Annotated in this window: 113 protein-coding genes and 1 pseudogene (1 of these 114 cut by a window edge); 66 read left to right on the top strand and 48 right to left on the bottom strand. The window is 66.3% G+C overall.

The features are described 5' to 3' along the window. The 9 genes from NP511_RS17445 to NP511_RS17405 all read left to right on the top strand — a co-directional run. Positions 1 to 1,045, top strand: partial view of a heme-copper oxidase family protein gene (locus NP511_RS17445; protein WP_136396900.1) — the 3' portion only. Its footprint begins 218 nt before the window's first position; 1,045 of the gene's 1,263 nt are visible here — the last part of the coding sequence; its start codon lies beyond the left edge, outside the window; its stop codon occupies positions 1,043 to 1,045. Between the two features lie 68 nt (positions 1,046 to 1,113). Continuing rightward, positions 1,114 to 2,460, top strand: a complete 1,347-nt coding sequence (locus tag NP511_RS17440; protein ID WP_049966474.1) for an FAD-dependent oxidoreductase — start codon at positions 1,114 to 1,116, stop codon at positions 2,458 to 2,460. Between the two features lie 5 nt (positions 2,461 to 2,465). Next, entirely contained in the window at positions 2,466 to 2,702 is a 237-nt protein-coding gene (locus NP511_RS17435; protein ID WP_084158334.1) for a hypothetical protein, read from the top strand. A 138-nt stretch (positions 2,703 to 2,840) separates the two neighbouring features. After that, on the top strand, positions 2,841 to 3,053 hold the full coding sequence (locus NP511_RS17430) for a YgaP family membrane protein (RefSeq protein ID WP_049966472.1): 213 nt from the start codon (positions 2,841 to 2,843) through the stop codon (positions 3,051 to 3,053). A gap of 8 nt (positions 3,054 to 3,061) precedes the next feature. Further along, positions 3,062 to 3,685, top strand: a complete 624-nt coding sequence (locus NP511_RS17425; protein ID WP_049966471.1) for a class I SAM-dependent methyltransferase — start codon at positions 3,062 to 3,064, stop codon at positions 3,683 to 3,685. A 98-nt stretch (positions 3,686 to 3,783) separates the two neighbouring features. Beyond that, positions 3,784 to 4,908, top strand: a complete 1,125-nt coding sequence (locus tag NP511_RS17420) for an aminotransferase class V-fold PLP-dependent enzyme (RefSeq protein ID WP_049966470.1) — start codon at positions 3,784 to 3,786, stop codon at positions 4,906 to 4,908. A 240-nt stretch (positions 4,909 to 5,148) separates the two neighbouring features. Next, on the top strand, positions 5,149 to 7,134 hold the full coding sequence (locus tag NP511_RS17415) for a NosD domain-containing protein (protein ID WP_049966469.1): 1,986 nt from the start codon (positions 5,149 to 5,151) through the stop codon (positions 7,132 to 7,134). Beyond that, a complete protein-coding gene (locus NP511_RS17410) occupies positions 7,131 to 7,868 on the top strand; it encodes an ABC transporter ATP-binding protein (protein WP_049966468.1) in 738 nt (245 codons plus the stop codon). Before NP511_RS17415 ends, NP511_RS17410 begins: the two co-directional genes overlap by 4 nt. Beyond that, the gene (locus NP511_RS17405; RefSeq protein ID WP_049966467.1) at positions 7,865 to 8,773 is read left to right on the top strand and encodes an ABC transporter permease; all 909 of its coding nucleotides are present in this window, start codon (positions 7,865 to 7,867) and stop codon (positions 8,771 to 8,773) included. Before NP511_RS17410 ends, NP511_RS17405 begins: the two co-directional genes overlap by 4 nt. Positions 8,774 to 8,806: 33 nt before the next feature. Here NP511_RS17405 and NP511_RS17400 read toward each other — a convergent pair whose 3' ends face one another. Together NP511_RS17400 and NP511_RS17395 are read right to left on the bottom strand one after the other, a co-directional pair. Beyond that, positions 8,807 to 9,397 (bottom strand): nitrous oxide reductase accessory protein NosL, encoded by a 591-nt coding sequence (locus tag NP511_RS17400; RefSeq protein WP_049966466.1) that lies wholly within the window; start codon positions 9,395 to 9,397, stop codon positions 8,807 to 8,809. Positions 9,398 to 9,914: 517 nt separating this feature from the next. After that, complete coding sequence (locus NP511_RS17395) at positions 9,915 to 10,331, bottom strand: CBS domain-containing protein (protein ID WP_049966465.1); 417 nt, start codon at positions 10,329 to 10,331, stop codon at positions 9,915 to 9,917. A 186-nt stretch (positions 10,332 to 10,517) separates the two neighbouring features. Between NP511_RS17395 and NP511_RS17390 the strand changes: the two genes are divergently transcribed. Continuing rightward, positions 10,518 to 10,958: a universal stress protein gene (locus NP511_RS17390; protein WP_049966464.1), complete on the top strand. Its 441-nt coding sequence runs from the start codon at positions 10,518 to 10,520 to the stop codon at positions 10,956 to 10,958. A 236-nt stretch (positions 10,959 to 11,194) separates the two neighbouring features. On the opposite strand, the gene NP511_RS17385 is transcribed toward NP511_RS17390, so the two are convergent. Then, positions 11,195 to 11,644, bottom strand: a complete 450-nt coding sequence (locus NP511_RS17385; protein WP_049966463.1) for a pyridoxamine 5'-phosphate oxidase family protein — start codon at positions 11,642 to 11,644, stop codon at positions 11,195 to 11,197. 316 nt (positions 11,645 to 11,960) lie between these two features. On the opposite strand from NP511_RS17385, the gene NP511_RS17380 reads away from it, so the two are divergent. Together NP511_RS17380 and NP511_RS17375 are read left to right on the top strand one after the other, a co-directional pair. Continuing rightward, positions 11,961 to 13,109: an MBL fold metallo-hydrolase gene (locus tag NP511_RS17380; protein WP_049966462.1), complete on the top strand. Its 1,149-nt coding sequence runs from the start codon at positions 11,961 to 11,963 to the stop codon at positions 13,107 to 13,109. Between the two features lie 341 nt (positions 13,110 to 13,450). Beyond that, on the top strand, positions 13,451 to 13,876 hold the full coding sequence (locus NP511_RS17375; protein WP_049966461.1) for a universal stress protein: 426 nt from the start codon (positions 13,451 to 13,453) through the stop codon (positions 13,874 to 13,876). 64 nt (positions 13,877 to 13,940) lie between these two features. On the opposite strand, the gene NP511_RS17370 is transcribed toward NP511_RS17375, so the two are convergent. Next, complete coding sequence (locus NP511_RS17370; RefSeq protein WP_006650497.1) at positions 13,941 to 14,324, bottom strand: DUF302 domain-containing protein; 384 nt, start codon at positions 14,322 to 14,324, stop codon at positions 13,941 to 13,943. Between the two features lie 111 nt (positions 14,325 to 14,435). Between NP511_RS17370 and NP511_RS17365 the strand changes: the two genes are divergently transcribed. From NP511_RS17365 to NP511_RS17355, 3 genes are all read left to right on the top strand, one after another. Beyond that, positions 14,436 to 15,089, top strand: a complete 654-nt coding sequence (locus NP511_RS17365; RefSeq protein ID WP_049966460.1) for a class I SAM-dependent methyltransferase — start codon at positions 14,436 to 14,438, stop codon at positions 15,087 to 15,089. A 224-nt stretch (positions 15,090 to 15,313) separates the two neighbouring features. Next, entirely contained in the window at positions 15,314 to 15,673 is a 360-nt protein-coding gene (gene trxA / locus NP511_RS17360; RefSeq protein ID WP_049966459.1) for a thioredoxin, read from the top strand. After that, complete coding sequence (locus NP511_RS17355) at positions 15,670 to 16,713, top strand: NAD(P)/FAD-dependent oxidoreductase (RefSeq protein ID WP_049966458.1); 1,044 nt, start codon at positions 15,670 to 15,672, stop codon at positions 16,711 to 16,713. The genes trxA and NP511_RS17355 overlap by 4 nt, the downstream gene beginning before the upstream one ends. A gap of 151 nt (positions 16,714 to 16,864) precedes the next feature. Here the strand turns inward: NP511_RS17355 and rqcH are convergent, their stop codons facing one another. After that, on the bottom strand, positions 16,865 to 19,024 hold the full coding sequence (gene rqcH / locus NP511_RS17350; protein WP_049966457.1) for a ribosome rescue protein RqcH: 2,160 nt from the start codon (positions 19,022 to 19,024) through the stop codon (positions 16,865 to 16,867). A 243-nt stretch (positions 19,025 to 19,267) separates the two neighbouring features. Here rqcH and NP511_RS17345 point away from each other — a divergent pair, with 243 nt between their 5' ends. The 3 genes from NP511_RS17345 (at position 19,268) to NP511_RS17335 (ending at position 21,225) form a co-directional block, all read left to right on the top strand. After that, positions 19,268 to 19,912, top strand: a complete 645-nt coding sequence (locus tag NP511_RS17345; protein ID WP_049966456.1) for a hypothetical protein — start codon at positions 19,268 to 19,270, stop codon at positions 19,910 to 19,912. A gap of 60 nt (positions 19,913 to 19,972) precedes the next feature. Beyond that, a complete protein-coding gene (locus tag NP511_RS17340; RefSeq protein WP_049966455.1) occupies positions 19,973 to 20,806 on the top strand; it encodes a ZIP family metal transporter in 834 nt (277 codons plus the stop codon). Positions 20,807 to 20,871: 65 nt separating this feature from the next. Then, positions 20,872 to 21,225, top strand: coding sequence for a hypothetical protein (locus tag NP511_RS17335; protein WP_049966454.1), 354 nt, complete (start codon positions 20,872 to 20,874; stop codon positions 21,223 to 21,225). Between the two features lie 377 nt (positions 21,226 to 21,602). Here the strand turns inward: NP511_RS17335 and NP511_RS17330 are convergent, their stop codons facing one another. Continuing rightward, a complete protein-coding gene (locus tag NP511_RS17330; protein ID WP_049966453.1) occupies positions 21,603 to 23,264 on the bottom strand; it encodes a tRNA uridine(34) 5-carboxymethylaminomethyl modification radical SAM/GNAT enzyme Elp3 in 1,662 nt (553 codons plus the stop codon). A gap of 160 nt (positions 23,265 to 23,424) precedes the next feature. Here NP511_RS17330 and mbhE point away from each other — a divergent pair, with 160 nt between their 5' ends. Genes mbhE through mnhG form a run of 7 tightly spaced genes read left to right on the top strand, consistent with a single transcriptional unit; the run spans position 23,425 to position 29,612 of the window. Then, a complete protein-coding gene (gene mbhE, locus NP511_RS17325; protein ID WP_049966452.1) occupies positions 23,425 to 25,881 on the top strand; it encodes a hydrogen gas-evolving membrane-bound hydrogenase subunit E in 2,457 nt (818 codons plus the stop codon). Then, positions 25,878 to 26,342, top strand: a complete 465-nt coding sequence (locus NP511_RS17320; RefSeq protein WP_006650487.1) for an MnhB domain-containing protein — start codon at positions 25,878 to 25,880, stop codon at positions 26,340 to 26,342. Before mbhE ends, NP511_RS17320 begins: the two co-directional genes overlap by 4 nt. Continuing rightward, entirely contained in the window at positions 26,339 to 26,692 is a 354-nt protein-coding gene (locus NP511_RS17315) for a sodium:proton antiporter (RefSeq protein WP_006650486.1), read from the top strand. Before NP511_RS17320 ends, NP511_RS17315 begins: the two co-directional genes overlap by 4 nt. Before the next feature lie 11 nt (positions 26,693 to 26,703). Continuing rightward, positions 26,704 to 28,353, top strand: a complete 1,650-nt coding sequence (locus tag NP511_RS17310; protein WP_172704588.1) for a complex I subunit 5 family protein — start codon at positions 26,704 to 26,706, stop codon at positions 28,351 to 28,353. Further along, complete coding sequence (locus NP511_RS17305; RefSeq protein WP_049966451.1) at positions 28,353 to 28,958, top strand: Na+/H+ antiporter subunit E; 606 nt, start codon at positions 28,353 to 28,355, stop codon at positions 28,956 to 28,958. Before NP511_RS17310 ends, NP511_RS17305 begins: the two co-directional genes overlap by 1 nt. Further along, positions 28,951 to 29,241, top strand: coding sequence for an MrpF/PhaF family protein (locus NP511_RS17300; protein ID WP_006179456.1), 291 nt, complete (start codon positions 28,951 to 28,953; stop codon positions 29,239 to 29,241). The genes NP511_RS17305 and NP511_RS17300 overlap by 8 nt, the downstream gene beginning before the upstream one ends. Next, positions 29,238 to 29,612 (top strand): monovalent cation/H(+) antiporter subunit G, encoded by a 375-nt coding sequence (gene mnhG, locus NP511_RS17295; protein ID WP_049966450.1) that lies wholly within the window; start codon positions 29,238 to 29,240, stop codon positions 29,610 to 29,612. The genes NP511_RS17300 and mnhG overlap by 4 nt, the downstream gene beginning before the upstream one ends. 85 nt (positions 29,613 to 29,697) lie before the next feature. Here the strand turns inward: mnhG and NP511_RS17290 are convergent, their stop codons facing one another. Beyond that, complete coding sequence (locus NP511_RS17290; protein WP_049966449.1) at positions 29,698 to 30,174, bottom strand: SHOCT domain-containing protein; 477 nt, start codon at positions 30,172 to 30,174, stop codon at positions 29,698 to 29,700. Positions 30,175 to 30,308: 134 nt separating this feature from the next. Here NP511_RS17290 and NP511_RS17285 point away from each other — a divergent pair, with 134 nt between their 5' ends. The 3 genes from NP511_RS17285 to NP511_RS17275 all read left to right on the top strand — a co-directional run bounded on the left by NP511_RS17285 (position 30,309) and on the right by NP511_RS17275 (position 31,722). Then, positions 30,309 to 30,953 carry a helix-turn-helix domain-containing protein gene (locus tag NP511_RS17285; protein ID WP_049966448.1) on the top strand — a complete coding sequence of 215 codons (645 nt, stop codon included), beginning with the start codon at positions 30,309 to 30,311 and terminating at the stop codon, positions 30,951 to 30,953. Positions 30,954 to 31,025: 72 nt separating this feature from the next. Next, positions 31,026 to 31,415 carry a HalOD1 output domain-containing protein gene (locus tag NP511_RS17280; RefSeq protein WP_233274361.1) on the top strand — a complete coding sequence of 130 codons (390 nt, stop codon included), beginning with the start codon at positions 31,026 to 31,028 and terminating at the stop codon, positions 31,413 to 31,415. Then, positions 31,402 to 31,722 (top strand): hypothetical protein, encoded by a 321-nt coding sequence (locus tag NP511_RS17275; protein ID WP_233274360.1) that lies wholly within the window; start codon positions 31,402 to 31,404, stop codon positions 31,720 to 31,722. Before NP511_RS17280 ends, NP511_RS17275 begins: the two co-directional genes overlap by 14 nt. A gap of 81 nt (positions 31,723 to 31,803) precedes the next feature. Here NP511_RS17275 and NP511_RS17270 read toward each other — a convergent pair whose 3' ends face one another. Together NP511_RS17270 and NP511_RS17265 are read right to left on the bottom strand one after the other, a co-directional pair. Beyond that, positions 31,804 to 34,023, bottom strand: coding sequence for a DHH family phosphoesterase (locus NP511_RS17270; RefSeq protein ID WP_049966447.1), 2,220 nt, complete (start codon positions 34,021 to 34,023; stop codon positions 31,804 to 31,806). 160 nt (positions 34,024 to 34,183) lie between these two features. Next, a complete protein-coding gene (locus NP511_RS17265; protein WP_049966446.1) occupies positions 34,184 to 34,447 on the bottom strand; it encodes a hypothetical protein in 264 nt (87 codons plus the stop codon). Between the two features lie 330 nt (positions 34,448 to 34,777). On the opposite strand from NP511_RS17265, the gene NP511_RS17260 reads away from it, so the two are divergent. Next, entirely contained in the window at positions 34,778 to 35,506 is a 729-nt protein-coding gene (locus tag NP511_RS17260) for a metal-dependent hydrolase (RefSeq protein WP_049966445.1), read from the top strand. Positions 35,507 to 35,575: 69 nt separating this feature from the next. On the opposite strand, the gene NP511_RS17255 is transcribed toward NP511_RS17260, so the two are convergent. After that, entirely contained in the window at positions 35,576 to 36,160 is a 585-nt protein-coding gene (locus NP511_RS17255; RefSeq protein ID WP_006650480.1) for a metal-dependent hydrolase, read from the bottom strand. An 11-nt stretch (positions 36,161 to 36,171) separates the two neighbouring features. Further along, a complete protein-coding gene (locus NP511_RS17250; RefSeq protein WP_006650479.1) occupies positions 36,172 to 36,366 on the bottom strand; it encodes a hypothetical protein in 195 nt (64 codons plus the stop codon). A 133-nt stretch (positions 36,367 to 36,499) separates the two neighbouring features. Between NP511_RS17250 and NP511_RS17245 the strand changes: the two genes are divergently transcribed. The 4 genes from NP511_RS17245 to NP511_RS17230 all read left to right on the top strand — a co-directional run bounded on the left by NP511_RS17245 (position 36,500) and on the right by NP511_RS17230 (position 39,255). Then, positions 36,500 to 36,895, top strand: coding sequence for an OsmC family protein (locus tag NP511_RS17245; RefSeq protein WP_006650478.1), 396 nt, complete (start codon positions 36,500 to 36,502; stop codon positions 36,893 to 36,895). A 137-nt stretch (positions 36,896 to 37,032) separates the two neighbouring features. Continuing rightward, positions 37,033 to 38,076 (top strand): ComEC/Rec2 family competence protein, encoded by a 1,044-nt coding sequence (locus tag NP511_RS17240; RefSeq protein ID WP_049966444.1) that lies wholly within the window; start codon positions 37,033 to 37,035, stop codon positions 38,074 to 38,076. After that, a complete protein-coding gene (locus tag NP511_RS17235) occupies positions 38,073 to 38,414 on the top strand; it encodes a DUF3006 family protein (RefSeq protein WP_049966443.1) in 342 nt (113 codons plus the stop codon). Before NP511_RS17240 ends, NP511_RS17235 begins: the two co-directional genes overlap by 4 nt. 340 nt (positions 38,415 to 38,754) lie before the next feature. Beyond that, positions 38,755 to 39,255, top strand: coding sequence for a gamma carbonic anhydrase family protein (locus NP511_RS17230; RefSeq protein ID WP_049966914.1), 501 nt, complete (start codon positions 38,755 to 38,757; stop codon positions 39,253 to 39,255). 7 nt (positions 39,256 to 39,262) lie between these two features. Here NP511_RS17230 and NP511_RS17225 read toward each other — a convergent pair whose 3' ends face one another. The 3 genes from NP511_RS17225 to NP511_RS17215 form a co-directional block, all read right to left on the bottom strand. After that, positions 39,263 to 40,315, bottom strand: coding sequence for an amidohydrolase family protein (locus tag NP511_RS17225; protein WP_049966442.1), 1,053 nt, complete (start codon positions 40,313 to 40,315; stop codon positions 39,263 to 39,265). Positions 40,316 to 40,402: 87 nt separating this feature from the next. After that, entirely contained in the window at positions 40,403 to 41,734 is a 1,332-nt protein-coding gene (locus tag NP511_RS17220; protein ID WP_049966441.1) for a cation:proton antiporter, read from the bottom strand. Between the two features lie 34 nt (positions 41,735 to 41,768). After that, positions 41,769 to 42,263: a cation:proton antiporter regulatory subunit gene (locus NP511_RS17215; RefSeq protein WP_049966440.1), complete on the bottom strand. Its 495-nt coding sequence runs from the start codon at positions 42,261 to 42,263 to the stop codon at positions 41,769 to 41,771. 215 nt (positions 42,264 to 42,478) lie between these two features. Here NP511_RS17215 and NP511_RS17210 point away from each other — a divergent pair, with 215 nt between their 5' ends. Beyond that, complete coding sequence (locus NP511_RS17210) at positions 42,479 to 44,137, top strand: potassium channel family protein (protein ID WP_049966439.1); 1,659 nt, start codon at positions 42,479 to 42,481, stop codon at positions 44,135 to 44,137. Between the two features lie 79 nt (positions 44,138 to 44,216). On the opposite strand, the gene NP511_RS17205 is transcribed toward NP511_RS17210, so the two are convergent. Then, positions 44,217 to 45,449: an HD domain-containing protein gene (locus tag NP511_RS17205; protein WP_049966438.1), complete on the bottom strand. Its 1,233-nt coding sequence runs from the start codon at positions 45,447 to 45,449 to the stop codon at positions 44,217 to 44,219. A 130-nt stretch (positions 45,450 to 45,579) separates the two neighbouring features. Between NP511_RS17205 and NP511_RS17200 the strand changes: the two genes are divergently transcribed. Then, entirely contained in the window at positions 45,580 to 45,837 is a 258-nt protein-coding gene (locus tag NP511_RS17200) for a hypothetical protein (protein ID WP_049966437.1), read from the top strand. A 39-nt stretch (positions 45,838 to 45,876) separates the two neighbouring features. Here the strand turns inward: NP511_RS17200 and NP511_RS17195 are convergent, their stop codons facing one another. The 7 genes from NP511_RS17195 to NP511_RS17165 all read right to left on the bottom strand — a co-directional run bounded on the left by NP511_RS17195 (position 45,877) and on the right by NP511_RS17165 (position 52,958). Further along, positions 45,877 to 46,269, bottom strand: a complete 393-nt coding sequence (locus tag NP511_RS17195; protein ID WP_049966436.1) for an acyl-CoA thioesterase — start codon at positions 46,267 to 46,269, stop codon at positions 45,877 to 45,879. 552 nt (positions 46,270 to 46,821) lie between these two features. Next, positions 46,822 to 47,961 carry a Gfo/Idh/MocA family protein gene (locus NP511_RS17190; protein ID WP_049966435.1) on the bottom strand — a complete coding sequence of 380 codons (1,140 nt, stop codon included), beginning with the start codon at positions 47,959 to 47,961 and terminating at the stop codon, positions 46,822 to 46,824. A gap of 90 nt (positions 47,962 to 48,051) precedes the next feature. Then, positions 48,052 to 49,125 carry a methionine synthase gene (locus NP511_RS17185; RefSeq protein ID WP_049966434.1) on the bottom strand — a complete coding sequence of 358 codons (1,074 nt, stop codon included), beginning with the start codon at positions 49,123 to 49,125 and terminating at the stop codon, positions 48,052 to 48,054. Then, a complete protein-coding gene (locus tag NP511_RS17180; RefSeq protein WP_049966433.1) occupies positions 49,122 to 50,126 on the bottom strand; it encodes a 5-methyltetrahydropteroyltriglutamate--homocysteine methyltransferase in 1,005 nt (334 codons plus the stop codon). The genes NP511_RS17185 and NP511_RS17180 overlap by 4 nt, the downstream gene beginning before the upstream one ends. Positions 50,127 to 50,271: 145 nt before the next feature. After that, on the bottom strand, positions 50,272 to 50,844 hold the full coding sequence (locus NP511_RS17175) for a HemK2/MTQ2 family protein methyltransferase (RefSeq protein WP_049966432.1): 573 nt from the start codon (positions 50,842 to 50,844) through the stop codon (positions 50,272 to 50,274). Next, a complete protein-coding gene (locus NP511_RS17170; RefSeq protein WP_049966431.1) occupies positions 50,845 to 51,984 on the bottom strand; it encodes a mechanosensitive ion channel family protein in 1,140 nt (379 codons plus the stop codon). Positions 51,985 to 52,121: 137 nt separating this feature from the next. Continuing rightward, on the bottom strand, positions 52,122 to 52,958 hold the full coding sequence (locus tag NP511_RS17165) for a 16S ribosomal RNA methyltransferase A (protein ID WP_049966430.1): 837 nt from the start codon (positions 52,956 to 52,958) through the stop codon (positions 52,122 to 52,124). A gap of 209 nt (positions 52,959 to 53,167) precedes the next feature. Here NP511_RS17165 and NP511_RS17160 point away from each other — a divergent pair, with 209 nt between their 5' ends. The 5 genes from NP511_RS17160 (at position 53,168) to NP511_RS17140 (ending at position 57,492) form a co-directional block, all read left to right on the top strand. Further along, positions 53,168 to 53,476 (top strand): 50S ribosomal protein L21e, encoded by a 309-nt coding sequence (locus NP511_RS17160; protein ID WP_006179483.1) that lies wholly within the window; start codon positions 53,168 to 53,170, stop codon positions 53,474 to 53,476. Positions 53,477 to 53,481: 5 nt separating this feature from the next. Next, positions 53,482 to 53,838 (top strand): RNA polymerase Rpb4 family protein, encoded by a 357-nt coding sequence (locus NP511_RS17155; protein ID WP_006179484.1) that lies wholly within the window; start codon positions 53,482 to 53,484, stop codon positions 53,836 to 53,838. Positions 53,839 to 54,028: 190 nt separating this feature from the next. Further along, complete coding sequence (locus NP511_RS17150; RefSeq protein WP_211249116.1) at positions 54,029 to 55,480, top strand: APC family permease; 1,452 nt, start codon at positions 54,029 to 54,031, stop codon at positions 55,478 to 55,480. Between the two features lie 116 nt (positions 55,481 to 55,596). Next, on the top strand, positions 55,597 to 56,193 hold the full coding sequence (locus NP511_RS17145) for a DUF655 domain-containing protein (protein ID WP_006179486.1): 597 nt from the start codon (positions 55,597 to 55,599) through the stop codon (positions 56,191 to 56,193). A gap of 132 nt (positions 56,194 to 56,325) precedes the next feature. Then, entirely contained in the window at positions 56,326 to 57,492 is a 1,167-nt protein-coding gene (locus NP511_RS17140; protein WP_049966428.1) for a cystathionine gamma-synthase, read from the top strand. Between the two features lie 4 nt (positions 57,493 to 57,496). Here the strand turns inward: NP511_RS17140 and NP511_RS17135 are convergent, their stop codons facing one another. Continuing rightward, positions 57,497 to 58,498, bottom strand: a complete 1,002-nt coding sequence (locus NP511_RS17135) for a hypothetical protein (RefSeq protein ID WP_049966427.1) — start codon at positions 58,496 to 58,498, stop codon at positions 57,497 to 57,499. Between the two features lie 131 nt (positions 58,499 to 58,629). Between NP511_RS17135 and NP511_RS17130 the strand changes: the two genes are divergently transcribed. Both NP511_RS17130 and NP511_RS17125 read left to right on the top strand, forming a co-directional pair. Beyond that, entirely contained in the window at positions 58,630 to 59,316 is a 687-nt protein-coding gene (locus NP511_RS17130; protein WP_049966913.1) for an MBL fold metallo-hydrolase, read from the top strand. A gap of 92 nt (positions 59,317 to 59,408) precedes the next feature. Further along, the gene (locus tag NP511_RS17125) at positions 59,409 to 59,843 is read left to right on the top strand and encodes a hypothetical protein (RefSeq protein WP_006650455.1); all 435 of its coding nucleotides are present in this window, start codon (positions 59,409 to 59,411) and stop codon (positions 59,841 to 59,843) included. 159 nt (positions 59,844 to 60,002) lie between these two features. Here NP511_RS17125 and NP511_RS17120 read toward each other — a convergent pair whose 3' ends face one another. Further along, a complete protein-coding gene (locus NP511_RS17120; RefSeq protein WP_006179491.1) occupies positions 60,003 to 60,269 on the bottom strand; it encodes an elongation factor 1-beta in 267 nt (88 codons plus the stop codon). A gap of 2 nt (positions 60,270 to 60,271) precedes the next feature. Further along, on the bottom strand, positions 60,272 to 60,451 hold the full coding sequence (locus tag NP511_RS17115; protein ID WP_006179492.1) for an HVO_2753 family zinc finger protein: 180 nt from the start codon (positions 60,449 to 60,451) through the stop codon (positions 60,272 to 60,274). A 307-nt stretch (positions 60,452 to 60,758) separates the two neighbouring features. On the opposite strand from NP511_RS17115, the gene nreA reads away from it, so the two are divergent. Further along, positions 60,759 to 62,060, top strand: coding sequence for a DNA repair protein NreA (gene nreA, locus NP511_RS17110; protein ID WP_049966426.1), 1,302 nt, complete (start codon positions 60,759 to 60,761; stop codon positions 62,058 to 62,060). A 216-nt stretch (positions 62,061 to 62,276) separates the two neighbouring features. Then, the gene (gene arcD / locus NP511_RS17105; protein ID WP_049966425.1) at positions 62,277 to 63,713 is read left to right on the top strand and encodes an arginine/ornithine antiporter ArcD; all 1,437 of its coding nucleotides are present in this window, start codon (positions 62,277 to 62,279) and stop codon (positions 63,711 to 63,713) included. Between the two features lie 6 nt (positions 63,714 to 63,719). On the opposite strand, the gene NP511_RS17100 is transcribed toward arcD, so the two are convergent. The 3 genes from NP511_RS17100 to NP511_RS17090 form a co-directional block, all read right to left on the bottom strand. Continuing rightward, positions 63,720 to 64,796: an AI-2E family transporter gene (locus NP511_RS17100; protein ID WP_049966424.1), complete on the bottom strand. Its 1,077-nt coding sequence runs from the start codon at positions 64,794 to 64,796 to the stop codon at positions 63,720 to 63,722. 68 nt (positions 64,797 to 64,864) lie between these two features. Continuing rightward, positions 64,865 to 65,560, bottom strand: a complete 696-nt coding sequence (locus tag NP511_RS17095) for a CPBP family glutamic-type intramembrane protease (RefSeq protein WP_049966423.1) — start codon at positions 65,558 to 65,560, stop codon at positions 64,865 to 64,867. A gap of 4 nt (positions 65,561 to 65,564) precedes the next feature. Beyond that, a complete protein-coding gene (locus NP511_RS17090) occupies positions 65,565 to 65,852 on the bottom strand; it encodes a DUF5789 family protein (RefSeq protein ID WP_006650451.1) in 288 nt (95 codons plus the stop codon). Between the two features lie 236 nt (positions 65,853 to 66,088). On the opposite strand from NP511_RS17090, the gene NP511_RS17085 reads away from it, so the two are divergent. The 3 genes from NP511_RS17085 to sugE all read left to right on the top strand — a co-directional run bounded on the left by NP511_RS17085 (position 66,089) and on the right by sugE (position 69,024). After that, positions 66,089 to 67,057: a cell division protein CdpA domain-containing protein gene (locus NP511_RS17085; protein WP_049966422.1), complete on the top strand. Its 969-nt coding sequence runs from the start codon at positions 66,089 to 66,091 to the stop codon at positions 67,055 to 67,057. A gap of 208 nt (positions 67,058 to 67,265) precedes the next feature. Beyond that, positions 67,266 to 68,615 carry an RNA-guided endonuclease InsQ/TnpB family protein gene (locus NP511_RS17080; protein ID WP_049966421.1) on the top strand — a complete coding sequence of 450 codons (1,350 nt, stop codon included), beginning with the start codon at positions 67,266 to 67,268 and terminating at the stop codon, positions 68,613 to 68,615. Positions 68,616 to 68,700: 85 nt separating this feature from the next. Next, on the top strand, positions 68,701 to 69,024 hold the full coding sequence (gene sugE / locus NP511_RS17075) for a quaternary ammonium compound efflux SMR transporter SugE (RefSeq protein WP_049966420.1): 324 nt from the start codon (positions 68,701 to 68,703) through the stop codon (positions 69,022 to 69,024). Between the two features lie 19 nt (positions 69,025 to 69,043). On the opposite strand, the gene NP511_RS17070 is transcribed toward sugE, so the two are convergent. Together NP511_RS17070 and NP511_RS17065 are read right to left on the bottom strand one after the other, a co-directional pair. Beyond that, entirely contained in the window at positions 69,044 to 69,529 is a 486-nt protein-coding gene (locus NP511_RS17070) for a metal-dependent hydrolase (RefSeq protein WP_049966419.1), read from the bottom strand. 109 nt (positions 69,530 to 69,638) lie between these two features. After that, positions 69,639 to 70,151, bottom strand: coding sequence for a CinA family protein (locus NP511_RS17065; RefSeq protein WP_049966418.1), 513 nt, complete (start codon positions 70,149 to 70,151; stop codon positions 69,639 to 69,641). Between the two features lie 109 nt (positions 70,152 to 70,260). Between NP511_RS17065 and NP511_RS17060 the strand changes: the two genes are divergently transcribed. From NP511_RS17060 to NP511_RS17050, 3 genes are all read left to right on the top strand, one after another. Then, positions 70,261 to 71,361, top strand: coding sequence for a pyridoxal phosphate-dependent aminotransferase (locus NP511_RS17060; RefSeq protein ID WP_049966417.1), 1,101 nt, complete (start codon positions 70,261 to 70,263; stop codon positions 71,359 to 71,361). A gap of 72 nt (positions 71,362 to 71,433) precedes the next feature. Continuing rightward, positions 71,434 to 72,876, top strand: coding sequence for a glycosyltransferase family 2 protein (locus NP511_RS17055; RefSeq protein WP_049966416.1), 1,443 nt, complete (start codon positions 71,434 to 71,436; stop codon positions 72,874 to 72,876). Between the two features lie 150 nt (positions 72,877 to 73,026). Beyond that, positions 73,027 to 74,232, top strand: a complete 1,206-nt coding sequence (locus tag NP511_RS17050; RefSeq protein WP_049966415.1) for an ArsA family ATPase — start codon at positions 73,027 to 73,029, stop codon at positions 74,230 to 74,232. Positions 74,233 to 74,289: 57 nt separating this feature from the next. Here the strand turns inward: NP511_RS17050 and NP511_RS17045 are convergent. Both NP511_RS17045 and purF read right to left on the bottom strand, forming a co-directional pair. After that, positions 74,290 to 74,498: pseudogene (locus tag NP511_RS17045) on the bottom strand (tautomerase); the annotation flags it as partial. Between the two features lie 458 nt (positions 74,499 to 74,956). Then, the gene (purF, locus tag NP511_RS17040) at positions 74,957 to 76,429 is read right to left on the bottom strand and encodes an amidophosphoribosyltransferase (RefSeq protein WP_049966413.1); all 1,473 of its coding nucleotides are present in this window, start codon (positions 76,427 to 76,429) and stop codon (positions 74,957 to 74,959) included. A 418-nt stretch (positions 76,430 to 76,847) separates the two neighbouring features. Here purF and NP511_RS17035 point away from each other — a divergent pair, with 418 nt between their 5' ends. Together NP511_RS17035 and NP511_RS17030 are read left to right on the top strand one after the other, a co-directional pair. After that, positions 76,848 to 79,925, top strand: coding sequence for an FAD-binding and (Fe-S)-binding domain-containing protein (locus tag NP511_RS17035; RefSeq protein WP_049966412.1), 3,078 nt, complete (start codon positions 76,848 to 76,850; stop codon positions 79,923 to 79,925). Positions 79,926 to 80,030: 105 nt separating this feature from the next. Further along, complete coding sequence (locus tag NP511_RS17030; protein WP_049966912.1) at positions 80,031 to 81,806, top strand: MutS-related protein; 1,776 nt, start codon at positions 80,031 to 80,033, stop codon at positions 81,804 to 81,806. Between the two features lie 10 nt (positions 81,807 to 81,816). On the opposite strand, the gene NP511_RS17025 is transcribed toward NP511_RS17030, so the two are convergent. The 3 genes from NP511_RS17025 to dps form a co-directional block, all read right to left on the bottom strand. After that, a complete protein-coding gene (locus NP511_RS17025) occupies positions 81,817 to 82,497 on the bottom strand; it encodes a DUF6735 family protein (protein WP_049966411.1) in 681 nt (226 codons plus the stop codon). A gap of 265 nt (positions 82,498 to 82,762) precedes the next feature. After that, positions 82,763 to 83,203, bottom strand: a complete 441-nt coding sequence (locus tag NP511_RS17020) for an SRPBCC domain-containing protein (protein WP_006650438.1) — start codon at positions 83,201 to 83,203, stop codon at positions 82,763 to 82,765. A 127-nt stretch (positions 83,204 to 83,330) separates the two neighbouring features. Beyond that, on the bottom strand, positions 83,331 to 83,990 hold the full coding sequence (gene dps, locus NP511_RS17015) for a DNA protection during starvation protein (protein WP_006650437.1): 660 nt from the start codon (positions 83,988 to 83,990) through the stop codon (positions 83,331 to 83,333). A gap of 131 nt (positions 83,991 to 84,121) precedes the next feature. Between dps and NP511_RS17010 the strand changes: the two genes are divergently transcribed. Both NP511_RS17010 and NP511_RS17005 read left to right on the top strand, forming a co-directional pair. Then, positions 84,122 to 85,405, top strand: a complete 1,284-nt coding sequence (locus NP511_RS17010; protein ID WP_049966410.1) for a DUF7405 family protein — start codon at positions 84,122 to 84,124, stop codon at positions 85,403 to 85,405. Between the two features lie 148 nt (positions 85,406 to 85,553). Further along, complete coding sequence (locus NP511_RS17005; protein WP_049966409.1) at positions 85,554 to 86,945, top strand: cupredoxin domain-containing protein; 1,392 nt, start codon at positions 85,554 to 85,556, stop codon at positions 86,943 to 86,945. 60 nt (positions 86,946 to 87,005) lie between these two features. On the opposite strand, the gene NP511_RS17000 is transcribed toward NP511_RS17005, so the two are convergent. Further along, positions 87,006 to 87,440: a thiol-disulfide oxidoreductase DCC family protein gene (locus tag NP511_RS17000; RefSeq protein ID WP_049966408.1), complete on the bottom strand. Its 435-nt coding sequence runs from the start codon at positions 87,438 to 87,440 to the stop codon at positions 87,006 to 87,008. An 87-nt stretch (positions 87,441 to 87,527) separates the two neighbouring features. After that, positions 87,528 to 87,902, bottom strand: coding sequence for a 2Fe-2S iron-sulfur cluster-binding protein (locus tag NP511_RS16995; protein ID WP_049966407.1), 375 nt, complete (start codon positions 87,900 to 87,902; stop codon positions 87,528 to 87,530). 123 nt (positions 87,903 to 88,025) lie between these two features. Between NP511_RS16995 and NP511_RS16990 the strand changes: the two genes are divergently transcribed. From NP511_RS16990 to NP511_RS16980, 3 genes are all read left to right on the top strand, one after another. Then, the gene (locus NP511_RS16990; protein WP_049966406.1) at positions 88,026 to 89,039 is read left to right on the top strand and encodes an alcohol dehydrogenase catalytic domain-containing protein; all 1,014 of its coding nucleotides are present in this window, start codon (positions 88,026 to 88,028) and stop codon (positions 89,037 to 89,039) included. Between the two features lie 158 nt (positions 89,040 to 89,197). Continuing rightward, a complete protein-coding gene (locus NP511_RS16985; RefSeq protein WP_049966405.1) occupies positions 89,198 to 89,974 on the top strand; it encodes an NAD-dependent epimerase/dehydratase family protein in 777 nt (258 codons plus the stop codon). Positions 89,975 to 90,039: 65 nt separating this feature from the next. Further along, positions 90,040 to 90,363, top strand: a complete 324-nt coding sequence (locus NP511_RS16980; RefSeq protein ID WP_006650430.1) for a DUF7535 family protein — start codon at positions 90,040 to 90,042, stop codon at positions 90,361 to 90,363. 33 nt (positions 90,364 to 90,396) lie between these two features. Here NP511_RS16980 and NP511_RS16975 read toward each other — a convergent pair whose 3' ends face one another. Further along, positions 90,397 to 91,407, bottom strand: a complete 1,011-nt coding sequence (locus NP511_RS16975; RefSeq protein WP_049966911.1) for a glutathione S-transferase family protein — start codon at positions 91,405 to 91,407, stop codon at positions 90,397 to 90,399. Positions 91,408 to 91,494: 87 nt separating this feature from the next. After that, positions 91,495 to 92,460 (bottom strand): calcium/sodium antiporter, encoded by a 966-nt coding sequence (locus tag NP511_RS16970; protein WP_049966404.1) that lies wholly within the window; start codon positions 92,458 to 92,460, stop codon positions 91,495 to 91,497. Positions 92,461 to 92,571: 111 nt separating this feature from the next. Between NP511_RS16970 and NP511_RS16965 the strand changes: the two genes are divergently transcribed. Beyond that, entirely contained in the window at positions 92,572 to 93,663 is a 1,092-nt protein-coding gene (locus NP511_RS16965; RefSeq protein WP_006650427.1) for a DNA methyltransferase, read from the top strand. A gap of 157 nt (positions 93,664 to 93,820) precedes the next feature. On the opposite strand, the gene NP511_RS16960 is transcribed toward NP511_RS16965, so the two are convergent. Next, positions 93,821 to 94,483, bottom strand: a complete 663-nt coding sequence (locus NP511_RS16960; protein WP_049966403.1) for a potassium channel family protein — start codon at positions 94,481 to 94,483, stop codon at positions 93,821 to 93,823. A gap of 192 nt (positions 94,484 to 94,675) precedes the next feature. Here NP511_RS16960 and NP511_RS16955 point away from each other — a divergent pair, with 192 nt between their 5' ends. Beyond that, positions 94,676 to 96,112 carry an NCS2 family permease gene (locus tag NP511_RS16955; protein WP_049966402.1) on the top strand — a complete coding sequence of 479 codons (1,437 nt, stop codon included), beginning with the start codon at positions 94,676 to 94,678 and terminating at the stop codon, positions 96,110 to 96,112. A 110-nt stretch (positions 96,113 to 96,222) separates the two neighbouring features. Further along, entirely contained in the window at positions 96,223 to 96,477 is a 255-nt protein-coding gene (locus tag NP511_RS16950; protein WP_049966401.1) for a glutaredoxin family protein, read from the top strand. A gap of 72 nt (positions 96,478 to 96,549) precedes the next feature. Here NP511_RS16950 and NP511_RS16945 read toward each other — a convergent pair whose 3' ends face one another. Further along, positions 96,550 to 96,759, bottom strand: coding sequence for a hypothetical protein (locus NP511_RS16945; RefSeq protein ID WP_049966400.1), 210 nt, complete (start codon positions 96,757 to 96,759; stop codon positions 96,550 to 96,552). A gap of 48 nt (positions 96,760 to 96,807) precedes the next feature. Then, positions 96,808 to 97,773: a transcriptional regulator gene (locus tag NP511_RS16940; protein ID WP_049966399.1), complete on the bottom strand. Its 966-nt coding sequence runs from the start codon at positions 97,771 to 97,773 to the stop codon at positions 96,808 to 96,810. Between the two features lie 181 nt (positions 97,774 to 97,954). Here NP511_RS16940 and NP511_RS16935 point away from each other — a divergent pair, with 181 nt between their 5' ends. Beyond that, positions 97,955 to 99,247, top strand: coding sequence for a tRNA(Ile)(2)-agmatinylcytidine synthase (locus NP511_RS16935; protein ID WP_049966398.1), 1,293 nt, complete (start codon positions 97,955 to 97,957; stop codon positions 99,245 to 99,247). Positions 99,248 to 99,253: 6 nt separating this feature from the next. Here NP511_RS16935 and NP511_RS16930 read toward each other — a convergent pair whose 3' ends face one another. Beyond that, positions 99,254 to 99,457, bottom strand: coding sequence for a VNG_1110C family protein (locus NP511_RS16930; RefSeq protein ID WP_006179527.1), 204 nt, complete (start codon positions 99,455 to 99,457; stop codon positions 99,254 to 99,256). 172 nt (positions 99,458 to 99,629) lie between these two features. Continuing rightward, positions 99,630 to 101,255, bottom strand: a complete 1,626-nt coding sequence (locus tag NP511_RS16925; RefSeq protein WP_049966397.1) for a COG1361 family protein — start codon at positions 101,253 to 101,255, stop codon at positions 99,630 to 99,632. Between the two features lie 159 nt (positions 101,256 to 101,414). Here NP511_RS16925 and NP511_RS16920 point away from each other — a divergent pair, with 159 nt between their 5' ends. From NP511_RS16920 to NP511_RS16910, 3 genes are all read left to right on the top strand, one after another. Beyond that, positions 101,415 to 102,527: an OBG GTPase family GTP-binding protein gene (locus tag NP511_RS16920; RefSeq protein ID WP_006179529.1), complete on the top strand. Its 1,113-nt coding sequence runs from the start codon at positions 101,415 to 101,417 to the stop codon at positions 102,525 to 102,527. 238 nt (positions 102,528 to 102,765) lie between these two features. After that, complete coding sequence (locus tag NP511_RS16915) at positions 102,766 to 104,490, top strand: Na+/H+ antiporter NhaC family protein (RefSeq protein ID WP_049966396.1); 1,725 nt, start codon at positions 102,766 to 102,768, stop codon at positions 104,488 to 104,490. Positions 104,491 to 104,538: 48 nt separating this feature from the next. Further along, positions 104,539 to 105,327, top strand: coding sequence for a VOC family protein (locus NP511_RS16910; RefSeq protein WP_049966395.1), 789 nt, complete (start codon positions 104,539 to 104,541; stop codon positions 105,325 to 105,327). A 91-nt stretch (positions 105,328 to 105,418) separates the two neighbouring features. On the opposite strand, the gene NP511_RS16905 is transcribed toward NP511_RS16910, so the two are convergent. The 3 genes from NP511_RS16905 to NP511_RS16895 form a co-directional block, all read right to left on the bottom strand. Continuing rightward, the gene (locus NP511_RS16905) at positions 105,419 to 105,802 is read right to left on the bottom strand and encodes a universal stress protein (RefSeq protein WP_049966394.1); all 384 of its coding nucleotides are present in this window, start codon (positions 105,800 to 105,802) and stop codon (positions 105,419 to 105,421) included. Between the two features lie 307 nt (positions 105,803 to 106,109). Then, positions 106,110 to 106,421 carry a DUF7521 family protein gene (locus NP511_RS16900; RefSeq protein WP_049966393.1) on the bottom strand — a complete coding sequence of 104 codons (312 nt, stop codon included), beginning with the start codon at positions 106,419 to 106,421 and terminating at the stop codon, positions 106,110 to 106,112. Further along, positions 106,418 to 106,765 (bottom strand): ArsR/SmtB family transcription factor, encoded by a 348-nt coding sequence (locus NP511_RS16895; RefSeq protein ID WP_006179535.1) that lies wholly within the window; start codon positions 106,763 to 106,765, stop codon positions 106,418 to 106,420. The genes NP511_RS16900 and NP511_RS16895 overlap by 4 nt, the downstream gene beginning before the upstream one ends. A gap of 386 nt (positions 106,766 to 107,151) precedes the next feature. Here NP511_RS16895 and NP511_RS16890 point away from each other — a divergent pair, with 386 nt between their 5' ends. Both NP511_RS16890 and NP511_RS16885 read left to right on the top strand, forming a co-directional pair. Continuing rightward, a complete protein-coding gene (locus NP511_RS16890; RefSeq protein ID WP_233274359.1) occupies positions 107,152 to 108,804 on the top strand; it encodes a sensor histidine kinase in 1,653 nt (550 codons plus the stop codon). A 96-nt stretch (positions 108,805 to 108,900) separates the two neighbouring features. Next, positions 108,901 to 109,707, top strand: a complete 807-nt coding sequence (locus tag NP511_RS16885) for a UbiA prenyltransferase family protein (protein ID WP_233274358.1) — start codon at positions 108,901 to 108,903, stop codon at positions 109,705 to 109,707. Positions 109,708 to 109,868: 161 nt separating this feature from the next. Here NP511_RS16885 and NP511_RS16880 read toward each other — a convergent pair whose 3' ends face one another. Beyond that, entirely contained in the window at positions 109,869 to 111,119 is a 1,251-nt protein-coding gene (locus NP511_RS16880; protein ID WP_049966390.1) for an RNA-guided endonuclease InsQ/TnpB family protein, read from the bottom strand. Positions 111,120 to 111,300 lie beyond the last annotated feature (181 nt).

Below are 111,300 nucleotides of genomic sequence, written 5' to 3'. Positions count from 1 at the left end.
CCGGCGATCGTCCGCCGGCCGAAGCCGATGGCTGCAATGGGTGTCGGTGAACGCCGGCTATCCGCTGCTGCTGGTTGGGATGACGAGGGGGTCGACGATCACCGCTGGGGCCGGAGCGGTTCTCGTCCTCGGCGCGCTCCTGTCGTTGCTGGTGACGGTGTTTCGACTGCCGTCGTCGACCGTGGCCGCCGGCTCGGCGCGGTACTTCCGAACGGCGCCGTGGTTTCTGGTCGTCGGGATCCTGGCCGCGCTCGGTATGCTGTTCGGCGTTCACGGACCGGGGGGTTACTTCGGGTCGCTCGAGGCGCACGTCCACGCCAACGTCTGGGGGTTCCTCGCGCTCGTCGTCGCTGGCGTCCTCCTGACGGTACTCCCGGAACTGCTGGGGACCGACCGTCGGTTCCCCCGCGCTCGAGCCGTCACGTACTGGGGACTCACGATCGGCGCGGCGGGGCTGGTCGTCGGGCCGTGGACCGCCCGGCACGAACTCACGATCGGCGGACTGGTGATCTACGTGGTCGGGACCGGCGCGCTGCTCGCGTCGGTCGTCGGGACGTACCGGCACAGCGATCGCCAGCAGGACAGCCGGATCGCGCTCGTGTTGGGCGCGTATTTCTGGCTGCTGGTTCCGGTCCCGATCGCCCCGTTCGTGTTGCTGTTCCCGACTGCCGTCCCGGCCGCCGCGATCGAACGCGCGGCGATCAACGGACTCGTCTTCGGCTGGCTGTTGCAACTGGCGATGGCCTTCCTCCCGGTCGTCGCGGTCGCGGCCAGACGGGACCCGGCTGCGTTCGTCGACGCGATCGCGGCGGCGGCCGAGACGGCGCCGCAGCCGTCCTGGTGGCAGGTCGGGAGCGCGAACGCGGGGATGCTCCTCCTCTGGTTGACGGCCGTGCCACTGGCCGACGGCGTCGCATCGCTTCTCACGCTCGGCGGCTATCTCCTGCTCGCCGCCGCATGGGCGGCGTTCGTCGTCGATCTCTGGACGGCCCTCGCGGGCGAGCGTTCCGTCCGGCGACGGCTCGAGGAGACCCCGTTCGGATAGCCCACCATACTTGTATAATATTGGGAATTTTGGAAAATACTTTACGCACGGCGACCCTACCGCCGAATATGAACGAGACGTTCGTCGTTATCGGCGGTGACGCAGCGGGAATGAGCGCCGCGAGCAAGGCAAAGCGCGAGGATCCCGACCGAGCGGTGATCGTCTTCGAGAAAGGGGAGTGGGTCTCCTACGCCGCCTGCGGGATGCCCTACTACGTGAAAGGCGCGGTCGACGACCTCGACGATCTCGTTACCGTGACGCCCGAGGCGTTCAGGGAAGAACGGGACATCGACCTGCGAACCGGCGCGGAAGTCGTCGACATCGACCGCGAGGGACGGACGGTGACGGTCGAGGCCGACGACGGGACGTACGAACAGTCCTACGACGACCTCCTCGTCTCGACCGGTGCGAGCGCGATCGAACCGCCCTTCGACGGCCTCGACCTCGAGGGCGTGTTCACGATCCACGACATGGACGAGGCCGACGCCATCGAGGACTACGTCACCGAGGAGGGCCCGGAGACCGCCGCGATCGTCGGCGGCGGCTACGTCGGGATCGAGATGGCCGAGGCGCTGTCGGCCCGCGGGGCCGACGTCCACCTCTACGAGATGTTGCCCCACGTCCTCCAGCCGTTCGGCGAGCCGGTCGCCGAGGTCGTCGAGGACCACCTGCGCGAGCAGGGGGTCGATCTCCACCTCGAGACCGCCGTGTCGGGGTTCGTCGGCGACGAGCGGATCGACGGGGTCGAACTCGAGGACGACACCGTCGACGCGGACATCGCGATCGTCGGCGTGGGCGTCGCCCCGAACGCCGACCTCGCCGAGTCGGCCGGGATCGAACGCGGGCCGACTGGCGCGGTCGCGACCGACGAGTTCGGTCGGACGAACGACGAGAACGTCTACGCGGCGGGCGACTGCGCGGAGTCGACCCACGTCGTGACCGGGGAGCCGGACCACGTGCCGCTGGCGCTGACCGCCAACCGCGCGGGCCGGGCGATCGGCCAGACCGTCACCGGCGATCCCATGCCGGTCGGCGACATCGCGGGGACGGCCATCGTGAAGGCGTTCGAACTGGGGGCCGCCCGAACGGGAATCGTCGACGAGGAGCGGGCCCGCGAGGCGGGCTTCGATCCCGCTTCGGTGACGATCTCGGCGTCGTCGCGCGCGCACTACTATCCCGACGGCGCGGAACTCACCGTCACCCTGCTGGCCGATCGGGAGAGCGGCCGGCTGCTCGGGGGAAGCGTCGTCGGTCGCGACGGCGCGAAGCGGATCGACACGGTCGCGACGGCGCTGACGGCCGACATGACCGTGACCGAACTGCAGAACGCGGACCTGGCCTACGCGCCGCCGTTTAGCCCCGTCTGGGACCCGATCCTGACGGCGGCGAAAGTCCTCTCGGGGAACCTCGAGTGACGGCGATGACCGACGAACTCGAGGCGTTCGTCGCCGACCGCCGCGGAGAGCTGGCCGCCCTCGCGCTCGATCTGCTGGCGATCGACACGGCGAACCCGCCGGGCGACACGCGCGAGATCGTCGCCGTCCACGCGATCGACGAGTACACGACCGTCGACGCGCTCGTCGGCAACGCGACGATCTACGCGCGCCTCCCCGAACGGTGGGCGGCCGCGGCCGACGGGGCGGACGTCCGGCCATAGTGGCCACTGACAGTCGTTGCCCACCCGACCGCACGGCAGTGTTGCGATCGGTGTGGCAACCGTTTCAGTGGCTACGACAGCTCGCCGGAACTCGGAAGTCGAGAAACGTTTAAGGGTGTTCTGTGCGTACTTGTGGACATGAAGCACAATATCGGAACGATGGACCGGAACGTCCGTGCGGTCGGCGGTGCGGTACTGGCCGCCGTCGGCGTCGCAACGCTCGTCGGCGCGCTCGAGTTCGGGACGGCAGTAGGTGCCGTCGCGCTGTTGATCGGGGGCGTCCTGGTCGGAACGGCGCTGACTCGAACCTGTCTCCTGTACCGGATTCTGGGCGTCGACACGTCTTCGTAACCCCACCCATGGACGCGGAACGATTTCGAAATACGGGCCAGCCCGACTGGGACTGGTGGGGCAGACTGTGGCCGACGCCGGGGGCGACGCTCCGTCGTCTGGGGATCGCCCCCGGCCTGACGGTCGCGGAAGTCGCCTGCGGGAACGGCTACTTCGCGCTTCCCGCCGCCCGGATCACGGCTCCCGAACCGGTCTACGCGCTCGACCTCGAGGAGTCGCTGCTCGAGGAGTGTACCCGCCTCGCCGAACGACAGGAAATCGAGAACGTCGTCCCCGTTCACGGCGACGCGCGGCGAATGGCCCGATTGCTCCCGGAGCGGGTCGATGTCGTCCTGCTCGCGAACACGTTCCACGGTATCGACGACAAACGGGCGTTCGTCGAGGAGGCGGCGGAGTCACTCCGACCGAGCGGGCACCTCGCCGTCGTCAACTGGCACGATCGGCCACGCGAGACGACCACCGTCGCGGGCGAGCCGCGGGGACCGCCGACCGACCTGCGGTTGCCGCCCGACGACGCGGCCGCTGCCGTGCTAGACGGCGGGGCGTTTTCCCTCGTGGAGCGGATCGAACTCCCACCCTATCACTACGGACTGCTGTTCGAACGGACGACGGGCGGATCGACGACCGACTGACGGTGACCGAGACCCAGTGTCAAGACGCGTCCGACCGCCCATAGTAGTATTTCGCCCCACACCCAATATTATTACCACACGAGTCCGTAGGAAGTAGTATGCAACCGAGTACGACGACGACACCCGCCGAACTCAGGGCGGATATCCCCGCCCTCCAGCAGGGGACCTACCTCAACTTCGGCGCTCACGGGCCGAGTCCGAAATACGTCGTCGACGCTGCCGACGAGTTCGTCCGCGAACACGAGTACGAGTCGCCGATCGGGGACCACCCCTACGAGACGGCGTTTCGAGCGTTCGACCGCACTCGAGAGCGGGTCGCGTCGTTCGTCGGCGCCGACGCGGACGAGATCGCGCTCACCGAGAGTACGACGGCCGGGATCAACGCCGTCGCTAACGCGATCGACTGGCAGCCCGGAGACGTCGTCGTGCGGACGGACCTCGAACACCCCGCCGGAATCCTCCCGTGGCAACGCCTCGAGCGGGACGGCGTCGAGGTTCGCGTCGTCGAGACCGAGGCCGGTCGCGTCGATCTCGAGCGCTTCGCCGAGGCCGTCGCGGACGCCAGCGTCGTCTGCTTCAGCGCGGTCACGTGGACCCACGGGACGCGGCTTCCCGTGGCGGACATGGTCGATATCGCCCACGACGCCGGTGCGCTCGCCCTCGTCGACGCCGTGCAGGTCCCCGGACAGTTGCCGATGGACGTCCGAGAGTGGGGTGCCGACGCGGTCGCCGCCGCCGGCCACAAGTGGCTGCTCGGGCTGTGGGGCGGCGGCTTCCTCTACGTCGCCCGCGACGTCGCCGAGCGTCTCGAGCCGCGGACGGTCGGCTACCGAAGCGTCGAGACGCCGTCGGCCGACCCCTACGAGTACGCGGCCGGCGCGCGTCGGTTCGAAGTCGGATCGGCGAACCCGGCACCGCACGTCGCGCTCCGGGAAGCGATCGACGCGATCGACGACGTCGAGACCGAAGACCGCGTTCGCCGTCTCGCCGGCCGACTGGCGGACGGTGTCCCCGCCGACCGCCTTCTCAGCCCGTCGACGCCGGAGTCGGGGCTCGTGACGATCGATGTCGACGACCCGGCGGCGACGGTCGAGCGGCTGGCCGCCGACGGGATCGTCCTGCGGGACCTCCCTTCCCCGAACGCGATTCGGGCGTCCGTCCACGCCGTCAACACCGAGAACGAAGTCGATCGGCTGCTCGAGTCCCTGCAACCGGAGTGGTAACGGAATCGCCCGCTCACACGGACCGTCGTCCCGAGTTCGCAGTGTAACCGCAGGACGGTCGCCGTTGCACCGGAACCGCGGACAACGGTCCGTATGAGACCGGACCAAAACATCCGTGATCCGGGGGCAGCTGCCGCCCCGAAGGGAACCGACTTCCGTCTGATCCGTGTCACGGCTGTTGCCGGGATCTTTCGATAGACGGACCAGAGGGGCTTTTTCGCCGACGATCCAAGGATACCTGTGTCCCGGCCATCTCGAGAGATCGTACTGGCTGCCATTGTACTCGTTGGCACCGTCGGACTCGGTGGCCTCTTCGTCGGTGACGCCGATCCGGCGCCCCCGGAACCGGCCCCGTTCGACGAAACCGTTTCTGTAGGACTCACGCTCGAGAACGAACAGCGACTCGACGAGAACGTCACGCTCCCGCGAGCGCAGGCGTTTTACTCGCAGTATCAGTACGTCGTCGGCTACTACGGCGTCGAAACGTTCGTCGAGGCCCAGCGGCAGGACGGACACGAACAGCGCTTTGGCTATCCGCTGGCGGTGTACGTCACCGACTACGGCGACGCGGCGGTCGAGTTGAACGAGGAGGGATATCCGGTCACCAACCGACAGCTCCCGTGGATCGACGCCACTGACGCGTGGTTCGTCGTCGGCAGCGAGGCCCGAGCGCCGTCGGGCGAGACCGTCGTTTCGTTCGCTGACCGAGCGGACGCGGCGGCGTTCGCGACGGCTCACGGCGGCGAGGTGTATTCGTGGGACGAAACCCTCGAGCAGTCGTTCGACACCGACGACGTGACCGGCGTCCGCGACCGCGTTTCCGAGCAGGACCGCCGTGCCGATGCGACCGTCGAGTCGACGCAGGCCCGCACCGATCGGCCGGTCTCGACCGTCGTCGGAGCGGACGCCGAGGCCGTTCGGGAGCGCATCGACGGGGATCCCACCAACGTCACGATCGTCGATACCGTCCAGGCGGGCATCGACGAGGCCCCCGCAAACACCACGGTTCTGGTCTCCGAGGGGACCTACGAGGAGACCCTCGAGATCGACCGGCCGATCACGCTCGCCGGGGACGGAACGCCGACGATCAGCGGCGACGGCAACGGCTCGGTCGTGACCGTCACCGAACCGCGGGTCGGGATCCGTGACCTCGAGATCACCGGCGTCGGGCCGCTGACCTCCGGTGCCGAGGACGTCCCCGGACAGGCAATCGACGACGACGCCTGGGACGAGAAGTTCCTGACGTACTACACCGGTGCGGACGCCGGGATCTCGGCCCACGTCGCCGCGGGGCTGTCGGTCGAGAACGTGACGATCGAGACGCCCTCGAACGGGATCATCCTTCGTGAGAGCCCGGAGACGGTCGTTCGGAACGCGACCGTCCGCGGCAACGAACGGTGGGAGGACGGGTTCGCCGGAATCATGGCGTTCCGGTCGCCGGGCGTGATCGAGGAAACGACGATCGTCGACGGGCGGGACGCGATCTACGCGTACCGATCCGAGGGGATCGTGATCCGGGAGAACACGATCGACGAAAGCCTACTGGGAATCCACTTGATGCACACCGACGGCACGCTACTCACGGACAACCGACTGAACGGCGTCATCGATACGGGGATCTACGTCATGACGGGGCCCGAGCGGAACGCGGTCGTCGGCAACGAGATCAGGGGCTCACAGGTCGGCGCCTACATCGGCGGTTCGGACACGTACGTCGCCGAGAACGTCCTCGAAGCCAACGACGTCGGACTGGAGCTTGCGGCGTCCGGCTCGATCTACGAGCGAAACGTCTTCGCGGGGAACCGGGTCGGGGTCAACGATCGGGTGATACTGCCGACGAACCGGGTCGTCGAGAACGACTTCGTCGGCAACGACGACCACGCCACCGCGGGCGCCGGACCGTTGCGCGTCTGGACGTACGACGGTCGCGGGAACTACTGGCAAGGGGCCACCAGTATCGCGGACGGCGACCCGCCGTCCCGGTCGTATTCACCGACCGACACCGTCGACGGCCGGATGCACCGCACCGACGGGGCAGCGACGCTCGCCCGAGCGCCGGCGCTCGACGCGCTCTCGGGGTTCGAAGCGTCGGTGTCCGGAATGCGGACGGGTAGTGTCACCGACACGGAGCCCACGTGCGAACCGAACAACCCGGAACTGCTCGAACGGACCGAGTACGCCGATCGCGCCAGATCCTGCGACGGCTCACTTACGATCGAACCATGACGACAGCCCAACCCCTACTCGAGGCATCGAACGTCGATTTCGCGTACGGAGACGTGACCATCCTACAGGACGTATCCGTCCCCGTCCGACCGGGCGCGGTGACGGCCCTGATCGGTCCGAACGGGACCGGAAAGACGACGCTGCTTCGCACGCTCGCCGGACTCCAGGAACCCACCGGCGGGTCAGTCGCGTATCACGGGCCGGCGGCCGCCCGCGAGGTCGGGTATCTCCCTCAGCAGCCCGAGTTTCGGCCCGGGTTCTCCGTCCTCGAAACGCTCGCGTTCTACGCGTCGCTCGTCGGCGGTGGACGCGACGAGGCGATGGCACGACTCGAGCGCGTCGGACTCGAAGACGCCGCGACGCGTCGGGTCGAGGCGCTTTCCGGGGGGATGACGCGACTCGTCGGGATCGCACAGGCGACGATCGGTGACCCGCCGCTGGTCGCCCTCGACGAACCCGCGTCCGGACTCGATCCGGGGATGAGCAAGCACGTGTTCGCGGTGGCCGACGAACTCGCCGCCACCGGAACCGCGGTGTTGGTGAGTTCGCACGATCTCGAACTCGTCGAGCGGACGGCCGACGAGGTGGTCGTCCTCGACGACGGCGCCGTCGTCGAACGCGGGAGCCCGACGGCGCTTTGCGATCGCCTCGGCGTCGAGTCGCTCGAGGACGTCTACGAGTCGTCGATCACCGGCGACCTCAGTCGCGTTCGGGTTCAGGGTGAGACCGCGTGACCGGCACGCCACGCTCGGTCCGCGACGACGACGCGACGACGGCGACCGACGACGAGACCGACTTCGAGCCCTCAGGGTCGGCCGACCGTGCGCCGAAGCCGACCCGCCGGATCGAACGCGTCGTCGTCCGCGAACTCAGAACCCTCTCCCGGACCCGGACGTTCGTCCTCCTCGGAGCGGCGTTCGCAGCCGTCCTGCTGGGAATCGCGTGGGTGGGTGGCGGCGTCGGGGCCGGCTACGTCCCGACGATCGTCGATCTCCTGACCCCGCTCGAGTTGCTCGTCCCGATCGTGGCCGTCGCGTTCGGCTACCGGGCGATCCTCGGCGACCGCCGACGGGGCGAACTCGACGTCCTCGAGACGTATCCGATCGCACCGCGCGAACACGTCGTCGGCGTCTTCGTCGGCAGGGCCGTCGGGCTCCTCGGGACGGTCGTCGCGTCGCTTCTGCTCGTCGGCGGCGCGGTCGTCGTCGGTCGCGAGGAACCGTTCAGCCGGTACGCGTCGCACGCCGGTGCCGACTCCCCGCTCCTGTTCGCGCGGTTCGTCGTGTTGACCGCGCTGTTCGCGCTATCGATCCTCGCCGTCGCGATCGCGATCTCGGCGCTCGTAAGCGGAACGCGAAGCGCCCTCGCGCTGTCCGTCGTCGCGCTGGTCGTCGTGTTGGTCGGGCTGGATCTCGCGCTCGTCTACGGCCTCGCAAGCGGCTATCTGGGCGAGTCGTCGCTCGTCTACGCGCTCGCGGCGAGCCCGCTCAGCGCGTACCGCGGGCTCGTCTTCGAAACCGTCGTCATAACGGCGGCGGGAACCGGGCCACAGACGGCCTCGCCCGCGGCGAGTCTGGCGGGGCTCGCGGTGTGGACGATCGGGTCCCTCGCCGTCGCGACCGGCGCGATAAATCGGTAGCCGTCGTTTCGAACGCGGTCGTGGGGTCGGTCGCTACATCATCGACATCACGAGGTCGCGACTCACGTCGCCGTGTTCGTAGAGATCGCCGCCGTGTTCCGACTGAAACGCGTCCGCGTCGTCGGAGTCGGAAAAGCCGATCATCGACGGCCCCATCGCGCCCTCGACCTCGCTGTCGACGACCAGCGTGAGGTCGGTTATCGGCGCGAAGTCGTCCGCCTCGACGTGGCTGGTGATTTCGGGCGCGTCGCCGTCGGTATCGATCTCGTAGTCGACGCTCGAGTAATCGGTCGCGTAGGTCACGCTCGGCTCCTGATCGTCCTCGTGTTCGAACGTGAACGCGTACGTACAGAGGGAACTGCAGAACTGTGCCGGACGGTCTTCGTCGAGCAACGCCTCGGCGTCGTCGTAGAACGCTTCCCCGACCGGTCCGGGGTAGTCGACGATCGGCATCGTGCAGTTGTCACAGTTCGTCCCGTCCTCGATCGTGACCGGGTCGGGACCGCTCGCCTCGTCACCGTCGAGGCACCCGGCCAGCGCGGCCAGTCCGGTGAGGGCCGATCCGGCGAGGATCGTTCGACGCGGCACGCTTCGTTCGCCGTCACTCCCGTGGTATTCGTCCATGTGCGTCCTTGGGTAGCGACCGATAAGTGGAGTCTGGTCCAATCGACGAAACAGTGTGCAGCCGTCCGCACGGAACCACCACGAGATCGACGCCGGCACCGCGCTGTTGCTCGGCTCGATCGTGGTTGCCGTTCGCGAGACCGGGGGCGTACCGGGAACGCTGGAACCGCGAGACGGCCAACCCGGCGATCGCACTCGGTGCAGCACTGCTCGTCAGCGGGCCGTCGTCTACGGCGGCCTCACCATGCACCGGTCGCAAGCGGGCGCGCCGTCACCGGCCACGGAATCGGATGGCAGACTTGTCCCAAGTACACACAAACGCTCCGAAAAAGGAGGCCGTCCGAGGCGCTCGAGCGTTCGGAACTGCCGGACGATCGGCAGTCGACCACGTCGTCACCGGCGACCGTCAAGCAACCGGCGGACGAGTCGGTGTGTCTCGGTCGTCGCCGAGGCCGGCCGCACGCCAACGGAGTTGCCTCGTGACGGCGAACGGTGACGGGCCACAGATCGCCGGGGATCAGTACTCGGGTCGCTGAGCCCGAATGACATCCGCGAGCTGTTGTTCCTCGTCGGCGATGAGTTCCGTCAGATCGTCGGCCGTGATGATGCCGACGAGCTGGTCGCCGTCGCTGACGGGGAGGCGGCGCACGCCGTGTTCGGCCATCAGATCCGTCGCCTCGTAGAACCCGCCGTCCCGTTCGATCGTACAGGGATCCTCGGTCATTACGTCCGTTGCCGTCTGCTCGGCGTCGGCCCCGTCGGCGAGGACGCGCACAGTCAGGTCGCGGTCGGTTACGATACCCACCGGCGCATCGTCATCGGTGATCACGATACTCCCGACGTTCTCCTCGTCCATCATCGCCGCGAGTTCGGGGACCGACGCGTCGGGTGCGGCCGTTACGACATCGCTGCGGGCTAAGTCATCGATCGGCATGAGGACACCGGATAGGCCGACCACGCGAGACGTCTTAGTCTCGGGGCCCAAGTGTGACGACGGCGGACTCTCTCGTCGGTACGACCGTCACGCGACCGTACTCGAGTCCTCGACGGTCGCGCTCGAACCGATCGCGAGCGGGCCGTTTCCGGCGGGTTTCTTGTGCGTTGCTGACGTGTCTCCCGTATGGGAACGCACGTACTCGTCCCGTTGGACGGCTCATCGCAAGCGTGGGCCGCGTTCGATCACGCGGTCTCGAATCACGACGGCGGGCGAATCACGACGTTACACGTCGTCGATCCGATGGCTGGCGTCTACAGCGACTACGGGGGCGGCGGCTACTACGATCCACAGATCCACGATCAGGCCGTCGAACGGGGCAACGAACTCGGCGAAGACGCGCGCGACCGAGCGGAGGAAGCGGGAGTTCTCGAGACGACCACGATCGACACCGCGGTCGAAACTGGACCGCCCGCTCGAACGATCGTCCAGTACGCCGACGAAAACGACGTCGATCACATCGTCATGGGAAGTCACGGTCGGTCCGGCGTCACTCGTGTCCTGCTCGGAAGCGTGGCCGAAACCGTCACTCGGCGCTCCCCAGTCCCGGTGACGATCGTTCGATAACGGAACACGCCCGTCGCTTACACTGTCGGACAGGAGCCTCTACGAAGTCGGTCGCCAATTCGCGACCTACCGGCGACGGCCACAGCAGAGCGCCCGATCTTCACGTCGTTCTGCCCAACAGCGTTACCGTATCACACGGACTGCCGTCCGTCAGTTCCGACGAGACCCGACCGTCCCGCGATTGCACGGGGAATCGGGACAGTTGCCCGTATGAGCCGTTGATGGACGTCCGCTCGCTACGCATCGGTCCGGACCTCTTTCCGCCCCGTTATCTCGTCCGGATCGAGGCTGAAATAGCGGAACGTCATCTCCCTCGGCGGTCGCTCGAACACGTCGACGATCGGGATCTGGATCCCCCACATCCCCTGAATTTCCGTCGATTCGTACGGCGCATCGGCCGTATCCGAAAGCCGTCCCGTAGCGACGACGCTTCGCCAGCCGGTGTCGGTCTCGTCGTGTGTCACGAAGGAGACGGGGTTGTCCACGAGGTCCTCCTTTCTGCTGTCCTGTGGGATCGAGAGTCGATAGTAAAACCGCTTCACGTCCGCGCTGTACCCGTACGAGACGGGGATCGAAACCGGTGGTTCGTCGGGATCCGTGGCGAAGGAGATGACGCCGGTCCCGCCGCGACCGAGGAATTCGTTTAGTTCGTCCTCGCTCAGTTGCAGCCATCGAGGGTCCTGCATACGGTCCCCGACGATGCGCTGGCTAAAAGTCCCCCTATTATTGGAGGCCGTACTATCACGGGAACGGGAACGTCGCCACCGACCTGCCGGGATCGTCTCGTAGCCACTGACAATCGTTGCACACCCGACCGCACGACAGCGTTGTCATTCGTTTCAGCGGCTCCGATAGCGGCGGCCAAGCGTGTCCCGAAGCGAGCCGATCGGCCGCGAGACACGCCCTCGAGTCGGTCGAACCCCGTCCCGGTCGTCGAGGGTGCCTGTGCAGGGACGATACCTATCAACGGGCTCGCAGTATGAGTCTTGCAAGGTGAGTCCAATGGTGACCCAACTATCTCCCGAACGGCTCGCGGAGATGATCGACTCGGACGAGTCGTTCACGCTCGTCGATACGCGCCCCGAAGACAGTTACGAGGGGTGGCGGATTCACGGTGCCGAAAACGTCCCGTTCGACCCGCGCGACGAGTTCGGTGACGAGAAAATCGAGCGCATCGAGGCAGCGAGCAACGGCGACTCGATCGTCGCGATCTGTGGGAAGGGGCTCACGTCGACGCCGTTCGGGTTCGAACTCGAGCAACGCGGCTACGACGACGTGGCCGTCGTGAAAGGCGGGATGGAAGACTGGAGCAAGGTGTACGAGGTCGTTCCCGTCGAGACGGCAAACGAGGATCTCGTCGTCCTGCAGCTACAGCGCCGGGCAAAGGGCTGTCTCGGCTACGTCGTCGGCTCGACGGCCGCCGAGTCGGCGGTCGTGGTCGACCCGACCCGACAGACGGATCAGTTCAAGATCGCCGCTGAGGAGGCCGGACTCGCGATCGAGCGCGTCCTCGATACCCACGTCCACGCCGACCACATCTCGGGCGGGCGAAAACTGGCGACCGAGCTGGACGTTCCCTACCATCTCGGCGAACGTGCGAGCGAGCGGGGCGTCGAATACGACTACGAACCCCTCGTCGACGGCGAGACGATCGCCCTCGGCGACGTCGAAATCGAGACGCTACAGACGCCGGGACACACGACCGAGATGGTCAACTATCTCGTCGACGGTGAGGCGCTGCTGACGGGTGACACGCTGTTCGTCGAGTCCGTCGGCCGGACGGAGCTTCAGTTCGGTGACGAGGACGCGGCCAACGGCGCCGAACTACTGTACGAATCGCTCCACGACACCGTTCTCGAGTTACCGGACGAGACGCGAATCCTCCCGGGACACGTATCCGTCACGGCGGACAACCGATACGAGGTCGGTTCGCCGGGCGAACTGATCGGCGCTCGTCTGGGCGATCTCCGCGACGATCTCGAATTGCTCGGATTGGACGAAGACGAGTTCGTAGATCGGATAGTCGAGAACGACCCGGAAAAGCCGCCGAACTACGAGCGCGTACTCGAGATCAACACGGGGACGGAGCCCCCCGAGGACGAGTCCGAGGCGACGGAACTCGAACTCGGCCCCAACAACTGCGCGGCCTGATTCGCCGGCGAGCGTCGGACACGGGATCACTGCCAGACGGTGTCAGCAGGCGACTCCGTGGCCGGTTTCACCCGTTCCGTTCAGTGTGGTACTGCCACAGTGGATAGCGGACACTCATTGCTGTCGGAGCCGCTGGATCGGATACACTGATCACAGCGTTGTCGTGCGATTCGGTGCCATTGACTATAGAGGTCTCCCTCGACGCGTCAGCGACCGAGCCGAAACTGACCGAAGTTCACGGAACGGAGGACACGGCGAACGTCCGACAGCGCCCTTCAGATCTATTTTTCAGCCATGAGATCGGCGTGACGACTTTATACCGGGTTGGCGAACCATTCGTCATGGCCGACCGAATTCTCGTTCCCTACGACGGGACGCCGCAGGCGACGGAAGCCCTCGAATTGACCTTCGATGAATTCCCGGACGCGACCGTCATCGCGCTGTACGTCATCGAGATACCCGACGGGCGGTGGGCGCAACTCCTGGGACCGGAACTGCAAGTACCCGTTTCCGAAAAAGCGGAGGAACACGCAGCCGATGTCCTCGAGACAGCGACGGACCTCGCAACCGAGTACGGTCGCAGTCTCGAAACGAACATAGTCACGGGCGAACCGGACGACCGCATCGTCGCGCAGGCGGCGGAGGAATCGGTCGATCTGATCGTCATCGGCAGCCACAGCAAGGAGGGGGTCTCCCGCGTCCTGCTCGGGAGCGTCGCGGAAACCGTCGTTCGACGATCACCGGTTCCCGTTCTCGTGGTCCGGTAGTGGCGACCGGAACGCGCCACGACACGAGCGGAGATCGTGGTGCCGTACGCTTAGAACCGCGGTGTTACAGGGACTCGAGAACCCGCTCGAAGCGCTCGTACGCGTCGTCACCGATCGGGTCGAGGTCGTCGTTCTCGGTGACGCCGATCAGCCGTCGCGGGTCGACGGCGCTGACGACGACGCCGCCGTCATCGTCGTAGACGACGACGTTGCAGGGGAGTACGGTCCCGAGGTCGAGGTCGTCCTCGAGTCCCCGATGGGCCAACCCCGGATTGCACGCGCCCAAGATCCGGTACCGTCGGAAGTCTTCGTCGAGTTTCTGCTGCAGCGTCTCCCGAACGTCGATGTCGCAGAGGACGCCGAATCCTTCGTCCTCGAGGGCGCCGATCGTTTCCGCGACGACGTCGTCGAACTCGCCGTCCGTTCGCGTGCGAAGCGTGTCGGACATAGTAGACGGTCGATTTCGATCGTGATCGTCGTTGGGGTAGCAACGGCAAGCCCGCAGGGCTCGCGTCGGTTCGGGGGAAGACAGTAGTCCGTCCGTGGAGACTGTACTCCTATGAGTTCTCGTCGTCTCCCGCGAGCGGTCGCCGCCCTGCTCGGGCTCGTGTTGCTCGCCGGACTCGGATACGCCCTCCGGTGGCGGTCGAACCCGTCACCGTGTCCGTACGCTCAGCGCAACGCGATCGATCTGCCGCGTCCGGTCATCACTCGCTCGAGGCTGTGTGACGTACTCGAGCCCCGGCCCGGAGAACGTCTTCTCGAGGTCGGGCCGGGAACGGGCTACTACACGGGGACGGTCGCGCGGGCGGTCGAGCCGTCGGGGACGGTACACGCCGTAGATGTCCAATCGGAGATGGTCGAACACCTCCGGACGCGGACGCGAGCGGCGGGTAACCTGCCCGTCGAACCGGTCCGCGGCGACGCACGAGCGCTTCCGTATCCGGACGACACGTTCGATGCCGCGTATCTGGTCCTGGTCCTCGGCGAGGTTCCCGACCAGGAGCGGGCGCTCGACGAACTCGAGCGGGTCCTCAAGCCTGACGGCCGACTCGTCGTCGGCGAATCGCTCCCCGACCCGCACTTCGTCGGGTTCGAACGGCTACGACGCCGCGCCGAACGACGCGGATTGACGTTCAACGGTCGCGTCGGGACGCGAGCGGGGTATTTCGCCCGCTTCGACGCGAGTGCCGCGGAGCGGCCGCCTCGTTGAACGAACGGTTATTAGGTATATGCACAAAACTACTCGTACCGAACCGAACGGGGTGGAACCGGTTTTCACCCCGCCGCCAATCCCGAAGACGGCCACGCATGTACTTCTCACAGCCGTCGAACCACGTACTCCGTGTAACGGGAGTGATCGCCCGAGAATAGCTGCCACTATATTGTACACTATGTACAAAACCTTTAAGCGGTGTCGGTCCATACGTAGTGGTGATGGCAACTGATGCACGCGACGACGTTTCGGCACGATCGCTCGACGAACCGCTCTACATCGACGGGAGAAGCCACCTTGAGGACGTCACGGCGGAACACGACGTCGTTCTCGTGGACTTCTACGCCGACTGGTGTGGCCCCTGTCAGATGCTCAATCCCGTCCTCGAGAAGCTGGCCGACACGACCGACGCCGTGATCGCCAAGGTCGACGTCGACGAACACCAGCAGCTCGCGGGGTCGTTCGGCGTTCGTGGCGTGCCGACGCTCGTCCTCTTCGCGGACGGTGAGCAGGTCGAACAGCAGTCCGGCGTGTTACCGGAAAACCGACTCCGAGCCCTGATCGAGAGATACACCGAATGAACGAGGCAACCGACGCGACCGCGGACGTTCGTAACGTCGTGATCGTCGGCTCCGGCATCGCCGGTCTCTCGGCGGCCGTCTACGCCGCGCGGGCCGACCTCGAGCCGCTGGTACTCGAGGGACCCGAACCGGGCGGCCAGCTGACGCTGACGACGGACGTCGAGAACTACCTCGGCTTCCCCGAGGGCGTCGGCGGGATGGAACTGATCGGGAACGGCAAGGACCAGGCCGAGCGCTTCGGCGCCGAATTCGAACACGGAACCGTCGAGGACGCGGCGCTCGGAGACCGGCCGTTCGAACTCGACCTCTCGAACGGCGATCGGCTGCGAACGCGTGCGCTGATCGTCGCGAGCGGCGCGAGCGCTCGCTGGGTCGGTGCCGAAAACGAGGCCGAACTGATGGGGTATGGCCTCTCGACGTGTGCGACCTGCGACGGCGCGTTCCACCGCGGCGACGACGTCCTCGTGATCGGCGGCGGCGATTCGGCGATGGAAGAAGCGCTCTTCCTCGCGAAGTTCGCCGACAGCGTGACCGTCGTTCACCGCCGAGAGGAACTGCGCGCGTCCGAGATCATGGCCGACCGTGCCCGCGACAACGAGACCATCGAGTTCCGCTGGAACACGGAACTCGAGGCGCTGCGGGGCTCCCAAGAAGAAGGTGTCACCGGCGCGACGCTCGTCTCGCACCCCGAGGGCTATCCCCTCGAGCAAGCCGCGAACGGCGCCGACGTGACACGCGAGACGGTCGACGTCGGCGGCGTGTTCTACGCGATCGGCCACACGCCCAACACCGACTTCCTCGCGGGAACCGCCGTCAACCGCGACGAGAGCGGCTACCTCCACACGCGAACCGACGACGCCGGCCGCGCGACGACCGAGACCGCGGTCGAAGGCGTCTTCGCCGCCGGCGACGTCGCCGATCCGAACTATCAGCAGGCGATCACCGCCGCCGGAACCGGCAGCATGGCGGCCCTCGACGCCGAAGCGTACCTCGACACGCTCGAGCGGACGACGGCGCCCGCGCTCGAAGTCTCGCAGTAGTCGTCCACGTCACTGGTAGAGTTCCCTCGCGCGGGTTGGCACGCGTATTCAACGGTGAATTTTCCGGTATTTCGACGACGGCGAGGATGGGGTCCAGTCCGACACCGACTCGACACGGTGATCCGCGGCCATCGCGTGCGGATCGGCGCGATTACTCCTCTTTGATCCGGCTACCGCCCGGCGGCATGAAGTGCTGGATCCGGTCCGGGCTGGCGATCTTGCGGACGAACGACTCGTCCTCGAAGCGCTCGCGGAACCGACGGTAGAGTCGCTTTGCCGTGTCCGCCTGGGCGTACTGCCCGGGCTCGAGTTCGATCGTCGTCTCCGTCCGGTCTTCGATGGCCGACGGCGGGCCGCCGATCACTCGCGTGTAGGGCTCACACTGGATCCCGACCGCCGCGCCGACCGGGGTATCGCGGTAGTAGGTCCGATCGCCGCGGATCGCGAACCCACCCTTCTCCAAGTACTCGCCGCTCTCGGGGGTCTTCGAGACCTGATCGGCGTCGACCGCGTAGACGTCGCCCGCGTAGCGGCCGTCCTTCCAGACCGAGGCGTACGAGACCGCGAACTGGGCCGCCTCCTCGATGCTCGACTCGGGGAGTTCGATGTCGCTCGAGGAGGCCTCGCTCGGGTCGGTCGCCTTCAGCACGGTGACGGGACCGCCGTGGGCCTGCGTGTGCAGGACCTTGTCGCCCGGCTCGAGGTACTTCTTGACGATCTCCTCGTTCTGGTCGGCGTTGCGGCCGCCGATCACGAGGTAGTCGTCGCTGGTGTGGAACCAGCGGAAGCGATCGAACCAGGGCTCGTTTTCGCGGATCGGAATCGAGGGGTCGGCGAGCCAGTCCCGTTTCGGCCCTTCGTCGTCCGCCTCGTCCTCGTCGTCGCTCGCGGCGTCCTGGGCTTCCCACTCGTCGCGGCGTCGCTTGGCGTCTTCTAAGTCCTCGCGGGTGTTTTCGATGGCCGCCAGCGCGCCCTCCTTTTTGTCCTCGACGCGTTTGGCCTCGGTGTAGAGCCGGTCGGCGTTCTGTTCGACGCCCCGATCGGCGACCAGTTCGATCCGCTCGCCGTCGAGGTCGACGGTCACGGTCCCCTCGCTGCCGTCGACGTCGATGACCGCCTCGGCGGCCGCGATACCGCGGTCGGCCCCCTCCTCGAACCGTTCCCGGATCTCGTCCCAGGCGCGGTCCTGCTCGCGGGCCTGCTGGACCGTCGAGAGGATCTCGTCGACGAGTCCGTACTCGGCATAGAGCAACTCCGCCCGCTCGCGAAGCTGCTCGGCCTCCTGCTCGAACCCCTCGATCGCTCCCTGCTGTTGCTCGATGATCCGCTCGTGTTTGGCGATCTCCGACTCGAAATCCGGTCGCTGGTCGGTCGGGTCCGGCTCTTCCTCCTCCTCGAGTTCGAGCCGGAAGAAGTAGTCGTCCAGGGCCGACAGGAACGAGTCGTAGCCCTCGGCGGGCAGGTCCGCGTGTTCCTCGAGCGGGAACGGCGTGACGTCGACGACGGGACCGTCGCCTGCGTCGGTTCCGTCGCTCTCGTCGTCCCCGTCGGCCTCGTCGTCGCCCGCGAAGTAGAGCCGCGGATCGAAGTTACCGTTGCGGATGTCGAGCGCGAGCCGTTCGATGGCCTCGTAGATCCGATCGTAGACGTCCTCGTCGGCGTCGTCGATGTCAAGCCCCTTCTCGACGCCGGCGCGGGTACAGATCTCCTCGGCGTAGAGCCCGCCGAAGTTGAGTTGGGTCGCCAGCGTCCGGACCACGTCGGTGTCGGAGTCGTCCATCTCGTGGTCGAACGCCTCCCGGGAGACCGTCAGTGGGTTCGTCCGGGTATCCGGGAACTCATAGCGCGAGCCCGGGACGACCGTTCGGGACTTGAGTCGGACGGTCTCGAGGCAGTCGATCACCTCGTACTCGCCGTCGGTGACCGCGACGTTGCCCTGCCCGAACAGTTCGACGATGATCCGGGTCGTGCCGTCGTCGCGCTCGAAGACGAACTCGAGGATGCGGTCGAACTCGTACTGTTCGACGCCCGCGAAGTCGGCCCCCGACAGCCGGTTCCGGAGCATCATCGCGAACTGGGGCGGCCGGCCGGGGGCGTCGGGCACCCGCTCGGGGGCGACCGTGTGGGCCCGCTTGACCTCGCCGACCTCGAGGATCAGTTCCAGTCGGCCCCGGTCGAAGTCCCGCATCTTGAGGCGGACGAGATCGTCGCCGTAGAGGTAGGCCTTGTCGACTTTCGCTCCCTCGTAGGTGCCGAGTTCCCCGACGAGGGCCGCGAGGTCGACGCTTGTCAGCTCCCGCTTCGAATCCATACTACACACTGCCCGGCCCGGTCAAAAAGGGATGTCGCTCCGGAGACGGTCGATCGCGTCGGCGAGCGTCCGCGAGGACGGTCGACAGTTCCACCCGTCGGTCGCTGTCGGAACATCTAATCCCCGCGGGCACTCAGTACGGGGCATGTACGAGGCCGTGGGTGGCGTCACCCGTGAGTCGAACGCGCGACTGCGAGGGGGCACTGACCGAACGCGGACGGTCACGAACGGGGGGGCGACCCGATGAGCGCGGGCGAGGAACCGCCCTGGACCGACGTCTCCCGGTTCCCGGACTTTCTCGATCATCTCGAGCAACAGGGCGGTGCGACGGTCCGCGGGATCGTCGACCGGATCGATGCCGACGTCGACATGGACGGTGTCGTCTATCACGATCGGGGCATTCGCTCGCCGGGCTACGACGCGACGTTCGTCCCCGAGCCCGAAGGTGAGCGACTTCGGCCCGCGTTCAGCGTCGAACTCCACACCGTCGGCCCCCGAAGCGTCTGGGCGGTCTTCGACGCGACGCTCTCGTGGGACTTCTATCTCCTTCAGGCCGAGGGGATCGCGGCGATCGCCTGGGTGAGCGACGAGGAGTACAACACCGAGGAGTCCGGGATGTTCCTCTCGAAACACGACGCCCTCGCCGCCGGCCGGTTCTCCTTTGGCACGTTCATCTATGCCGACGAGGACTGGCAGGAACAGCTGGAACTCATCGAGGGAACCGATACGCCCGCCTTCCTCCAGCGCGACGACGGCAGCACGCTCGTGCCGACCAGTCAGGACGATTTCTACAGCGTCGTCAACTCGACGCCCCAGGAGTTCCGGACCAACGGCGGCGGTGCGCCGCCACATCTGGGACTGCTCGAACTCGAGGTTTCGATCGACTGAGGACGGGCGCCGCGGTATCCGACCGCAACCGTTTTCGAGCCGGCCTCGGAGGGAATCCGTATGTCGTCGCTCGAGGAAGTCGTCGTCGTCGCGACCATCGCCGGCTGTACCACCGGGCTCGGGGCGTTACCACTCCTGCTTACCGACCGAATCAGCCACCGCGTCTACGACGGGTCGCTCGGCCTCGCAGCCGGCATCATGGTCGGAGCCGCGGTCTTCGCCCTCGTGTTGCCCGGCCTCGAGATGGGGTCGCCGCTCGAGGTTACCGCCGGTCTCCTCGCCGGCGGCGGCTTCCTGCTGGTCGTCAACGCCGTTCTCCCGCACTTGCATCTCCTCTTTCGCGGGGAACGGGTCGAAGGGACGGGACCGAAATTCGACCCCGCCGGCGAGCTACCGTCGGCCGAGGCTGACGGCGACCTCGAACCGCTCGGCGACGACGCCGACGACCTGCGTCGCGCCGCACTGGTCGGCGGCGCCGTCACCATCCACAACGTCCCCGAGGGGCTGGCGGTGGGGATCGCCTTCGCGAGCGGCGAGACGGCGCTCGGCCTCGCCATCGCGACGGCGATCGCGGTCCAGAACGTCCCCGACGGGTTCGCGATGGCGGTGCCTGCCGTCCGGGCCGGCGTCTCCGCCCCCCGAACGCTCCTCTATACCACGCTCTCGGGCGGCGTCCCCGAACCGATTGCCGCTGCCGTCGGCTTCTCGCTCGTCGCGGTCGTCTCCGGGCTCTTCCCCCTCTCCGCCGGCTTCGCCGCGGGGGCGATGATCGCCGTCGTCTTCCGGGAACTGGTCCCCTCGAGCCACGGCCACGGCTACGCCGACACCGCGACGGCGACGTTCGTCCTCGGCTTCGCGGTCATGCTGCTCGTCGACACCGTCCTCGCGGTCTGACCGGGTGTCTCGTCCACCGGCCCACGGGTCAAAGGAAACATACGTCACCGGAGCCACACGAACGTATGGTTTCCCGCGAAAATAGCGTCCTCGCCGTCGCGTTCGCCCTCTGTCTGGCCGCCTTCCTGCTCGGTGCAGCCCTCGGCCTCGAGGGACCGATCTACGCGTTCGTGGTGGTGATCGCGATCCCGATCGTCGGGCCGCAACTGTACCTGGCGGCCACCGGCGACGAGGCGGTGCCGGCGCCGACTCGGATCCGGACGGCCCTGCTGCTGGGCGGCGGTCTCTGTCTGCTGTTCGGGACCGCCGGTACCGACGCGGAGCGGCGGCTGTTCTGGGGGATCGGGACCGGATTCCTCCTGACGGCTCTCGTCTACGAGGTTCGGACGGGATACCTGCGCGAAATTGCGAGCCGCTGACGGAGCGGCCGTACTGATCACGGCAGCGTGGCGTCACCTTGAACGAGCTGCGAGAACGGAAACCGAGCGTGCCGGTGTCGCTCTAGGGGGAGTCGAGCGATGGGATGGGTGCCGGCGCGCTCGCGGGACAGTGCGGTGTGCCGCTGTCGGAGTGGGATGGGGGGTGGAGGGGATGACAACGGTGCCGACGATTGTCGGCACGCGAGTATACGACATATAGAATAATAAATTTTTCGAGTTCAGAAGATGAACTATTTCCGCAGGGAAAATGCGAAGCGCGACGCGATTTCGTGTCTCGATTCGTCGCAGTCGGGAGTCGGAGCGGCCGGCAGCGGTCCCGATCGACTCTCGAGCGGGTCCGGCCACACACGAACGGCCTAGAGACGTTTGCTCACGTACGGGCCGTCCTGATGGTAGCCGAGTTTGTTCCGGTAGTACTCCCGCGCGCCGATGCCGGAGATAACGCTCAGTTTGTCGTAGCCGGCGTCGGCCGCGAGGTCCTCGGCGCGATTCATCAGCCGGCGGCCGTAGCCCTGATGCTGATGTTGATCCGTCTCGCTCTCGTCGCCCATGGCGACCTCGGAGCCGTAGACGTGCAGTTCCCGGATCAACGCGGCGTTCTCGAGTTCCGGGCGGACAGGGTCGTTGGGGAACCGGAGCCTGCAGAAGCCGACCAGCAGGTCCTTCTGGAAGTCCTCGAAGGAGATGAAATGCTCGGTGCCGCCGCAGGCCTCGTAGCGCATCACGTCGAGGTCGACGTTCTCGGCGTCCTCGTCGTTCATCCCCGCTTCGCGACAACGGATACAGTCGCAAGACCAGCCGTGGTCGTCCATGCGCTTGCGGGCGAGCTGGCGGAGATTGGACTTCCAGACGCCGGCGTCGATGAAGTCCGCGGGGATGTCCCGCTGGACCCGCTGGAGTCGCGTGTACCGGGGAATCATGTCCTTGATCTCGGCGATCAGCTCCGCGGCCTCGTCGTTGCCCAGCGGTTCGAACTCGCCGTTGTGCCACCAGTCGTAGGTCGCCGTTCCCCGGACGATCAGCGTCGGATAGATCTTCAGGTAGTCCGGCTTCCACTGCTCCTGCTCGAAGAGCCGCCGGAAGTCCTCGAGACACATTTCCTTGCTCATTCCGGGCTGGCCGGGCATCATGTGGAAGCCGACCTTGAACGCCGAGTCCCGGAGCCGCCGGTTGGCGTCGATCGACGCCTGCGCGCCGTGGCCCCGGTGCATCTCCCGGTTGATCCGCTCGAAGGTCGTCTGGACGCCGACCTCGACTTTCGTCCCGCCCAGCTCGAGCATCCGGTCGATCTGTTCCGGATCGCACCAGTCGGGCTTGGTCTCGAAGGTCGTCCCGATGTTGCGAACGTCGGCCGTCTCGTTCTCGGCGATGACGTCCTCGAGGTACTGCCACTCGTACTCCTCGGGGTCCTCGGCGAAGCTGACGCCCTGGGCCGGCTCGGGCTCCTTGTCGACGTCGTAGTCGTTCATCGCCTCGAGGGCGCGCTTGACGAACCACTCCTGATAGTCGTGGCTGCGAGCGGTCATCGTCCCGCCCATCAGGATGAGTTCGACCTTGTCGACGGGATGGCCGATCTGGCGCAGCTGCTCGAGTCGGAGCGTGACCTGCCCGTAGGGGTCGTAGTCGTTCTGGACGCCGCGGGCAGCGGCGGGCTCCTCGCCCGTATAGCTCTGGGAACTCGAGAACTCCGAGTCGGGGCCGCCGGGACAGTAGAGACACTTTCCGTGGGGACAGCGCTCGGGCGAGGTCATGATCGCGACCGGCGAGACGCCGGAGGCCGTTCGGACCGGTTTGCGCTGTAACACCGCTTCCAGGTCCTCGCGGTGTTCTTCGGGCGCGTAGTCCAGTAGCTCGGAGTTCTTCGGCACCTTGGGTGCCGAGTGTTCCGAGCAGGCCTCGAGCTTCGCTTTCTCGACCTCGTCGCGCTCGATCTCGCCGGCGAGGATCCGCTCGACGAGCGTCTCACAGACCCGCTCGAACGCTTCGGTTTCGGTCGGTTCGGGCGTCTCGGTACTCACTACGTACGAATGGTCGCCGTTCGCGAATAAGCGTGTCGGACTCTTCGATCCGGCCGCTACTACCGCGACGTCCAGTCCGTGTGTAACGGTTCCGTCTATCAGTCGGGCTTCCGAAAGGTAATCGCTTAAGGGACGTCTCACCCTATCCTCGGCGTACCGAATGTCTCCCGACCTGGCGGTCGTCGTCGCCGCGGTCGCGTTGCCGTTCGTCGCGGCAGCACTGACGCCGCTCGTCTTCCGTCTCTTCGGCGAAACGACCGGGTTCGTCGGAACCGTCGTCTCGCTGGCGTCGTTCGGCCTGCTCGCCACACAGTACGGCACCGAAGGCAGCGTCTCCCTCGAGTGGATCTCGTCGCTGAATATCGCACTCCAGTTCTACGTGGACGGCTGGGCACTGCTGTTCGCGATGCTTGCCACCGGTATCGGCGCGCTCGTGTTCACGTACTCCCCCGCATACATGCACGGTCAGGCCGGTCTCCCGAGGTACTACGCCGCCCTGCTTGCGTTTATGGGCTCGATCGTCGGCGTCGCGCTGGCCGCCGACCTGGTCGCGATCTTCCTCTTCTGGGAACTCACGAGTCTCTGTTCGTTCGTCCTGATCGGCTACTACACCGCCGACGACTCCTCGCAGTACGCCGCCCGAATGGCCATGTTCATTACCGTCGGTGGCGGCCTGTTCCTGCTCGTCGGCCTCCTCTTGCTCTCGATCGTCGCCGGCGACGTCCTCGGCCCGGGGGCCGCGTTCGACCTGGCCACGATGCTCGAAAACCCCGAGACCATGAGCAATGCCTTGCGAGAGCGGGGCCTGTTCCTCCCAGTTCTCGGCCTGCTGGCGATCGGTGCGGGCACCAAGTCCGCACAGGTGCCGGTCCACTTCTGGCTGCCCAACGCGATGGCGGCTCCGACGCCGGTCTCCGCCTTCCTCCACTCGGCGACGATGGTCAAGGTCGGCGTCTACTTCATCGGTCGCGTCCGACCCATGCTCGTCGGCGAGGAGTGGCTCTTCCTCTTTGCGACGCTCGGGCTGACGACGATGACCGTCTGTGCGATCATGGCCGTCGCCGCGACCGACATCAAGGAACTGCTTGCCTACTCGACTGCGAGTCACCTCGGACTGATGGTCGCCGGCTTCGGCTTTACCTCCGTCTACGGCGCTGAGACCGGTGTGTTCCACCTCCTCAACCACGCACTGTTCAAGGCCGCGCTCTTTCTCGTCGCCGGTATCATCGCCCACGAAGCGGGGACCCGCGAGATCCGGGAGTTGGGTGGCCTCCGTCACGATCTCCCCGTCACGGCGGCGATCACCGGCGTCGTCGCGCTCAGCATGGCCGGTATTCCGCCCTTCAACGGCTTTTACTCCAAGGAACTGCTCTTCGAGGCCGCCGTCGAAGCGAGCCATCACCACGAGATCGGACTCCTGGGATGGCTCTACCCCGCCGTCGCCGTCTTCGGCAGTATCTTCACCGTCCTCTACTCGCTGAAGTTCCTCTCGCTGTTTTTCGGTGAGCGCCCCGAGGCGCTCGGCCACGTCCACCGGCCGAACGTGAGCCTGCTCGTCCCGCCGGCCGTCCTCGCGTTGCTGGCCGCGGCCGTCAGCGTCGACCCGCAGCGAGCGGTCGACCTCATCGTTCAGTCGGGACTCGAGGCGACGGCGGTCGACCCCCACGCGATGCACGTCGGCCTTCCGACCTCGTACTCGACGCCGGTCGGCATGAGCGCGGTCACGATCGGGGCCGGCGTCCTCGCGTATCCGGCCTACGGACGGATTCACGACGGGATCCGTGCGGGGCTGGCAGCGGTCCCGCCGATCCGCGCGAACTGGTGGTACGACCGCATCGTCGAGGGACTCACCGACGAGGGGCGGCTGTTCGCCGAGTGGGTCCACAACGGCCATCTCCGGACGTACGCGACGTGGACGCTGGCGGCGACCTGTGCGCTCGCGCTCACCGGGTTCGTGGCCGCCGGTGCCATCGTCCCGGCGACGATCGGACTCGAGGTCACGATCCCCATCGCCCTCGTATTGCTCGTGGCGGTGGTCGGTGCGGTCGCGGTCGCACGCGCCGACAGCCACATCGCCGGGATCCTCACCCTCTCGATCCTCGGCTTTATGATCGCGATCTTCTACATCCTCGCGAGCGCGCCCGATCTCGCGTTGACCCAACTGGTCGTCGAGACGCTCGTGCTGGTGATTTTCCTGCTGGTCGTCGAGGAGATCCCCGAACGCTACGAGATCGAGGTCGGGCGGGTCGCCCGCGATGCCGTCCTCTCGGTCGCCGTCGGCGTGACCGTGTTCGTGACGATCCTCGTCACGACCGACGCTCGGCCCGACGGGCCGACCGAGATCGCCCGCGCCTACGCCGAGCGGGCGGTTCCGGGCGGCGGCGGGACCAACATCGTCAACGTGACCCTCGTCGACTTCCGCGGCTTCGATACGCTCGGCGAACTCGCCGTGATCGCGCTCGCTTCGATCTCGATCCTGACGCTGATCGTCATGCGCGGTCGCGGCGACGCGAGTCCCGCCGGCGACGACGGATCGCCCGCCGACTCGAGCGGCGACGGACCGACCGCCGCCGACGCCAGCACCGACGGCGGCCCCAGCGGAGGTGAGGACGCGTGACGACGGTCATCATGCGGACGACCGCGCGGGCGATCGTCCCGATCGTCCTCGTCGTCGCGATCTCGCTGTTCTTCGAGGGCCATAACCTGCCCGGCGGCGGGTTCATCGGCGGCGTCCTCACGGTGACGGCCTTCGGGATCGTCTACATGGCGTTCGGACTCGACTTCCTGGAGCGGGGCGTCCTCGGCCGCGAGGTCGATCCCGGCAAGGAACCCTCCCGGGACCGCGTCGTGTTGGCGTATCGCCGCCTGTTCGCCTACGGGTTCGCGATCGCGGTCCTCAGCGGACTCGTCCCGCTGGTCTTCGATCGGCCCTTCCTGACCCAGACGTTCGTCATGCTCGAGGGGGTGCCGATCTACGACCACCTCGAGGTCGCGAGCGCGATGGCCTTCGACTTCGGGGTCTACTGCGTGGTCGTCGGCGGACTGCTCACGATCCTCTCGGTGGTGGGAGCCGAATGACGGCGATCGTTCTGGCGGCCGCGGTCGGTGCGCTGTTTGCCCTCGGGACCTTCCTGCTCCTGCGGCGGGACCTGATCCGGGTCGTCTGGGGGCTGGCGATCATCAGTCAGGCCGCGAACGTCTACCTGCTGGCGATGGGCGGGATCGCGCCAGCGACAGCCGACTCGGTGCCAGTACTCGCCGGTCATGGGGACCACGTCCCGGAGACGGCCGATCCGCTGGTCCAGGCGCTGGTGTTGACCGCGATCGTCATCGGCTTCGGCATGACGGCCTTCGCGCTCGTGCTGTCGTATCGGGTCTACGAGGAACACGACACGTTGGACGTAACGGAACTGGGTGATCGGAAATGACGATGACGACGATGACCGCGACGCCGGTCGGAACCGAGTCACAGCTCGTGATCGCGCCGATGCTGATCGTACTGGTCGCGGCCGCCGCGACGCTGTTTCTCGGCCGCCACCCCCGGGCTCGAGCGGCCGTGAGTCTCGCAGCCGGCGCGGGCTACGGGCTCGCGGTGGCGGCGATCGACTGGTATATCGTCCTCGCGCCGTCGGCGCCGGGGATCGCGACCTACCAGGTCGGCGACTGGCCGGCCCCCTTCGGGATCACGCTGGTCGCGGACGGCCTCTCGGCGTTCATGCTGACGATGGTCGCCGTCCTCGGCATCGGATCGCTGGTCTACTCGACCAGACACCTCCCCGGCGGGGAGGGCCGTAGTTACTACTTCCCGCTCTTTCATTTCCTCGCGCTGGGCGTGACGGGAGCGTTCCTCACCGGCGACCTCTTCAACCTCTTCGTCTGGTTCGAGGTCATGCTGATGGCCAGCTACGTCTTCGTTGCCTACAGCGGCGGCCCCCAACACACCCGCGCCGCGTTCTGGTACGTCGCGCTCAATCTGCTTGCAAGCGCCGTCTTCCTGCTCGGCGTCGGCGGGATCTACGCGACGACCGGCACGCTCAACATGGCGGATCTCGCCCAACGGCTCGCCGAGCCGGCAGCCTACGGCCTCGAGCCCGTTCCCGTCGTCGGCCTGCTCGGCATGCTCCTGTCGGTGTTCGCGATCAAGGCCGGGCTGGTCCCCTTCCAGTTCTGGATCCCGACGGCCTACCGGGCCGCACCGCCCCAGATCACCGCCCTGCTCGCCGGCGCGACCAAGAAGGTCGGCATCTACGCGATCATCCGGCTTTCCTTTACCGTCTTCGCCGGTGCCGAGGTCGCCGTCGACCTCCCGCTGCCGGTCGTCGACGCCACGATCGCCGGCGACTCGCCGCTGCCGTTCGTCGGTGCGGCGCTGCTCGTCATGGGCGCCGGCAGCATCCTCGTGGGCGGCATCGGGGCCGTCGGCCGCGACACCATGGAGGGCGTGTTCGCCTACTCGAGCATCGGCCAGGTCGGGTTCATCGCCGTTCCGGTCGCGATCGCGGCGTCGACGGTCGACCCGACGCTTCGCGAGTTCGCGATTATCGCCGCGTTGGTGTTTGCCTTGAATCACACGCTGGCGAAGGGACTGCTCTTCCTCGCGGTCGGGACGGTTCGCTCGGCAACGGGGACGAGCCGGTTCGCCGATCTGGGCGGGCTGGCCGGCCGGTCGCCGCCGCTTGCCATCGCGGTCTTTATCGCCTCGCTCGCGCTCGTCGGCATTCCGCCGCTGTCGGGCTTTTTCGGTAAGTTCCTCGTCTTCGACGCCGCGGCGCGGGCGGGGGCCGGCCCCGTTCTCGTCCTCCTGCTCGTCGGCTCACTGTTGACGATCGCGTACGCGACTCGCATGTGGAACCGGAGCTTCTGGGGCGCTCGAACCGACGCCGTCGACGCGGCGACGATCGATCCCGTCGAAGTGGGCGTCCTCGTGGTCCTTGCGGCGACGATCGTCGTGGTCGGGGTCGGCTTCGATCCCGTCTACGAGTTCGCGGAAACGGCCGCGGAGGCCGCCCTCGACACGGATACCTACGTCGACGCGGTCGACCCGCAGAAAGCGAGCGACCTCGGCGGCTCGAGCGGGGGTGATCACTAATGCGGGTTCGCACCTGGCCGGTCGTCGGCGTCGTCTTCGCCGTCCTGTGGGTGTTCGTCGTCGGCCAGCCGCTGACGCCGATCTCGCTGCTTCGGGGCTTCCTCTCGGGACTGATCGTCGGATTGCCGATCGCGTACGTGTTCCGCCGGCTCTACGGTCGGCGACTCGATCTCGGCCGCGGGGTTCGTGCGCTCCCCTACGCCGGGCTCTATCTGGGGGCGTTCACGCGGGAACTCCTGTGGGCGAACGTCGACGTCGCCTACCGCGTCCTCTCGCCGGGCATGCCGATCGAGCCCGAGGTGATCCTGGTACCGCTGCGTGTCGAGTCCGACGTCGCGGTCACGGTCATCGCCAACAGTATCACGATCACGCCCGGCACGGTGTCCCTGGACTACGACGACGAGACCAACGCCCTGTACGTCCACGGCGTCAACGGCCGGAACCCCGAGGCCATCGCCGAACCGATCCGTACCTGGGAGGACTACGCGCTCGAGATATTCGCCGAGGACGCCTCGCCCGACGACGAGCCGCGGCCGATCGTCGTCTCCGGCGGGGAAAGAGACAGTACGGCGGACCGCCAACGGGGAGGTGTCGGCGATGACTGAAAGCGATCCCGCCGTCCTCGAGACGGCGATCCGGGCCGCGCTCGTGGTCGTCAGTGGCCTCTGTGTCGCCTGTGGCTACCGGGTGATCCGCGGGCCGACGAACCCGGATCGAGTGGTCGCGCTCGATGCCATCGCGACCAACGTCATCGCGATTGCCGTCCTCTTCGCGCTGCTGACCGGTCGGGGCCTCTTCATCACGGTGAGCCTCGTACTGGCGATCATCGGCTTCATCGCGACCGTTGCCGTCGCCAAGTTCGTCACCGACGGGGAGGTGATCGAATGATCCACACCGCCGTCGTCGTCGGCCTGATCGCCATCGGGGTCTTCTTCCTGACCGTCGGGACGATCGGGCTGCTTCGCCTGCCCAACGTCTACAACCGGATGCACGCCACGAGCAAGCCCACGACGCTTGGCACCGCCGCGATCTTCCTGGCCGGCTTCGTCGAGTTCGGCCCCGGCTCGGAGGGACTGACCGCCCTCATCGGCATCGGCTTCCTGTTCCTGACGGTGCCGACGGGCACCCACATGATCGCCCGGGCCGCAGAACAGATCGGCGTCCCGTTCCTCGGGAGCGTCACCTGGCCCGATCCCGACGCCGTCGAACGCCCCGACCGCGCCGAGCGAACGGACGAGGCCGAACCGACCGACGACTGAGCCGGACCGTTAGAACGGGTCCCCAGTACGATCGCAGGACGTCGCGGACGGACCGAAAGCGACTGTCAGCCGTCCGTCTCCCCCGTCACCGGTCGTACTCGAGGTCCCGTTCAGGAACCCCGTCGCCGGTCCGGTCGCGCTCTCGTGTCCACTCCCGGGCGTCCTCGAGCGACTCCGTATCCAGCAGACGCTCGAGTTTGCGCTCGAACTGCTCGTCGCTCAACTCACCCGCGGCGTAGCGCTCGCGCAGCGTCTCGAGGGCGTCACGCGAGTCCGTCGCGGTGTCGGTCGTCGACTCGGGTCGTTCGGTCTCCGCCGACGAACGGAACTCGTCGGCCCACTCCTCGATGTCATCCTCGTCGCCGAACAGGATCGCGACGACCGGGACGACGGCGATATAACCGACGAGCAACGCCGCGAGCCACCAGTCCTGCCCGGTGAACATCGCTCCCATCCAGATCGCCGTCACGAGCAACGAGACGATCCCGGTGGCGTTCTCACGGAGTCGGGTCCACGGATCGTCGTCGCCCGGTTCGCGGCCGATTCCTTCGGGTCCGCTCATGCGTGTGCATTCGGCGTGGAGGGGAAATACGTTGGTGGTCCGAGGGATCACCGAGCGTCGCGAGGCGGCACCGATCGACGGTCCGACGGCACCGCAACCCGATCGTTCACGTTGTGTCGGCACCTCTCACGAGTATGGCTATCGAGGCGTCGTTCACCATCGACCGGACCGAGTTCCCGTTGACCGCCGTCTTCGAGGCGTTCCCCGACGCGACCATCGAACTGGACCGAGTCGTCCCGACGGACAACGCCGTCGTTCCCTACTTCTGGATTTCCGCGGCCGGGATCGACGAGCTGACGGCCGATCTGAGCGAGGACGAGGGGATCGAGGCGTTCAAAGTAATCGACCGACTGGAGGCGCAACTGTTCGTCCGCATCGACTGGAACCTGGACTACGCGAGCGTCCTCACCGGACTCGTCGAGACCGACGTGACGCTCCTCTCGGGGTTCGGCGACAGCGAGAACTGGACGTTCGAAGTCAGAAGCGCCGACCAAGCGGCGGTCGCCGAGTTCCAGTCGTACTGCCGTGCGAACGAGATCCCGGTTCGGCTCGCGCAACTACACGCGCTCTCGCCGCTCGAGTCGGACGGCGAGTACGATCTCACCGAGGGCCAGCGGACCGCGCTGGTACTGGCCTACTCCCGGGGCTACTTCGACTCGCCGCGGAAGGCCACGCAGGCCGATCTCGCCGACGAACTCGACATCAGCCGGCAAGCGGTGTCCTCGCGGCTGCAACGCGGGCTGCGGCGACTCGTCGCGAGTTCGCTGATAACGGAGTGAGTCCGACCGACTTAAATGCATGTTGCTCGAGCAAAACCCACCGTCATCCCCGTCGATACCCTTTTACAGGTAATGAATACGCCAGCAGGCTCGATCGATGCCCTCGAGATCGTCGACTCGATGCACGCCGTGGAGTTCGATCCCGACGCGGGGCTGTTCCGGGCGACGTACGATCGGACCCGCGATCGGGCGAGTCTCGCCGTCGTCGCAGCGGTCGCGGTCGCGAGCAGCACTACTCCGGTCGATCTGGAGCCGCTCCACACCGCCGTCGAGACGGCCGCGCTCGATTCCCTCTTTCCGGGGTCGGTCGACGACGCGGAGCCGGCTCGGATTTCGTTCCCCTACGAGGGGTTCGAGGTGACGGTGTCCGGCGCTGGCGCGATCGAGATCGATCCTCAAGGGAAGCAGCCGGCGGCGAACGCCCCGGACGGGACCACGGGTGTCTCGAGTGGGACCCGATAGCCGAACGGCAGAACGCGGTACGGACCTCGCGACCGCGTTGCGAGCCCAGCGGGACCGAGTGCTGGCCGCGCTCGCGGACGACGGCTCGCTCGAGGCCACGCCGATTCTCCGCCCCGACGAACGCCTCGACTGCGACGCCTACGTCACGCTCGTCTACGAGTACCACCACGTCGTGCTCCCCGAACTGGCGGCCGACGGTCTCGTCCGCTTCGACCGAGAGGCGGACGCGGTGACGCGCGGGGAGCGGTTCGACGCGGCGTCCGCGCGAGCCGACTGCACGTGCGAGTCGTCGGACGGAACGCGTTAGTGATCGCGGTCCCGGTTCGAGTTCCGACCACCACAGCGCCGCCGCTCGCGGATCGAGCGGACGACGGAGGAAGAACGGGGCTTACGCGAGCGTCTCGCCGAGCGCCTCGAGCGCGGCCTCACGAACCGCATCGCGTTCGCCGGGCAGGAACTCGACGTGGCCGTCCTGACCGCCGACGACGGAGACCCCGCCGTTGGGAACTGCCTCGGCGATGGCATCGCCGAGTTCGCGAACGTCGACCGATTCGGTCGCGCGGACGTGGAGTTCGTCGTCGCCGACGCCGAGCGTGACGACCGGCGGGTCGGCACGGTCGCGTTCGCTGCGGTGGAGCGCGTCCAGCAGCAGGATCGTGGTCGGGAAGTTGTACCGATGCGTGAAGGCGTCGGTGTCGAGGACGGAGACGGTGACCCCGTCGATGCCCCGCACGGAGAGGTTCTCGCGGGCCGTCTCGAGTTCGGTCTCGAGTTTGTCGCGGAACTGTTCGGAGACGTGGGCGGCGAGGTCGCCGTCGCGGGGGCGCTCGGTGTCCCCGTCGCCGAACAGCAGGTCGATGATGAGTTCGCGCTTGTCCTTGTAGGACTGGTAGTAGGCCTGCAAGGCGACGGCCTCGCGGCGCTCGGAGATGCCGGTTTCGTCGTAGCCGGCCTCGCGGGCGAGTTCGAGGTAGGCCTCGGGGGCGTCCTCCCAGTAGCTGACCGCGGGGAGGTGTTCGAGATCGGCTCGGACGTCGTCGTTGACGTGGGCGGCGACGTTGGCCGCCAGTGCCGTCGAGGTCACGTCCGAGACGTCGACGCCGGCAAGCGAGGGCGCGACGGCGAGGTCGACGGCGTCGGTGACCTCTTGGTCGGCTCGGCTGTCGTCGATCACGAGCGAGTCGGCGTCGTACAGCGAGAGCAGGTCGTAGCCGTCGACGGATTCGACGGTCGAGCCGGCGTCGACCAGTACGACTAAGGGCAGCTGCTCGCCGTGGCGGTCGCGGGCCTCGAGCATCGAGGTGACATCGCCCGTGGCGGCGTCCATGTCGTAGACGCGGCCGTCGAGCGGGCGGCGCTCGAAGTAGTGATACTGGGCGTCGTCGCGGGTGTGTTTCTCCCGGATCAGCGGGAGGACGGCGCGTTCGATCGCTGCACCGGCGACGTAGCCGTCGGCGGTCGCACCGTGGCGGACGACGATCGGCCGCGCCTCCATGACGGCACGTCGGATCGCGGTCGCCGCGTCGGCAACGCCGTCCTCGACGGCCGCGACGGCCTCGTGGTCGGCAAGCGGCGCGACGTCGGCCGGACGGGCCTCGCGTTCGATCGCGGTCTCGAGGCGGTCGACGACGCGCTCGCGGTCGTCGTCTTCGAGAACGTCGAGGGATTCGGTCTCGACCTGCAGATCGCCGTGGTGGTGTTCGACCTCGCCCTCGAGGGCGACGACGTCGTCGATCTCGACGTTGGGATACGCGCGAACGCCGGCCTCCTCGAAGGCCGCACACTCGACGCTGCCGGTTTCGTCCGTCAGTTCGAACACCGTCGGACCGCTCGTCTGTCGAACGCCGGTGATTTCGCCCTCGAGGCGGACGACGCTACCGACCTGGTTCTCGATGGCCTCGACGGTCGTCCGCTTGAGCGCGGGTTCGTCCTCGGCCTCGGGTTCGGCGTCGGCCGCGTCGTCGGTGGCCGGGGTCGAGGCGGCGGCGGACTCGGTCGCGACCGAGCCGCTGCTCGTGACAGCGCCGGCGGCCTCGGCGGCCGCGGGCTGCTCGTCGACCGTTTCGGCTTCGGTTTCGGTCTCCTCGGCGGCGGCTTGCAACTCGCCGGCCTTCGCGGCGCGGTCGTCGGTCGTCGTCGCTTCTGTCTCCTCGGCGACGTCGGAGTCGTCGGTCGACGACTCGGTCGCGCCGTCGTCGCCGTTCTCGGCGTCGGCATCGTCCTCGAGGTCGTCGGGCTGGAACTCGTCGTCCTCGGTTTCGATCAGCTTGCCGCGGAACTCGCGTTCGCGCTGGCGGATCGACCAGCCGAGGTCGACGTTGCCGTTGTCCCGAACGTCGAGGACCTGAACGAAGACGTCGTCGCCCGGTTCCCAGTCGAGACTCTCGAGTCGCTGGTCGAGTTCGCTTCTATGCAACAGTCCGGTGACGTGATCTCCGATGTCGACGAAGACACCGAAGTCGGCGTAGCCGTCGACGGTACCCCGGTAGTACCGACCGGGGGTGAGCTGTGAGGCGGCGGTGCCGCGGAATTCGAATACGGCGTCCTCCTCGTGGCTCTCGCAGATCTCGCCATCAACGGGTGTGCCGCAGATGATACAGTTACCCATCTACTCGGACCAAGCAGTTTCGCCCTAAAACGGTTGTCGGAATGCGTTCGCCAGCCGAACCCGGTCCGCGGGCCGGCGTCATACGGTCTGCTGTCCGTCATTGCCAGTGGGACCGCGACCGCCCTGTGGTCCCACCGGGAAATCGGGACAGCAAAGCGTCTCAGTCGAAGACCGGCGACTCCTCCTCGAGGGCCTCGACGTCGTCGACCAGCTTACGGACGTCCTCCGGGAACAGCGAGATCTGGATCTCGTTGTCGTCCTCGTCCTCGAAGACGAGCTTGACGCGCTTGTCGCCGAACTCCCGCGCTTCGGCCGACTCGACGTCGAACAGCTTGGCCGTCGCCGCCTTGTTGTTCGGTCCGACGTTCTTGATGGCACCGTCGTTCAACTCTACCATGAACTCCTCGAGCGTAAGCGCGAGCATAGTCGCCGTACGGACCGGAGCTAAAAAACGCCACGGCATCGCCGGTCGACCGGCAGTTGCCGAAAGCCAGTGATCCCCGCAACGACCCGTCAGGGCCGGCCACGGGGACCACCGCCGCATGCGTGGTGTGTCAGTTCGCCTGCGGCTTGCTGGCGTAGCAAGAGCTGAGGCATAAAGTATGGTGATCGTCCACTTCGGGGACGGCGGGCCGACGGTCCCCGATGGTGGGGTCAGGCACCCGTTGACCGCGACATCGCTGACGCCGTCAGCTCGAGGAGTCGTCCGCCTCGCCCACTTTTAAGTTACATTCGCCCGAATCGGGCGGATGCTATGGAACTTACCTGGCACGGCCACTCGACGTGGCACGTCACCGTGGGGGAGACGGAGCTGCTGATCGATCCGTTCTTCGACAACCCGAAGACGGATCTGGAGCCGGCGGACGTCGATACGCCGGATTACGTGCTGTTGACGCACGGCCACGCCGACCACATCGCTCACGCGGGCGAGTTCTCGGATGCGACGCTGGTCGCGACGCCGGAACTCGTCTCCTACTGCGAGGACGAGTTCGGCTTCGAGGACGCCGTCGGCGGGATGGGGATGAACCTCGGCGGCACCGTCGAGTGTGGCGACGCCTACGTCACCATGACCCGTGCTGACCACACCAACGGGATCATGACCGAGAACGATATGAGCGCCGGCATGCCCGCCGGCTTCGTCATTTCGGACACGAAGCCCACGCAGGTCGAAGACGGGGAGTCGACGACGATCTACAACGCCGGTGACACCAGCCTGATGAGCGAGATGAAAGACGTCATCGGCCCCTATCTCGAGCCCGACGCGGCGATCGTCCCGATCGGCGACCACTTCACGATGGGACCGATGCAGGCCGCCGTCGCCGTCGACTGGCTCGACGTCGACCACGCCTTCCCGCAGCACTACGACACCTTCCCGCCGATCGAACAGGACCCCGACGACTTCGCCAGCGAAGTCACGGGCACCGGTAGCGACGCCGAGGTCCACACGATCGAGGCCGACGAGCCGTTCGAACTCGAGGGCTGAGCGGAGGGCCGCGACGAGCGAGTCGGTCGATGCGACCCGCGATCGCCTTTTCTTGGCCCGACCGAGCAATCAGTCGTCAGTACCGGTAGCGGACGGCTCGGTGCTTCCGATTCGGTAGCGCGTCTCGAGCGGATACCGATCGTCCCGGACGAGCAGCAAGTGGAGGGCAACGGCGACGCCGAACAGGCCGAAGTTCCACACTGGCGAGTCGTAGTAGATGACGTCGACGATCACCGGGTCGGAATAGACCGGCCAGAACGGCGAGAGCGGAGGCGCGATGTCCGGCGCGGAGAGGACATCGGCAAACAGATGGCTGATACCGCCGGTAAGCAGCCCCGCTGTCGCGAACACGAAGACCGCCTCGCTCCCGATGTCGGTGCTTCGGATCCAGCGGGTAGCGTTGAACCAGTCGGTGAGATAGCGGGCCGCGACCGCGCCGACGAGGACGCTACTCAGCGCCACGAACAGCACGGTATGGGTCACGCCGTGATGGCTGATCGGAAGAACGCCCTGCAAGACGAGATCGGTGTCCGGGAGCATGGCCGTCACCAGCGTGAAGCCGGCGAACGAAAGCGCCGCTCGGCGACCCCAGACGAGCCACGCTGGGGCAGCGAACAACAGCGCCATCGCGAGGTGACCGGTGACATCGACCATCGAATCACCCGCTAGCGGAGCCGCCGTATTGCTCGAAGGGCCAGCGACGCGCCCGTTCCGATGCCCGGGAGCCGTGCGGAGAGCGCGGCGGCGCCGAGAAGCAGGAGTCCGCTCTTCGGCCGCCCCCGTCGAAACTCCAGCGCGCTGTCGATCAGCGTCGAGAGGACGCTGAGCCTGTTGATCGACCGTCTGTCGAGAGACACCATCGTTCGTCCGCGGACGTTGGCCCGCGACCGGCAAGTCGAACCACGCTGCAGGTGCAGGCCAGACGCCGCGATTCCGACTCACGGAGCCAACGACCAAACGTTTACACCATCGCTCGTAGACGACTCGAGTGCTATGGCGAAGCAGGTCACCACCGTTTCCGACGAGGGGTACAGCGCGACCAACGAGATCCGCGACTTCGAGACGACCATCGACGCCAACGGCGAGGACGCCCCGGGAACGCTCGAGACGCTGCTTGCGGCCTACGGCTCCTGTTACGTACCGGCGTTGCGGGTCGGCGGCCAACAGCGCGGGGCCGACGATCTCGGCCGGATCGAGATCGACATCGACGGCGAACTCAACGACGACGACAAACTCGAGTCGATCAGCTTCGATATCCGCGTCGCGGCCGACGTCGACGACGACACCGGCGAGGAGATCCTCGAGCGGGCCTTCGAACTCTGCAAGGTCCACGACGCGCTCAAAGACGGGCTGCACGCGGAGACGAGCTTCGAGGGCGACGCGTTCTGAGGACAGTCCGGCTCCACGGCCGCCACTCCCGTTTTGCCTCCGTAGGCGCTTGCCCGTTCCGGTCAGCCGTCCAAGCAGTTCCGTGATCGGAGGGGTCCGAACGCACATTGTCCCCGCGGCCGTCCGTCACGATACGAATGGGTCGAACCAGCACGGTCGTCGTGGTCGCGGGACTGCTCGTCCTCGCCGGTTGTGGCGGATTCGGTGGCGTGGACGGCGACGGGACCGCCACGGCCGGTACCGGCGGCGACCTCGAGATCCACCACATCGACGTCGGGCAGGCCGATTCGACGCTCGTGATCACGCCGTCGAACGAGACGATCCTGATCGACACCGGTGACTACCGCGACGACGGTGCGACAGTCGTCGACTACCTCGAAGCCCACGACATCGACCGGATCGACCACCTGGTCACGACCCACGGCCACGCCGACCACATCGGCGGCCACCCCGCCGTCATCGAGTACCTCGAGACGAACGGCGAGGGCGTCGGCGCGGTCTACGACTCCGGCGTCCCGCACACGACCGCCACCTACGACGCGTATCTCGACGCGATCGAGGCCTACAACGTGACGCTGTACGAGGTCGCGGCGGGCGATACCCTCCCGCTCGAGAGCGACGGCCTCGAGGCGACCGTCCTGAACCCGCCCGAAGACGGGACCGGTGACGACATCGACGCCAACAGCGTCGTCCTCGCGCTCGAGTACGGTGATTTTTCCTACCTGACAACCGGTGACATCGACGAGCGGGCCGAACGCCGACTGGTCGAAACACGCGGCGACGACCTCGCCGCCGACGCCTATCAGGCGGGCCACCACGGCTCCTCGACCGCTTCGACCGATCCGTTCCTCGACGCGGTCGCCCCCGAGGTGGCCGTCGTCTCGAGTCCGCTCGACTCGCGGTACGGCCACCCCCACGACGAGGTGCTGGCGGCCTTTGCCGACCGTGGCGTCGAGACCTACTGGACCGGCGTCCACGGGACCGTCGTTCTCGCGACCGACGGCAGTGAGATCGACGTTGCGACCGAACGCGAGGGGCCGACCGATCCCGAAGCGCTGCTCGAGCGGAAAGCCGATGCGCAGTCGTCGCTCGCGACAGAACCGAACGGGGGCGAGCGCCCGCGCGCCGACGAGGTCCGGCCCTCGTTTGATAGCACTCCCGCCCGTACGCTCCCCCGATGAGCGAACCCTACACCGGGGTCCTCGACCGCATCGTCGACGGGGAGCAAGCGGTGCTGTTGCTCGAGGACGATGGTGACGACGGGGCGGCCGAGAACGTGCCTGGCGAGGAACCCAGGGACAGAACGGAGGCCGGACGGCCGACAGTCGTCGACGAACTCGTCGTCGGCGTCGACACTCTGCCGGCCGAGGGCCGCCACGAGGGGGCCGTCTTCGACGTTCGAGTCGAGACGGACGGAACGCTGCTCGAGGCGACCTACCGAGCGGACGCGGAAGGGGCGCGTCGGGAGTCCGCCCGGGAGCGGTTCGACCGACTCTCCGAGCGGTTGCCCGACGAGTAGCGCCAGCGGACGGGTGAGTGGAGGGGACGAAACGGAAAGGGGAAGTACCGAACCGCGGGTGGGTTCGGGGGGATGACAGGCGACACGCGGCCGTCGGTGCGACGATGGCGTGTCGCCATCCCCACGTTGGGAAGTCTCGGCATTAGCCCTACTGCCAAAACGTATTGGGCCTCGCGACGAACGAATCCAGCGAGTCGGCAGCATCGTCCCCCTTACGGCGCTGCGCGCTCGGAGTCGGTCGGTCGAGCCGATTTCCCTCACGTCGAGACCGCTCGAGTCGACGGCGTGCATGCGAGTCGGGATGGGCAGGTTGAAGACCGTCCTCGAGACAGGAACGGCCATGTTACGATCGTTTGACGGGACCGAACCGCAGGTCGCCGACTCCGCGTATGTCGACGACGCAGCGGTCGTCATCGGCGACGTCGTCATCGAGGAAGACGCAAGCGTCTGGCCGAACGTTACGATCCGCGGGGATCACGGCCGGATCGTCGTCGGCGAGGGGGCGAACGTCCAGGACAACGCCGTCCTCCACGAGGACGCCGAACTCGCGCCGTACTCGACGGTCGGCCACAGCGCCATCGTCCACGCTGCGACCGTCGCCGAGCGCGCGCTGGTCGGCATGAACGCGGTCGTCTTGGACGGTGCCCACGTCGGCGAGGGATCGGTCGTCGCCGCCGGCAGCGTCGTCACCGAGGGCACCGAGATCCCCGAGTCCACGCTGGTCGCCGGCACCCCCGCGGAGCCGAAGACCGAGATCGAGGACGCCCACCTGCAGGCGACGGCCGACCGGTACGTCGAACTCGCGTCGGAACACGCCGAGACGTCGGAACGGCTGGACTGACCGTCCCTCAGCGGTCGCCGTCGCCGGCCGCGGTCGCGCCCGTTCCGTAGAGAACCTCTCGCACGTCGTCGACGCCGGCCCGCCGGACCACGGCTCGAACCGGATCGCGAGCGCCCGCGAGGTTATCGGAGTCGCCATCCAGCACCAGCAGGCGGGCCTCCCGCCCGGGCTCGACCAAACCGTACTCCAGATCCGCGATCTCGGCCCCGTTGACCGTCGCCATCCGGAGGATCTCGGCGGCAGGCAGCTCCGACAGCTTCGCGAGGAACTCCATCTCGCGGAACATCGACGGCGAGTTCAGCATCACGTTGTCCGTCCCCAGCGCGAGTGTCGTCCGTTCGTTGAGTTCCGCGTAGGGCGACAGCCCCACGTCGGTGACGAGGTTCGACCGCGGGCAGACGACCACTGGAATCTCACTGTCCGCGAGCCGGTCGAGGTGGACCGGTTCGGGATGGACCATATGGACCAGAAAGTCGGGATCGAGATCCAGGGCCGGATTGATATCGCTCGAATCGACCTCGCCGGCGTGGATGCCGAAGGGCTTGCCCGCCTTGCGGGTCGCCGTCCGTTCCCGATCGAAGCTGTCGTCGTTGGCCCCGCTGGCCCCGAAGCCATCGCCCGCATGCATCGCGTCGATCGACCCCCGCGCGAACGACAGCGCGTCGATCGAAAGGCCCTCGACCGCCCGCTCGAGCGTCCGAACCCCCTCGACGCCGCCCTCGCGAAACTCCAGACAGGCCGCCGTGCCGGCCCGCTGCATGAACCCCAGCGAGCGTCGCATCGCGGCGGCGAGTTCGTCCTGCGAGGCCGCCCGCAGGAGTCGGTGTTTCAGCCCGTCCGGCGGCGCGACCAGTTCCTCGAGCGAGAGGCCGCCACCGGCCTCCTTGGCGATCGAGTCGCCGATGTGGGTGTGAGCGTTGACAAAGGCCGGCAGAATGATATCGTCGCTCTCGACTGCCGTCTCCTCGACGGCCTCGATGCGGCCGTCATCGCCGATCACGACCCGCCCCTCGACGGGCTCGAACTCGCGGCCGCGGAGGATCGTTCCCGTTCGTTCCATACCGAGCCGTTCGTGGGCCGTCTTTTCAATCGTTGCGACCGACGGGCGACAGTAGACGGTATGGCTCGAGGCGCTCGTTTATCACGTTCAAGTATCGGTCAGCCGTGTCGTTCCGCTGCGGACCCGTTCGAATAGCGAGACAGCGGCGGGTTCGATCCGGTTCGAATACTGCATGAGCGAGGTGCCGAGAATGCTCATAACCAGAACGTAACCCACCGTGAAAGCGTAGATCGTCTGTGCGGTTTCCGCCGCCATGCCGCTGCCGGCCCCAGAGAGAGCGAGACTCGCGATGATCAGTGAGAACTCGCCGCGAGTGGCCATCCCGAAGCCGACCCGAAGTGACCGACGGTCGTCGAGGCCGTAGATCCGCCCACCGAGGTAGCCACTGATAATCTTCGTCGGCGTCGTCACGAACACCGCAGCGACGATCATCCCGAGGATCGAAAGCGTGAACAGTCCCGGATCGGTGACGAGGCCGATCCAGAAGAAGAAGATCGCTGCGAACGCGTCTCGCAACGGCTCGAGCAGTCGCTCTAAGTCATGGACGTGATCGGTCGACGAGAAGGCCATGCCGACGAAGAAGGCGGCGACCGCCTCGCTGACGCCCAGCGCGAGCGCGATCCCGGCGACGAGGATCGTGACGCCGAGTGCCCGGACGACGATGAACTCGTTCGTGTCGGCGTCGAGAAAGCGCTGAAAGAAGCCGGTCCCGAAGGTGACGAGCCCGAGCAACGCGAGGATGAACCCGACCGCGATCCCGATCTGTCCGACGGCTTCCCCGATATCACCGCCGCCCAAGACCAGTGCGGACGCGATCGCCAGGTAGACCGCGATGAACAGGTCCTCGTAGACGAGCATGCCGAGCATCGGTTCGGACTCGTCGTTGGCGATCCAGCCCAGATCGATCAGTGATTTGGTGATGATCGCGCTCGAGGAGATGTAGACGATGCCCGCCGTCAGGAAGGCTGCGAGGAAGCTTCCGAAGACGAGATAGCCGAAGAGCAGTCCGATACCGAAGTTGATGACCAGATCGACGGATCCCGCTTTGCCGATCCGGTCTTTGCTCGCGATCAATCGGCTCAGGTTGAACTCGAGGCCGAGAAAGAACAGGAGGAGGACGATCCCGATCTCCGCACCGACGACGATGAAGTCGGTCTCGCCGAGCGCGAGTCCGCCGACTGCGGCCAGAAGATCGACACCACCGATCGTCACCTCGGGGACGGTGACGGCGATGCCACCGACACCGACCTCGTTGCCGGCGAGCGCAGGGAGTTCTCCCAGTACGTTCGATCCCAGCACCACCCCGATGATAATATAAAACGGGATCACCGATTGCTTGATCCGACTCGAGAGGACGCCAGCGATGGCGACCGCAGTAAAGAGAATACCGACATCGACGAGCGCCGTTTCAGTCGCCACTAGCGCTCACCTCGTGGAGGAAGGGTCGTTGCGATCACTCGTCGAGTCCGGCTCCGAGCAGTTCCTCGAACTCGGCGCAGTCCTCGCGGTCGCCGATGACGACCAGCGTGTCACCGACCTCGAGGACCGTCTCCGGCGTCGGCGGCGAAATCAACTCCTCGCCGCGCTGAATGGCGACGACGGAGACACCGGTTTCGTCGCGGATGTTCGCCTCAGCGAGGGTCTGGCCGGCGACCTCGGCGGTCTCGGAGACGCCGTACCACTCGAGGTAGGTGTCGTCGGCGAGCATCGTCTCGACGTTGTCGGCCTGCACCGGCTGGAAGTACGCTCCCTCCAGAATCGTGCCGATTTTCCGGGCCAGTCGATCCGACGCCTCGAACACCTTCTCGCTGTCTGCATCCGCGTCCGCTTTCAGGTACACCTCTCGTTTCCCCGTGTTGTGGGTCACGATGACGAGGCGCTCCCCGTCATCGAGTTCGATCTCGAACTTCTTCCCGACGCCGGGGAGGTCGCTCTCGTAGACGGTCATACGTCACCAAAGCGAGGGCGTGATAATAAATGGCGTGTCCCGATCGACCGATCACAGTCGTCGCTGCCGGTGGTTTTATCGACGCTGTCAGGGAGCGATTTGCAGGCATCGCAGCGCTCGCGCTCGAGGGCCGATACGCGGTGCCAACAGGCGGTTCCAGCAAAACCGGTCACTTAATCGATCGGAGACGCTATCGACAGTGACTGGTACAGCACATGCGCGAGCTTCGGGATATAGACGGACTGCATCCGCGGGATCTGACGCAACGGCAACGGCTGTTAGTACTCTTCGTGGTCGGTCTCGCTTCGGTCGTCCTCTTCTACACGGTCGTCTACAACTGGGGAATGCAGGCGCTCGAGGATCGCCCCCAGTCGATCTTCCGGTCGTTCCAGACGGTCGTCGAGACGATGACGACGACCGGGTACGGTGCGGATTCGCCCTGGGAGACGCCAGTGATGAACGTCCTGATGGTGTCGATCCAGTTGACTGGCGTCATCATTGGGTTCGTCACGCTGCGGGTCTTGGTCATCCCGCTCTTCGAGCGGACGCCGCTGGACCTTTCCGACCGCCTCACGACCAAGAACGACCACGTCGTCATCGCGGAGTACCAGCACGATACCGAGTTGCTCCTCGACGAACTCGAGGAACTCGATATCGACTACGTTCTCATCGAGTCCGACGAGGAGGAAGCGAAGCGGCTCTCGGACGATGGCTATCAGGCGATCAAAGGCGATCCCGAAGAACGGGCTGACCTCGACCGTGCAACGATCGAGCGAGCGTCGTTGCTCATCACCGACGCCGGCGACGAAACGGCGAGTATCGTCCTGACAGCGCTGGAAGCCAACGAGGACCTGCGGGTGATCAGTTTCACTGAGTCGACGCGTCGGAAGGCAGCACTGGCGGAGGTCGGTGTTAGCCGAAGTATCGCCCCGCACGCGCTGATCGGCCAGCGGTTAGCGGAGAAAGCGACGACGCCGGTCACGGTGCCCGACCGAGCCGACGGCGACGAGGTCGACGTCCGCGAGATCCTCGTCCGACGAAATAGCCCGCTCCACGGCGTCAAAGTGCGCGACTCGCCGATCGTGAACCATCCGAACCTGACGCTGGTCGCCGGGTGGTTCGACGGCGAGTTGCACCTGCCGCCGTCGCCCGACGACGAACTCACGCCCAACACCGTGTTAGTCGTCGCCGGACCGAGGAGCGAGATCGACGAAATCACGGACGAGATCGCGGGCGCTCGGTCGCGGCGCATCCGAACCCCCTCGAAGCTCATCGTCGCCGGCTTCGGTGAGGGCGGAACCGCAGCCGTCGACGCACTCCCGACGGACGTCTCGGTGACGACCGTCGATGAATCGAAGGATCGGGGACCCGATATCGTCGGCGATGTCACCGAACCGGAAACGCTCCGCGACGCCGGCATCGACGACGCTTCGGCCCTGGTCGTGACCGTCGGGAACGATTCGACCGCACTGATGACCATCGCCATCGCCCGCTCGCTCTCGAGCGAGATCGAGATCCTAGCCCGTGTGACAGATAGCGAGAAGACGAGGGCGGCATTTAGAGCGGGCGCTGACTACGTTCTGTCTATCCAACAAGTGTCCGCCCGACTGGTCGCAGCGGAGGTTCACGGTGAACGGGTCATGTCTCCGACAAGCCAAATCCGCCTGATTCGAGCCGACGCAGCGCCGTTTACTGGCGATTCATTGGGGGATACCCGTCGTAATCCAGAGCGTGGATGGACCGTGATCGGCGTCTCACGGGGCGGAACTATCCGTACCGACGAACGGACCACCATTGAAGCCGACGACGAAGTGATCGTCGCGGGGAGCGACGATGCAATTCAGGAGTTCGAGCGGACGGTCACCTCCTCGTGAGTGCGGGGACCATATTGCCGAGGAGCTGCGGCGCGATGCCGAAATAAGCGGTACGTACACCTGTACTGACCGCGGGACCCTAGTCGACGAACTGGTCCAGCGTCGCGTCCACGCCGTTCCGGACCTCGCTGACTAAGGCTCCGTCGATGTCGAGTCCGAGGACGTCGACGGCGGCCCGGCCGACCTGGTCGCGCAGGTCGGCCGGCGAGTACACCCCGAGCCGCCACTGTGAGTACTGGGACGCCCGCAGGGCCGCGACCAGCGGCGACTGCTCGTCCAATCGCCTGATCTCGCCGTTGACCATCACCCGCGAGGTGGACTCGGTCATCGAGGGGCGACTCGGCACGTCGAGGATGACCCGCTCCGGGTCGACACCGGCCCGGTCGCTGATCTCGCGTTCGAACTCTCGGATCGTCCCGTGATCGGCCTCGATGATTCCGCCGGGCACGTCGTCCATCTCCGCCCACACCGCCCGCTTGAACAAATCGCGCTGATCGAGGCGGCGGGAGAACTCGCTCGTCGCCGGACACGAGCGCAACGCGACGAGCAGATCCGGATCGTCCATCCGCTGGAGTGTCGTCGCATCGACATCGGTTTCGGGCGACTCGAGCAGCCGTTCGGCCGCCCGGCGCAGCATCGCCTTCCCGATGCGGGCGACGCTGTGACTGTAGACGGTCGGGTTCATCAGCGCCCGGGCGACCAGCAGGCTCTCGGCGGTCTGGACGTTGCCTTCCGCGAGGACGAGTTCGCCGTCGGCGAAGGTCAACTCCCGAACCAGCCGGCCGTGGTCGATCGTCCCGTAGGGGACCCCCGTGTGGTGGGCGTCACGCACGAGGTAGTCCATCCGATCGACGTCGAGTTCCCCGGAGACGAGTTGCCCGAACCGGCCTTCTCCGGCGACCAGGTCGGCGACCCTCCCGGGCTCCAGGCCGTGGGATCGCAGCACCCCGCCGACCCCCCCGTCGGCCAGCAGATCGTGGACGTCGTCGTGATACCGGCCGGTCCGGCGGTGGGTCAGCGACTCGAGGTTGTGGCTAAATGGCCCGTGACCGACGTCGTGGAGCATGGCGGCGGCGTGGACCCGCTGGGCCTCCCGGCCCTCGACGCCGAGTTGCTCGAGGGCCTCGCAGGCGAGGTGATAGACGCCGAGGCTGTGTTCGAAGCGGGTGTGGTTGGCCGAGGGGTAGACCAGCGAGACGGTGCCCAGTTGGCTGATACGTCGCAGCCGTTGGAGTGCCGGCGTGTCCAGCAGATCGCGGGCGACGCCGTCGATCCGGATGTGGTCGTGAACGCTGTCCTTGATCGTCTTCATTGGCGCGAGAGTTCGGCCTGAACGTACAAAAACGGTCGTCCGGCCCCCAACAGCCGTCCGGACACCGCAAGCGGGGTTGCGAATACCGGTGTAACGACTACCCGCGTGGCCGTCGGCGTCTCGACGGACGATGACCGACCTGACGATTCCCCCGAATGCCGACACGGATCGCATCAAAGCCCTCGTGCAGGACCACCTCGAGATCGGTGACACCGTCGAGGTCCGGAGCGAGGAACGGACCGAGGACCACGGGACCGACGTCGTCGGCGACGTGACGGGGTTCGAACCGGGCTATCTCGAAATCGACGGCCAGTCGCTCGACGCGGGCAGTGTCCGCTACGACGAGATCCACACGGTCGGGACGATCGAGAGCGATAGTCACCGCTGAGACGGGCCACAAACCAATCGAGCCCCGCAGTGGCCGGTATCAGGTCGTTCCCTCAAGGTCGGCACTCAGTCCCTCGCGCAGCGGGTCCGGAATCGGAATCGAGCCCTCCCCGTCGACCGTGACGGCCACCGTGGTGACCGTCGCGACGACCCCCTCCGCGTCCCGGAGTTCGTACTCGAGGGTGACACTCGTCTCGCCGACGTCGGTCACGTCGATTCCGACGGTAACCGGGTCCAGCGACGCGAGCGCCCGCTCGTACTCGACCTCGAGGCGGACGACCAGATGATCGAGGTCGTCGGGGCCGTAGCCGTGGCTCGCGAGGTAGCGGTCCCGCGCGAGGTCGGTGTAAGCGACGAACTTCGAGTTGTTGACGTGGCCGCTGCGCCCGAGGTCGTCGGTCCTGACGTCGACCGTCGTCTCGTAGGCCGCCATCGATCAGTGAGAAGCGGTGCCACGGCGAATAGGTTGCGAACTCGGTCGGCCGCTCGAGTTACGCAGTTCGTCGGCGTACGATTCGAACTGCCGTTTTCGAAGCCCGCGAGCGACGTCTCGTGCCGAACCGACCACACGGTGTGCGGTGACGCGCGCTGTGTCGCGGTGAGTGAGTAACGAACCGCGACACGACTCTGTGTGAGGGATAAGCGACCGACTGAAAGGTGAGAGCGAATCGGCTAGGGAGGACGTGGTCATTCCCCGTTGCCACGATAGCAGGGAAGTCCGTATCGACTGCGATGTTGGGAAGAAGAGAGTCGTTCTGCTATCGTGGCTGCACGGAGTCTCCACACCCTCCCCAACCGATTCGTTCACGCCTGGCGGCGTTCACTCATCCCTCGCACGGTGTCGTCGACTGCTCTCGTTCTCACTCGAGCAGTCGACAGCGTGCGCCACCGCACGTCGGCTGTGGCGGTCCGACCCAAAACACAACTTGCCTCTCTCGAGGCCGACCGCCTACCGAACCGCTCGAGGAAATGACCACGGCCGAACTCACTCGAGCGCGACCCACTCCCCCCGATCGTCGCTGCGTTCGATCGCGTCGAGGACCCGCTGGGCCGCGAGCCCGTCCGCGAAACTCGGCGCGAACGACTCGCCGCGCGCGACGGCGGAGAGGAACTCGTAGTTCTCGTGGACGAAGGTGTGTTCCCAGCCCAGCACGTGGCCCGGCGGCCACCAGTGGTCGACGTAGGGGTCGTCTTCGTCGGTCACGAGGATCGTCTCGTAGCCCCGGTCGCCCTCCCGGAGGATCTCGAGTTCGTTCAGCCGCTCGAGCGAGAACCGCAGGCTCCCACTCGAGCCGTGGATCTCGATGGTGTGGTCGTTCTTGTGCCCCGTCGCGAAGCGCGATCCCTCAAGGGTGCCCATCGCGCCGTTCGCGAACTCGAGCTGGGCGGTGTAGGCGTCGTCGACGGTGACGGGACGGGTCTCCGGATCCCCACCCTCACCGCCGTCTCCGACCGGCCGTTCCTCGACGAACGTCTCCAAATGGCCGCTGACCCGCTCGATCGGCCCCGCGAGGTCGTCCGACCCGACCAGAAATCGCAGGAGGTCGACCGTGTGCGCGCCGAGATCGCCCAGCGCCCCCGACCCGGCCAGTTCCTCGTCGTTGCGCCACGACCACGGCGCGTCGGGGTCGACCAGCCAGTCCTGTAAGTACCGCCCGCGGACGTGGTGGATCTCGCCGAGGTCGCCCGCCTCGAGCAGTTCCTTGGCGTACTGTATCGCGGGGACGAACCGATAGTTGAACGCACAGCCGGCGGGCACGTCGTCGCCGGCCTCCCGGGCCGTTTCGGCCATCGCCTCTGCCTCCTCGAGCGTCGGTGCGAGCGGCTTCTCGCAGAACACGGGCGTCCCGGCCTCGAGGGCGGCGATCGACGGCTCGGCGTGGACGTGGTTCGGGCCGAGGTTGTAGAAGGCGTCGACGTCGTCGACGACCGCGCGCCAGTCGGTCGCGGTCGAGTCGAAGCCGAGCCGTTCGGCGGCGTCTTCCAGCGCCGCCTCGTCGCGGCCGACCAAAACGCTGCGTTCGATCGCCGGTGCGTCGGGGAAGAACATCGGCAGCCGCGCCATCGCGTTCGCGTGTGCTTTCCCCATGAACCGATAGCCGAGGACGCCGACCTCGAGGGTCATGGACGGCCGTTCACGGGCCCGGTAGTTAGCGCTTTGCGGTGGCCTCGCCGGCCGACTCCCGCGACGAGTACCGAAAAGGGACGCTCTCGCTCAGTCGTCGGCGGGCGTCGGCGCGCCGCGCTCGACGTCGATGTCGCCCTCGTCGAGGGCTTCCTCGACGTTGCGGGCGGCCTGGACCATGTTCGCCATCTTGCCGTAGGCGACGTCACGCGGCAGCAGCTTCACGCCGCAGTCCGGCGAGACGACCAGCTGTTCCGGCGGGACGACCTCGAGCCCTTTCTTGATGTTTTCCTCGATCTGCTCGACCGATTCGACCTCGGCGACGTGGGCGTCGGTGACGCCGAGCGCGAGGTCCTTCGAGAACTCGGGGTCTTTGAAGACATCGAGCTGTTCGTAGTCGCCGTTTGCCAGCTCGAGGTCGAACTCGTCGACGGGGAACTCGAGGATCTCGGGGTAGATCCGGGAGTAGTCGCCGTAACAGACGTGGAGCCCGATACGGACCTCCTCGGGGATGTCCGCGACGATGTGTTCCAGCGCCTCGCCGACGATGGCGTGGTCGTCCGGTGTCGTCGCGAGCGCGGGCTCGTCGATCTGGATGTAGCGCGCACCGGCGTCGACGAGCTTCTCGATCTCCTCGTTGACGAGGTCGGCCAGCTCGAGGGTGAGTTCGTCGTCGTCCTCGTAGGCCTCGTTAAATGACCAGTTCGCGAGCGTGTAGGGGCCCGTGATCGGGACCTTGACCGGTCGATCGGTGGCATCGGCGGTGAACTCGTACTCGTCGACGAGCCAGGAGTCGTCGTACTCGACCTCGCTGACGACGCTCGGCTTGTCGAAGTAGTTGTGGCCCCAGACCTTGACGGGGCCGTTGAACTCGTAGCCCTCGATCCGGTGGGCGAAGAACTCGACCATCTCGTTGCGCCGCATTTCGCCGTCGACGACGACGTCCAAGCCGGCGCGTTCGTGTTCGGCCGTAATCAGGCGGGCGGCGTCGTCTTTGGCTTCCTGCCAGTTGTCCTCGTCGAAGTCGCTGTCCTCGTCCTCGTACAGGTCCTTTGCCCGGTTGAGCCACTTGGGCTTGGGGTAGGAGCCGACGACGGTCGTCAGCAGGAAGTGGTCGTTGGCGTGATCGGCCGGTCGGAACTGGTCTTTGTTCTCGTTGGTCATGCTGCGGTCACCTCCGCGAGGTCCGCGGCTTCGGCAAGAACCTCGAGTTTCTCCACGTACTTGCGGTAGGGCAGGTAGAACGTCTCGGTGTTCGTCGTCAGGTAGACCGTCTCGAAGTCGGTGACCCCGAGCTGGCCCTCGACCCACTCGACCCGGTCACGGATCGCTTCGGGGTCCTCGACGAGCGTGTTCTGGCCGTCGGCAAGGCCGAGCGCGACGTCGTCGGTCGCGCCGTACTCCTGGAGGTTGTAGACGTTGTCGTCCTGGTTCGCGACGAAGTCGAAGCCGACCGCGTCGATATCGGCGTCGAGCAGGTGCGCGTAGACCTTCTCCTCTACGGCGCCCCAGTAGGGCTGGACGACGACGTCGGCGTCGGTCGCGCTCGCGACTCGATCGATCGCCTCGCTGGCGCGTTCGTCCAGCCCGTCACCGGGCGCGGACTCGACCAGCGAGGGCTCGAGCAAGAACAGCGTCTCGACATCGGGGAAGGCCTCGACCTCGCCCGCGAGGAAGTCGGCGATCGCGGCGAGGAAGTCGGCGTCGTCGCCGTAGCGCTCGTCGGTCGCGAGATCGAACAGCGAGTACGGGCCGGGGAGGACGGCCTGCAGGTCCTCACCGTCGATCAACTCGGACGCGGCCTCGAGTTCCGCGGCGACGTCGCCGGTCGGCTCGAGGTCGTCGGTGACGACCGGCTCCCGGTAGAAGTTGTTGTTGTCGTAGTAGCGGACGATCCCGCGGGTCTCGACGGCGTCGGCGACGGCCAGCGGGTGCGCGAGCATGTCGTCCCAGCGCAGTTGGCCCTCGACGATCCGGTCGAGGCCGGCCTCGGTCTGGACGCCGACGACCTCCTCGCGGGCCTCCTCGTAGGCCGCGGTGATTTCCTCGCCCTCGTCGCCGCTGATGAGGTCGTGTTTCTGGTGTCCCTTGAGATCCGAGAGATCGTCTTTCGCCCAGTCCGGGAGCGGATACAGCCCCGGCGTGGTCGAAACGTACTCAGTCATCGTAGCCCCGACTAGGCTATACCGACGCTTAATATTTTCCATCCATTCTAATACATTGCAGTAATTCCTGCGGGTTTCGGACCGGTCGGTCTCCGAGCCAGTGGATCGTGTTAACAGCCGTCATGAGGGCGAAATCCGATGGGGATTACCGGAATAGCTTCAGTACCGTCAGCGTCTCGAACGGGAACGACTCGTCCGCGACGGCGACGGCGCTAAAGCCCTCCTCGCCGGCCCGTTCGACGACCCCGTCGACGCCGGTGAGGCTGCTCACGAGCAGGTAGACGACCCCGTCGGGCGCGAGGACGCGCCCGACCGCCTCGAGGAATGGATCGATGACCGCCCGGCCGTCCTCGCCGCCGGAGAGGGCATGTTCCATCCAGTCGTCCCACTCGTTTTCCGGGTCGGTCGGCAGGTAGGGCGGGTTGAACGCGACCGCGTCGAAACTGCCGTCGCGGAACGGCGAGACCAGATCCGCACGCACCGCCTCGACGCCCTCGCCCCGGGCCTGCCGGACGGCGTGGGGGTTCAGGTCCGACGCGATCACGCGGGCGTCGGTTTCGTCGGCGATCCGCCCGGCGACGAAGCCCGAGCCGGTGCCGACCTCGAGGACGCGCTCGGCCCCCTCGAGTCGCTCACAGACTGCGTCGGCGAGCAGTTGCGAGTCCTCGGCCGGCTGGTACACGTCGGTTTCGACGTCGCGTTGCTCCTCGAGTCCCATCTATCGTTCCTCCGGTGTTTGCATACGGTGTTCCTCGCTCCGTTCGCGCTCCGACTCGTCGGCGATCCGGAACCCGCCGGTCTCGGCGCGGCCCGAGAGTTCCCGCTGCGGGAACGGGATCTTGATCCCCTCGTCCTCGAAGGCTCGCTTGACCGCGTCGATCGCGGCGGTCCGGGCCTCCCAGTAGCGTCTGGCGCTCGGCTTGTCGATCCAAAAGCGCACGCCGAGGATCACCGCCGAGTCGCCGAAGGACTTCCCGACCACCTGCGGCGACGGCGCGGTCAGCACCTCGTCGACGTCCCCGATCGCCGACTCGGCGAGCGACGCGGCCCGGTCGACGTCGGTTCCGTAATCGACGCCGACCTCGACTTCGATCCGCAGGCGGCCCCGCTTCGAGCGGTTCGTCACCATGCTCGAGGCGATGACGTCGTTGGGGATCATGATGTACTCGCCGTCGAACGACCGGACGCGAGTGTTGACGATCGAGATGTCGGTAACGATTCCCTCGTCGCCTTCGACCTCGATCCAGTCGCCGATCTCGAACGGTCGGGCGAACATCAGGACGAACCCCGACAGCATCGTCCCGAGGGTCTGGCGGGCCGCCATGCCCAGCACGATCCCGAGGAAGCCGGCCCCGACGAGCAGGCTGCCCAGATCCTCGATCCAGATACCGAGGATGACGACCAGCGCGACGGTCCAGATGATCACCTGCGAGAGTCGATGGGTAATCTGGCGCTGGTGTTCGGTGACCGCGGCCGTCGAGTCCATCACCTCCTCGATGATCCGTCGGACGAACCGCGTGACGATGACGGTCAGTACGAGCAGGATGAACGAAAAGACCGCGCGCGGAACGGTGTCGCCGCCCGGATCGAGTCCCACGAAGAGCTGGCGGACCTCGTCGGTGCGGTCCCAGACGCCCAGGACGACGCCGGCGCTGACCGCACAGGCCCCGATCAGTACTGCCACCGAGACGACATCCGCATATAGCGGTCGCGTTCGCTCGGCCACGCGCCCGTGTAGCCGCCGGTACGAGAGCAGGACTGCGAAGACGAGCCCGACTGCGACGAGGGACACCGCGAGTCGAAGCGGGACCGTCGGAAACACCTCCGAGAGCCAGTCGAGCCGCGTCAGTACAGACATGCGTTCGTCTCCCGAGTTCTCGGCCGTGCAGCTTTGAGTATTCGTTGGTTACTTCGCCCCGGTTGTGTGGCCGCTGTAGGCCCACCGAACGGCCGACTCGAGCCGCCGCGTCCGACGTTACGTCTCGATCTCGCAGACTACGTCTCCGGTTCGCCGACGTCCCACGCGAGCCCGGCCAGTGCGGCGAACTCCGCCGGTGCCATCGCGTCGGGCCGTTTGCGGAGCAGCTCCTCGTCGGCCGCCTCGACGACCGCGTCCGGCTCGCCGAGTCCGGAGATGTGGGCCGTGTTCCGGATGGCGTTGCGGACCGTCTTCCGGCGCTGGGTGAACACGGCCTTGACGAACCGCAGGAAAAAGTCCTCGTCCGCGACCGTGTAATCGGGCTCGCGTGGGACCGCCCGGACCACCGCGCTCTGGACGGCGGGCTGTGGGTCGAACGCCTCTTTGGGGATCGACTCGACGAGTTCGACGTCGGCGTAGTGCTGGCTCGAGACCGAGAGCCGGCCGTACTCCGACGTTCCGGGCTCGGCGACCATCCGCTCGGCGAACTCCTGCTGGAACATCAACACGAGGGGCTTTTTCTCCGGAAAGAGCCGAAACGCGATCTCGCTCGAGACGCCGTAGGGGAGGTTCGAGACCGACGCGGTAAAGTCGGGGAGGTCGACCGCGAGGGCGTCGCCCTCGATCACGGTCAGTTCGCCGGCCGCGATCTCGTCGGCGAACTCCTCGCGCAGGAATTCGGCGAGGTCGCGGTCGCGCTCGACGACGGTCACCTCGTCGCCGGCCGCGAGCAGTCGATCGGTCAGCGCCCCCGTCCCGCCGCCGATCTCGAGTAACTGACTCGTGTCCGCATCGATCGCTTCCAGGTAGGTCGGCAGCCGGTCCAGCACCCGATCGTCGACGAGGAAGTGTTGATCGCGGTCCGGATCGCCCCGCACGCCCGCTCGGGCGATCAGCCCGTCTGGGTCTCTCATTGCCGGCGCTTCGGTCGGGCCGGGTGTAAACGCACCGTCTCGGACGCCCATTGGCAGTGCGGAAAACGGTCCCCACTTGACGTGCAACGGGCTGTCGGCCCGTGAACGGGCGGGGTTCGCGGACAGCGCCGTCGACCGCGGCTCGAGAAAACCGGTGGGTGGAATACGTGTGTTTTATAACCGTCACCGGACAAAGCGGGCGTACGACTATGCCGAAATCTAATGGCCCCCGTCAGGGAACCCGGAAAAAGCTCGCGAACGATCCTCGAGACCGCGGCACGTCGCCGCCACAGCGTGCCATTCAGGAGTACGAGGAGGGTGAGAAAGTCCACCTGAAGATCGACCCAAGCGTCGCCGACGGTCGCTTCCACCCACGATTCGACGGTCGCACCGGCGAAGTCGTCGGCAAACAGGGTAGCGTCTTCAAGGTCGCGATCAATGACGGCGGCAAGGACAAGACCCTGCTCGTCGCCGCGGCCCACATGCGCGCACAGAACCAGGAAAAGAGCCGGATCTAAGCAGGATGACGATCTTCAAAGAGATCGTCGACGAGGAGTTCCTGACGGTCTCGGAGACGAAGGAGCTGCTCGCCGACATCGAAGCCGAACGCGCGATGGACGAGGACCGCGAGCTGCGGTACGAACTCGCGCGAGCGATCGAACACGCAAACCGGTTTGCCGTCCTGGAGCCCGACGAGGCCCAGGCCCTGGTCGATGACCTGCAGGACTTAGAGAAGGTCGACGAGCCGACCGCGTACAAGATCGCCAACCTCCTGCCGCGCGACCGGGACGAACTCCGGTCGGTATACGCAAAGCAGCGCTACTCGCTGTCGGGGGACGAACTCGACGAGATTCTCAACGTCGTCGCGCAGTACGCCTGAACGCAGTTCGCCGTTTCCGTTCGGAGCGGTCCCGCCAGCGACGACCGGCGTTCGACGATCGCGACTAGCGTCAGCGCTCGAGGCCGCGTTTCCGCGTCGTTTTCAATCCTCGTGTAACTACCGTCGACTGGTATTTCCCGTCGCCTTTCCGTGGAAGGGGGACGAGGAATCCGGGCAGGTGGTGTCGGTCATGGACAGCGCTGAGGCGGAGACCGAACCGATGGGGACACACGAAACCGACTCGCTCGAACGGGACATCGGCCTTCTCGGAGCCACGGCGATCGGAACGGGAACGATGATCGCCGGCGGTATCTTCGTCCTCTCGGGACTCGCCGTCGCAAACGTCGGCGCGGCGGCGATCGTCTCGTTCGGGCTGGCGGCGATCGTGGCGTCGTTCACCGCGCTGACCTACGCCGAATTCGCGACCATCTACACGGTCGACGGCGGCGGCTACGCCTACGTGGCCGAGGTGTTCGATTCCGACTGGTCGTACGTGGTCGGCTGGCTACTGATTCTGGGCTACCCCGCGAGCGCGGCCTTCTACCTCGCGAGTTTCGCCAACTGGTTCGCCCGATTCGTACGGCCCGAGATCGCGCTCCCCGAGGCGCTCCCGTACTGGATCCCGGGGGTCGTCGTCCTCGCGGTTCTCGTTGGAGTCAACCTCGCCGGTGCCGAGGAGACGGGTCGATTCCAGATCGTCGTGACCGGGCTGAAGATCGCGCTTATCGGGCTGTTCCTGGTCGGCGGTCTCAGCGCGTTCGACGCGGACGTCGTTGCGTCGTCGCTTACGGCGAACGCCACGCAGTTCGACGACATCGCTCTGACCTCGGCGCTCGTGTTCATCACGTTCTTCGGGTTCGAAGCGATCGCCACGAGCGAGGGCGAGATCGAAGCGCCCGAGCGGACCGTTCCCCGGGCGATTTTCCTGAGCATCGCCGTCGTCACCGTCCTCTATGTCCTGGTAATCGTCGTGGTGGTGCTTGCGATCAACGACGGCAGCTTCCTCTCGTTTCTCGCCGAGCGAGCCGGGCTGTCGTCGTCCGGCGCTGCCACGGGGTTCGTCGCCGAACGCGGCGAGGTCGCGATGGCGCGGGCGGCCCAGTATTACCTCGGCGACGCCGGCTTCTACGTCTTCATCGTCGGCGCGTTGCTGTCGATGATCTCGGCCGCCAACGCGACCGTGCTGGCCGGCTCTCGAGTGAAGTTGGCGATGGCCAGACGCGATCACCTTCCGGAGCGGGTCCAGCGGATCAACCCACAGTCCGGCGTCCCGACGGTCGCGGTGGTGCTGACCGGCTGTCTCATCCTCGTTTTCTTCCTGCTGTTCGGCGTCGTCTTCGGCGCGTCTCCGGTCGGGGGCGGCGGTGCCCACGACCCCCTGCTCGGCCTCGAGTCGCTGGCTCACTTCGCGGACGTCATGCTCTTGGGCGGGCTGGTGTTCGTCAACGTCGCGTTGATTCGGTCCCGCCGGAAGGAACCCGACCGGGAGCGGCGGTTCCGAGTCCCGGGCGTGCCCTGGGTGCCGCTGCTCGCGATCGGCTCGAACCTCGCGCTGCTGGCGAGCGTCGAACTGACGAGTTTGGCACTGGGGACGCTGGCCGTCGTCGTCGGGATCGTCCTCTGGTTCGGCGTCATCGACTGACCGCGACGGCGTCGCACCGCGACCCCGACCGCGACGTCACGCGCCTTCCGTTCCCCCGAGCAACGTCGTGAAAGTGGGCCGACTCTTTAAGTACGACCTCGCCGTACCGTAAACCAATGAGCGAAGCTGATCGCGATGAGATGGACGTTCGTCGGGCGGTCGTGTTGGACTACCTCGCACACGGGCTGTCGGACGACGGCCGACCGCAGTACGCCAAGTCTCCGGCAGGGTACGCCGTCGGAATCGAGGACTTTCAGCTCTATCAGGTCGCCTTCGACGAGGACGAACGACTCACGATCGGCAGCGAGGTCGTCGTCGAACCGGCCGCCGAGCGCGACATCGTCACCGAGTGTCACCGCGTCGAGTACGAGGACCTCTCCTCGGGCGCGCAGTCGGAACTCGAGTACGTCGTCCAGGATCTGGTCGAGGAGAACGAACAGCGGTTCGTCGACTTCTACAACGACGCCCAGCCGATCACGCTGCGGCTCCACCAGCTGAACCTACTGCCGGGGATCGGGAAGAAACTCCGCAACGGCATCTTGGACGAGCGAAAGCGAAAGCCCTTCGAGAGCTTCGAGGAACTGTCCGAGCGCGTCTCGGGGCTGCACGATCCCGACGAGATCCTCGTCGAGCGTATCCTCGAGGAACTGCGTGACGACGATCTCAAATACCAGACGTTCGTGGGACGACGCGAACAGGAGCAAAACCAGTAAGCCGGTAGCGTTGGTTCTGTGGGGCGTCACCGCCTCGAGCAGCCGCGAGCGGACAAGCGACCTCGCTTCTGCAACCGACTGCGAGCAACGGCGTCCATAACAGTGATCCGACCGCGGGGCACTCGTAGGAGTATGGACGACGACCACGACAGTCGGATCGAGACTCGATCCATCCACGCCGGTCAGGAGCCCGATCCCGAGACGGGCGCACTGATGTCGCCGATTCACGCGAACTCCACGTACAAGCAGGACGCCCCGGGGGACCACCGCGGCTACGAGTACTCCCGTACCGGGAACCCCACGCGTACCGATCTCGAGGAAAACCTCGCGAGCCTCGAGAACGCCGAGTACGGCCGGGCCTTCGCCAGCGGGATGGCCGCGATCAACACCGTCCTGAACCTGCTCGAGGCCGGCGATCACGTCGTCACCGGCAACGACGTCTACGGCGGGACCCACCGCATCTTCACGCAGGTCTACGAGGACTACGACCTCGAGTTTTCCTTCGTCGACATGACCGACCTCGACGAGATCGAGGCGGCGTTCCGAGAGGAGACGGCACTGCTCTGGCTCGAGACGCCGACGAACCCGCTCATGTCGATCGTCGACATCGAGGGGGCGGCCGAGATCGCCCACGATCACGACGCGCTGTGTGCGATCGACAACACGTTCGCGACGCCGTACCTCCAGCGGCCCCTCGATCTCGGTGCCGACATCGTCTCCCACTCCCTGACGAAGTACCTCGGCGGCCACTCCGACGTCGTCGGCGGCGCCCTCCTGACCAACGACGAGACACTCGACGAGCGACTCGGCTTCTACCAGAACTCCGTCGGCGCGACGCCTGGCCCCTTCGAGTCCTTCCTCGTCCTCCGGGGCACCAAGACCCTGCCCGTCCGGATGGATCGGCACTGCGAGAACGCCCGCGCGATCGCCGAGTGGCTCGCCGACCACCCCGACGTCGAGCGGGTCTACTACCCCGGCCTCGAGTCCCACCCCGGCCACGAGATCGCCGCCGAGCAGATGGACGACTTCGGCGGCATGCTGAGCTTCGAACTCGACGCGAGTCTCGAGCAAGCGAGCGAGGTCGTCTCGAACACCGAGATCTTCACGCTCGCGGAGAGTCTCGGCGGCGTCGAGAGCCTGATCGAACAGCCAGCGCCGATGACCCACGCCGCCATTCCGCGGGAGGAACGGCTCGCGGCCGGCCTCTCGGACAGCCTGATCCGCGTCTCCGTAGGAATCGAACACGTCGACGACCTGATCGCCGACCTCGAGGGCGCGATCGACGCCGCACTCGCTTGAGTATCTACTCCCCGGACCGGGCCCGCCGGGCGAGTTGCGAGCGGAAGATCGGTTCGAACCCCTCGAGGTAGGCGCGCGCGTCGAACGACTCGGCGTCGCCGCAGGCGTCGAGCGCGGTCTCGAACTCGCGGTCCCACTGTTCGACGAAGGCGGTCTCGATACCGGACTCGCGGATCCGCTCGATCACGTCCGCGACGGCCGCGTCGGTCGGCTCGTTCCGGATCGCCCGCAGCTCCGCAGGTGAGACGAGTCCGGACTCGAGAGCCCGGACGGCGACGCCGGAACTGTAATCTCCTTCGGCGAGTTCCCGCTCCCAGGTAGCGAGCCAGTTACCGATCCGTGCCATTCGCTGGCCGTGATCGACGACGGTCCGGAGCGTCGAGAGGTCGCGCGGATCGAACGCGCTCGCGTTCGCGATGTCGATATCGGCGAACGGAAAGAGCATCATGTTGTAGACGTCGTAGGTCAGGAGTTCGCGCTCGCTGGCGAGGCCGGGCTGGCGGGCCAGCAGCGCCGAGTAGTCGACCGACTGGAGCGCCTGTCGAACGTCGAACCGAAACAGGGCCTCGAACTCGGCGGCGCGCGGACCCGCCCGAAACTGCTTGCAGAGCGCGTCCCAGAGCTCCCGCTGGAACCGGACGTAGTCGCCGTCGACATCCGCTCGCGACGGGTCGGCAGCCCGGGCGTCGAACGGCACGAGGCGGAGTTCCTCGAGGGTCGCGCGGTCGCCGTGGCGTTCGGCGACGTCGTCGATGACCGTGATGAACATCGTCGCGAGGACCTTCGCGTCGTGGACGCGCTGGCCGGCCCCGTCGTCGACACAGGACAGTCGGAACGCCGGTTCGACCGCGTCGAACCACAGCCACGTCGACCGGTCACGGTCGCCGATCCGCTCGTCGTAGGCGTCGGCCAGCGGCCGAACCGTCTCCGAAAGGGTCCGCTGTGGCGCATTCGAGAACGGGTCCGATTCGACCTCGAGGGGAGAACTTCTCGATTCGAGTTCCATTACCGATAGTTTTGTCTCCCGAGCTAAAGTATTTTATTGCAAACTATTGCAGTTTAGTATCTTTTTGAGTGACGGACGCCGTGGCGGTCGGAGGCGAACGATCTTTCGTGGTCGCCGTCGACGACTCGAGCATGGCGACTGATGAACGCGACGCGGGCGTCCACGTGCTGCCGCTGACTGTGGAGTACGGCGGTCGGGAGATAACCATCACGCCGACGCTCGTCGAGACCGAGCGCGGTCCGATCCTGATCGACGCCGGCCCGGAGGGGGCCCGCGAGGGGATTCGAACGCACCTGCGGTCGCTCGGCTACGAACTGACGGACGTCTGGCTGATTCTGGTTACGCACCACGACGGCGATCACGCCGGCGGCCTCGCGGCCTTGCTCGAAGACGTCGATGCGGTCGTCGCGACCCATCGGGCGGAAGCGCCGTACGTGTGCGGCGAGCGCGAACCGATCAAGGGCGACGGCGACCGGTATCCGCCGGCCGATGTCGACATCGAACTAGCAGATGGCGTTCGGTTCCCGACGCTGGCCGGGCCGATGGAGGTCGTGGCGACACCGGGCCACGCCCCCGGCCACGTCTCGCTGTACCTCCCCGAGGGGAACTTGCTGATCGCCGGCGACGCGCTCGTCGCGGACGGTGACGAGCCGCTATCCGGGCCAAAACCCCACTTCACGCCGGAGATGGAGCAGGCGACCGAATCGGTCGGGCGGCTGGCCGATCGCGAGATCGACCACGTGGTGTGCTTTCACGGCGGTTACGTGGATCGGGGGACCGAGCGGATTCGGGAGATCCACGAGGAGTTGCGAGCGTAAGGCGACCGCGTCGGACCCGAATCGGGTCGTTACACGGGGCTCGAGGGACCGAAGCGGAATTCTCATCGGTGTCGGTCGCGTAGGGACGCCCAATGCGACTCGAACTCCGCGTCTGCCAGCACTGTCTCGACGGCGATCACGGCAACGAGAAGCGGACGGCCCTGCTCAACGATATGGTAAACTGCGCCGAACAGATCAAGAAACACAAGGAGGTCATCGACCTCGACGAAGTCCACATCCGCAGGGTCAAAGACGACGAACCGGGCAAACCAGCGGCGCTGCCGGTCGTTTCGGCGACGATCCAGAACGATCAGGTCGTATTGAACGACACGCAACTCGTCGCGGAGGGCCAGGACGGGAACATGCTGCTCTATGCGAACCCCGACGACGTGTTGACCGTCCTCGCGGGGAACCTAGACGAGATCAGCAAGGCCGTCACCGAGGACGTGACCGTCGACCTCTCGCCGATCGGCGCGGAGATCGTCTCGGAGGCCGATCTCGGTGCGAACCGCGAGCAGGAGCAGTAAGGGCGGTCGAACCCGGCACTGCCGCTCCGCTGTCATCCGTTTTCACGCCGTTTTCGCCGGCGTCGGCTCGAGCGTTGCCGGCCCCCGTCTCGGACGGAGAAATCGACAGTGCCGTGGCTCGCGACTGACAAAAACAGCCGAAAATCGGCCAGTGACCGGTTATATCCGGCCGACGTTCTCGACTTCGACGCTCTCGACGCCGTCGACGTCGCCGAAGTTCTCCTCGACGGTCTCCGTGCCGCCCGAACCGTCAGGGACGATCACGGTGGGGTAGAGCGCGACGAGCCCGAACGCGACGTCGTCGCGTTCGACGCCGTTGATCTTCGCACCCTCGGGGAGGGCGCTCTCGAGGCGCTCCTGGAGCGCGTCGAGGTCGATTTCGGGGCTGTCCGGCATGACCTTGATTTTGGCGGCTACCTTACCCATTGTTACGGACCCATGAACCCGCAGTCGGGGCACTCGTAGAGGTTGCTCTGCTTGCGACACTTGGCACAGCGGTAGATCTGCTCGCCGCAGTCGGGGCATTTGAACGCGGCGGCGTTCGTGCCCGCGATGTTGAGCCCACAGGAGACGCAGGAACGCGTCTCTCGGTCGTCGGTCGTACTCATATCCATCCTTTCCCGCCCGCCGTTTTTAACGGTTGTCTTTCCACGTTCCTCGCTGACTGGCAAGAAGTACCATGACTCACAAACCGGTTCGGAACGGCGTCCGAACACAGCCGCGGCGTTTTCCGACTCTGAAAACGCACTGGCGGCTATTTTATGTCCCCGTGTGATGGTTGGGATGAGGTTCGGTTACTCGACGCCCGACCGAACCTCTGCCTCTGACATTCTGTTCGGACACGTCATCGAAAGCGTGCCGACCGCCGGCCCGAACGACGAACATTCAAACCGGTGCCGGCCCTACGTCGACTGAATGCGCCTCGACGACTACATCGAGGAGTTAGAGCCCGACGAGGAGGCCGAGCGTCGCCGCCTCGCGAAGGAGAAATCCTACGCGATCACGGACCACTTGGAGGAGTTCGAACGGCAGTTCGACGACGCGCTGAGTGGCGACACGCTCGTCGGGTCGACCGCGCCCTCGATCTTCGTCGGGCGGTCGAACTACCCCGATATCCCCGTTGGGCTGCTCTCGCCGGTCGGCAACGAGGGCGACGCCGAGGAGTACGTCACCGACGGCGACTGGTACCGACAGGGGTACGCGATCGATGACGTCCTCCAGCGCCGGACCGGCCTCCTGAACTCCAACAAGCGGGCCAACGTCGACTCGCCGTCGATCGCGAGTCGACTGACGCCGTCGGTCCACGACACGTGGGACGGCTTCGTCGGCGTCCAGCGGGAGGTCGCCATCGCCGACCGCCCGGTCGATCTCGAGATCGGACTGGACGACACGCCCGACCTCGGACTGGACGCGGGAACGGACGTGGCGACGCCGCGCGGTCCCCGAGCCAACGCCCGGAACGCGGACCTCACCGAGAACCCCCACGTTCCGCGGCCGGTCAAGAAGACCTTAGAGGACGACGACTGGCAGGCCGAGGGCGCGATGACCTACCTCTATCGCCGGGGGTTCGACGTCTACGAGATCAACTCGATCCTCTCGGCGGGCGCGCTCGGGCAGACGAAACAGCGCCGACTCGTCCCGACGCGGTGGTCGATCACGGCCGTCGACGACACCGTCGGGAAGTTCCTCCGCGGGCGCATCCGCAACGCGCCCAGCATCGACGAGGTGCAGGTCTGGGCCAACGAATACGTCGGTAACCGCTACTGGATCGTCCTCGCGCCGGGCAACTGGGAGTTCGAACTCGTCGAGATGAAAGCGCCGGGCAGCATCTGGAACCCAAACCCCGAAGACGACCTCTGGATGGCCAGCGCCTCGGAGGGGTACGAGGGCCGCTCGAGCTACGTCGAGGAGACCGCCGGTGCCTACTACGCGGCCCGGCTGGGCGTGTTGGAGTACCTCGAGTCGATCGGCCGGCAGGCGAAGTGTCTCGTCCTGCGGGAGGTAAGCGACGACTACTGGGCTCCCGTCGGCGTCTGGCAGGTCCGCGAGAGCGTCCGCAACGCCTTCGAGGGCCAGTACGGCGAGGCCGAAACCTTCCACGACGCGGTCTCGGAGGTCGCGACGCAGTTGCCGGTGTCGCTCGCCCGACTGCGCCGCAAGTCCGAACTCGCGGCCGGACTGCAGGCGAACCTGAGCGCCTTCTCGAGTCGAACCTGAGCGCCGAACAGCGCGGTTCTCGACCGGCGATCGTCACGGGGCGGTTCTCGTATCGATGTGAGCGAGCGCACGCGATCCCATCGTTCGATCTGCCGTCCCGAAAATAACTGTGAACGTGACTTATAGCAGCTGCTGAATGTGGTCGCTGGTAGCATTGTGCATGCTCTGTAGTAATGAATCGTTCAGTTTTTATGCCCCAAATGCATAACTCGGCCGATGACATTCGACTTCACACCGACGACGATCGACGACATCGCGCCCGAACGGCGGCCGTCGTTCGCGCTCGCGCTCGTTCCGGTCTTCGCAGTCGTCGCCTTCCTCGGGGTCGGATCGGCCGTCCTCGGGCTCGATCCGCACGTCCCGCTGCTGTGGAGTATCGTCTTCGTCGGCGCGTTCGGCATCTATCTCGGCTACGACTGGCCCGAACTCTCCGACGGCGTCGCAAACGGCCTCCTGATGGGGATCCAGGCGCTTTTGATCATCTTTACCATCTACGCGCTGATCGCCACCTGGGTCGAGGCGGGAACGATCCCGGCGATGATGTACTACGGCCTCGAACTGCTCACGCCATCGGTCTTCCTGCCTGTCGCGGCGATATTGGCGGCCGTCGTGGCGTTCTCGATCGGCTCCTCGTGGACCACGGTCGGGACGCTCGGGGTCGCGTTCGTGGGAATCGGCGCGGGGCTGGGCGTCCCCGCACCGATGACCGTCGGCGCGGTCATCTCGGGCGCCTACGCCGGCGACAAGCAGTCGCCGCTGTCGGACACGACCAACCTCGCGGCCGGCGTGACGAACACGCCGCTGTACGACCACATCCGTCGCATGCGAACGGGAACGGCCGTCGCCTTTGGCCTCTCCGTGGCCGGGTTCGCCGTTCTCGGACTCCAGGCCGCCGGCGAGATCCCGACCGACCGCGTCGTCGAGATCCAGACCGCGATCGCGGGCGCGTACGACCTCTCGGTCCTCGTCTTCCTGCCGCTCGTGGTCACCTTCGGGCTCGCGCTCTATGGCTTCCCCGCGCTCCCGACGCTCGTCGCCGGCGTCTTCGCCGGCGTCATCACCTCGATCGCAGTTCAGGGAACCGGCTTCGTCGCCGCCTGGGAAGTCTTCATGAGCGGAACCGCTCCCGAAACCGGCACCGATCTCGTGAACGACCTCCTCGCGACCGGCGGGCTCACCGGCTCGGCCTGGACGATCACCGTCGTCGTCGCCGCGCTCTCGCTCGGGGGCCTCCTCGAGCGGACCGGCGTTCTCGCGGTGCTGGCTCATCGCCTCTCGCAGGGCGTCCGCAGCTCCGGAAGCCTGATCGCCGGCACCGGCGCGTCGGCGATCCTCGTCAACGTCCTGACCGCACAACAGTACATGAGCATCGTCCTGCCGGGGCTGACGCTGCGGAACCTCTACGAGGAGTTCGACCTCGACAGCGAGGAACTCTCGCGGGCCGTCGAGGCCGCCGGGACGCCGACCGGTGCCTTGCTCCCCTGGCACGCCGGCGGCGTCTTCATGGCCTCCGCGACCGGCGTCCCGACCCTCGAGTACGCGCCGTTTTACCTGTTCGGGCTGTTGTCGCCGCTCGTGCTGTTCGTGATGGCGTTTTCCGGTCTGGGCGTGCCGACGACCAGTCGGCGCGAGCAGCCCCACTACGCCGACTGAGCGCGTTTATCGCTCCGTCTCGACGATCGGAGACTCCCGTTCGATCTCGGTTCCGGACTCGGTCGAGACCGGCTCGAGACGGCGGTTCGCGACCCGCAACGCGGCACCGAACGCGCCAAGGATCACCGGGCCGGCGAACAGGCCGACGATGCCAAACAGCGAAACCCCGCCGATGACGCCGAGCAAGGCCAGTGCCGGATGGAGTCCGGACCGGCGATCGACGAGGATCGATCGGAGGTAGTAGTCGGCGACGGCCAGCACGACGAGCCCATAGCCGAGCAGGACGGCCCCGCTTGCCGGCCCGTCCGCGGTCGCGTGGGCGATCGTCACCGGTCCCCAGACGAGCCAGACACCGACCGTCGGCAGGAACGACGCGAACAACAGGACCACCGCCAAGACGGTGGCGGAGGGCACGCCGAGCAGAGCCAGCCCGATCCCGCCGAGCGTTCCCTGCACCACCGCCACGAGAACGTGACTGCGAAGCACTGCCCACGTGACCGTGTGGACCTCAGCGAACAACTCGTCGAGGACGGCCGACTCGAGCGGGACCGTCCGGCGCAGCCAGGCGAGCAATGCGGGCCCGTCGACGAGCAGATAGTACAGCAAAAACACGAACGCGACCGTTCCGATCGCGACGTCGACGGCCGTCGAGAGGAGCCAGACCGACTGTTCGAGCGTGACGTCTACGACGTTGGACACCATCTCCTGAACCCGTGCCTGCAGTGCCGATTCGACGACTGCCACCGACTCCGCTTCGATACCGAGTTCGGTACGTGCCATCTCGCTCCCGTACGCGGTGACCCCCTCGATCGAGACGTTCTCGAGCGTCGAGGCAGTCGTTCGAACGACGACGAGCGAGACGAGCGCGAGCGGCACGAGGCCGGCGACGATCACGAAGGCAGTCAGTGCGAGCGCGGCGAGACGCTCGCCGAGCCGCGGTGCCAGCCGTTCGTACGCGGGTCGGAGGACGACCGCGAGCAGGCAGGCACCGAGGACGTACTCGAGCAGCGGGCGGACCAACAGGGCGGCGACGCCGGCGAGGATGGAGACGAGGAGGGCGAAAAACGTCGTCCGGGCGTCCATACGCAATCCTCACGGCTGGCGGCCATAAGTGTTGGCGTTCTATACTGTTAGCCGCGGCGAAAGGATCGTTAGATCGGGAGCGGGAGTGCCTCGAGGACGTTCAGGACCGGGGTCGGATCGAACAGCGGCTCGTGAATCACCAACCAGTCCAGTAAGACGAGCCCGCCGCCGTGGGCGACCACGGAGGGGAGAATCGAGTCTGAGGTGTAGTCGACGGCACCGAACAGGACGTCGGTCGGCCCCGACAGCAGGAACTCGATCGGCGGCTTCGACGTGTGGTGAAGCATGTAGACGACGGGGCTGATGAACACCGCACCGAAACCCAGTTCCCTGACCCCGACACACAACAGCCCCCGATAGTAGGTCTCGGCGGCCAGTGCGAGGACGAACAGCTTGATCGCGTGGGGGATGAACGCGGCCGGCGCGGCCGACGTCTCCCAGATCGGGTAGTACGCGCGGATCGTCGGCAACGTCGAGCCGACGAGATAGAACGGCAACACGAACAGTCCGAGCAGGGCCGCGTTCCTGACCGCTGTCCGGTCGACCCGCCACCCGACGTGTCGTCCGTGGGACAGCCCCAGTGCGAGCGGCCCACCGATCAGGAGGACGCCATCCACGAGGAGTCGATCGTCCAGCCCGTCGGGGACGAACCGCATCCACAGGGCCGTCAGGAGCGCTCCGAGCAGTAACGACTTCTGTACCCAGGAGAGGCTCAACCGCTGGCGAAGCCAGCGCACAGCGCGTCGATCAGACTCGGATCCCACGGTGTTACTCGTCGGCGGTCGGAATCGGGCCGGTTCCGATCACGTCCCGGACGTGGCCCTCGAACTCCCGTTTGCGCTGGAAGTACGTTTCGTCGACTGACTCGAGGATAGTCGATAGCTCGCGGGGGCCGTCCGGCGTCCGAACGACCGACTCGCCCTCCATTCGCTCTACCTCGCTTTTCTCCTTGGGCCAGGTCAGCCGCGAACTCACGCGGGCAAGCGGTGCGCCCTCGACGGGCGTGTGTGATCCGAGTTCGACGGCTGGCTCCGCGTCCTCGTCGTCGTCGCTCATGGCCAGTCGTTTGCGAGCGCAGTGATTCAAGCTTTCGCTTCCACGGGTCACGGGAGCGGGTACACGGCCGTAATGGGAGGTCGACAGAACGCGGTGCGATCGGGATGGCCACCTGGCGACCCGGCTGGATACCCACTCCGTACAATACCCGCCGATCCGTCGACGACCCTCGATCCCTCTATGATCCGAAAGGTGTCTGACGTATCGTTTTGTGGTAGGACATCGAACGGGCTCGTATGACTAGCCTGACGGAGGTCTACGACGGGACCGCATCGGGGGTGACGAGTCGCCGGCTGTACGCCGGCACGACGCTCGTGATCCTCGGTGCGATCCTGGCCGTCGTGGCCGTCCTTGCGGCCACGACCGACCTCGTCGGCGGATACGCAACCGCTCTCTCGAGCGGGATGGCGGCCCAGTACGCGACCGTCCGCGCCGCGGGGGTGTTGGCCGGCCTCGCCGTCCCGACGGCCCTCGTCGGCGTCTTCATCGTCTTGCCGGCCAGCCGTCGCGTGCAGGCCGCGGCCGCGATCAGCGTGAGCCTCTGCCTGCTCGGGGTCGCGCTCTTCTGGTACGCCTACCCCCACCACTGGCGGAACTACGGCCAGCAACTGACCTTCGAGGTCTCGGTGGTCTACCTGCTCGGACTCCTCCCCGCGATCTGGTGTCTGTTCGCCGCCGTCGCTACGTTCAAACGGCGCAACGATCCCGGCGGGAACCTCGAGATGAACGTCACCCGCCACAACAGGACCGTCGTCGAAGTCGAGGAGAGCAACGATGACGGCGGCCTGGGCGGGATCGGCTTCCTCGGCGGGACCCCCGACGGTGACGTCGAGACACAGACCAACGCGGACGCCGACGCGGACGGCACGTCGCTGTCCTACGAGGAGGCCCCGGCCGACGGCCGGACTACGACCCGATCGGCGACCGCGTCGCGATCGACCGGCGGTACCGGGCGAACCGTCGGCACTGCGACCAGCGACGGCGGCTCGGCGGCCTCGGACATCTCCTCGCCGCTCGAGGGGGGCGACGCCGAGATCGTCGAGTCCGAGTCCACCGGTCCGACCGAGCCGACGGACCGCTACTGCGGGAACTGCGAACACTTCGAGTACGTTCGCTCCTCGGAGGGAATGGTCCCCTACTGTGCCCGCCACGAGACGGCCATGGACGACATGGACGCCTGCGAGGAGTGGACGCCGAACCGGTAGCTCGCTCCCGGCCGCATCGCTCGAGAACGGAAGCTATCTTGATACAGCGAGAGAATCCCGCCGTTTACGGCGGGCGTGAATCGCGTACGCTTCGCTGAGATGCCGCCACGTTACTGCTGATCATGAGTCTCAACAGGTATCGTCAGTTTCACTTCCACTGTGGATGGCTCCCCTTCAATATATCCCAGTTCGAACACCAATTCAGGCGATGAAGCGAACCAACACGTTTGCCGTGCGACCGCTCACCGACGACGACGAGCAGGTGCTACGGGGCCTGTTGGACGCTTCCGCCGCTCTCTGGAACGAGATCAATTTCCAGCGCCTCATGCGCTACAACGACGAAGACGGCTTCGAGGGCGACGTGTGGGACGCCAATACCGGCATTCTCGAAGGCAAATACAAAGCCGTTCTCGGTGCGTCCACCGCCCAAACTGTACGACGGGCAAACACCGAAGCGTGGCGCAGTTTCTTCGGGAGCAAGAAGGCGTATCATGACGAGTCGAACACGTCTGTCGCGGAACACCCGGAACCACCGGGCTTCCGTGGCAACAAAGACGATGGACGTCTCCTCAAAGGCGTCGTCCGAAAGGACGCATACACTGTCGAATGGGGCGACCGCTCCCGACTTGAGATGGTCGTCGGAGAACAACTCCGAGATAGGCACAACAGCCCGAAAAGCCGTCTTCGGCTCGAAATCGTTGGCGAGCCCAGCTGGCCCGACTACGAGGATCAAGGCCGGTTAGAATTGTGGTACGACGAGACTGATAGCACCTTCCGAGCTTCGCAACCCGTGACTGTTTCTTCCGGTTCACGGGATACTCCACTAGCCGATGAGAAGGCCGCTCTGGACATTGGTGCGAACAATCTCGTTGCCTGTACCACGACGACCGGCGAGCAATTCCTGTACGAAGGCCGCAAACTGTTCGACAGGTTCCGCGAGACGACACGAGAAATCGCCCGATTGCAGGCGAAACTCGAAGACGGTCGATACAGTAGCAAACGTATCCGGCGGCTGTACCGGAATCGAACCCGTCGCCGCGATCACGCCCAAGAGGCACTGTGTCGTGACCTGCTCGAACGACTGTACGATGAGGGCGTTGATACCGTGTATATCGGTGGGTTGACCGACATACTCGAAACGCACTGGTCAGTCGAGACGAACGCCAAAACGCACAACTTCTGGGCGTTCAAGCAGTTCACCGAGCGACTGACCTGTACCGCCGAGGAATATGGTATCTCGGTCGAGGTTCGCTCGGAAGCGTGGACCAGTCAGGAGTGTCCGCAGTGTAGTTCGACAGACCGAACGACACGGCATCAGGATACGCTCACCTGTCCGTGTGGATTCGAAGGGCATGCTGATCTCACCGCGTCAGAAACGTTCCTGAGACGGCACGCAGAGCAAGCACAAGCAGTCAGGCCGATGGCACGGCCCATGCGGTTCAAGTGGGACGACCACACCTGGTCGGGGATACCACACCCTCACGAACGTCCCAACGAACAGCGCACAGACCCGAGTACCGTCTACGGGGACGGGAATGTTGCCTCCGGCGAGTCTTAGACCGGCTGAGACTCCCACGGAGGAAACCCCGGCGTTCACGCCGGGGAGGATGTCATACTCGCCGCGGATCGATACCATCGATGGCATGTCGTGGCCCCTCCTGTTCGTCGCCGGTTGTTTCGAGATCGCGTGGGCGATCGGACTCGCGTACTCCGACGGCCTCTCGCGGCCCGTGCCCACGCTCGTGGCCGGGGTCGCGATGCTCGTCAGCGTCGTCCTCCTCGCGCGGGCCGTCGAAGAGCTTCCAGTCGGGACGGCCTATGCGGTCTGGACGGGTATCGGGGCCGTCGGGACCGCATCGCTCGGAATCGTCCTCTTCGACGAGTCGGCGACGCTCGCTAGAATCGGGTTCATCGGCCTGATCGTCGTCGGGATCGTCGGGCTCCATCTCGTCAGCGGCGGGCCGTGACGGTGGGATAGAGAAGCCGTTACAGCCCGAGTCCCTGCCGACCCAGTTCGAATCCCCACTGTGGAATCCGAAAGACGACCAGCGCGACCAGTGCGAGTTCGGCGACGGTGACGATCACCATCATGAGATCGGACCGCTTGCTGCTGACCGCCACGCCGATCGGCAGGCCGAACTCCTTCTTCCAGAGCGGGTAAAACAGCGCGATCCCGCGCTTGCTCCCCGCCACGTCGAGGACGTAATGGGTCAGGACGCCGACCCAGACGTACTCGAGGTTCCCGAAGACGTACGGAAAGGCCAGAAAGCCAAGCAGGATCGGCAGGTTGTGCAGCGTCTTCCGGTGTTTGCCGAAGGCGGTGTCGACGTCCGGAAAGAGCGCCCCCAGCGTCACCGGCACGCCGATCATCACGATGGTCCTGAACGTCTCCAGACTCCCGGAAGGCTCGAGCAGATACCCCAACCCGATGCTCAACAGCACGGCGTTCAACACGTGTCCCTTCTTGTTCATTCACCCGACTCTGGGGAGCCGACTCGGGAATAGCTTTCTCTCGAGACTGTCAGGTTTGCGAACCGATCCCGCGTCGGCGCGGGCCCGTCGGAGGCGACTCGCGGGCCGATCAACGCGCCTCGAGTTCGGTAAGCAGGTCCTCGAGGGCTTGATCGACGGTCTTCGCACGGACGTCGGCCCGGTCGCCGTCGAAGACGTACCGGGAGACGGTGGTGTAGGAGTCACCGCTGTCCCACGGGGCGGCGTGGGCGACGCCGATGTAGACGGTGCCGACCGGGTTCGCCTCGGTCCCGCCGGTGGGACCGGCGACGCCGGTCGTCGCGACGCCCCAGGAGACATCGGTCACGTCCCGGATCCCCTGTGCCATCTCGCGGGCGACGGGTTCCGAGACCGCGCCGTGGTCGTCGAGCGACTCGCGACTGACGCCGAGATGGCGGCGCTTGGCGTCGTAGGCGTAGGTCGTCAACCCCGAATCGAAGTAGTCGCTCGCGCCCGGAACGGCCGTGATCGCGGCTCCGATCAGCCCGCCGGTACAGGACTCGGCGACTGCGAGCAGCTCCTCGCGGTCGCGAAGCTCGTCGCCGACGGCCATCGGCAGCTCGCGGTCGATGTCGTCGTTCATGTGCGAGTCGACGGACGCGGTCGTTGTCAAAGCGAGGGTCCGGGTCGTCACCTCGCGAGTACCGCCGGAAACGGAAAGACAAACGGTGGCCGTCGCCCCAGTGGGCCGCATGGACTACGAAACGCCGCTTTTCTTCCACGTGATGGAGTACGCGGACGCGGCGGACCGCGACGTGGTCGACATGGTCAGCGGCAACCCCGACTGGGAGCCCCCCGAGGCGCTCCGGGACGGCCTGCGAGAGTACGCCGACTTCGAGCCCGACCGGTTCCAGTACCCGGCCAGCGAGGGCTTACCCGAACTGCGCGCGGAGATCGCCGCCCGGCGCGGCGTCGACGCCGACCAGATCGTCGTCACGAACGGCGCGGGCGAGGCCAACTACCTCGCGATGGCGCGGGCCCTCGAGCGCGACGCCGGGGACGAGATCCTGCTGACCGATCCCGTCTACTCCTACTATCCGGGCAAGACGACGATGCTCGGGGGCACCCAGCGGTACGTCGCGACCGACGACGACGGGCAGCTCGATCCCGCGGCCGTCCGCGCGGCCGCGAGCGAGGACACCGCCGCTATCGTGGTCAACACGCCGAACAATCCGACCGGCGCGGTCTATCCCGAGTCGACGATGGCGGCCCTCGTCGATATCGCCGAGGAGAACGACGCGATCCTGATCAGCGACGAGGTCTACGACCACTACGACCTCTCCGGCCAGTTCGCGAGCGCGCTCGAGACCGAGTCGGCCCATCGGATCGTCACGAACGCCGTCTCGAAGTCGATGGCCGTCACCGGCCTCCGGGTCGGCTACGCGATCTTCCCGCCGGAACTGGTCGAAGACGCCAGGAGCCGCCACATGCTGGTCAACGTCGCCACGACCCGCCCCGGCCAGTACGCGGCTCTGAAGGCCTTTCGCGAGACGGAGCCCGAGTACTACGAGCGCAATCGCGACCTGCTGCGCGAGCGCGTCGACACCTTCACCGACGCGCTCGAGGCGGCCGGTGCCGAGTACACGACGCCGCGGGGCTCGTTCTACGTGATGGCCCGCTTCGACGGCTACCCCGGCACGCTCGCGAACGTCGAGCGGCTGATCGACGAGGCCGGCGTCGCGGGGATGCCCGGCGAGGCCTTCGGCGACTCCCGGGCCGACTGGCTGCGCTTCGCCCTCGTGACCCCGCGCGTCGAGGAGGCCGCCGAGCGACTGGCGGCCTACTTCGACTGAGGTGTCGACCGATCGGCGGCGGCGATCGTCCGGCCGAAATACCGATACGTCGGGCGACTAACCGACCACGTAATGCTGCTCGAGGCCGTCCTCGCGGTGTTCGTCCTGACCCAGTTGGCTTACTTCGTCGGCAACTGTGCGCTGGTGACGCTGCTCGTTCGCCGCTCCGACGCCCTGGTCGACGACGCCACCGTAGAGCGGCGCGTCGCCGAGGCGACCGAGACCGACCGCGATCGACCGCTGGCACGGCCCGACGGGGGCTCGAGCGGTGGTGTCGCTCCCGCATCGGCGAACGCGGACCGGACGGCCGGCGAGCCGCGACCGACGGCCCGCTCGGGCTGTCGGCTCCCGCAGTCGGCGGTCCGTCGGCTCCGCGTTCTCGTCCCGATCTACCGCGAGTCGCCGGCCGTCCTCACGGAAACGCTCGACAACATCGCCGCCCAGCGGTATCCGACCGCGGCCGTCTCCGTATACGTGATCCACGAGCCCGACGATCCGACCGTGTCGGCGGTCCGCGAGTCCATCGCCGCCCGCGAGGACGACCTCGCCGTCGAGTTCGTCGCCGTCGACCGGGCGTCGCTCGCGGCCGACCGCGCGCCCGGCGACTGGACGTTCAGCGGGACCGGCGTCCCACGGACGAAGGCCGCTGCCCTGACCTACGCCTTCACGACGCTGTCGTTTTCGGCCGACGACGTCGTGACGGTCTTCGACTCGGACACGCAGGTGCCCCTCGACACGTTCGAACTCGCCGCCGCCGGCCTCGCGGAGTACGACATCGTTCAGGCGAAACAGACCGCGCGAAACGTCGACGACGGACTCCTCCCGCTGCTCGAGTCGATGGGGATCGCGGCGTGGTCGGACCTGATCTACGCCAACTCGACGGACGGCCCCTACCAGCTGCTGGGGAAGGCCTACTTCGTGCCGGCCGGCGTCCTCTACGACCTCGACCGGTGGCAGCTCGACGCGGTGACCGAGGACATGGCGCTGGGCGTCGCCGCCCACGAACGGGGCTGCACGCTCGGCATCATCGACCGCTACGTGCAGGACCTCTGTCCGGCCGACCTCGAGGCCTGGATCCGGCAGAAACGCCGCTGGGTCCGCGGCCCGTATCGGCACCTGCTGACGCCGGGCTGGTCCGGGCTCGAGCGCGCCCGGTTCTGGGCGGGTACCGTGTTGACCCAGCTGCTGGCGGTGACGAACGTCCTCGGGCTACCGGTCGGGCTCGCCGTCCTCTGGCTGACCCTCACCGGCTCGACCGGCGTCGTCCCCAGGTCGCTGCTCCCGCTCGTCGCGTTCAACGGCGTCGTCTGGTGCTACTACAGCTGGCGGTCCTACCGCGCGGCCTGGGAGGCGATCGCCTTCGACAGCCGGTGGGAACAGGTCCGGTACTCGCTGGTCTCGAACCCGATCACGCAGGCGCTGTACGCGACGCTGTGGGCCGTCCCGATCTGTCTGGCGCTCGCCGACGCCGTCCGCGGCGTCGTCCCGACGTTCGACGTGACGCCGAAGGACTGAGACGATTTCCTGTCAGTCATTGCCGGCACAACCGCCGCCGGATCGCGGGTGTGCCGGGACATCGGGACAGCAATCCGTCCGGCTCGAGAGCGGCACGATCGTCCGCGGGAGACCGACGAATACTCCTGTCGGGACCGGGAACGGCGGCGTATGAGCGGCATCGACGTCGAACCGGTCGACGAGGAGGAGCGGGACGAGAGCGACGGCGGCGACCACACCATCGAGGTGACGCCGACGGAGTCCGTCGGCGACGAGGAGCGCGAGACCGTCGACGTCGAGCCGTCCGACGAGCCGATCGACGGCCCCGACTACGTCCTCTACGGCGGGAAAGGCGGCGTCGGGAAGACGACCATGGCGGCCGCGACGGCGCTGGACAGCGCCCGCGGCGGGACGTCGACGCTGGTCGTCTCGACCGACCCGGCCCACTCGCTGTCCGACACCTTCGAGACCGACATCCCGGCAGAACCCGGCCGAATCCGGGACGATATCCCGCTGTACGCGGCCGAGATCGACCCCGAAACCGCCCTCGAGGAGGGAGAGACGCCCTTCAGCGCGGGCGAGGGTGCGGACGAGACGGACCCCTTCGCTGGCGGCGAGGCGGGCGGCTCGCCCTTCCCCGGCGGCGAGGGGGACGCGAGCGGGCCGCTCGGTGGCCTCGGCGACATGCTCGGCGGCGAGTCGCCGATGGATGCCCTGTTCGGCGGCGCGATGCCCGGTGCCGACGAGGCCGCCGCCATGCAACTCCTGCTCGAGTACATGGACGACCCGCGGTTCGAGCGCGTGGTGGTCGATACGGCACCGACCGGTCACACCCTCCGGCTCCTGCAACTCCCCGAGATCATGGACACGATGATGGGCCGCATCATGAAACTCCGCCAGCGCCTCGGCGGGATGCTCGAGGGCGTCAAGGGGATGTTCGGCGGCGACGCGCCCGACGACGGCGACGACCTCGAGGACCTGGAGGTGCTTCGCGAACGCATCGAGCGCCTCCGGGCGGCCCTGCGCGACCCCGCGCGGACGGACTTCCGGATCGTCATGGTCCCCGAGGAGATGAGCGTTGTCGAGTCCAAGCGCCTGCGGGCCCAACTCGAGGAGTTCGGGATTCCGGTCGGCACCGTCGTCGTCAATCGGGTGATGGAGCCCCTGTCGAACGTTACCGACGACGTTCACGGGGAGTTCCTGCAGCCGAACCTGGACGACTGCGAATTTTGTCAGCGCCGCTGGGACGTCCAGCAGAGCGCCCTCGCGGAGGCGCAGGAACTGTTCCGCGGCACCGACGTTCGACGCGTGCCGCTATTTGCCGACGAGGTCCGGGGCGAGGGGATGCTCGAGGTCGTCGCGGCCTGTCTGCGGTAGGCGTCAGTCCCCGACGAATCGGTACCCGGCCGGCCGCCTTTCACGACCGTTAGTCGCTGCCCTCAGAAAGAGCAGCGGGCCGTCGACGACGCGTTCGAGGTGGAGGTCGTGGAAGTCTCGGCCCGCCCGCGCTCGCGGATCGAGACCGCGACGTGACCCGCCGTCGTCACCATTCCGCCGGTGTCCAGCTCCATCACCCGATCGGCGAGAGCGGTCGTTTCCTCGTCCGACAGCGACAGCGTCGTCTCAAACCACAATAGCGGCATCCCTCGAGTCGACCGGTGACCGGCTTGGGCGTTCCGGCGGCGGCCGAACACTGTCGACATCCCGTAGGGCGTCGTCCTGCTGTTCGGGGTGAACTGGCTCCCGATCGCGTAGGTTGTCGAGATCGGAACGCTCTCGACGGAGTGCCCGAACGCATTCCACGGACAGGGAGCAGGAGGACACCGATTACGACCGCGAGTGCCGTCGGCACGAGCGGGCCGACGATTGACCCGGAGCGAGCGAAGCGAGCGGAGGGGAAGGAGGAGTGCTTTTGATCGAAACTGAGCGGGATCTTCGATCCCGCGAGGTCGGCGGCGCTTCGCACCGCCTGCTCGAGGGACCTCCGGTCCCTCGCTGTCCAAAAGAGCGCTGTGCGCTCTTTTGAAGATTCTGCCGAGTGACGAGCGGACGGTTGCGCTGATGGCGCAACCGTCCGCTCAGAGCGCAGCGCAAAATTTCGTTAGTCGTCCGCGGGCAGCTGCTGGCCGCCGACGTCGGGCCGGCTGACGTCGCGGTCGGTCTCCTCGCCCTCGATGTCGTAGGGGTACTCGCCGGTCACACAACCCAGACAGAGGTCGATGCGCTCTTTCCCGAGGACGTCGGCGACGGCGTCGGTCGAGAGGTAGGCGAGGCTGTCGGCGGCGATCTCGTCGCGGATCTCGCCGACGGACTTGTCCGAGGCGATGAGTTCCTCGCGGGTGGCCATGTCGATCCCCATGTAACAGGGGGCGACGATCGCGGGCGCGCCGATGCGGACGTGGACCGCCTCGGCCCCGCAGTCCTTGAGGAGTTGGACGAGCTGGGTCGAGGTCGTCCCGCGGACGATCGAGTCGTCGATGACCGTGACGGTCTTGCCCTCGATCGTCGACTTGATCGGGTTGAGCTTGAGCCGCACCGCGCGCTCGCGCTCGTCTTGGGTCGGCATGATGAACGTACGCCCGACGTAGCGGTTCTTCATGAGTCCCTCGGCGAACTCGACGCCGTCGTCGTCGGCGTCGCGGGCCTCGCCGTCGGCGGTCGTCTCGCCTGCCGCGTCCGCGTAGCCCGAGGCGAAGGCGCGTCCGGAGTCGGGGACCGGCATCACGACGTCGGTCTCGACGCCGCTTTCCTCCCAGAGCTTGCGCCCGAGGTTCCGGCGAGCCTCGTAGACCAGCGTGTCGTCGATGACGCTGTCGGGACGGGCGAAGTAAACGTGTTCGAAGAAACAGTGGGCGGTGTTCTCGTTCTCGACGAGCTGGTAGGAGTCAAAGCCCTGTCCGTCCTCCTGCAGGACGACCAGCTCGCCCGGTCGCACGTCGCGGACGAGTTCTCCATCGAGCGTGTCGATCGCTGCCGACTCCGAGGCGAGGATGTAACCGTCCTCGAGTTCCCCGATACAGAGCGGGCGATTGCCCTGTGGGTCGCGCACGCCCAGCACGGTATCGTCGTGGGTGATCGTCAGCGAGTACGAGCCGTGGATCCGGCCCATCGTGTGCTTGACCGCGCGGACGAGGTCCTCCTCGAGGAGGTTGCGCGCGAGGTCGTGGGTGATGACCTCGGTGTCGCCGTCGCTGGTGAAGGCGTGGCCCGCAGCGGCGAGTTCGTCGCGGATCTCGTCGGCGTTGACGAGGTTGCCGTTGTGTGAGAGGCCGAGCGAGCCGCTCTTGAACGAGACGGAGAACGGTTGGGCACACGAGGAGTCGACCGAGCCGGCCGTCGGATACCGGACGTGGCCGATCCCCGCAGCGCCGGTCAGTTCGTCGAGATCGCCCTCGCCGAAGGCGTCACCCACGAGCCCCATTTCGACGTGGCTGTGCTGCTGGAACCCGTCGTGGGTGACGATACCGGCGGACTCCTGACCGCGGTGCTGGAGCGCGTACAGCGCGTAGTACAACGGTCGTGCCGCGTCCCGACCGTCGAGTGAGACGCCGACGACGCCGCACTTTTCGGTCATTCCTGTTCGCCGGGGAGTCTCGCCCCGCCCATCAGTCATGGGTGTTCGTAGGGCACCGAGACGATAAAAATCCCCGTGTTTGTGGTGCTTCAGCTCCCCATCGACCAGAGTTATATGCGCGTTTGTGTATATCCCGTCGGGGACTGCGTGACGGCCTGTCACGTCACGGCGGGAACGGTCGACTGACCTCGGGTCCCGCGCTCGGTGATGACGTGCCGGATTGCCTGCCCGGTCGGGAGGATTCGGTGGCGCGTCGAACCCCAAGTGCGTGCGTACCCGGTATCGGTGCCGCCCGGATCCGGCCGTTGGGGCTCTGTCGTGTCCGGCGCATAACAGTTCGCCGACGGCACCGGCCGGTGGTCCGAACGCTTTATCGTTGAGAAACGTGTGACGGATCAACCAACGTGTTCAGTTGAGGATGACTGCAAGCTCTAACACGACGTTCGACGGCGGGGCCGAAACCGGTGACCGGCGGGCCGAGTACGATTTCGTCTCCGACGACGTCGCGCAACCGGCGCTGGTCGACGAGATCCGCGACCGCGTTGCGGGGGACGTTCGCTTCGACACCTACACGCGACAGCTGTACGCCACCGACGCGAGCGCGTACGAGCTGACGCCGATCGGCGTCGTCTATCCGAAATCGACCGACGACGTCGCCGCGACCGTCGCCTACTGTGCCGAGCGGGGGATTCCCGTCCTCCCGCGCGGCGGCGGGACGAGCCTCGCGGGACAGGCCGTCAACGAAGCCGTCGTCCTCGATTTCACCCGCCACATGGACGGCGTGGTCTCGATCGATCCCGAGGACCGCCGGGCGCGCGTCGAGGCGGGGACGGTCCTGGGCGAACTCAACGACGTGCTGGCCCCCCACGGTCTGAAGTTCGCACCCGACCCCGCGGCCGGCGACCGCAGCGCGATCGGCGGCGCGATCGGGAACAACTCGACGGGCGCACACTCGCTGGTCTACGGCAAGACCGACGCCTACGTCGAGGAGTGCGAGGCGGTGCTTGCCGACGGCACGGTCACCACGCTCGGCGAGATCGCCGTCGAGGACCTCCGCGAGTCCGCCGATCCCGACGGCTCCGTACTCGAGCGGATTCACGCCGAAGTCGTCCGGATCATCGACGAGGAGAGCGAGGCGGTCCGAGAGCGGTTTCCGGACATGAAGCGCAACGTCTCCGGCTACAACCTCGACGTCCTCGTCGAGGAGGCCGAGACGGGGACCGTCAACCTCGCGCGGCTGCTGGCCGGCAGCGAGGGGACGCTGGCGGTCGTCACCGAGGCCGAGGTCGCGCTCGAGCCCGTTCCCGAGACCAAGGCCGTCTCGCTGCTGTTCTACGAGAGCGTCCTCGAGGCCGTCACCGACGTCCAGCACGTCCTCGAACACGAGCCGGCGGCGGTCGAACTCATCGACGACGTGTTGCTTGGGTTGGCCCGCGACACGACGGAGTTCGAGGAAGCGGCGTCGCTGGTGCCCGACGCGGCCGACGCGGCGCTGCTGGTCGAGTTCTACGCCGATGACGACGACCACGGACGGGCACAGACGGCCGGCCTGCTCGCCGACAGAGTGCCCGGGACCGACGCCGAGGCAGCCCCGCCCGCCAAGCGGCCGTCGATCGACGGGACGATCGCGTTCGACGGCCTCGAGGCCCACGACGAGGGCGAGCGCGAGACCTTCTGGACGCTTCGCAAGGCCGGCCTGCCGATCCTGCTCTCGCGGACTTCCGACGAGAAACACATCAGCTTCATCGAGGACTGTGCGATCCCGCCGGAACACCTGCCCGAGTTCGTCGAGCGGTTCCAGTCGCTGCTGACTGAGAAAGGGCGGGACAACGATGCGGCCTTCTACGCCCACGCCGGCCCGGGCGTCCTCCACGTCCGGCCGCTGGTCGACACGAAGGCCGACCGTGACCGCGAGGAGATGGTCGCGATCGCCGACGCGGTCACCGACATGGTCGTCGAGTTCGGCGGGTCGGTCTCCGGCGAACACGGGGACGGCCGGGCACGCACCCAGTGGAACCACAAGCTGTACGGCGACGACCTCTGGCAGGCCTTCCGCGACCTGAAGACCGCGTTCGACCCCGACTGGCTGCTCAACCCCGGCAACGTCTGTGGCGACCACGACATGTCCGAGCATCTCCGGTACGACGACGACTACGAGTACGACGCCGGGCTCGAGCCGTCGCTGCACTGGGACAACGAGAACGGGATGCAGGGGATGGTCGAACTCTGTCACGGCTGTGGCGGCTGTCGCGGGAGTCAGGAGACGACCGGCGGCGTGATGTGTCCGACCTACCGGGCCGCCGACGAGGAGATCACGGCCACCCGCGGCCGGGCGAACCTCCTCCGGCAGGCGATGAGCGGCGACCTGCCGGACGACCCGACCGACGACGAGTTCGCCGAGGAGGTGCTGGACCTCTGTATCGGCTGTAAGGGCTGCAAGCGCGACTGCCCGAGCGGCGTCGACATGGCCAAACTCAAGACGGAGGTCATGCACGAGCGCCACCAGGAGGAGGGCGCGAGCCTCCGCGATAAACTGTTCGCCAACTTCGACACGCTCGCGGCCGTCGGCAGCGCGCTCGCGCCGGTGTCGAACCTCGTGCAGTCGCTTCCCGGCTCGGGAACGATCGCCGAGACGACGGTCGGCATCGCGAGCGAGCGCTCGCTGCCCGAGTTCGAGCGCGAGACGTTGCAAGATTGGTTCGAGAAGCGAGGCGGCTCGCGCGTCGCCGAATCCGAGGCCGAACGGAAGGCGGTCCTCTTCGCGGACACCTACACGAACTACAGCCATCCCGAGGTCGGCAAGGCGGCGGTCCGCGTCCTCGAGGCCGCGGGCGTCCACGTCGACGTCGCCGACCGGACCGACAGCGGCCGACCGGCGCTGTCGAAGGGCTTTATCGATATCGCTCGCGATGCGATCGAGGAGAACGTGGCCGAACTCGAGCCCCGGATCCGCGAGGGCTGGGACGTCGTCGTCGCGGAGCCCTCCGACGCGGTCATGTTCCAGTCAGACGCCCTGGACCTGCGCTCGGGGGCGGCCGTCGAGCGGTTCGCTGCAAATTCCTACGGTCTCTGTGAGTACCTCGACACCTTCCGGCTCGACGAGAACGTCGACTGGGCGGCGCCCGACGAGTCGGTCGTCTACCACGGCCACTGCCACCAGAAGGCCGAGAAGAAAGACCACCACGCGGTGGGGGTCCTCCGGCGGGCCGGCTACGCCGTCGACCCGCTCGACTCGGGCTGTTGTGGCATGGCCGGCACGTTCGGCTACGAGGCCGAACACTACTCGCTGAGCCAGTCGATCGGCGACATCCTCGTCGGCCAGATCGATGACAGCGGTGCCGACGTCGTGGCCGCGCCGGGCACCTCCTGTCGGACCCAGCTCGGTGACAGCCGGGTCGAGCCGGTTCCGGCCGACAGTTCCCTCGCCGGCGGCTCGCTGGACGGCGAGTCGCCGCCGACGCCGATCGAACTGCTCGCACACGCCGCGTCGCGGTAACGCGGGCTCGGCGCTGTCCCCATCGGCGCGTTCACCGTGGTTCTACGACGGGACTCGAGCCCGCGAGACACAGTGTTCAAGGCGGTCGCCGCGAGTCACCACCGTATGCGACTCGAGGAGTACTGGGGCGTCGGCCCGAAGACGCGCGAGCGGCTGGTCGACGAACTGGGGACGGAAGCGGCGGTTCGGGCGATCGAGAACGGCGACGTCCGGTCGCTCGCCGACGCCGGGCTCGCCCGCGGTCGGGCGACGCGGATCCTCCGGCGGGCGACCGGCGGCGCTGGCATGGACATTTTGGCGACCAGCGACGCGCGGTCGGCCTACAAGGAACTGCTGGATCTCGCGGTCGAACACGCCGTCACGCAGCGGGCCGCGGACCGCATCCGGGTGTTGACGCCACTCGCCACCCGCGAGGCGATGGACTCGCGCCTCGACGACGTGATCGCGGCGCGGGACGCGTGGGCCGCCCTCGAGGAGGAAGAGCGTGAGGCGGTCCTGGCGGCCTACGAGCGCTACGACGAGCGCGAGGGCAGCGAGTACGCCGCGGTCGAGGCCGCGATAGCGCTGCTCGAGGCCGGCGTCGATTCGGGTCCCTTCGCCGCGATCGCCGACCTCGAGCGCGACCGGCTGGCCGACGCCGCCGACGCGCTGGCGGCGCTGGACGGGAATCGGGTCCGTGAGGGGGCCGACGACGAACTCGATCGCCTCCGGGACTCGCTGGGGGCGATCGAGGATATGGACGCGAACGCCCTCGAGCTGATCGAGGAGCTGCGCTCGGAGGGGGTCCGCGACGTGGAGGGCTTTCGCCAGTCCTTCGAGGACCACCTGCTGACCGAGACCGGCGTGACGATCGACCGCGTTCGGGACGCGATGGCGACCGACGCCACCGACGCGACGGACTTCGTCGGCGCCACGCTACGGGCCCTCCGGAGCGACCTGACCGAAGCGGTCGACGAGCGCGAGGACACCGTCGCGAGCGACCTTGAGGACACCCTCGACGATGCCCGCGACGCAGTTAATCAGGCCATCGAAGCCGTCGACGACATCGCCTTGCACCTGTCGCTGGCCCGCTTCGCACTCGAGTACGACTGTACCCGTCCCGTCTTCGTCGAGGGCGACGACGCCGCCGTCTCGGTCGTCAACGCCCGCAACCTCACGCTCGCCGCGCGCGACGACGAGTCGGTCCAGCCGGTGACCTACGGGCTCGGCGATCACGGGGTCGCGAGCGTCCCCGAGGGCGTCGGCTCGGTTCCCGGCCAGCAGCGGGTCGCGGTCCTCACCGGGGCCAACAGCGGCGGGAAGACGACCCTGCTCGAGACGCTGTGTCAGGTCGTCTTACTGGCGACGATGGGACTGCCCGTCCCGGCCGATCGGGCCGAAGTGACGCCCGTCGACTCGCTGGTCTTTCACCGCCGGCACGCGAGCTTCAACGCCGGCGTCCTCGAGTCCACGCTCAAGTCGATCGTCCCGCCCCTCTCGACGGGCGGGCGCACGCTGATGCTGGTCGACGAGTTCGAGGCGATCACCGAACCGGGCAGCGCGGCGGACCTGCTACACGGCCTGGTCACGCTCTCGGTCGACCGCGAGGCGCTTGGCGTCTTCGTCACCCACCTCGCGGACGACTTAGAGCCGCTGCCACCTGAGGCCCGCGTCGACGGCATCTTCGCGGAGGGGCTCAACCCCGACCTCGAGTTGCTCGTCGACTACCAGCCCCGCTTCGACACGGTTGGCCGGTCGACGCCGGAGTTCATCGTCTCACGGTTAGTCGCCAACGCGGACGACCGCAGCGAGCGGGCCGGCTTCGAGACGCTCGCGGAGGCGGTCGGCAACGACGTCGTCCAGCGGACGCTCGCGGACGCCAGGTGGACGACTGGCGAGTGATCGATCGGTCTCAGGCCCCGTCTCCGCTCTCCTCGTCCTCCCGTCCGTTCCCCTCACCGTCCCATCTGTTCCCCTCGTCACGCTCGTTCTCGCCGGTTCCGACCCCGTCAGTGTCGCGTTCCCCGTCGGCTCCCTCGAGCCCGTCCGCGCCGCCGAGCCACCGGTCGAGGGGCGGATCGTAGCCGCCAGCCGGCTCGTCGGCCGGCGCGTCGCCGTAGGTGTAGCACCGCCCGTCCCACTCCTCGTGGACGCGGGCCTCGAGGTAGGTCTGTGCGGCCCGCCGGGACAGGACGCCCATCTCGATGACGTCGGCCAGCGTGGTCTTGGTCGCGCGAAACCAGACCCTGACCGCACGGTCGTCGGCCGGCTCCGTCGCGACGATCGCGCCCCGGCCGCCGTCGCGGCCGTCGCCCCACTCGAGCCAGCAGACCCGATAGGGATCGACGGCATAGCCGGCGTCAGGGGCGACCAGATACAGCGCTTCGTGGACGCGGGGGTCGAGGTGATCGGTCAGGATCCGCTCGCGGCTGATCGAGTCCGCGAGCAACGCACCGTCGATCGCGCCGTCGGCAAGCGGCGTCCGCGGGGTGATCGCCTCGGCGAGGGCGAGGTCCTCGCCGCCCCAGTGGCTGTACCGCAGTCCGTAGAGCCGGTCCGGCCGCCGGTAGGCGACCAGCGCTCTATGTCCCATGTGCGTGCCTCGCTGGTGGACTCGGGGCGGTTCGCTCACGGATCGTGCGACATCGGGTAGAGCGGGTCACGGCGAGCCTCGCCGCTTGTCCGTACTTGAACCCTCGCCGAGCCACCCTCGAGTCACGCGGAGACGCTGTTCGTCCCGGCGTCCCCTCGCCACGGCGCGTCACCGCCGACTTCCGCCGGCTGGACCACCGCACCGACGACGAACTGCCGGTCGGGCCGACACACGGGATCGGATCGCTCGCGTCGCTCTCGGCGTTCTAGGCGGCGATCCGCCGCTCCGCCCGCGTCGCGATCGCCTCGTTCATCGCGACGAAGGCCCGCTCGAGACGTGCCTCGTCGAACGCCAGACCGGCGAGTGCCCCGCGGACCGTCTCCCGCTGGAGCAGTCGGGTCCGGCGTCCGTCTCCGATCGGCTCGAGGTGGAACTCGTGGTAGCGATCGAACGCGAACGGCACGACGAGCCGGTCGTGCCAGGCGAGCCGTCGCGGCGGCTCGGCGGCGACGACCGTCGGCCCGATGGGCCGAGGGCGGTACGCGAACGCGTCGCTCCGTTCGGAACCACCCGTCGCGTCGACGGCGACGCCCTCGATCGTTCGCGTGAGCGGGTCCCACTCCGGGTAGGTGTCGAACGCTATGAGCGCATCCCAGACGACATCGGGTGGCGCGTCGATCTCGACGAACGCCTCGATCTGATTCATGGGAGCGTATACCACTCGAAGACGGATGGCACTGCCGGTCATCGCGGGCGCGCCGCGATGGGGATGGGCCGAGATACGGGGCCCGCGAGCGCTCGAGGTCGAACTCGGGGTCGCCGGTGCGTCCCAACTACGCGCTGTCGTTGAACCGGCGGTTCGTCGAGAGCGGTGCATCGCCGGGCTCGCCCCGGACGAAGTGGCCCGCCGGATTGATCTCGCCGTCCCGTTCCATCGAGAGGAGTTCGACGAACCAGGCCTCGTGTTCGATCTCCTCTTGCAGGATGCGCGAGGCCATGTCGTAGGTCCGGGGATCTTTCCCGTGGGTCATGTCACAGACCTCCGACCACGTCCGGATCGCACAGCGTTCCGCCTCGAGCAGGACTTCGAGGATGCTCTCGGCGTCGAGTGACTCGGTGTCGAAGCTCCCGTCGCCAGCCATCGGCGTCGGAACCTCGGCGTCGGGACAGGACGCTCGATCGGCGAAGTCCCGAATGTCGTTCGGCAGTGCGCCGCCGAGTTCGTACACCCGCGGCGCGACCAGTTCGAAGTGGGCCCGGTCCTCGAGGCGGGCGTCCTCGGTGATCTCCTTGTAATCCTCGTGACCGGCGAGATGCATTCGCAGATTGGTGTAGTAGTAATAGGTCGTGAACTCGGCACCGATGGCATCGATCAGTTTCTCGCGCAGTTCCTCGGGCTCGAGCCCGCGTTCGCGAAGCACCGCCATCCCGACGCGCTCGCTCGTGTCCCCTGCGTCGACGTTTCCTGCCGCGTGTGGTTTCTCGTCCGACATCCACCGGTCCACTCCCATAACTCGGCGCATGAAGCTTTGCTTGCAATTGCCGAGAACCGTCGGTGTCGCTCCCTCGGTGGTTCAACGGTCGGACCACAATATCCTTAGTCGTCAGCACCCCAGAGTCGTGTATGGACAGGTCGGACCGCGGACTCCCGCGTCGCGAGTTCGTCAAACGCGCCGTCGCCGTCGGCGGTGCCGCTGGGCTCGCCGCGTGTCTCCAGCGCGAGGAGCGTGAGGACGTCCCACAGGCCGTCCTCGCGCCCGACGAACTCCCGACCCGACAGCACGCCTGGAACGAGTTCCTCTCGACGGACGACCACGGCAACGACGTGCCGCCCCGACACCACCTCCTGCTCGCCCTCGAGTACGTCGGCGACGGCCCCGCCGACGCCGCCGAGGAGCGCGACCAGCTCGAGGCCGCGTTCCAAACGCTCGAGCGGGCCTACAAACGGGGCAACGAGGGGCTCGCCTTTACCGTCGGCTACGGCCCCGCGTACTTCGACCGGTTCGAGAGCGACCTCGAGGGGGTCGAACTGCCCGATCCCGAGCCCCTGACCGCGCTGGAAGACCCCGCCCTCGACGAGTACGACGCGCTGGTACATCTGGCCAGCGACTACGGCCACGTCACCTTGAGCGCAGAGGAAGCGCTGAAAGGCGAACTCGAGGACCTGAACGGCCTCGCGGTCGAGGGTACGCTCGAGGGGGTGTTCGAGATTGCCGAACGCCGAACGGGGTTCATCGGCCGCGGGCTCCCGGCCGAGAAACAGTCGGGCGTCGCCGGCATCCCCGACGGCGAACCGGTCCCCGAGGATGCGCCGATGTTCATGGGCTTCAAGTCCGGCTTCCGGCGCACGCAGGCCAGCGAGGATCGCGTAACGATCGACGAGGGGCCGTTCGCCGGTGGGACCACGATCCACCTTTCGAAGCTCAACCTGCATCTCCAGCAGTGGTACGAGCAGGACAGCCGCGAGCAACGCGTCGCCAAGATGTTCTCGCCGACCCACGCAGAGGAGGGGTTCGTCGAGGGAGCCGGCCACAACCTCGGTGACTCGAGTCGGGTGACCGAGGTCGCCGACGCGGCCGACGAGGCTGCCCGGCGGAAGGGGACCGTCGGCCACGCACAGAAGACCGCTCGCGCCCGCGAAGACGGGGAGCCGATCGTCCTCCGACGGGACTTCGACTCGACCGACGACGATCGGGCCGGCCTTCACTTCCTCTCGTTGCAGCGCTCGATCGACGACTTCGTGACGACCCGGACGGCGATGACCGGCGGCGACCTCACCGACGGCTCGGTCGGCCGGCGAACGAACAACGGCATCCTCCAGTACATCACCGTCGCGAACCGGGCGAACTACCTCGTGCCGCCTCGAGAACGGCGGGCCTTGCCCGAGCCCGCACCCGGACGCGACTGAGCGTCCGCGAACGCGGCTAGCCGCGGACGGTCGCCGCTATCTCGCTCACCGTGATTGTCCACGTCCCTTCGATTTCAGCAGCGATGGCTATTCGACCGGGATACACCACCGGGTCGGGCTTTATCCACACCCTCGGTGTCCGATTGCTATGGCGTCATCACGACGGCGATTCCTCGAACTAGGGACGATAGCAGCGATCGGCGGACTCGCGAGCGCGTCCGGCGTCGGCGCGACCCAATCCGACGGCGAAGGCGACGAGGGCGACGACCCCGAAGTGACCGTCACCGCCAGACAGGAGCCGGGCGACGCCGTCTACTGGGTGTTGCCCGGCGAGCGGCGACTGAGCCCGATGGTGTTCGGAACCGCGGAAAACCCGCGACGCGGGACCGACCTCCTCGAGGCACGAATCGAACAGGCCCGGGGGCTCCCCTCGCCGCTCGGCGAGGCAGTGCCGGGACTCCTCGCGGACCTGCCCTTCCTCGTCGCTGCACCCGACGAGGCCCGCGAACCGATCGCGGACGACGACTCGATCGCCCAGCAGCGACTGACCGAGCCGACGCTGTACAGCGACGAGGCCGAGGTTACCAGCGGTTCGTTCGAGATCACCTACGAAGATCACCAGCCGTACGACCTCCCCGGCGCGCCGGGCGAGACGACCGATACGGTCGCCCTCGAGGCGCAGTTCACCGATCCGGCGGGCAACGAGTACAGGATCGACCACGATCACGTCATCCAGCCGCCGATCCCCGGCTACGAGACCGGCGGCGGCGTGTTGACCGACGGCTCGCTGCACGGCATCACGGGGACCGGCTCACCGCTGTTCCCGCAGGTCTACACCTACGGCGCGTCCTGGGGCGTCGGCCACCTCGAGGTCAACGGCGAGCGGGCCACCGAGGAGGGGATGCGCGTCGTCCACCTCATGACGACCGCGACGGTGCGTGACGAACGGTATCGGATGGTCCTCGACGATGAGCTGCCGCTCGCGCCCGCGGAGACGATCGCCGGACAGATCCACCACACCCACGGCGTCGTCTTGCCGATCAGGCCGACACCCGACGGGCCCGTCTACGATCCGGTACCGACCGCGTTCGAACTCCCGAACGGCGAGACTCAACCGTTTATCCACGCGATGTGGGAACAGGACGAGATCGTCGAGGGGCCGTTCGCGGACTGGGAGTTCCCCGGCGACGGCGGCGAGACGCCGGCAGATGGGGACGACGGCACCGACACACAGGCCGACATCCGCCTCGTCGGTGAGACGTCCGGCTGGCAGGGAGCCGCACCCGATACCATCGCGGGGACCGAAAACCCGACCCTGTCGCTCGAGGCGGGGACCGAGTACACCCTCGTCTGGGAGAACGGCGACGGTCTCCAGCACAATTTCGCGATCGAAGACGAGTCGGGGGAGGACGTACTCGAGACGGACCTGCTCGGGGAAGAAGGGGCGACTCAGTCGGCTACATTCACCGCCAGCGCCGAGATGGCCGAGTACTACTGTCAGGTCCACCCCAACTCCATGCGGGGAACGATCGACGTGTAGTCCCTGCGGGGCTCGAGCGGCCCACCGGTCGGCGAACCGCCGGCTCGCCTCGAGGGGCGCTCAGGTTCCGGGCACGTGCGTCCGGCCCGCGCTAGCCGCCAGTTCGTCGAACAGCGCCGCGGCGTCGCTGGCCATCGGATACGCGTCGTGGTAGGGTTCGATCTCCCGGTCGGTTCCCGAGACGACCCGCACGGCGTCCGCGAGTCGCTCGTAGTTCTCGCCGACGATGTCCCGAACCAGCACCGGCATCCCCGCCCGCTCGCAGAGTTCGATCGCGGCCGCACGGCCCGCCCAGACCGTCCCGGCCTCGCAATCCGCGAAAAAGAGCGCGAACGGCGTCTCGCCGAACTGAGCCTCGAGGAAGGCCTGTGCGGCCGGCTCCGACCACGAGACGACGCCGACTGACTCGAGCTGCCGGACGGCGGTCGAGGCGGCCGAACAGAACGGACAGTCGCCGTCGGAGAGCAGGACGGCGGTAAACCGCGGCTCGGTCATATCGGGCCGTTCATCGCAGGGGCCGAAAACGTTCGGCGGGCAGTCGCCGGGTCGGTCGGATCCGGACGGACCGCCGTCGCCCCTCGGCTAGCCAAGTTTCGATCGTCCCGGCGGCCTGTCGTGGTCGGCCCGATGGCGAAGCAGTTCGTCGTACTGTTCGACCAGGATAACGCAGTCGGCGCGGGGCTGGGCCACGCAGGTCAACACGAAGTTCTCGGCCTCGTCTTCGGGGTAGTACCGCTTCGCGTTACTGTGGTCGAGTTCCCCCTCGAGCAGTCGCGCGCCGCAGGTGATACACCACCCCTGCTGGCAGTCCGCGGAGAGCCACAGGCCCGCCCGGCGGGCCGCCGCGAGGATCGCCTCGTCCGCGCGGACGTCGATGGTCCAGGACTTGCCGGCTGCCTCGAGGGCGGCGTCGTCGGGCACGCGGAGTTCGACCTCCCAGGTCGTGGGCGCTGTCACGGGTACACCTACGGCCGGCAGCGAAAAAGGGCTGGGTCGGCGGTCCCAAGCCCGCCGATCCGCGCTCGACGTGGGATTCCGCCTTCCCTAGGGTCTTTGTCCTCGGGATCGATCCGAAACTCGATGCGAGCCGCAGCCTTCACCGAACTGAGCGGACCCGAGGGAGTGAGGACGATCGAGCGCGACACGCCCGAGCCCGGCCCGGGCGAAGCCACCGTCGACGTCGCTGCCTGTGCGATCAACCGCCACGACCTCTGGATCCTCGAGGGGGACTCGGCGATGGTCGACGCCGACGATCTGCCGTTCGTCACGGGGCTGGACGTGGCCGGCGTCGTCAGCGAGGTCGGCGACGGCGTTCGAGGCGTCGAGCCCGGCGACCGAGTCGTTCTCTGTCCGAACGAGACCTGCGGCGAGTGTCGGTTCTGCCGCGAGGGGCCGGAAAACACCTGCGAGCGGTTCTCGCTCTATCACGGCGGGCTGGCCGAGACGGCGTGCGTCGAAGGCGACCGGCTTATTCCGCTGCCCGACGGCGTCGACGCGACGACCGCCGCCGCGATCCCGACGGCCTACATGACCGCCTTCCACATGCTCCGGCGGGCCGAGGTCGGCCCCGGCGACCTCGTGTTCGTCCCCGGCGCGACCGGCGGCGTTGGCGTCGCGGCGGTTCAGCTGTCGGCCGTGTTCGGTGCCGAAACCATCGGCACGTCGACGTCGGCGTCGAAGCTCGAGCGAGTCCGCGAACTCGGCCTCGATCACGGCGTCGAATCGGCCGACGTCGACGAGATCCGCACGGCGGTCGAGCGGATCGGCGAGCCGGACGCGGTGATCAACCACCTCGGCGGCGAGTTCACGCGGCTCGGCCAGTCGGTCATGCGACGCGGCGGGACGATGGCGATCTGCGGTCGCACGGCGGGCGGCGAGTCGACGATCGATATCGCGAGCCTCTTTCTGGGTCACAAACGCATCGTCGGCTCCACGATGGGGACCCAGGACGACCTCCGGCGGCTCGTCGAGCTGACCGCCGACGGGGATCTCGAGCCCGAGATCGACGAGACGTACGCGCTCGAGGACACCGACGACGCCTTCGCGGCCATGCAGAACCGGGACAGCGTGGGCAAGATCGTCGTCGAGCCGTAGTTCGCGACTCCGACCGCCGCGTTTCTGCCGCCCTCTCCGTCCACCGCGTGAGCGGGACTGAAAGGGGCGACTCGCTGGGCACGAGCCCAGCGAGTCGAGGCTTTCGGGCAAGAAGACGCCGGCCCGACCTATTTTGCGCCGGTCGCCGTCGCTCTCGTATGACGAACATCGCCATCACCGGTGCGGCGGGCAACGTCGGCCGGGTGGCCATCGACGCCTTCCCCGACGACGACCACGACCTCGCGCTGTTCACCCACAGCGAGACCGACGACCTCGAGTCCGAACCGATCGAGATCGCCGATTACGACGCGTTCAGCGACGCGCTCGCGGGTCAGGACGTCCTGATTCATCTCGCGGCCAACCCCTCCCCGCGGGTCGAGTGGGACGAGGTACGCGAACCGAACGTCGACGGCGTCTACAACGCCTTCGAGGCGGCGGCCGCGAACGACCTCGAGCGAGTGGTCTTTGCGAGTTCGAACCATGCGGTCAACATGAAAAACACCGTCTCGGAGAGCCGCCCAGAGTCGACGGTCGGCAAGCCGGAGATCGTCCGGCCGTCGGATCCGACCGATCCCGACACTTACTACGGCGTCACGAAGGTCTTCGGCGAGTCGATGGGGTCCTACTACGCGAAGCGCCACGGGTTCGACGTAGTGAACCTCCGGATCGGCTGGCTGCTCACCCGCGACGAACTCCGCGCGGAGTGCCGTGACCGCGACGGGGCCGGCGAGCGCTACGCCCGCGCGATGTGGCTCAGCCCCGGCGACTGTCGACGGCTGCTCAATGCGGCCGCGACGGCGACGCTCGAGGAGTCCCCCCTGATCGCCCACGGCATCTCCGACAATGCCGAGCGGTTCCTCTCGCTGTCCGAGACCATGCAGGCGCTGTCGTACCGACCGCAGGACGACGCCGAGGTGGTGCTGACCGGCGACTAGCACAGCCACGGCAACGAACCCGACGAATCGAAAGACCGAACACCGGTACGTTCGTACGAACCCATATGTCAGTCAAGGTGTCCGAGTCGACGGGATACGGGCCCAACACCCAGATGTCCCTGTTCGGCTATATCATGGCCGCGGTACTCGTGATCGTCTTGCTTCCACTGATCCCGGTCCTGGTCCCGGTCTGGATCCTCTGGAAAGTGTTCGTCGCCGAGGAGGAGTTCGGCCACAGCTTCGAGGACTGGCGGCGCGACACCGGCCGTACCCCCGATGACCGTGCGGCCGCCGCCGACGCGGAACTCGCGGCGGCCGAAACGGAAGCCACCGAGGCCGACGATGCCGAATCCGAGGACGAAACCGAACAGGCGACTGCGGAGTCCTGACGCCGCGAGATCGTTCTTCTGCTCGAGGACGACCTAGTCGTCGGCGCTGGCGGCCGCGACCAGATCCGACGGCGGGCCGCCGGGGAGGTCGTCGCGGTCGTGGGGTTTCTCGAAGTCCAGGTCCGGCCCTCGAGCGACGATCCGGTGGGGGTTGACGTCCGGGTGGGTCGTGTAGTAGTGTTCCTTGATGTGGTCCATGTTCACCGTCTCGGCGACCCCCGGCGTCTGATAGAGGTCCCGCAGGTAGGGCCAGAGGTTGTCGTACTCGCGAATGTACTGGACGTTACACATGAAGTGCGTGTGGTAGACGTTGTCGAACCGGACGAGCGTCGTGAACATCGCGACATCGGCTTCGGTTAGCCGGTCGCCGGCGAGGTAGCGCTGGACGGCAAGCACCTCGTCCCAGTGGTCGAGCGCCGCGAAGAGGTCGTCGACCGCCTCGTCGTAGGGCCCCTGCTTCGTCGCGAAGCCGGCCCGGTAGACGCCGTTGTTGATCGGCTCGTAGATCTCGTCGATGATCCGGTCGATCTCGTCGCGGTAGCCCTCGGGGTAGAGATCGACGTCCCGCCGAGCGTACTCGTCGAACTCGGTGTCGAGCATCCGCATGATCTCTTCGGACTCGTTGTTGACGATGGTCCCCTCTTCTTTGTCCCAGAGGACCGGCACCGTAACGCGACAGGTCGCGTCCGGATCCGCGTTCACGTATAGCTCGCGCAGGTAGTCGGCGTCGTGGACGTGATCGCGCGTACAGCCCTCCTTCTCGGGGGAGAACTGCCAGCCGTCCTCGCCCCGATAGGGATCGACGACCGACACCGAGATCGCGTCCTCGAGGCCTTTCAACGCCCGCGTCACGAGCGTCCGGTGGGCCCACGGGCAGGCGGCGGAAACGTAGAGGTGATACCGGCCGGCCGCCGGCTGGAATCGGGCGTCGGGGTCGTCGCGGATTTCGTCGCGGAACGGCGTCGTCTGGCGCTCGAACGAGCCGTCGTCGTCAGTCGACTCGTACGCGTCGGTTCGCCACTCGCCGTCGACGAGCATGTTCATACTCACGTTCAGGGCTGCGACCCACATATATACTCGCTAACACTCGTGTCACCGGTTCCGGTCTCGTCGATCGGCGACGCCGCGGCCTCAGAGAATGGCGCTAACGACCCAGTAGGCCGTTCCGAACGCGACGAGCGCGGCCCCCTCGAGGCGGGTCAGCTGCCGCCCCGTCGCGAGGACGACCGTTGCGAACGCGGTCACGGCGGCGAGCCATCCGAGCGCGAGAACGACCGCCGGATCGACGGCCAGCGGGCGAGCCGCGGCGGCCAGTCCCAGTACGCCGAGGACGTTGAAGACGCTCGAGCCGACGACATTGCCCGCGGCGATTCCGGTATCACCCTGGCGGGCGGCTACGACGGATGTCACCAGCTCCGGCAGCGACGTACCGGCCGCGACGATCGTCGCGCCGATGACCCACTCGGAGATCCCCACCGAGAGAGCCAGCCCGACCGCGGCGTCGACCAGGACGCGCCCGCCGACGATCACGATCGCGAGTCCCGCCACGGTGCGGCCGGCCTCGAGGCCGAGCCGGACGTCCCGCCCGGTGCCGCCGGCCCCGGCGGGCGCCGTCCCGCCGTCGGTCGCCCCGCTCGAGTCGCCGTTCTTGACCGCGATCACGAGCGCCGCCAGATAGCCCGCCAGCAGCGCGAGGAGGACGGCCCCTTCGAGCCGCGAGACGAGGCCGTTCGCGAGGACGGCGACCGCGACGGCCGTCGAGGCGGCCATCGCCAGTACGTCCCGGCGAAGCAGCGGCTCGGACACGCGAAACGGTGCGATGACGGCGACGAGCCCGAGGATCACGCCCAGATTGAACACGTTCGAGCCGACGACGTTGCCGACCGCGACGTCGCCCCGACCCTCGAGGGCGGCCCCCGTCGAGACGACGATCTCCGGCGCGGACGTGCCGAAGGCGACCACCGTGAGCCCGACGACGAGCGCCGGGATCCCGGCCGCGCCGGCGAGCCGCGAGGCACCGGTCACGAGGAAGCGAGCGCCGATCCAGAGGGCGAGAACGCCGACTATCAGCGAAGCGACGTCTCCGACGGGGACCATCGTATCGGACGCCTTTGGAGGGGGCAAGCAAAAACGGCAGGGACGACCGGGACGCTCGAGCGGGCGGATCGCGAAAGGAGTATTTAAACGGGTCGCGTGACCACTCGAGGTATGGCAGACGACGGGGGCCGGCACCGCCAGAGCCGGCTGTTCACTGACGACGACGGCGGGTTCGACGCCGAGCGCGCACGCGAGGAGTCACTGCCCGTCGAGGACGGCGAGGTGATCGATACCGACGAGTTGGCCGATCACCAGACCTACCTCGAGGGCCGCGGGATCTACGACGAGCGCAACCGGGTCAACGACCTCACCGGCAAGGAGTGGAAGTACGCCACGAAGTCGGTGATCGCCGAGGGCTATCCGCCGGCCCTCCAGCACGACTTGCGGAGGGAACACGGCGGCCAGAAGCCCCCGCGGCTCTGTGCGGAGTTGATCGGCCGGTTCAGCAAGGCCGGCGACACCGTCCTCGATCCCTTCGCCGGCGTCGGCGGCACCTTATTGGGCGCAAGCGTCTGCGAACACGAGGGGACCGGCCTGCGGGAGGCCATCGGCTTCGAGCGCACGCGCCGATGGGTCGAGATCTACGAGACGGCCCTCGTCCGGGAGAACGAGGAGCGACGCGAGCGCGGCGACCCGCCGCTGGCCGAGCAGGACATGCGCCACGGCGACTGTGCGGACCTGATCGAGGAGGTCCCCGACGACTCGGTCGACCTCCTGTTGACCGACGTCCCCTACTGGCACATGGACGAACTCGAGCAGACGCGCAACGAGCGCCGGACCCGCGAGAGCAGTCTGGGTTCGTTCGACGGTCGGGACGCCGACGGTGTGGACGACGAGAGCGACGACGAGCCGGGCGCCCAGTCCCGCCGAGAGGGGTCGACGGACGGCGAGTGGGAGACGAAAGCCGACTGGCTCGACGAGATGGCCACGAAGTTCGACCGCTTTACTGACGCGGTCGCACCGGACGGCCACGTCGTCGTCTTCATCGGCGACATGTACCGCGACCAGTCCTACGAGTTCCTCTCCGCCGAACTCGCGCAGGCGATCGAAGCGGCCGCACCGCTGACGCTGGCGGCGACCCTGATCTGGTACGATCCGACGAAGGACCTCCACGTCTACGGCTACCCGTTCTCGTTCGTCCCGTCGATGGTCCACCAGAACGTCCTCGTCTTCCGACCCGCCGACGATTCGGACGCCAACTGACCGTCGTCAGTCGATCGTCTGACGCAGTTTTATTGGGTTCGAAACCGTCGGAACGAACAGGCGCGCTGACGGCCTCCCCACCCCTCCCCCATCCGTCCGTCCGCGCGCCTGCTACCGTTCCTCTCCCCCCCTTTCGATCCGATCGCTACCGCGAGGTTCAGGCACCGGCGGGCAACAGCAATGACCGAACGTCGGCCGCGTGGTCGGTCTCGGTGATGACCGCAACCTCGTCGCCGACCGCGAGTTCCGTCCCGGGCAACGGGATGGTCAGCGATTCGCGGGCGCGCCCATGGGCGTAGATCCGCGCGGACTCGGGCAGATCGAGTTCGCTCATCCGCTTGCCGACCGCGGGCGATCCCTCTCGGATCTCGAGAACGGTCAGTTGGAGGTTCGCCGCGAGGTCGGCGACGACGTTGAAGTCGCCGCCCAAAAGCGCCGTCTTCGCACCCGCCGCACCCAGCCGCTCGGGGTAGATGATCTCGTCGACCTCCTCGGCGTACTTCTCGTAGATGTCCTCGCGGTAGTCCTCGTCGATCCGCAGGATGGTCCGACAGCCGTGGTGGGTCCCGACCATACAGGCAGCGAAGTTGGCGTTGAGATCGGGCGTGAACGCACCGATCGCGTCGGCGGTCCCGATATCGGCGTCGACGAGGACGTCCTCGTCGGCACCGTCGCCGTGGACCGTCTCGAGCCCGTCGTCGCTGGCGCGCTCGATCCGGTCCATGTCGTTGTCGACGACGACGACGTCGTGGCCTTCCTCCGCGAGGATGCGCGCGGTCCGGGAGCCGACTCGGCCGTACCCCACGATGACAAACCTCATGTGAACGGGATACACGCTCCGGGGTGAAATACGTTCGTCCGACATCGCTGCCCAAGACGGTGCGGTGCCGCGGCGCTCGCGGCGGCCGTGGGCCGGCGGGTTCGATCGACTATGCACGAACGTGGTCACATTCCGCGTCGATCCGGACAAGAACGCTTAACTAACCCCTGTTGTTATGCTCGAGCATCCAATATGGGGGCACTCGACTCGCTCGCAGCGTACTTCCGATTCGGCGACCACGAGACCGACCTCGAGACGGAATCGATCGCGGGGCTGACGACGTTCCTGGCGATGTCGTACATCATCGTCGTCAACCCGGTCATCCTCGGCGAGGCGATCTCGCTCGAGGACTACAATACGGGTGAAGTCACGCAGATGATCACCGTCGCGACGATCCTTTCCTCGGTGGTCGCCATGCTAGTGATGGCGTTCTGGGCGAACCGTCCGTTCGGCCTCGCGCCCGGGATGGGACTGAATGCCTTCTTCGCGTACACGGTCGTCCTCGGGCTCGGCGTCCCGTGGCAGGTCGCGCTCGCGGCCGTCTTCGTCGAGGGGATCGTCTTCATTCTTCTGACCGCGGTCGGCGCGCGCCGCTATATCATCGAGCTGTTCCCCGAACCGGTCAAGTTCGCCGTCGGGGCCGGGATCGGCGTCTACCTGCTCTTTCTCGGCCTGCAGGAGATGCAACTCGTCGTCGACAACCCGGACACGCTCGTTTCGTTGGGGAACGTCGCAACCAGCGCCGTCGCGGCACTGTCGGTCGCCGGGCTCGCGCTGATGCTCGTCTTACACGCTCGCGGTATCAGAGGGTCGATCGTCATCGGGATCATCGCCACGGCCGTCGCCGGCTGGCTACTGACGGCCGTCGACGTCGTCTCGCCAGGGACGCTGACGCCGCCCGGGAGTTACGAACGAATGACGAACGAGGGGCTGGTGAGCCTGATCGCGAACGTCCAGTACGACTTCACGCCGCTGGTCGCCGGCTTCATCGACGGCCTCGGCATGATCTCCGACGATCCGCTCGTCTTCGTGATCGTCGTGTTTACGTTCTTCTTCGTCGACTTCTTCGACACGGCCGGGACGCTCATCGGCGTCTCCCAGATTGGCGGCTTCCTCGACGAGAACGGCGACCTTCCCCAGATCGAGCGCCCGCTGATGGCCGACGCGATCGGGACCACGGTCGGTGCGATGATCGGGACCTCGACGGTGACGACCTACATCGAGTCCTCGACCGGCGTCGAGGAGGGCGGCCGGACCGGCTTCACCGCGCTCGTGGTTGGGGCCCTGTTTTTCCTGTCACTGCTGCTCGTGCCGCTGATCAGCGCGATCCCACAGTACGCCTCCTATCTGGCGCTGGTCGTCGTCGGGATCATCATGCTGCAAGGCGTTACCGACATCGACTGGCAACATCCCGCGTGGGCGATCTCGGGCGGGCTGACGATCACGGTCATGCCGATGACCGCGTCGATCTCGAACGGGCTCGCTGCCGGGATCATGAGCTACCCGCTCGTCAAAGGCGCGATGGGCGAGGCCGACGACGTCTCGACCGGGCAGTGGGTACTCGCGATCGCCTTCGTCGCCTACTTCGCCGTCTACTTCGCCGTCGACGCCGAGATGCTCTCGTTCTGATCGTCCCCGTCCGTTTTCGCCCCGTCGACCGGTCGTTCCATGCAGTCCGGGTTGCGGCAACCGCTCGGTCGACCGGTGGGCTGATACGGCCTCCGGGCCACTAGTCGACCATGGCAGACATCACGATGTACGAACTCCCCGGCTGTCCGTACTGCGCGAAGGTCCGTTCGAAACTCGACGAACTCGACCTCGAGTACGACACCATCGAAGTGCCCCGTTCCCACGACGATCGAACGGAAGTCGAAGCGGTCAGCGGCCAGACGGGCGTGCCGGTCATCGTCGATGAGGCCAACGGGATCGATGGGATGTCGGAAAGCGACGACATCGTCGAATATCTGGAGGAGACCTACGGCGGCGCGGCCTGAAACCGACTCGAGCAACTGTTTTCGTGGGGCTGAGTGCGTCGCAGTCGCTTTGATGACGGCCGGCAGAGCGAACTATTCGTCCCGCCAGAACCGACTCGAGAACAAACTGAACACCGTACAGAGGGGGTAGCCGACGACGACGGAGACTGTGAGAAACAGAACCGCGTCGCCGGCCGTCGTCACGGTCGTGCCGATGTTGAACACGAGTCCGAGGACGGCGAGGACCGCCACGGAGAGGGCGCGGTATTCACTGACAAGATCGACGTGAGTATCGAGTGTCATCAGGGTGTATATTCGTGAGCGGTGAGCCTCCCCAAGATGGCGGCCGACTCAGGCCGCTTCCTCGTAGTCGGCACGTTCCCGGATGACATCGCGGAGTTCGTCGGCGTCCCGGAGGTCGTCGAGTTCGTCGCGTTCGACCAGGGCGGTGCCGTCGACGTTGTCCTGTTTCGCCCGGTCGACGACGTAGACCGAGCGGGTGCGGGTCACGCGACCGATCGAACTCATGATCCGGGCGCGTTTCTCCGCGGCCTTGGTGAACTCGGAGTGGCCGGTCAGCACGACGTCGCTGTCGTCTTCATCCTCGCTGACCGCGGTAAACGGCGAGCGGGCCGTCGGATGGACGCTGTAGCCGGCCCGGGTGAAGACGGCGACGACCCGTTCGTCGTCCGGGTCCGCCTCGGGGTCGTCCGGGGTCGCCTCGCTCTCGTGGACGTCGTCGGCCCCCTCGAGGACGTCGACGGGGCTGGTCAGCGGCGCGTCGAAGAGGTCCTGAAGTTCCAGCGCGACCTCGACGGAGGCGTTCATGCCGTCCTCGTACTTCGAGACGGTCCGTCGGGAGACGCCGAGTTCGCTGGCGAGTTGGCCCAGACTCCAGTCGCGGTCCTCGCGTTCGTCGGCCAACAGGTCACCGTCGATGTTGACGTAGAGGCCGCCTGGGGCGGCGTAGATCAGCGGCGGTACTTCCTCGATAAAGAGGTTATACGCCGTGTCGGGGCTGAGGACCGGCACGCCGTGTCGGAAGTAGGTGACGTCGGGTTTCAGGTCCTCGTCGCGACTCCGCAGGCCGATGACCAGCGGCGTCGCACGGAGGTAGGTCCCCAGCCGCCGCATCTCGTGGCCGGTCGCCTCGTTGAACGCGTCGATGTTCGCGAGGATCTTGACTAACAGCAGATCCTCGCCGCGGCGCGCGGCGATATCGAAGCTCTTCGGCCGGATCGCACACCGGTCGCTTACCACGAATCCCGCGTCCTCTAACATCGCGGTCACGTTGCCGACCATTGCGGAGCGGGACATAGGGGGTTGTAAGCGATTCCTCCTATAAGACGTTTTCCCCGATATGTCCGTGTGCCGTGTCGCGATTCGGACCCGTACCGGGAATATGCTTATATAGTTGGTTCGACCCGCGACCGGTGCCGATCTCCGACGACAACGCCGTCCCGAAAGGGGTTACCCGCTGCCCGGCCAAGGACCGCCGATGACCGTCGTCGGGATCGACGATACCGACTCGCGCGAGCGCGGGATGTGTACGACCTACCTCGCCGCGACGATCGCGGATCGACTGCAACGGGACCACGGAGCGGCGCTTGCCCGCATCCTCCTCGTCCGGCTCAACCCCGCCGTCGAGTACAAGACGCGGGGGAACGCCGCACTGGCGATCCACACCGACTGCGATCCCGACACGGCGTTCGCCGTCGCCCGCGACCGCCTCGAGGCGCTTTCCGAAACCGCCGACGAACGCACGAATCCCGGGCTGGTCGTCGCGGATCACGACCCTGGCGACGTGGCCGACGCGGTGAGACGATTCTCGCGGACTGCGATCCGCGATCACCTCGCGATCGACGACGCCGTAGCGCTCGTCGACCGTTGTGGCTATCGGTCGTGGCATGCCGGGGACGGCCGGGGCCGGATCGGCGCGCTGGCCGCCGTCGGCGCGTGGGCGGCGCTCGAGGAGTGGACCTACGAGTACATCTCCTATCGCGAGCCGAATCGCTGGGGAACGCCCCGGGACGTCGATCACGACAGCGTCTTCGCGGCGGCCGACTGGGGCTATCCCGCTGTCTGGGACACCGTCGATCGCGGCGAGGACGAGACCGTCTGCGTCCCGCATACGCCGGGCCCGATCCTGCACGGGATCCGCGGCGACGATCCGGACGCGGTCCGGACGGTCGCCCGGCGGATCGAGGCCGAACCGGCCGCTTCGAGCCAACTGTTCGTGACCAATCAGGGGACCGACGTCCACCTCCGGGACAGCTCGATCCCCGAAGTGCGGGACGGACGGGCCTACCGGCTCCCCGGCCGGGTCGCCAGCGAGCCCGAGACCCGCCGCGGCGGCCACGTCTTCGTCGACCTCGAGCCGCCCGAGGTCGGCGAGAGCGCAGCGACCGAGCGGCTGACCTGTGCCGCCTTCGAACCGACGAAACGGTTCCGCGATCGGGTGCGGGCGCTCCGGGTCGGCGACCGCGTCATGGCCTGTGGCGAAGTGGCGGACGGGACGCTCAAACTCGAGAAGCTGGCGGTCCGCGATCTCGTCCGCACCGAGCGGGTGACGCCGACCTGTCCCGACTGCGACCGACGGATGAAAAGCGCCGGCCGGAATCAGGGATACCGCTGCCGGGACTGCGGGACGAGCCGGGACGAGAAGGCGACTCGACGCCTCGAGCGGGACCTCGAGCGCGGCTGGTACGAGGTGCCGCCGTGTGCGCGTCGCCACGTCGCGAAACCGCTGGTTCGGGGCGGGTTCGACGCGCCGACGCACCCGGAGCGGTAAGTGGAATCAGCGGACGCTGATGCCGCGGCGGGTGAGAAACTCGTGGACGTCTCGGATCTCGACGGGACTGCCGATGATCCGACGGCGCTCTTCGCCGGCTGGCGCGATCGTGACGGTGAACGCCTCGTCGAGCTGCGGCTCGAGGGACTCGAGGGTCTCCGCGGGAAGCACGATCTGGGTGCTGTCACGCAGCTGCGACGCGTTCGACATACTCGAGGGTCGCCCGGGGGTCGTTTAGGTGTACCGGAATTTCGTTGTGAATGGTAATTATACTGGGTAGTAGTAGCGGGGATTATTGGCCGATGCGGACCCCGGCCGGCGACGGCGATTCGAGACGCTCAGCTACCGCGACGGCGAGATCGCGCTCCGTTTCGATCGTGCATCAGTCAGTCCCGTAGACCGTTACCGTCCGCGTGTCGCTCGCGTGGGTCGATCGGACCGACACCGGGAACGTATCGTCGTTCGCGACGGGGTAGGTGTCGTAGCCAAGTCGGACCGTCGTCGTCTCACCGGGCGTGAGTCCGACGCTTCTGGAATCGACCACTGCCGGCGAATGGCCGACCACGAGTTCGACGTCGCCCGACCCCGCGGCTCCGCCGACGTTTTCGACGGTCGCGGTCACCGCGAGGAATTCGCCGCCCGACACCGGCGCGTTCGTTCCGGTGATCGACACGGCGAACTGCGCCGCGTCGCCGCCGTTGCCCCCGTCGCGCCCGTAGACGAGGACCGACTGCGAAGCACTGTCGTCGCCCGTCCGCACGCGGACGGGGAACTCGTCGTCGTTCGCGACGGGATAGGTGTCATAGCCTATCGTGACCGTCGTCGTCTCGCCAGCCCCGACGGCGACCGATCGGCTATCGACGGTCGTCGGATCGTGCCCCACCACGAGTTCGACCTCGCGACTCGCCGGCCCCTCGCCCGTGTTCGCGAGCGTGGCCGTCACCTCGAGGAACTCGCCACCCGTGACCGGTGCGTTCGTCTCGAGGCCGGTCACCGACAGATGGCCGTGTTCGGCCGCGTCATCGGTTCCGATGACGGTGACGTCGGTCTCGGCGGCGGCGTGGCGCGTCTCGACGCGGGCGGGGAACGTCTGGGTGTTGCGGACCGTCGCAGTGGTGAACTCGAGGGACACCGGCTCGGACTCGCCCGCGAACACCTCGACGGTCTCGCTGTCGACGTGGGTCGGATCGTGACCGACGATCAGATCGACGGTCGCCTCGACGAACCCGTGATAGGTCGAGTGCCCCTCGATCGCGACCTCGGCGTCGACGACGAGGTCCTCGCCGGCGTGAACCGGCGTGTTCGTCCCGGTGATCGAGACGTCACGCAGCGCCTCGACAGACGGGCCGTCGGTCTGGGCTGCCCGCGTCCGACCGTCGCGACAGATGGCCCACGCGGCCATCGGATAGCCGCCGATGAACCAGATCGCATCGCCCCCGGCCGTAGCGTAGGTGACCGTCGCCGTCGACCCCGACAGATCGGCCCGCTCGAGAAAGGTTGCGTTGCGCCCTTCCTGCCAGACGAGCCAGTGGAGAACGCCGTGGTCGTCGGCGGCCGTCGCGGTGACCTCGATCGACTCGTTCGGCGTGATAGTCGTGTCGGGTCCCGGTTCGCAGGTCAGTTCGACGGTCGGTGCCGACGGTGCGTCGTCGGTGACGGTAACCTGCCACGCGAGGCTCGCCCCGTCGACGGTCACCGACACCTCGTAGACGCCGGGCTCCTCGAATCGGCCGTGAGCCGCCGGATGCCCCGTCCGATACGTGTAACTCCAGAAGGGGGCCGCTCCCGCGAGGTCGGCCGCTCCCGGCCCCTCGACCGTCCACTCGGCCGTCGCCGGATCGACGCCCGGCGTTGCCGCCGCTTCGAACACGACGTCTTCGCCGGGCCGGACGCTCGTTGCGTCGTCGACTGGACACCCCCGCTCGAGTGCCCGCTGTGCCCGCCCGGTCCCGAGCGTCGCGAGCGCTCCCACGGTTCCCACCGCCGTGACGTACTCCCGCCTGTGCATACGCTGACATACCGCTCGGGGAACGGTATAGCTAATCGAAGCTCTCGGGAACGAACCGGCGCGAGGAAACGAACGTCCGGGTTTCCGGCTCGTTTCGGGCGGGAGTCGAACGCGGAGTCTCGAAAGGGTTTTTCGGCCCGACCGGCTGTGTACGACCAAATGGGGCTCGAGGACGAGATCGAGGAGATCGAAGAAGAAATCGCCAACACGCCCTACAACAAGTCCACGGAGGCCCACATCGGCCGGTTGAAGTCCAAGCTCGCCGAGAAAAAGGAGAAACTCGAGAACCAGCAGTCCGGCAGCGGCGGTGGCGGCGGCTACTCCGTCGAGAAACACGGCGACGCGACCGTCGCGCTGGTCGGCTTCCCGAGCGTCGGCAAGTCCTCGCTGTTGAACTCGATGACCAACGCCGAGAGCGAGACCGGCTCCTACGAGTTCACGACGCTGGACGTCAACCCCGGGATGCTCAGCCACCGCGGCGCGAACATCCAGATGTTGGACGTGCCCGGCCTGATCGAGGGCGCGGCCGCGGGCAAGGGCGACGGCCAGCAGGTACTCGCGGTCGTGCGCAACGCCGACCTGATCGTCTTCATGCTCTCGGTGTTCGAGATCGAACAGTACGACCGTCTCCAGAAGGAACTCCACGACATCAACATCCGCGTCGACCAGCAGCCCCCGCGGGTCACGGTCCGTCCGAAGATCAAAGACGGCATCAAGATCACCTCGAGTACCGACCAGGACCTAGACGAGGAGACGATCAAGCACGTCCTCCGCGAACACGGCTACGTCAACGCCGACGTCAACCTGCAAGAGAACGTCACCATCGACCGGCTGGTCGACGGCCTGATGGAAAATCGCGAGTACATCCCCTCGATCACCTGCGTCAACAAGGTCGACCTCATCGACCCCGACTACAAGGAAACCGTCGACGAGCAGTTGCGCGAGCGCGGCCTCGACCCCGAGGAAGTAACCTTCATCAGCGCCGAAGAGGAGAAGGGCCTCGAGGCGCTCAAGGATCGCCTCTGGGAGAACCTCGGGCTCATTCGGGTCTACATGGACAAACCCGGCCGCGGGATCGACTGGGAGGAGCCGCTGGTCGTCGAGGAAGGCGCGACCGTCGGCGAGGCCGTCGCGAAACTCGGCGGCGAGATGGAAGAGCGGTTCCGTTTTGCGCGAGTGACCGGCCCGAGTGCGGCCCACGACCAACAGCAGGTCGGGACGGATCACGTCCTCGAGGACGAGGACGTACTGAAACTGATTCTGCGACGGTAGCGCGTCGACGGGTTCGGCCGAGCGGACGATACCCTGCCGGAGACTATCAGTACGTCGCTTCCTACTCGAACGATTGCGTTTCGATTAGTGTGTGAATCGTTTCAGTGCGTACTATCGTCGGCTATACTGCCGTTTACTAGCCCGCCTCAGTGAGTTTCTGATAGCCTCGGGTTTCTGACCTGAACGGGTTCGAAACGGAACGCTCAAAAATATCCGGCAGCCCCACTAGTAGGTAGATATGGTTGCTATCGAGTGGCTCTCACAGTTGATCGGTTCGGGGATACTCTCGCTCGTCCCGCCGCTACTGGCGATCGCCCTTGCGATCGCGACCCGCCGACCGATGCTGGCGTTGTTTCTGGGCATCTGGTCGGGTGCGATCATCCATACCGGCGGCCACGGCATCGCACAGACCTTCGACTGGATCGTGGCCGCGATCATCGTCGACGACGGCTTCCACGTCCAGATCCTCGTCTTCACGCTGCTTCTGGGCTCCGGTGTCGCTCTCATCTGGCGACTCGGGGGCGCGATCGCCGTCCGAAACTGGGCCACAAACCGCCTCGAGACGCAACAGACCGTCGGACTGACCACGTGGGGGCTTGGCATCGCCATGTTCTTCGACGACTACGCCAACACCGCCATCGTCGGCAGTACCATGCGGGAAATCTCCGATCAGTTGCGGATCTCCCGCGAAAAGCTCGCCTACATCGTCGACTCGACGGCCGCGCCCGTCGCGACGCTTGGCATCTCGAGCTGGGTCGCGTTCCAGTTGTCGCTGATCGGCAGTGCCTACGAGGAGATGGGTGTCGCGGGTGAGGCCCCGACAGCGTTCGCGACCTTCGTACGCTCGATTCCGTACAACACCTACGCACTGCTGGCGATCGTCATGGTCGGGATCGTCGTCTACACTGGCCGGGACTACGGCGAAATGCTCGACGCCGAACACCGCGCCCGGACGACGGGCGCGGTCAACCGCGAAGGGGCACAGCCGCTCCAGAAGGTCGAGGAAGACCTCGGCAAGCCGATCGACGAGCGGCCGATGTTGCGGACCTTCTTCGCGCCCGTCGTCGTCCTGGTCGCGGTCACGCTCGCGGGCGCGTTCTGGACGGGATATCAGTCCTGGCAGTCGAGTCAGGCCGAGGCGGGAGCGCCGACTGCGTTCGGTGCAGCCGTCAACGACGCGGGATTCACGCAGGTACTGATCGATGTCGTCGGGGCGGGCAGCTTCGCGACGGCGCTGATATGGGGTTCCTTCGCCATGGTCGTGACCGCGATCGCGATCGGCCTCGCCTACGGCCTGTTCGACATCGGCGAGGGCGTCGAGACCGTCATCGACGGGTTCGGAATCATGCTGACGGCGGTGACCATCCTCGTCCTCGCGTGGACGATCAGCAGCGTTGCGGAGACGCTCGGCACCGGCGAATACGTGGCGACTGTCGCCGAACCGTACCTCTCGGAGGCGTTGCTCCCCGTCCTCATCCTCTTCGTCGCCGCGTTCGTCGCGTTTACCATGGGGTCGTCGTGGGCGACGATGGGACTCGTCACCCCGATCGCGGTCCGGGTCGCCTACGAGTTCGGAAGCGGGTTCGAACTCGTTCCGGTCGCCGTCGGTGCCGTCTTCTCCGGTGCGATCTTCGGGGATCACGCCTCGCCGATCTCCGACACCACGGTCCTCTCGGCGACGTTCAGCGGTGCGGACCTGATCGATCACGTTCGCACGCAACTGCCCTACGCGCTGACCGTCTTCCTCGTGGTCGTCGGCTGTTACCTGCTCAACGGCTACCTCGGCGTCCCGCCGATCGTCTTCCTGCCGCTCGGCGTCGCCGCCCTCGTCGGCCTCGTCGTCGGCCTCTCGGAACTCGACGCCGGTCGGAAGGGGCTCGAGCCGGTTGCGACGGAGCCGGTCGTCTCCGGGCCCGAGCCAGAGGGAGAAATCGACGCGGACTCGACGGGTGGAGACGAGTAGCCCGCCGCCTCCGCCACGTTTTTGCCGTCTGCTGGCCTGTCTTCGCGTATGGACGGAACGCTCGATCACACGATGATTCGCGTCGCCGATCTGGAGGCGTCTCTCGACTGGTACCAGTCTCACCTCGACTATGAGGAGAAAGACCGCTACGAGGGCGACGGCTTCACCATCGTCTACCTCGGGCCCGAAGACATGCACGAGGACGGCGCGATGCTCGAGATCACCCACAACGAGGGCGAGGAGCCCGACGTGGGCGACGCCTGGGGGCACGTTGCGGTCCGCGTTCCCGAGGGCGAACTCGAGGACTACTACCAGCAGCTCATGGACGAGGGCGTCGACGATTATCGAGACCCCGAGTCCTGTGGCGGGCGCTACGCGTTCGTGAAAGACCCCGACGGTCACGAGATCGAGATCGTCCAGCGCGAGACCGGCGCGCTGTGGTCGCTCGATCACACCATGATCCGCGTCGAGGACGCCGACGAAGCGCTCGGCTTCTGGACCCGGAAGTTCGGCTACGACGAGGTCGGCCGCTGGGAGGCCGACACCTTCGCGAACTACTTCGTCGAACCCGCGGACGCCGCCGACGAGGCGATGTCCGTCGAACTCACATACAACTACGACGGCCGCAGCTACGATCTGGGCGACGCCTGGGGTCACCTCTGTGTCCGCCTCGACGACCTCCACGACGACTGGGAGCAGCTCATGACCCGGGAGGCCGAAGACTACCGCGATCCCGAGAGCTGCGACGACATGTACGCGTTCACCACGGACCAGGACGGCCACGAGATCGAACTCATCGAGCGGGATCTCGAGGCCGACTCGCTGTTCCCGTTCTGAGCCGCCTGCCGCCATTTGTTTCCCTTTTCGCGCGACGACGAGGCCGTCTCGAGCCGGTCAGCACTCGAGCCGTCGGCGACGAGGGCAACCGCTAGAGGTCCGGGATCGGCACGACGACGACCGGCCGGTCCGCATCCGCAAGCAATCCCCGCGTGGTCGAGCCGAGGTCGCGCGTCGCATCGGGATCGCCGCTGTGAGCCCCCACGACGAGTTCGTCGGCCGCCGAGGCTGTAGCCGCGTCGCGGAGTTCCGCGACCGGGGAGCCGGTACGGACCTCGGTCTCGACCTCGCCCACCGTCGCGAGCCGAACGGGGGCGACGTTCAACGCCTCCTCGCAGTCCCGGCGCGCCGTCGGGTCGTCGGCTGGCGCGACGGCGACCACGGTGACGGCGTCGTCGCCGTTCGCCCGTTCCTCGAGGTAATCACAGATCGCTGCGGTGGTGTGGACCGAGTCGGTTCCGACGAGATACTGCATGGCCGTTAGCAGGGTTGGGGTCGACACAAACCTATGGGATCGGGACCGTCGAACGCGTCGGTCGGGCGGATTTTCCGACTCGGAAAACGCTCTCGGATCACTAATAGGAACGGGGCAGTAGCGGGAAACGGGGGACGTGATAGGCAATCCCCGCACGCCTGCGTGGTCCCCCGCTTCCCCGCATCCGATCATCCCACGGCCGCGACGCCTGCCCCACACGTCCCCGCGATTCCCCCTCGCGCGGGGACGTGCGGCGTCGGCCGTTCCCCTGAGCGGTGGTCCCTGCCGCTTCGGCCCGCCTGACAACTCAATGCCGACCGTACAGCGAGTACGTGATCGCGACCAGCCCGAGCAAGCGACTCACGTTCTCGAGCAGTGCGATGACGACCTGATCGGGATCGACCAGCGTCGTCACGAAGACGTTGAGCAGGAAGGGAAACACCGTCAACAGCAGGAGTCCGATGGCCAGATAGAGCATCGACTGCGCGTCGTTGCGCCGGTACCCCCGGTACGCCTGATACGCGATAACCGCGCCGAACAACGCGACGAGGAAGAGACTCGCGACGGTCAACAGTTCGAACAGCGTCGCCTCGTCGATCCGGACGGCGTGCCGACTCATCGCATCCCCTCCCACATCCGGGTGAACTTGTCGGCGACGTCTTCCTCGCGATACGTCAACTCGAGTTCGAACGATCCCTCCTCCAAGGACAGTTCGAGGTGGTCGAGGTTCGCACTATAGACGCTGTAGTGGTTGCCGTCGGATGCGAGTTCGGTCTCCTCGGTGACGAGGCGACACTCCTCGAGGCGATCGAGTCGTCGATAGATCGTCGGGAGGGAGGCATCACACCGTTCGCTCAGGGTACTAGCAGACATGGGTTCGACGCTCGTGTGGGTGAGGATTTCCCGTGCGTACTCGTCGTCGAGAACCGAAAGCAGGGTCGACAGGTCGGTTTCCTCACTCACTGGTATGGCAGTTCCTTCCGCCATGGCTATCAAAAGCGGTCCGGTTTTTCTGGCTGAGAAAACACCCCGCCGTGGAGACGACATAGGGTTCGGAGAACGGAACGTGGGTGAGTAACATGGCTGTAGCGTGATGAGCATTGATAAGCGATGCGGCGTTCCCGTTCGAGGAACTGACATCCGGCTCATCACACGGACGTCGCTGGACGGTATCGTGGATTCGTTTTTGAGCAACGAGACGATGAGAGGATACGAATGTCAGACGTTTTCTATATCACCACCAATATTTTTCCAAGCTAGAGAATTTTTTAATAGATCGGAGCCGTATCTTCTATTGAGATAGAAGAATGAGTATGCTAAATTATATAACTATAACATTTTTGTTATACATGAGCGCTCTCCCAGCACTATACAGCGCCTATACGGTGTACGACAAGCGGCGGAAACCGGCAATCCAATGGTTTATTCTCTTCATGGTTCTGGCGGCCGCCTGGGCATTTCTTTACGCGACGATGAATCTAGTCCCAGCCGCTGGCCTTACGTATGCGATCGCGAACGTCTTCTGGACAGTCGTTACTGCAACAGGTGGCGCGTTCTTCCTGTTCGCGTATGAGTTTGCCTACAAACAACCGCTATCGAACAGAGCTGCCATCCTCTTTTTTCTGCCTGCGATCGTATTCTTCGCCCTTAGTTGGATCAATCCGGGTGATATCGTCTACACTGCCGAGTACACTGTTGGGACCGACGGCGTGCTTCAAGTCGGATTTCCACAAGGAATCCTGTTCGTCGGTATCGTTCAGGGATACGGCTATCTGATGACGATCGCCAGTACTGCGCTTTTCTTCGCAGAAGCCATCCACTCGGACGGAAAGCATCGCAGACGAGCGGTGACACTCGCGATATTCTTCATCGGCGTACTGGTCGCCACGACACTCACGATCGTCGATTACCTTCCCCCATACTACGATGGAACCGCGCTACTGTACGGGTTCGCGGGAATCTACTTCGCTCACTCCGTGAACCGGCATGGGTTTCTGGAGTTCTCACCCGTCGCTCGAAACCAAGCGTTCAATGCCATCAACGAAGCGGTCTTCATTCTTAACGCCGAAGACGAAATCATCGACGGGAACAGTACCGCTGCTGAAACGTTCGATGTGAACTTGGACTCCCGAGAACGTATCGAGGATGTCTTGCCGACCCGTTCTTCGACAGGCGAAATCAAAGGGGCGTTCTCTCGGACGGAGCGTGGCGAACTCAAGTACTATACAACGCAGACGCAACCGTTTGCGTACGGTCGTGGGTTGGCCGGGAAATTAATCGTCGTCGGAGAAATAACGGAACTCAAACAGCGGGAGAAAGAACTTGAGCGGATAAAAGACGTTCTAATCAGGTTCTTTCGACACGATATCCGTACGTCGATGCAGATTATTCTCGGTCAATCGGAAAGTCTCCAAAAGGACCTTCCCGATGGGGGTGACGATAATTTGACAGATATTGTGGATACATCGGAAGACATCGTGAACAAAGCCCACAAAATTAGGCTTATCGATAGTGTGATCGGTGAGGACCGGAACGTGGTTGCTAGCCTCCCGGAAATGGTCGAAGACGGTATAACGAAGGCCGAAATTCCCTCGGATACCGTTCTCGAGGTGTCAATCCACGATGTCGACGTGCAGTGTCATTCGAAATTCGCTTTCGCCGTTCAGGAACTAATCGAGAACGCGGTCGAACACCGTGGCCAGCCCGATCAAGCTACCGTGGTGCTTCGGAGCGAAATAGAGGAGCACGCTGTAACGTTATTCGTCGAAGACGACGGCCAGGGTATCCCCGAAACCGAACTCGAGGTGCTAAGAGAGGAAGGAGAGACCCAAATGAGTCATCTTAGCGGGATCGGACTCTGGATCGTGAAGTATCTGACCGAAAAGGCGGGCGGTGTCTTCGAGTGTAGAAATCAGCACAGCGGCGGTGCACAGGTCCGTATTACGCTTCCCGTTCCTGCGGAGTCCGAGGATGAGCCAGCCCGGACCGTTTCGGATAGGTAAGTGTTCACATGTTCTTCGAACGGAGCCATTCGACGGCGTTTTGATTCCATTCCCTCAGGAAATTTTAACTCAGCATGGTGCCTCGGTACGAGTACTGTGGATACACGGACCGTTCATACCCCCTTCCTGTTGAATCTCTGGCTTTGCATCGGCGCTGTGCTTATGGTATGCATAACCGCAATCACGCTCGATATCCCACTTTCAGCAATCGGTGTTGGGATACTCCTCCCTGCACTGGGCGTATACGTCATTTACGTCGAGGACCGGCGCAACATCAGTCCGGAAGACCGCATCAATAACGCGTACAGGACGGCGCTCGTCGAACGCTTCGATACGCCACTGCTCTATACGAGCCTCGCCAGTATCGTCATCTATCAGGCCATCACGCTCTTCTTTGCGATCGACCTCGCATCGACGTCACGAACGGGGCTCGCACTACTCATCGCACAATTGCCGCTCGTATTCATCTATACGTACGACGACTCGAAGCGCTATCCCTTCATTGATTCTGCATACGTCGCAGTGGTCTGGGCAGTGCTGATTTTCCTCCCGATATTTCTCAGTACGACGCTGCGTGTTACGATGCCAACGGTGGCGGTGTTCATGGCCTGGTTCGCCATTATTTTTGCAGGTGTCGAGTCGAGGAACGTAAACGATATCACCGGAGACGACGAAGTGAACCGCGCGACTGTTGCCTCTATTCTCGGCCCGCACCGGACGAAATACCTCGTGTTGTCATTGAAAACAGCCGGACTCGGTACGATCTACGGGTTTGGCGGAGTGATTCCGGCACTCCTCACGGTAGTATACCTGCTGTATCTCTCCCTGTTTCGTAAACTGACACGGAATATCACCCCGCCACCGGAGTACCGACCCGGAGAGCCGTCGAACGGGACGTGGTGAGAAGGGGTACTACTGCCGGAGAGAAACCCGGGCCAAACATCGTCTACAACACGCGAGGATCGTCTCGAGTCAGGTCTGTCCACCGGGTAGACGTCTCGGTGACACCCTCCTCGCCGTAAACGGCGAGGCTTCCCGTACCGCAGGTTGGGCTATTTGCCGGTCTACGATACGACCTGTTCTCTCGTGGTGAACGTCCCGCTCTCGCGGTCGAACAGGTGTACCGATGGCTGTGCCACACAGCCGTTACTCCTATCCTCACCGTGAGGACTCGGAGTTATCTTCTGTCGCATGTTTTCCGCCCCGTTACAATCCGCGTTGGCTACTAACTCACACGACGAGCAAACGTATAGGCCACGTTCGACACGGTTCGACGGCGTGTCGTCACCACACCGTGAGCAGGTCTTACTGGTGTTCCACTCGTTCTCCTTCAGCACTTCAACGCCACGAATCTTGCCTTTGTATTTGAGGTACTGGTAGATGCGGTCAAACGCCCATGAGTGCAACTTCTTGTTTCCCGTCTTGCCCCAGTCTGATTCTCGTACGTCTTCAGGCCAACTCACCGCGAGCGTGCCGACACCACGTTCGACACACTCGGTAATGATGGTGTCCGTGAGAACGTGGTAAAAATGCGTCTCGCGGTCTGCGAGTTTCCGACGCGCCCACATCGACTTTTCTGACGGGCCGTTCTCACCTTCGGTGTCGTACTCTCTACGAGTGAAGTAGTGCTTGTCCTGTTTGAGCGAGTTCCCCGGGTACAGGACGTATTCGTCGGGGAATGCGACCGTGGCCATATTCGTGATGCCAAGGTCGATACCTGCCACTTCGTCGCCTGTGGTGTCGTTCCTTTCGAGTTCGATCTTGCAGACGAGGTGCAATTCCCACTCGTCGCCGTTCCAGACCGCCCGAACGTTCTGTACCTTGTTGACCTTCGAAAGGTCAACGTCTGGGCGCGTCTGATACTCACAGAGGATGAAGTCAGACCAGTTTTCTTTGAGGTTCGAGCCTTTGCTGAGTCGGACACGGTTGTTCTCGGGGTCGTGTTTGAACCCGTCTGCTTTGAACGTGATTGTGGAACGTGGTCGGGTGTCGCCGTATTTGCGGTAGCCGGGCGGATTCGCCGCTGAGTCTGTCTGTCGCAGATCGAACCACGACTGGAAAGCGTCGGAAAGTTCTTCGATGACTTTCTGACTAGATTGGGCGTTCAAGTCTTTCCAGCACGGCTGGTTCTTCATATACGCCTTCAGCACCCCTTCAGCTGGGATTTCGCCGGTTGCGTTCCAGATACGGTCGGCTGTCCAGCGTGCGACGTTCCAAATTTTGGAGGCAGAGTCTCCGAGCGAATCGAGGCCATCGCTGACCTGTCGCTGGTTCTGGATGGAACCAATGTAGGTGCGCGTGACCTCAATCGCCATGCATAGCCTATGTAGATAATTCTACTTAATGATGTGGATTAGCGTGGAATATCCGGTCTGCCACCGAGCGGTGGATTGTGGGGTTGAGTGACGCGATTCACGCCCGGCGTAAACGCCGGGATTCTCTCGCTGCTTAAAGATAGATACTCCGAGTCGGAGACGTGTCCGGCCCCAAGCCGGT

Source organism: Natrinema thermotolerans, from assembly GCF_031165565.1.
Classification (GTDB): domain Archaea; phylum Halobacteriota; class Halobacteria; order Halobacteriales; family Natrialbaceae; genus Natrinema; species Natrinema thermotolerans.
This window is presented reverse-complemented; position numbering and strand designations above follow the sequence as displayed.

Coding starts and splice junctions, on each gene's coding strand:
- NP511_RS16975 (WP_049966911.1), bottom strand. CDS start 91,407: ATGAACATGCTCGTCGACGGCGAGTGGCGAACCGACGCGTACGAGTCG.
- NP511_RS16890 (WP_233274359.1), top strand. CDS start 107,152: ATGAGCGCTCTCCCAGCACTATACAGCGCCTATACGGTGTACGACAAG.
- NP511_RS17270 (WP_049966447.1), bottom strand. CDS start 34,023: ATGGGTAACTGTATCATCTGCGGCACACCCGTTGATGGCGAGATCTGC.
- NP511_RS17250 (WP_006650479.1), bottom strand. CDS start 36,366: ATGGTGTCTCTCGACAGACGGTCGATCAACAGGCTCAGCGTCCTCTCG.
- NP511_RS17340 (WP_049966455.1), top strand. CDS start 19,973: ATGTCGTCGCTCGAGGAAGTCGTCGTCGTCGCGACCATCGCCGGCTGT.
- NP511_RS17375 (WP_049966461.1), top strand. CDS start 13,451: ATGGCCGACCGAATTCTCGTTCCCTACGACGGGACGCCGCAGGCGACG.
- NP511_RS16920 (WP_006179529.1), top strand. CDS start 101,415: ATGGGGCTCGAGGACGAGATCGAGGAGATCGAAGAAGAAATCGCCAAC.
- NP511_RS17025 (WP_049966411.1), bottom strand. CDS start 82,497: ATGGGACATAGAGCGCTGGTCGCCTACCGGCGGCCGGACCGGCTCTAC.
- NP511_RS17335 (WP_049966454.1), top strand. CDS start 20,872: ATGGTTTCCCGCGAAAATAGCGTCCTCGCCGTCGCGTTCGCCCTCTGT.
- NP511_RS17235 (WP_049966443.1), top strand. CDS start 38,073: ATGAGCGAACCCTACACCGGGGTCCTCGACCGCATCGTCGACGGGGAG.
- dps (WP_006650437.1), bottom strand. CDS start 83,990: ATGTCGGACGAGAAACCACACGCGGCAGGAAACGTCGACGCAGGGGAC.
- sugE (WP_049966420.1), top strand. CDS start 68,701: ATGTCGTGGCCCCTCCTGTTCGTCGCCGGTTGTTTCGAGATCGCGTGG.
- NP511_RS16905 (WP_049966394.1), bottom strand. CDS start 105,802: ATGCAGTATCTCGTCGGAACCGACTCGGTCCACACCACCGCAGCGATC.
- NP511_RS17225 (WP_049966442.1), bottom strand. CDS start 40,315: ATGGAACGAACGGGAACGATCCTCCGCGGCCGCGAGTTCGAGCCCGTC.
- NP511_RS16915 (WP_049966396.1), top strand. CDS start 102,766: ATGGTTGCTATCGAGTGGCTCTCACAGTTGATCGGTTCGGGGATACTC.
- NP511_RS17130 (WP_049966913.1), top strand. CDS start 58,630: ATGGCGACTGATGAACGCGACGCGGGCGTCCACGTGCTGCCGCTGACT.
- NP511_RS16900 (WP_049966393.1), bottom strand. CDS start 106,421: ATGAGTCGGCACGCCGTCCGGATCGACGAGGCGACGCTGTTCGAACTG.
- NP511_RS17300 (WP_006179456.1), top strand. CDS start 28,951: ATGACTGAAAGCGATCCCGCCGTCCTCGAGACGGCGATCCGGGCCGCG.
- NP511_RS17420 (WP_049966470.1), top strand. CDS start 3,784: ATGCAACCGAGTACGACGACGACACCCGCCGAACTCAGGGCGGATATC.
- purF (WP_049966413.1), bottom strand. CDS start 76,429: ATGACCGAAAAGTGCGGCGTCGTCGGCGTCTCACTCGACGGTCGGGAC.
- NP511_RS17390 (WP_049966464.1), top strand. CDS start 10,518: ATGGGAACGCACGTACTCGTCCCGTTGGACGGCTCATCGCAAGCGTGG.
- NP511_RS17050 (WP_049966415.1), top strand. CDS start 73,027: ATGAGCGGCATCGACGTCGAACCGGTCGACGAGGAGGAGCGGGACGAG.
- NP511_RS17410 (WP_049966468.1), top strand. CDS start 7,131: ATGACGACAGCCCAACCCCTACTCGAGGCATCGAACGTCGATTTCGCG.
- NP511_RS17020 (WP_006650438.1), bottom strand. CDS start 83,203: ATGAATCAGATCGAGGCGTTCGTCGAGATCGACGCGCCACCCGATGTC.
- NP511_RS17170 (WP_049966431.1), bottom strand. CDS start 51,984: ATGTCTGTACTGACGCGGCTCGACTGGCTCTCGGAGGTGTTTCCGACG.
- NP511_RS17310 (WP_172704588.1), top strand. CDS start 26,704: ATGACCGCGACGCCGGTCGGAACCGAGTCACAGCTCGTGATCGCGCCG.
- NP511_RS17070 (WP_049966419.1), bottom strand. CDS start 69,529: ATGAACAAGAAGGGACACGTGTTGAACGCCGTGCTGTTGAGCATCGGG.
- NP511_RS17385 (WP_049966463.1), bottom strand. CDS start 11,644: ATGCAGGACCCTCGATGGCTGCAACTGAGCGAGGACGAACTAAACGAA.
- nreA (WP_049966426.1), top strand. CDS start 60,759: ATGCGCCTCGACGACTACATCGAGGAGTTAGAGCCCGACGAGGAGGCC.
- NP511_RS17055 (WP_049966416.1), top strand. CDS start 71,434: ATGCTGCTCGAGGCCGTCCTCGCGGTGTTCGTCCTGACCCAGTTGGCT.
- NP511_RS16955 (WP_049966402.1), top strand. CDS start 94,676: ATGGGGGCACTCGACTCGCTCGCAGCGTACTTCCGATTCGGCGACCAC.
- NP511_RS16950 (WP_049966401.1), top strand. CDS start 96,223: ATGGCAGACATCACGATGTACGAACTCCCCGGCTGTCCGTACTGCGCG.
- NP511_RS16930 (WP_006179527.1), bottom strand. CDS start 99,457: ATGTCGAACGCGTCGCAGCTGCGTGACAGCACCCAGATCGTGCTTCCC.
- NP511_RS17435 (WP_084158334.1), top strand. CDS start 2,466: ATGACCGACGAACTCGAGGCGTTCGTCGCCGACCGCCGCGGAGAGCTG.
- NP511_RS16990 (WP_049966406.1), top strand. CDS start 88,026: ATGCGAGCCGCAGCCTTCACCGAACTGAGCGGACCCGAGGGAGTGAGG.
- NP511_RS16880 (WP_049966390.1), bottom strand. CDS start 111,119: ATGGCGATTGAGGTCACGCGCACCTACATTGGTTCCATCCAGAACCAG.
- NP511_RS17135 (WP_049966427.1), bottom strand. CDS start 58,498: ATGGAACTCGAATCGAGAAGTTCTCCCCTCGAGGTCGAATCGGACCCG.
- NP511_RS17035 (WP_049966412.1), top strand. CDS start 76,848: ATGACTGCAAGCTCTAACACGACGTTCGACGGCGGGGCCGAAACCGGT.
- NP511_RS17285 (WP_049966448.1), top strand. CDS start 30,309: ATGGCTATCGAGGCGTCGTTCACCATCGACCGGACCGAGTTCCCGTTG.
- NP511_RS17290 (WP_049966449.1), bottom strand. CDS start 30,174: ATGAGCGGACCCGAAGGAATCGGCCGCGAACCGGGCGACGACGATCCG.
- NP511_RS17010 (WP_049966410.1), top strand. CDS start 84,122: ATGGACAGGTCGGACCGCGGACTCCCGCGTCGCGAGTTCGTCAAACGC.
- NP511_RS17125 (WP_006650455.1), top strand. CDS start 59,409: ATGCGACTCGAACTCCGCGTCTGCCAGCACTGTCTCGACGGCGATCAC.
- NP511_RS17265 (WP_049966446.1), bottom strand. CDS start 34,447: ATGCTCGCGCTTACGCTCGAGGAGTTCATGGTAGAGTTGAACGACGGT.
- rqcH (WP_049966457.1), bottom strand. CDS start 19,024: ATGGATTCGAAGCGGGAGCTGACAAGCGTCGACCTCGCGGCCCTCGTC.
- NP511_RS17380 (WP_049966462.1), top strand. CDS start 11,961: ATGGTGACCCAACTATCTCCCGAACGGCTCGCGGAGATGATCGACTCG.
- NP511_RS17190 (WP_049966435.1), bottom strand. CDS start 47,961: ATGACCCTCGAGGTCGGCGTCCTCGGCTATCGGTTCATGGGGAAAGCA.
- NP511_RS17365 (WP_049966460.1), top strand. CDS start 14,436: ATGAGTTCTCGTCGTCTCCCGCGAGCGGTCGCCGCCCTGCTCGGGCTC.
- NP511_RS17080 (WP_049966421.1), top strand. CDS start 67,266: ATGAAGCGAACCAACACGTTTGCCGTGCGACCGCTCACCGACGACGAC.
- NP511_RS17085 (WP_049966422.1), top strand. CDS start 66,089: ATGACTAGCCTGACGGAGGTCTACGACGGGACCGCATCGGGGGTGACG.
- NP511_RS17430 (WP_049966472.1), top strand. CDS start 2,841: ATGAAGCACAATATCGGAACGATGGACCGGAACGTCCGTGCGGTCGGC.
- NP511_RS16925 (WP_049966397.1), bottom strand. CDS start 101,255: ATGCACAGGCGGGAGTACGTCACGGCGGTGGGAACCGTGGGAGCGCTC.
- arcD (WP_049966425.1), top strand. CDS start 62,277: ATGACATTCGACTTCACACCGACGACGATCGACGACATCGCGCCCGAA.
- NP511_RS17395 (WP_049966465.1), bottom strand. CDS start 10,331: ATGCCGATCGATGACTTAGCCCGCAGCGATGTCGTAACGGCCGCACCC.
- NP511_RS17005 (WP_049966409.1), top strand. CDS start 85,554: ATGGCGTCATCACGACGGCGATTCCTCGAACTAGGGACGATAGCAGCG.
- NP511_RS17440 (WP_049966474.1), top strand. CDS start 1,114: ATGAACGAGACGTTCGTCGTTATCGGCGGTGACGCAGCGGGAATGAGC.
- NP511_RS17210 (WP_049966439.1), top strand. CDS start 42,479: ATGCGCGAGCTTCGGGATATAGACGGACTGCATCCGCGGGATCTGACG.
- NP511_RS17245 (WP_006650478.1), top strand. CDS start 36,500: ATGGCGAAGCAGGTCACCACCGTTTCCGACGAGGGGTACAGCGCGACC.
- NP511_RS16940 (WP_049966399.1), bottom strand. CDS start 97,773: ATGTCCCGCTCCGCAATGGTCGGCAACGTGACCGCGATGTTAGAGGAC.
- NP511_RS17315 (WP_006650486.1), top strand. CDS start 26,339: ATGACGGCGATCGTTCTGGCGGCCGCGGTCGGTGCGCTGTTTGCCCTC.
- NP511_RS17255 (WP_006650480.1), bottom strand. CDS start 36,160: ATGGTCGATGTCACCGGTCACCTCGCGATGGCGCTGTTGTTCGCTGCC.
- NP511_RS16980 (WP_006650430.1), top strand. CDS start 90,040: ATGTCAGTCAAGGTGTCCGAGTCGACGGGATACGGGCCCAACACCCAG.
- NP511_RS17195 (WP_049966436.1), bottom strand. CDS start 46,269: ATGGCGGCCTACGAGACGACGGTCGACGTCAGGACCGACGACCTCGGG.
- NP511_RS17240 (WP_049966444.1), top strand. CDS start 37,033: ATGGGTCGAACCAGCACGGTCGTCGTGGTCGCGGGACTGCTCGTCCTC.
- NP511_RS17115 (WP_006179492.1), bottom strand. CDS start 60,451: ATGAGTACGACCGACGACCGAGAGACGCGTTCCTGCGTCTCCTGTGGG.
- NP511_RS17155 (WP_006179484.1), top strand. CDS start 53,482: ATGACGATCTTCAAAGAGATCGTCGACGAGGAGTTCCTGACGGTCTCG.
- NP511_RS17180 (WP_049966433.1), bottom strand. CDS start 50,126: ATGACTGAGTACGTTTCGACCACGCCGGGGCTGTATCCGCTCCCGGAC.
- NP511_RS17165 (WP_049966430.1), bottom strand. CDS start 52,958: ATGAGAGACCCAGACGGGCTGATCGCCCGAGCGGGCGTGCGGGGCGAT.
- NP511_RS17175 (WP_049966432.1), bottom strand. CDS start 50,844: ATGGGACTCGAGGAGCAACGCGACGTCGAAACCGACGTGTACCAGCCG.
- NP511_RS16985 (WP_049966405.1), top strand. CDS start 89,198: ATGACGAACATCGCCATCACCGGTGCGGCGGGCAACGTCGGCCGGGTG.
- NP511_RS17150 (WP_211249116.1), top strand. CDS start 54,029: ATGGACAGCGCTGAGGCGGAGACCGAACCGATGGGGACACACGAAACC.
- NP511_RS17400 (WP_049966466.1), bottom strand. CDS start 9,397: ATGGACGAATACCACGGGAGTGACGGCGAACGAAGCGTGCCGCGTCGA.
- NP511_RS16945 (WP_049966400.1), bottom strand. CDS start 96,759: ATGACACTCGATACTCACGTCGATCTTGTCAGTGAATACCGCGCCCTC.
- NP511_RS17000 (WP_049966408.1), bottom strand. CDS start 87,440: ATGACCGAGCCGCGGTTTACCGCCGTCCTGCTCTCCGACGGCGACTGT.
- NP511_RS17140 (WP_049966428.1), top strand. CDS start 56,326: ATGGACGACGACCACGACAGTCGGATCGAGACTCGATCCATCCACGCC.
- NP511_RS17370 (WP_006650497.1), bottom strand. CDS start 14,324: ATGTCCGACACGCTTCGCACGCGAACGGACGGCGAGTTCGACGACGTC.
- NP511_RS17425 (WP_049966471.1), top strand. CDS start 3,062: ATGGACGCGGAACGATTTCGAAATACGGGCCAGCCCGACTGGGACTGG.
- NP511_RS16970 (WP_049966404.1), bottom strand. CDS start 92,460: ATGGTCCCCGTCGGAGACGTCGCTTCGCTGATAGTCGGCGTTCTCGCC.
- NP511_RS17160 (WP_006179483.1), top strand. CDS start 53,168: ATGCCGAAATCTAATGGCCCCCGTCAGGGAACCCGGAAAAAGCTCGCG.
- mnhG (WP_049966450.1), top strand. CDS start 29,238: ATGATCCACACCGCCGTCGTCGTCGGCCTGATCGCCATCGGGGTCTTC.
- NP511_RS17230 (WP_049966914.1), top strand. CDS start 38,755: ATGTTACGATCGTTTGACGGGACCGAACCGCAGGTCGCCGACTCCGCG.
- NP511_RS17090 (WP_006650451.1), bottom strand. CDS start 65,852: ATGAGCGACGACGACGAGGACGCGGAGCCAGCCGTCGAACTCGGATCA.
- NP511_RS17100 (WP_049966424.1), bottom strand. CDS start 64,796: ATGGACGCCCGGACGACGTTTTTCGCCCTCCTCGTCTCCATCCTCGCC.
- NP511_RS17205 (WP_049966438.1), bottom strand. CDS start 45,449: ATGAAGACGATCAAGGACAGCGTTCACGACCACATCCGGATCGACGGC.
- NP511_RS17355 (WP_049966458.1), top strand. CDS start 15,670: ATGAACGAGGCAACCGACGCGACCGCGGACGTTCGTAACGTCGTGATC.
- mbhE (WP_049966452.1), top strand. CDS start 23,425: ATGTCTCCCGACCTGGCGGTCGTCGTCGCCGCGGTCGCGTTGCCGTTC.
- NP511_RS17065 (WP_049966418.1), bottom strand. CDS start 70,151: ATGAACGACGACATCGACCGCGAGCTGCCGATGGCCGTCGGCGACGAG.
- NP511_RS16935 (WP_049966398.1), top strand. CDS start 97,955: ATGACCGTCGTCGGGATCGACGATACCGACTCGCGCGAGCGCGGGATG.
- NP511_RS17185 (WP_049966434.1), bottom strand. CDS start 49,125: ATGACCAACGAGAACAAAGACCAGTTCCGACCGGCCGATCACGCCAAC.
- NP511_RS16910 (WP_049966395.1), top strand. CDS start 104,539: ATGGACGGAACGCTCGATCACACGATGATTCGCGTCGCCGATCTGGAG.
- NP511_RS17260 (WP_049966445.1), top strand. CDS start 34,778: ATGGAACTTACCTGGCACGGCCACTCGACGTGGCACGTCACCGTGGGG.
- trxA (WP_049966459.1), top strand. CDS start 15,314: ATGGCAACTGATGCACGCGACGACGTTTCGGCACGATCGCTCGACGAA.
- NP511_RS17060 (WP_049966417.1), top strand. CDS start 70,261: ATGGACTACGAAACGCCGCTTTTCTTCCACGTGATGGAGTACGCGGAC.
- NP511_RS17305 (WP_049966451.1), top strand. CDS start 28,353: ATGCGGGTTCGCACCTGGCCGGTCGTCGGCGTCGTCTTCGCCGTCCTG.
- NP511_RS17200 (WP_049966437.1), top strand. CDS start 45,580: ATGACCGACCTGACGATTCCCCCGAATGCCGACACGGATCGCATCAAA.
- NP511_RS16965 (WP_006650427.1), top strand. CDS start 92,572: ATGGCAGACGACGGGGGCCGGCACCGCCAGAGCCGGCTGTTCACTGAC.
- NP511_RS17145 (WP_006179486.1), top strand. CDS start 55,597: ATGAGCGAAGCTGATCGCGATGAGATGGACGTTCGTCGGGCGGTCGTG.
- NP511_RS17345 (WP_049966456.1), top strand. CDS start 19,268: ATGAGCGCGGGCGAGGAACCGCCCTGGACCGACGTCTCCCGGTTCCCG.
- NP511_RS17280 (WP_233274361.1), top strand. CDS start 31,026: ATGAATACGCCAGCAGGCTCGATCGATGCCCTCGAGATCGTCGACTCG.
- NP511_RS16960 (WP_049966403.1), bottom strand. CDS start 94,483: ATGAGGTTTGTCATCGTGGGGTACGGCCGAGTCGGCTCCCGGACCGCG.
- NP511_RS17120 (WP_006179491.1), bottom strand. CDS start 60,269: ATGGGTAAGGTAGCCGCCAAAATCAAGGTCATGCCGGACAGCCCCGAA.
- NP511_RS17030 (WP_049966912.1), top strand. CDS start 80,031: ATGCGACTCGAGGAGTACTGGGGCGTCGGCCCGAAGACGCGCGAGCGG.
- NP511_RS17215 (WP_049966440.1), bottom strand. CDS start 42,263: ATGACCGTCTACGAGAGCGACCTCCCCGGCGTCGGGAAGAAGTTCGAG.